The sequence below is a fragment of the Bradyrhizobium guangxiense genome (assembly GCF_004114915.1).
GTDB classification, from domain to species: domain Bacteria; phylum Pseudomonadota; class Alphaproteobacteria; order Rhizobiales; family Xanthobacteraceae; genus Bradyrhizobium; species Bradyrhizobium guangxiense.
In genome coordinates this window covers 5,627,607-5,740,716 of sequence record NZ_CP022219.1, presented here as the reverse complement: position 1 = coordinate 5,740,716, position 113,110 = coordinate 5,627,607, and the positions used below count along the sequence as shown (strand labels likewise).

110 protein-coding genes (2 of these 110 only partly in view) are annotated in these 113,110 nt (G+C 64.5%); 55 read left to right on the top strand and 55 right to left on the bottom strand.

Going from position 1 to position 113,110, the window contains the following annotated elements; translation table 11 throughout:
• A protein-coding gene (ftsH, locus tag X268_RS27555; RefSeq protein WP_128927842.1) for an ATP-dependent zinc metalloprotease FtsH crosses the window boundary here: on the top strand, nt 1-650 show its 3' end. Its footprint begins 1,276 nt before the window's first position; only the last 650 of its 1,926 coding nucleotides appear in the window; the start codon falls outside the window, past its left edge; it ends in the stop codon at nt 648-650.
• A gap of 12 nt (nt 651-662) precedes the next feature.
• Nucleotides 663-1,082, top strand: a complete 420-nt coding sequence (locus X268_RS27550; protein ID WP_128927841.1) for a DUF3052 family protein — start codon at nt 663-665, stop codon at nt 1,080-1,082.
• An 86-nt stretch (nt 1,083-1,168) separates the two neighbouring features.
• Here the strand turns inward: X268_RS27550 and X268_RS27545 are convergent, their stop codons facing one another.
• Nucleotides 1,169-2,035 (bottom strand): alpha/beta fold hydrolase, encoded by an 867-nt coding sequence (locus tag X268_RS27545; RefSeq protein ID WP_128927840.1) that lies wholly within the window; start codon nt 2,033-2,035, stop codon nt 1,169-1,171.
• A gap of 129 nt (nt 2,036-2,164) precedes the next feature.
• On the opposite strand from X268_RS27545, the gene X268_RS27540 reads away from it, so the two are divergent.
• A complete protein-coding gene (locus X268_RS27540; RefSeq protein ID WP_245477682.1) occupies nt 2,165-3,778 on the top strand; it encodes a hypothetical protein in 1,614 nt (537 codons plus the stop codon).
• A gap of 1 nt (nt 3,779) precedes the next feature.
• On the opposite strand, the gene X268_RS27535 is transcribed toward X268_RS27540, so the two are convergent.
• From X268_RS27535 to X268_RS27520, 4 genes are all read right to left on the bottom strand, one after another.
• Nucleotides 3,780-4,463: a class I SAM-dependent methyltransferase gene (locus X268_RS27535; RefSeq protein WP_128927839.1), complete on the bottom strand. Its 684-nt coding sequence runs from the start codon at nt 4,461-4,463 to the stop codon at nt 3,780-3,782.
• Nucleotides 4,460-5,455 carry a glycosyltransferase family 2 protein gene (locus tag X268_RS27530; RefSeq protein ID WP_128927838.1) on the bottom strand — a complete coding sequence of 332 codons (996 nt, stop codon included), beginning with the start codon at nt 5,453-5,455 and terminating at the stop codon, nt 4,460-4,462. The genes X268_RS27535 and X268_RS27530 overlap by 4 nt, the downstream gene beginning before the upstream one ends.
• 155 nt (nt 5,456-5,610) lie before the next feature.
• Entirely contained in the window at nt 5,611-7,173 is a 1,563-nt protein-coding gene (locus X268_RS27525; RefSeq protein WP_128927837.1) for a hypothetical protein, read from the bottom strand.
• Between the two features lie 102 nt (nt 7,174-7,275).
• A complete protein-coding gene (locus tag X268_RS27520) occupies nt 7,276-8,766 on the bottom strand; it encodes a hypothetical protein (protein WP_128927836.1) in 1,491 nt (496 codons plus the stop codon).
• Between the two features lie 414 nt (nt 8,767-9,180).
• Between X268_RS27520 and X268_RS27515 the strand changes: the two genes are divergently transcribed.
• The 3 genes from X268_RS27515 (at nt 9,181) to X268_RS27505 (ending at nt 11,688) form a co-directional block, all read left to right on the top strand.
• Nucleotides 9,181-9,345, top strand: a complete 165-nt coding sequence (locus X268_RS27515; RefSeq protein WP_128927835.1) for a Flp family type IVb pilin — start codon at nt 9,181-9,183, stop codon at nt 9,343-9,345.
• A 168-nt stretch (nt 9,346-9,513) separates the two neighbouring features.
• On the top strand, nt 9,514-10,743 hold the full coding sequence (locus X268_RS27510) for a glycosyltransferase family 87 protein (RefSeq protein WP_128927834.1): 1,230 nt from the start codon (nt 9,514-9,516) through the stop codon (nt 10,741-10,743).
• A gap of 264 nt (nt 10,744-11,007) precedes the next feature.
• Nucleotides 11,008-11,688 (top strand): TetR/AcrR family transcriptional regulator, encoded by a 681-nt coding sequence (locus tag X268_RS27505; RefSeq protein WP_128927833.1) that lies wholly within the window; start codon nt 11,008-11,010, stop codon nt 11,686-11,688.
• Between the two features lie 152 nt (nt 11,689-11,840).
• Here X268_RS27505 and pyk read toward each other — a convergent pair whose 3' ends face one another.
• Nucleotides 11,841-13,277, bottom strand: coding sequence for a pyruvate kinase (gene pyk / locus X268_RS27500; protein WP_128927832.1), 1,437 nt, complete (start codon nt 13,275-13,277; stop codon nt 11,841-11,843).
• A complete protein-coding gene (locus tag X268_RS27495; protein ID WP_128927831.1) occupies nt 13,274-13,870 on the bottom strand; it encodes a DUF1036 domain-containing protein in 597 nt (198 codons plus the stop codon). The genes pyk and X268_RS27495 overlap by 4 nt, the downstream gene beginning before the upstream one ends.
• 178 nt (nt 13,871-14,048) lie before the next feature.
• Here X268_RS27495 and X268_RS27490 point away from each other — a divergent pair, with 178 nt between their 5' ends.
• Nucleotides 14,049-14,354, top strand: coding sequence for a DUF1244 domain-containing protein (locus X268_RS27490; protein ID WP_128927830.1), 306 nt, complete (start codon nt 14,049-14,051; stop codon nt 14,352-14,354).
• 188 nt (nt 14,355-14,542) lie between these two features.
• Complete coding sequence (locus X268_RS27485) at nt 14,543-14,815, top strand: DUF2312 domain-containing protein (protein WP_008546273.1); 273 nt, start codon at nt 14,543-14,545, stop codon at nt 14,813-14,815.
• Between the two features lie 144 nt (nt 14,816-14,959).
• On the opposite strand, the gene X268_RS27480 is transcribed toward X268_RS27485, so the two are convergent.
• The 3 genes from X268_RS27480 to X268_RS27470 form a co-directional block, all read right to left on the bottom strand.
• Nucleotides 14,960-16,558 carry a peptidoglycan L,D-endopeptidase MepK gene (locus X268_RS27480; protein WP_245477680.1) on the bottom strand — a complete coding sequence of 533 codons (1,599 nt, stop codon included), beginning with the start codon at nt 16,556-16,558 and terminating at the stop codon, nt 14,960-14,962.
• A gap of 285 nt (nt 16,559-16,843) precedes the next feature.
• A complete protein-coding gene (locus tag X268_RS27475; RefSeq protein ID WP_128927828.1) occupies nt 16,844-19,066 on the bottom strand; it encodes a L,D-transpeptidase family protein in 2,223 nt (740 codons plus the stop codon).
• Between the two features lie 347 nt (nt 19,067-19,413).
• The gene (locus X268_RS27470; RefSeq protein ID WP_128927827.1) at nt 19,414-20,910 is read right to left on the bottom strand and encodes a sigma-54-dependent transcriptional regulator; all 1,497 of its coding nucleotides are present in this window, start codon (nt 20,908-20,910) and stop codon (nt 19,414-19,416) included.
• A 127-nt stretch (nt 20,911-21,037) separates the two neighbouring features.
• Between X268_RS27470 and X268_RS27465 the strand changes: the two genes are divergently transcribed.
• The 11 genes from X268_RS27465 to X268_RS27415 all read left to right on the top strand — a co-directional run bounded on the left by X268_RS27465 (nt 21,038) and on the right by X268_RS27415 (nt 34,453).
• The gene (locus X268_RS27465; protein WP_128927826.1) at nt 21,038-22,933 is read left to right on the top strand and encodes a M3 family oligoendopeptidase; all 1,896 of its coding nucleotides are present in this window, start codon (nt 21,038-21,040) and stop codon (nt 22,931-22,933) included.
• A gap of 220 nt (nt 22,934-23,153) precedes the next feature.
• Nucleotides 23,154-26,126: a patatin-like phospholipase domain-containing protein gene (locus X268_RS27460; RefSeq protein WP_128927825.1), complete on the top strand. Its 2,973-nt coding sequence runs from the start codon at nt 23,154-23,156 to the stop codon at nt 26,124-26,126.
• A gap of 143 nt (nt 26,127-26,269) precedes the next feature.
• Entirely contained in the window at nt 26,270-26,422 is a 153-nt protein-coding gene (locus X268_RS27455; RefSeq protein WP_018317799.1) for an aa3-type cytochrome c oxidase subunit IV, read from the top strand.
• Between the two features lie 137 nt (nt 26,423-26,559).
• A complete protein-coding gene (locus tag X268_RS27450; RefSeq protein ID WP_128927824.1) occupies nt 26,560-27,687 on the top strand; it encodes a Re/Si-specific NAD(P)(+) transhydrogenase subunit alpha in 1,128 nt (375 codons plus the stop codon).
• Nucleotides 27,688-27,698: 11 nt separating this feature from the next.
• Complete coding sequence (locus X268_RS27445) at nt 27,699-28,016, top strand: proton-translocating transhydrogenase family protein (protein WP_014492434.1); 318 nt, start codon at nt 27,699-27,701, stop codon at nt 28,014-28,016.
• 39 nt (nt 28,017-28,055) lie between these two features.
• Nucleotides 28,056-29,456 carry an NAD(P)(+) transhydrogenase (Re/Si-specific) subunit beta gene (locus X268_RS27440; protein WP_128927823.1) on the top strand — a complete coding sequence of 467 codons (1,401 nt, stop codon included), beginning with the start codon at nt 28,056-28,058 and terminating at the stop codon, nt 29,454-29,456.
• Nucleotides 29,457-29,671: 215 nt separating this feature from the next.
• Entirely contained in the window at nt 29,672-30,469 is a 798-nt protein-coding gene (locus tag X268_RS27435; protein ID WP_128929405.1) for an alpha/beta hydrolase, read from the top strand.
• A 97-nt stretch (nt 30,470-30,566) separates the two neighbouring features.
• Nucleotides 30,567-31,901: a sodium:proton antiporter gene (locus X268_RS27430; RefSeq protein WP_245477985.1), complete on the top strand. Its 1,335-nt coding sequence runs from the start codon at nt 30,567-30,569 to the stop codon at nt 31,899-31,901.
• A 48-nt stretch (nt 31,902-31,949) separates the two neighbouring features.
• Nucleotides 31,950-33,047, top strand: a complete 1,098-nt coding sequence (locus X268_RS27425; RefSeq protein ID WP_128927822.1) for a calcium:cation antiporter — start codon at nt 31,950-31,952, stop codon at nt 33,045-33,047.
• Between the two features lie 111 nt (nt 33,048-33,158).
• Entirely contained in the window at nt 33,159-33,443 is a 285-nt protein-coding gene (locus X268_RS27420; protein ID WP_091956448.1) for a cupin domain-containing protein, read from the top strand.
• A 92-nt stretch (nt 33,444-33,535) separates the two neighbouring features.
• Nucleotides 33,536-34,453: a hypothetical protein gene (locus X268_RS27415; protein ID WP_128927821.1), complete on the top strand. Its 918-nt coding sequence runs from the start codon at nt 33,536-33,538 to the stop codon at nt 34,451-34,453.
• Between the two features lie 30 nt (nt 34,454-34,483).
• Here the strand turns inward: X268_RS27415 and X268_RS27410 are convergent, their stop codons facing one another.
• Nucleotides 34,484-35,134 (bottom strand): tetratricopeptide repeat protein, encoded by a 651-nt coding sequence (locus tag X268_RS27410; protein ID WP_128927820.1) that lies wholly within the window; start codon nt 35,132-35,134, stop codon nt 34,484-34,486.
• A 249-nt stretch (nt 35,135-35,383) separates the two neighbouring features.
• A complete protein-coding gene (gene rpsU / locus X268_RS27405) occupies nt 35,384-35,680 on the bottom strand; it encodes a 30S ribosomal protein S21 (protein ID WP_008546194.1) in 297 nt (98 codons plus the stop codon).
• Between the two features lie 259 nt (nt 35,681-35,939).
• Between rpsU and aqpZ the strand changes: the two genes are divergently transcribed.
• Entirely contained in the window at nt 35,940-36,662 is a 723-nt protein-coding gene (aqpZ, locus tag X268_RS27400) for an aquaporin Z (protein ID WP_128927819.1), read from the top strand.
• A gap of 37 nt (nt 36,663-36,699) precedes the next feature.
• Here aqpZ and X268_RS27395 read toward each other — a convergent pair whose 3' ends face one another.
• Both X268_RS27395 and purE read right to left on the bottom strand, forming a co-directional pair.
• Nucleotides 36,700-37,806 carry a 5-(carboxyamino)imidazole ribonucleotide synthase gene (locus tag X268_RS27395; RefSeq protein WP_128927818.1) on the bottom strand — a complete coding sequence of 369 codons (1,107 nt, stop codon included), beginning with the start codon at nt 37,804-37,806 and terminating at the stop codon, nt 36,700-36,702.
• Nucleotides 37,803-38,291 (bottom strand): 5-(carboxyamino)imidazole ribonucleotide mutase, encoded by a 489-nt coding sequence (purE, locus tag X268_RS27390; RefSeq protein ID WP_128927817.1) that lies wholly within the window; start codon nt 38,289-38,291, stop codon nt 37,803-37,805. Before purE ends, X268_RS27395 begins: the two co-directional genes overlap by 4 nt.
• A 141-nt stretch (nt 38,292-38,432) precedes the next feature.
• Here purE and X268_RS27385 point away from each other — a divergent pair, with 141 nt between their 5' ends.
• On the top strand, nt 38,433-39,161 hold the full coding sequence (locus X268_RS27385; protein WP_164937958.1) for a GGDEF domain-containing protein: 729 nt from the start codon (nt 38,433-38,435) through the stop codon (nt 39,159-39,161).
• Nucleotides 39,162-39,163: 2 nt separating this feature from the next.
• Here the strand turns inward: X268_RS27385 and X268_RS27380 are convergent, their stop codons facing one another.
• The 3 genes from X268_RS27380 to X268_RS27370 all read right to left on the bottom strand — a co-directional run bounded on the left by X268_RS27380 (nt 39,164) and on the right by X268_RS27370 (nt 40,047).
• Nucleotides 39,164-39,415 (bottom strand): hypothetical protein, encoded by a 252-nt coding sequence (locus X268_RS27380; protein ID WP_128927815.1) that lies wholly within the window; start codon nt 39,413-39,415, stop codon nt 39,164-39,166.
• An 82-nt stretch (nt 39,416-39,497) separates the two neighbouring features.
• Nucleotides 39,498-39,716, bottom strand: a complete 219-nt coding sequence (locus X268_RS27375; RefSeq protein ID WP_128927814.1) for a hypothetical protein — start codon at nt 39,714-39,716, stop codon at nt 39,498-39,500.
• Nucleotides 39,717-39,840: 124 nt separating this feature from the next.
• On the bottom strand, nt 39,841-40,047 hold the full coding sequence (locus tag X268_RS27370) for a YdcH family protein (RefSeq protein ID WP_008546179.1): 207 nt from the start codon (nt 40,045-40,047) through the stop codon (nt 39,841-39,843).
• Nucleotides 40,048-40,377: 330 nt separating this feature from the next.
• Here X268_RS27370 and X268_RS27360 point away from each other — a divergent pair, with 330 nt between their 5' ends.
• A complete protein-coding gene (locus tag X268_RS27360) occupies nt 40,378-40,557 on the top strand; it encodes a YdcH family protein (protein ID WP_061880823.1) in 180 nt (59 codons plus the stop codon).
• 278 nt (nt 40,558-40,835) lie between these two features.
• Here the strand turns inward: X268_RS27360 and X268_RS27355 are convergent, their stop codons facing one another.
• Nucleotides 40,836-41,939, bottom strand: a complete 1,104-nt coding sequence (locus X268_RS27355; protein WP_128927813.1) for an NAD(P)/FAD-dependent oxidoreductase — start codon at nt 41,937-41,939, stop codon at nt 40,836-40,838.
• A gap of 202 nt (nt 41,940-42,141) precedes the next feature.
• On the opposite strand from X268_RS27355, the gene X268_RS27350 reads away from it, so the two are divergent.
• The 6 genes from X268_RS27350 (at nt 42,142) to X268_RS27325 (ending at nt 49,923) form a co-directional block, all read left to right on the top strand.
• Nucleotides 42,142-44,829 (top strand): sensor domain-containing protein, encoded by a 2,688-nt coding sequence (locus tag X268_RS27350; protein ID WP_128927812.1) that lies wholly within the window; start codon nt 42,142-42,144, stop codon nt 44,827-44,829.
• Between the two features lie 143 nt (nt 44,830-44,972).
• Complete coding sequence (locus X268_RS27345; RefSeq protein ID WP_128927811.1) at nt 44,973-46,436, top strand: glycerol-3-phosphate dehydrogenase; 1,464 nt, start codon at nt 44,973-44,975, stop codon at nt 46,434-46,436.
• Between the two features lie 73 nt (nt 46,437-46,509).
• A complete protein-coding gene (locus X268_RS27340) occupies nt 46,510-47,679 on the top strand; it encodes an ABC transporter ATP-binding protein (RefSeq protein ID WP_128927810.1) in 1,170 nt (389 codons plus the stop codon).
• On the top strand, nt 47,676-48,590 hold the full coding sequence (locus tag X268_RS27335) for an ABC transporter permease (RefSeq protein WP_128927809.1): 915 nt from the start codon (nt 47,676-47,678) through the stop codon (nt 48,588-48,590). The genes X268_RS27340 and X268_RS27335 overlap by 4 nt, the downstream gene beginning before the upstream one ends.
• Before the next feature lie 4 nt (nt 48,591-48,594).
• A complete protein-coding gene (locus X268_RS27330; protein ID WP_128927808.1) occupies nt 48,595-49,407 on the top strand; it encodes an ABC transporter permease in 813 nt (270 codons plus the stop codon).
• Nucleotides 49,408-49,425: 18 nt separating this feature from the next.
• A complete protein-coding gene (locus X268_RS27325; protein ID WP_128927807.1) occupies nt 49,426-49,923 on the top strand; it encodes a DUF6622 family protein in 498 nt (165 codons plus the stop codon).
• Between the two features lie 99 nt (nt 49,924-50,022).
• Here X268_RS27325 and X268_RS27315 read toward each other — a convergent pair whose 3' ends face one another.
• The 4 genes from X268_RS27315 to X268_RS27300 form a co-directional block, all read right to left on the bottom strand.
• Entirely contained in the window at nt 50,023-50,874 is an 852-nt protein-coding gene (locus X268_RS27315) for a carbohydrate ABC transporter permease (protein ID WP_128927805.1), read from the bottom strand.
• Entirely contained in the window at nt 50,871-51,743 is an 873-nt protein-coding gene (locus X268_RS27310) for a carbohydrate ABC transporter permease (protein WP_128927804.1), read from the bottom strand. Before X268_RS27310 ends, X268_RS27315 begins: the two co-directional genes overlap by 4 nt.
• A 94-nt stretch (nt 51,744-51,837) precedes the next feature.
• Nucleotides 51,838-53,223, bottom strand: a complete 1,386-nt coding sequence (locus tag X268_RS27305) for an ABC transporter substrate-binding protein (RefSeq protein WP_128927803.1) — start codon at nt 53,221-53,223, stop codon at nt 51,838-51,840.
• A gap of 230 nt (nt 53,224-53,453) precedes the next feature.
• The gene (locus X268_RS27300; RefSeq protein ID WP_164937957.1) at nt 53,454-54,434 is read right to left on the bottom strand and encodes a LysR family transcriptional regulator; all 981 of its coding nucleotides are present in this window, start codon (nt 54,432-54,434) and stop codon (nt 53,454-53,456) included.
• A gap of 118 nt (nt 54,435-54,552) precedes the next feature.
• Between X268_RS27300 and X268_RS27295 the strand changes: the two genes are divergently transcribed.
• Nucleotides 54,553-55,626, top strand: a complete 1,074-nt coding sequence (locus X268_RS27295; protein ID WP_128927801.1) for a 4-oxalomesaconate tautomerase — start codon at nt 54,553-54,555, stop codon at nt 55,624-55,626.
• A gap of 52 nt (nt 55,627-55,678) precedes the next feature.
• Nucleotides 55,679-57,064, top strand: coding sequence for a C4-dicarboxylate transporter DctA (dctA, locus tag X268_RS27290; protein ID WP_128927800.1), 1,386 nt, complete (start codon nt 55,679-55,681; stop codon nt 57,062-57,064).
• Nucleotides 57,065-57,255: 191 nt separating this feature from the next.
• On the opposite strand, the gene X268_RS27285 is transcribed toward dctA, so the two are convergent.
• A complete protein-coding gene (locus X268_RS27285) occupies nt 57,256-59,142 on the bottom strand; it encodes an AsmA family protein (protein ID WP_164938191.1) in 1,887 nt (628 codons plus the stop codon).
• A 272-nt stretch (nt 59,143-59,414) separates the two neighbouring features.
• Between X268_RS27285 and X268_RS27280 the strand changes: the two genes are divergently transcribed.
• The 5 genes from X268_RS27280 (at nt 59,415) to X268_RS27260 (ending at nt 63,269) form a co-directional block, all read left to right on the top strand.
• Complete coding sequence (locus tag X268_RS27280; RefSeq protein ID WP_128927798.1) at nt 59,415-60,152, top strand: CoA transferase subunit A; 738 nt, start codon at nt 59,415-59,417, stop codon at nt 60,150-60,152.
• Nucleotides 60,152-60,802, top strand: a complete 651-nt coding sequence (locus X268_RS27275) for a CoA transferase subunit B (RefSeq protein ID WP_128927797.1) — start codon at nt 60,152-60,154, stop codon at nt 60,800-60,802. The genes X268_RS27280 and X268_RS27275 overlap by 1 nt, the downstream gene beginning before the upstream one ends.
• Before the next feature lie 25 nt (nt 60,803-60,827).
• Entirely contained in the window at nt 60,828-61,463 is a 636-nt protein-coding gene (locus tag X268_RS27270; RefSeq protein WP_128927796.1) for a GNAT family N-acetyltransferase, read from the top strand.
• 118 nt (nt 61,464-61,581) lie between these two features.
• Nucleotides 61,582-62,601: a GlxA family transcriptional regulator gene (locus X268_RS27265; protein WP_245477678.1), complete on the top strand. Its 1,020-nt coding sequence runs from the start codon at nt 61,582-61,584 to the stop codon at nt 62,599-62,601.
• Between the two features lie 128 nt (nt 62,602-62,729).
• On the top strand, nt 62,730-63,269 hold the full coding sequence (locus tag X268_RS27260) for a tautomerase family protein (protein ID WP_128927795.1): 540 nt from the start codon (nt 62,730-62,732) through the stop codon (nt 63,267-63,269).
• Between the two features lie 2 nt (nt 63,270-63,271).
• Here the strand turns inward: X268_RS27260 and X268_RS27255 are convergent, their stop codons facing one another.
• The 3 genes from X268_RS27255 to X268_RS27245 form a co-directional block, all read right to left on the bottom strand.
• A complete protein-coding gene (locus X268_RS27255) occupies nt 63,272-64,150 on the bottom strand; it encodes an SUMF1/EgtB/PvdO family nonheme iron enzyme (protein ID WP_128927794.1) in 879 nt (292 codons plus the stop codon).
• Nucleotides 64,151-64,201: 51 nt separating this feature from the next.
• Nucleotides 64,202-65,299, bottom strand: a complete 1,098-nt coding sequence (gene nirK, locus X268_RS27250) for a copper-containing nitrite reductase (RefSeq protein ID WP_164937956.1) — start codon at nt 65,297-65,299, stop codon at nt 64,202-64,204.
• 241 nt (nt 65,300-65,540) lie between these two features.
• Nucleotides 65,541-65,747, bottom strand: a complete 207-nt coding sequence (locus X268_RS27245) for a hypothetical protein (protein WP_128927792.1) — start codon at nt 65,745-65,747, stop codon at nt 65,541-65,543.
• 162 nt (nt 65,748-65,909) lie between these two features.
• Between X268_RS27245 and hemN the strand changes: the two genes are divergently transcribed.
• Nucleotides 65,910-67,262, top strand: a complete 1,353-nt coding sequence (hemN, locus tag X268_RS27240; protein WP_128929403.1) for an oxygen-independent coproporphyrinogen III oxidase — start codon at nt 65,910-65,912, stop codon at nt 67,260-67,262.
• A gap of 197 nt (nt 67,263-67,459) precedes the next feature.
• A complete protein-coding gene (locus X268_RS27235; RefSeq protein WP_128927791.1) occupies nt 67,460-67,657 on the top strand; it encodes a DUF1858 domain-containing protein in 198 nt (65 codons plus the stop codon).
• A 112-nt stretch (nt 67,658-67,769) separates the two neighbouring features.
• On the opposite strand, the gene X268_RS27230 is transcribed toward X268_RS27235, so the two are convergent.
• Nucleotides 67,770-68,477 (bottom strand): Crp/Fnr family transcriptional regulator, encoded by a 708-nt coding sequence (locus X268_RS27230; RefSeq protein WP_128927790.1) that lies wholly within the window; start codon nt 68,475-68,477, stop codon nt 67,770-67,772.
• 128 nt (nt 68,478-68,605) lie between these two features.
• On the opposite strand from X268_RS27230, the gene X268_RS27225 reads away from it, so the two are divergent.
• A complete protein-coding gene (locus X268_RS27225) occupies nt 68,606-69,817 on the top strand; it encodes an NnrS family protein (RefSeq protein ID WP_128927789.1) in 1,212 nt (403 codons plus the stop codon).
• Between the two features lie 2 nt (nt 69,818-69,819).
• Here the strand turns inward: X268_RS27225 and X268_RS27220 are convergent, their stop codons facing one another.
• The gene (locus X268_RS27220; protein ID WP_128929402.1) at nt 69,820-70,851 is read right to left on the bottom strand and encodes an AraC family transcriptional regulator ligand-binding domain-containing protein; all 1,032 of its coding nucleotides are present in this window, start codon (nt 70,849-70,851) and stop codon (nt 69,820-69,822) included.
• Between the two features lie 204 nt (nt 70,852-71,055).
• Here X268_RS27220 and X268_RS27215 point away from each other — a divergent pair, with 204 nt between their 5' ends.
• Together X268_RS27215 and X268_RS27210 are read left to right on the top strand one after the other, a co-directional pair.
• Complete coding sequence (locus X268_RS27215) at nt 71,056-71,676, top strand: response regulator transcription factor (protein WP_128927788.1); 621 nt, start codon at nt 71,056-71,058, stop codon at nt 71,674-71,676.
• A 156-nt stretch (nt 71,677-71,832) separates the two neighbouring features.
• Nucleotides 71,833-73,512: a mucoidy inhibitor MuiA family protein gene (locus X268_RS27210; RefSeq protein WP_128927787.1), complete on the top strand. Its 1,680-nt coding sequence runs from the start codon at nt 71,833-71,835 to the stop codon at nt 73,510-73,512.
• Between the two features lie 185 nt (nt 73,513-73,697).
• On the opposite strand, the gene X268_RS27205 is transcribed toward X268_RS27210, so the two are convergent.
• The 6 genes from X268_RS27205 to X268_RS27180 all read right to left on the bottom strand — a co-directional run bounded on the left by X268_RS27205 (nt 73,698) and on the right by X268_RS27180 (nt 80,785).
• Entirely contained in the window at nt 73,698-75,053 is a 1,356-nt protein-coding gene (locus X268_RS27205; RefSeq protein ID WP_128927786.1) for an esterase-like activity of phytase family protein, read from the bottom strand.
• 140 nt (nt 75,054-75,193) lie between these two features.
• Nucleotides 75,194-76,162 carry an MBL fold metallo-hydrolase gene (locus tag X268_RS27200; RefSeq protein WP_128927785.1) on the bottom strand — a complete coding sequence of 323 codons (969 nt, stop codon included), beginning with the start codon at nt 76,160-76,162 and terminating at the stop codon, nt 75,194-75,196.
• A gap of 131 nt (nt 76,163-76,293) precedes the next feature.
• Nucleotides 76,294-77,193, bottom strand: coding sequence for a carbohydrate ABC transporter permease (locus X268_RS27195; RefSeq protein ID WP_128927784.1), 900 nt, complete (start codon nt 77,191-77,193; stop codon nt 76,294-76,296).
• Entirely contained in the window at nt 77,186-78,142 is a 957-nt protein-coding gene (locus X268_RS27190; RefSeq protein ID WP_128927783.1) for a carbohydrate ABC transporter permease, read from the bottom strand. The genes X268_RS27195 and X268_RS27190 overlap by 8 nt, the downstream gene beginning before the upstream one ends.
• 176 nt (nt 78,143-78,318) lie before the next feature.
• On the bottom strand, nt 78,319-79,659 hold the full coding sequence (locus X268_RS27185) for an ABC transporter substrate-binding protein (protein ID WP_128927782.1): 1,341 nt from the start codon (nt 79,657-79,659) through the stop codon (nt 78,319-78,321).
• Between the two features lie 82 nt (nt 79,660-79,741).
• Nucleotides 79,742-80,785, bottom strand: a complete 1,044-nt coding sequence (locus X268_RS27180) for a C-terminal binding protein (RefSeq protein ID WP_128927781.1) — start codon at nt 80,783-80,785, stop codon at nt 79,742-79,744.
• A gap of 251 nt (nt 80,786-81,036) precedes the next feature.
• On the opposite strand from X268_RS27180, the gene X268_RS27175 reads away from it, so the two are divergent.
• Nucleotides 81,037-82,722, top strand: a complete 1,686-nt coding sequence (locus X268_RS27175; protein WP_128927780.1) for a methyl-accepting chemotaxis protein — start codon at nt 81,037-81,039, stop codon at nt 82,720-82,722.
• A 188-nt stretch (nt 82,723-82,910) separates the two neighbouring features.
• Here the strand turns inward: X268_RS27175 and X268_RS27170 are convergent, their stop codons facing one another.
• Together X268_RS27170 and X268_RS27165 are read right to left on the bottom strand one after the other, a co-directional pair.
• On the bottom strand, nt 82,911-83,888 hold the full coding sequence (locus X268_RS27170) for a Bug family tripartite tricarboxylate transporter substrate binding protein (protein ID WP_128927779.1): 978 nt from the start codon (nt 83,886-83,888) through the stop codon (nt 82,911-82,913).
• Nucleotides 83,889-83,978: 90 nt separating this feature from the next.
• Nucleotides 83,979-84,914, bottom strand: coding sequence for a DMT family transporter (locus tag X268_RS27165; RefSeq protein WP_128927778.1), 936 nt, complete (start codon nt 84,912-84,914; stop codon nt 83,979-83,981).
• Nucleotides 84,915-85,006: 92 nt separating this feature from the next.
• On the opposite strand from X268_RS27165, the gene X268_RS27160 reads away from it, so the two are divergent.
• On the top strand, nt 85,007-85,408 hold the full coding sequence (locus X268_RS27160; RefSeq protein ID WP_164937955.1) for a DUF1330 domain-containing protein: 402 nt from the start codon (nt 85,007-85,009) through the stop codon (nt 85,406-85,408).
• Between the two features lie 56 nt (nt 85,409-85,464).
• On the opposite strand, the gene X268_RS27155 is transcribed toward X268_RS27160, so the two are convergent.
• Complete coding sequence (locus tag X268_RS27155; protein WP_128927776.1) at nt 85,465-86,397, bottom strand: DMT family transporter; 933 nt, start codon at nt 86,395-86,397, stop codon at nt 85,465-85,467.
• Between the two features lie 334 nt (nt 86,398-86,731).
• On the opposite strand from X268_RS27155, the gene X268_RS27150 reads away from it, so the two are divergent.
• From X268_RS27150 to X268_RS27130, 5 genes are all read left to right on the top strand, one after another.
• A complete protein-coding gene (locus tag X268_RS27150; RefSeq protein ID WP_128927775.1) occupies nt 86,732-88,000 on the top strand; it encodes an efflux RND transporter periplasmic adaptor subunit in 1,269 nt (422 codons plus the stop codon).
• Nucleotides 87,997-89,223: an ABC transporter permease gene (locus X268_RS27145; protein WP_128927774.1), complete on the top strand. Its 1,227-nt coding sequence runs from the start codon at nt 87,997-87,999 to the stop codon at nt 89,221-89,223. Before X268_RS27150 ends, X268_RS27145 begins: the two co-directional genes overlap by 4 nt.
• Entirely contained in the window at nt 89,216-89,899 is a 684-nt protein-coding gene (locus X268_RS27140) for an ABC transporter ATP-binding protein (protein WP_128927773.1), read from the top strand. The genes X268_RS27145 and X268_RS27140 overlap by 8 nt, the downstream gene beginning before the upstream one ends.
• A 236-nt stretch (nt 89,900-90,135) precedes the next feature.
• Nucleotides 90,136-91,428 (top strand): adenylosuccinate synthase, encoded by a 1,293-nt coding sequence (locus tag X268_RS27135; RefSeq protein ID WP_128927772.1) that lies wholly within the window; start codon nt 90,136-90,138, stop codon nt 91,426-91,428.
• A 37-nt stretch (nt 91,429-91,465) separates the two neighbouring features.
• Nucleotides 91,466-93,067, top strand: coding sequence for a hypothetical protein (locus X268_RS27130; RefSeq protein WP_128927771.1), 1,602 nt, complete (start codon nt 91,466-91,468; stop codon nt 93,065-93,067).
• Nucleotides 93,068-93,185: 118 nt separating this feature from the next.
• Here the strand turns inward: X268_RS27130 and X268_RS40095 are convergent, their stop codons facing one another.
• Genes X268_RS40095 through X268_RS27115 form a run of 3 tightly spaced genes read right to left on the bottom strand, consistent with a single transcriptional unit; the run spans nt 93,186 to nt 94,219 of the window.
• Entirely contained in the window at nt 93,186-93,656 is a 471-nt protein-coding gene (locus X268_RS40095; RefSeq protein ID WP_245477675.1) for a hypothetical protein, read from the bottom strand.
• 53 nt (nt 93,657-93,709) lie between these two features.
• Nucleotides 93,710-93,940 (bottom strand): hypothetical protein, encoded by a 231-nt coding sequence (locus X268_RS27120; protein WP_128927770.1) that lies wholly within the window; start codon nt 93,938-93,940, stop codon nt 93,710-93,712.
• A gap of 36 nt (nt 93,941-93,976) precedes the next feature.
• Entirely contained in the window at nt 93,977-94,219 is a 243-nt protein-coding gene (locus tag X268_RS27115; protein WP_128927769.1) for a cysteine rich repeat-containing protein, read from the bottom strand.
• Nucleotides 94,220-94,359: 140 nt separating this feature from the next.
• On the opposite strand from X268_RS27115, the gene X268_RS27110 reads away from it, so the two are divergent.
• Together X268_RS27110 and X268_RS27105 are read left to right on the top strand one after the other, a co-directional pair.
• The gene (locus tag X268_RS27110) at nt 94,360-94,785 is read left to right on the top strand and encodes a DUF5413 family protein (protein WP_128927768.1); all 426 of its coding nucleotides are present in this window, start codon (nt 94,360-94,362) and stop codon (nt 94,783-94,785) included.
• A gap of 59 nt (nt 94,786-94,844) precedes the next feature.
• The gene (locus X268_RS27105; protein WP_128927767.1) at nt 94,845-95,402 is read left to right on the top strand and encodes a DUF4112 domain-containing protein; all 558 of its coding nucleotides are present in this window, start codon (nt 94,845-94,847) and stop codon (nt 95,400-95,402) included.
• Between the two features lie 106 nt (nt 95,403-95,508).
• On the opposite strand, the gene X268_RS27100 is transcribed toward X268_RS27105, so the two are convergent.
• The 11 genes from X268_RS27100 to napE form a co-directional block, all read right to left on the bottom strand.
• The gene (locus X268_RS27100; RefSeq protein WP_128927766.1) at nt 95,509-95,802 is read right to left on the bottom strand and encodes a hypothetical protein; all 294 of its coding nucleotides are present in this window, start codon (nt 95,800-95,802) and stop codon (nt 95,509-95,511) included.
• A gap of 214 nt (nt 95,803-96,016) precedes the next feature.
• On the bottom strand, nt 96,017-96,181 hold the full coding sequence (locus tag X268_RS27095; RefSeq protein ID WP_128927765.1) for a DUF3309 family protein: 165 nt from the start codon (nt 96,179-96,181) through the stop codon (nt 96,017-96,019).
• Between the two features lie 107 nt (nt 96,182-96,288).
• Entirely contained in the window at nt 96,289-96,708 is a 420-nt protein-coding gene (msrB, locus tag X268_RS27090; protein WP_128927764.1) for a peptide-methionine (R)-S-oxide reductase MsrB, read from the bottom strand.
• 30 nt (nt 96,709-96,738) lie between these two features.
• On the bottom strand, nt 96,739-97,455 hold the full coding sequence (gene msrA, locus X268_RS27085; RefSeq protein ID WP_128927763.1) for a peptide-methionine (S)-S-oxide reductase MsrA: 717 nt from the start codon (nt 97,453-97,455) through the stop codon (nt 96,739-96,741).
• Between the two features lie 281 nt (nt 97,456-97,736).
• Nucleotides 97,737-99,113, bottom strand: coding sequence for a twin-arginine translocation signal domain-containing protein (locus X268_RS27080; RefSeq protein WP_245477673.1), 1,377 nt, complete (start codon nt 99,111-99,113; stop codon nt 97,737-97,739).
• Between the two features lie 83 nt (nt 99,114-99,196).
• Nucleotides 99,197-100,312 carry an ATP-dependent DNA helicase gene (locus tag X268_RS27075; protein ID WP_128927761.1) on the bottom strand — a complete coding sequence of 372 codons (1,116 nt, stop codon included), beginning with the start codon at nt 100,310-100,312 and terminating at the stop codon, nt 99,197-99,199.
• Between the two features lie 88 nt (nt 100,313-100,400).
• Nucleotides 100,401-101,054 carry a NapC/NirT family cytochrome c gene (locus X268_RS27070; RefSeq protein ID WP_128927760.1) on the bottom strand — a complete coding sequence of 218 codons (654 nt, stop codon included), beginning with the start codon at nt 101,052-101,054 and terminating at the stop codon, nt 100,401-100,403.
• The gene (locus tag X268_RS27065; protein ID WP_128927759.1) at nt 101,051-101,554 is read right to left on the bottom strand and encodes a nitrate reductase cytochrome c-type subunit; all 504 of its coding nucleotides are present in this window, start codon (nt 101,552-101,554) and stop codon (nt 101,051-101,053) included. The genes X268_RS27070 and X268_RS27065 overlap by 4 nt, the downstream gene beginning before the upstream one ends.
• Entirely contained in the window at nt 101,518-104,031 is a 2,514-nt protein-coding gene (napA, locus tag X268_RS27060; protein ID WP_128927758.1) for a nitrate reductase catalytic subunit NapA, read from the bottom strand. The genes X268_RS27065 and napA overlap by 37 nt, the downstream gene beginning before the upstream one ends.
• Nucleotides 104,032-104,047: 16 nt before the next feature.
• Nucleotides 104,048-104,362, bottom strand: a complete 315-nt coding sequence (locus X268_RS27055) for a chaperone NapD (RefSeq protein WP_128927757.1) — start codon at nt 104,360-104,362, stop codon at nt 104,048-104,050.
• A 25-nt stretch (nt 104,363-104,387) separates the two neighbouring features.
• Nucleotides 104,388-104,573 (bottom strand): periplasmic nitrate reductase, NapE protein, encoded by a 186-nt coding sequence (gene napE / locus X268_RS27050; RefSeq protein ID WP_128927756.1) that lies wholly within the window; start codon nt 104,571-104,573, stop codon nt 104,388-104,390.
• A 268-nt stretch (nt 104,574-104,841) separates the two neighbouring features.
• Here napE and X268_RS27045 point away from each other — a divergent pair, with 268 nt between their 5' ends.
• From X268_RS27045 to X268_RS27030, 4 genes are all read left to right on the top strand, one after another.
• Entirely contained in the window at nt 104,842-106,044 is a 1,203-nt protein-coding gene (locus X268_RS27045; protein WP_164937953.1) for an LLM class flavin-dependent oxidoreductase, read from the top strand.
• 129 nt (nt 106,045-106,173) lie between these two features.
• Complete coding sequence (locus X268_RS27040) at nt 106,174-106,950, top strand: helix-turn-helix transcriptional regulator (protein ID WP_128927754.1); 777 nt, start codon at nt 106,174-106,176, stop codon at nt 106,948-106,950.
• 250 nt (nt 106,951-107,200) lie between these two features.
• A complete protein-coding gene (locus X268_RS27035; protein WP_128927753.1) occupies nt 107,201-108,325 on the top strand; it encodes an AI-2E family transporter in 1,125 nt (374 codons plus the stop codon).
• Nucleotides 108,326-108,433: 108 nt separating this feature from the next.
• Entirely contained in the window at nt 108,434-108,883 is a 450-nt protein-coding gene (locus tag X268_RS27030) for a potassium channel family protein (protein ID WP_128929401.1), read from the top strand.
• Nucleotides 108,884-108,894: 11 nt separating this feature from the next.
• Here the strand turns inward: X268_RS27030 and X268_RS27025 are convergent, their stop codons facing one another.
• The gene (locus X268_RS27025; RefSeq protein ID WP_128929400.1) at nt 108,895-109,581 is read right to left on the bottom strand and encodes a helix-turn-helix domain-containing protein; all 687 of its coding nucleotides are present in this window, start codon (nt 109,579-109,581) and stop codon (nt 108,895-108,897) included.
• A gap of 306 nt (nt 109,582-109,887) precedes the next feature.
• Here X268_RS27025 and X268_RS27020 point away from each other — a divergent pair, with 306 nt between their 5' ends.
• A complete protein-coding gene (locus tag X268_RS27020) occupies nt 109,888-110,511 on the top strand; it encodes a response regulator transcription factor (protein ID WP_128927752.1) in 624 nt (207 codons plus the stop codon).
• Between the two features lie 175 nt (nt 110,512-110,686).
• Nucleotides 110,687-111,055 (top strand): response regulator transcription factor, encoded by a 369-nt coding sequence (locus X268_RS27015; RefSeq protein WP_128927751.1) that lies wholly within the window; start codon nt 110,687-110,689, stop codon nt 111,053-111,055.
• 14 nt (nt 111,056-111,069) lie between these two features.
• Here X268_RS27015 and X268_RS27010 read toward each other — a convergent pair whose 3' ends face one another.
• The 3 genes in view from X268_RS27010 to X268_RS27000 are tightly spaced (at most 23 nt apart) and all read right to left on the bottom strand, a layout consistent with a single transcriptional unit that may run on beyond the window.
• Nucleotides 111,070-111,657 carry an invasion associated locus B family protein gene (locus tag X268_RS27010; protein ID WP_128927750.1) on the bottom strand — a complete coding sequence of 196 codons (588 nt, stop codon included), beginning with the start codon at nt 111,655-111,657 and terminating at the stop codon, nt 111,070-111,072.
• 23 nt (nt 111,658-111,680) lie between these two features.
• Nucleotides 111,681-112,568, bottom strand: a complete 888-nt coding sequence (locus X268_RS27005; RefSeq protein WP_128927749.1) for an alpha/beta hydrolase family protein — start codon at nt 112,566-112,568, stop codon at nt 111,681-111,683.
• A 12-nt stretch (nt 112,569-112,580) separates the two neighbouring features.
• On the bottom strand, nt 112,581-113,110 hold the 3' end of the coding sequence (locus tag X268_RS27000) for an aspartate:alanine exchanger family transporter (protein WP_128927748.1). Its footprint extends 1,159 nt past the window's final position; 530 of the gene's 1,689 nt are visible here — the last part of the coding sequence; its start codon lies beyond the right edge, outside the window — the gene reads right to left on this strand; it ends in the stop codon at nt 112,581-112,583.

Genomic DNA, 113,110 nt, shown 5'->3' with positions numbered 1-113,110 from the left:
GCCTCAACGTGCCCGCAACCGATCCGATCCACAAGGCGACCATCATTCCGCGTGGCCGTGCACTCGGCATGGTCATGCAGCTGCCCGAGCGCGACAAGCTGTCGATGTCGCTGGAGCAGATGACCTCGCGCCTCGCCATCATGATGGGCGGCCGCGTCGCCGAAGAGCTGATCTTCGGCCGCGAGAAGGTGACCTCGGGCGCCGCCTCAGACATCGAGCAGGCCACGCGTCTTGCCCGCATGATGGTGACGCGATGGGGCCTGTCGGAAGAGCTCGGCACGGTCTCCTACGGCGAGAACCAGGACGAGGTGTTCTTGGGCATGTCGGTGTCGCGGACGCAGAACGCCTCCGAGGCGACGGTCCAGAAGATCGATTCCGAGATCAAGCGCCTGGTCGAGGAAGGCTACAAGGAAGCGACCCGCATCCTCACCGAGAAGCACGCCGATCTCGAAGCCTTGGCAAAGGGCTTGCTCGAGTTCGAAACGCTGACCGGCGACGAGATCGTCGACCTGCTCAAGGGCAAGAAGCCGAACCGCGAATCCGTGCTCGAGCCGGCCACGCCGCGCGCCTCCGCCGTGCCCCCGGCCGGCAAGTCGCCGCGCCCGCGGCCGGATGCGGATCCCGGCCTGGAGCCGCAGCCGCAGGCGTGAGTCCTGCGGGTCATGGCCGGCTATTCCGGCAAACCGTTAGTGCAAAAGCTCGGCATCAAGCCGGGCTTTTGTATTTTTGTGGATGGTCTGTCCGTTGCTTATGGCGACATCGTCGGTGCATTGCCTGATGATGTGACGATCGCAAAGACCGCCAAGGCTCCGCTCGACCTGGTGCATGTCTTCACGACCGAAGCGAAGGGCTTCGCCGCCAAGCTGCGCAGCTATCGGAAGCTGATCGCCCCCGGCGGCATGATCTGGGCGTCATGGCCGAAGAAGGCCTCCGGTGTCGCAACCGACGTGACGGAAACGTTGGTGCGCGAGACCGCACTCGCCAACGGCCTCGTCGACATCAAGGTCTGCGCCGTTGACGACGTCTGGTCCGGCCTCAAGCTGGTGATCCCCGTGAAGGACCGTGCGAAGGTCGCGAAGTAGTCCCGGCGGCGTGGGGAGCGCGAGCCGTTGCCACGGCCTCCGTCATTGCGAGCGCATGTCTCGGCATTCCCCTTCGCGGAGTTTTGCTATTTCGCCGCAGGCTCTGACGCATCCCGCCGCTCGAGAAAATGCAGCACATCCTGATTGAACTGCTCCGGGTCCTGCAGGAACGAGAAGTGGCTGACCTCTGGCTGGATCAGCAGGCCGGCGCCCGGAATGGCCGCGGCCATGAACTCGGTGTTCTCGCGCTTGATCGCCTCGTCGTGATCGCCATCCACGATCCAGGTCGGCACCTTGATCGCCGCGAGGTCCGAAGCCGTCCATTTCGGCTGGCTCTCCCACATCTTGGTAATCTCCGCGACAAAGCTCTTGTACTCGGTCGGGGTCGGTGAAAGGCGCTTGTACTCCTCTCCAGCCCTGGCAATGTAGGCATTGAAGACGTCGCTTGACGCAATATCCGCAACACCTGACGGGTCCGAGTTGGCCGCGAAGGCGAACAGCTTGCTCACCCGCTCCGGATGCTTCATTGCAACGTCGAGGCCGATGATCGCGCCGTCGCTCCAGCCGACGATCGCGGCCTTCCTGATCTTGAGATGATCGAGCAGCCCGATCACGTCCGAGCCCATCAAACCGTAGCCATACGGCTCCTGGTTGCGGCTGCTGCGGCCATGGCCGCGGCTCTCCATGACGATGACCTGATAGTGCCGTTGCAGCGCGCGGACCTGGTGGCCCCAGTAGTTGGCGTTGGCCAGACCGCCATGCAGCAACAGGACGGGCTGGCCGCGGCCGAACACAGCGTACCAGACCTTGACGCCGTTGACGGGTGCAAAGCCGCTCTGCGCTGCCTTGGGCAAGGTCGGCGTAGGTGGCAGGCTGAGCCATTGCGGCGCTGCGTGCGCAGCCGTGATCGAGACCGTGATGAGAAGTGCGATGAAGAGATTGCGAAGCAGCATGACACCTTCCCCGTCGACCATCGGATGATACCGCATCACTGAACGGGCGCGTCAGCTCCCAAGACGGTCCGCACCGAGAAGTGAACGCAGCCTGCGATCACGCGCGACAACCCGAACCGAGAGGGGCATTTGAAGGCGCGGTGCGTTCTCTCAGTTGCGCACACGCCGGACCTGTTCAGCCGGGTTTCGATACGGCTTCGACCTGCTCGAGATAATCTGGGGCCGCCGGCCCGCCTCGGGGCGAAGGCGGGAAACATTAAAGAAGAACTTAACGCTTGCGGCCTACTTTGGCCCGCCATGACTGACCAGGTCGTCCACAGCGCGGTTCAACCGTTTTCGGCACGTGCAGCGCTCCCTTGGGCGGTGGGCCTTTGCGTCTATGGCGTGCTGCTGCTCGTCGGGCCGCGGCTGCTCGGCGATCCCGACAGCTATTCTCATATCGAGGTCGGGCGTTGGATCATCGCGCATCACACCCTGCCGGCGAGCGACCCGTTCTCCTTTTCGATGCACGGCGCGCCCTGGATCACATTCGAATGGCTGTCCGAAGTGATCTATGCAGGCGTCTACGCGCTGTCCGGCTGGCCAGGCGTCGTCGTCATCGCGGCGGCGGCGATAGCGCTCGCCTTCGGCCTGCTCACATTCTTCCTGTTGCGCGAGCTTTCGCCCACCCTGACGCTGCTCATGGTGGTGGCGGCCGTCATCTTGCTGACACCCCATATGCTGGCACGGCCGCATGTCCTCGTGCTGCCGCTGATGGTGACCTGGGCGGCCGCGCTGGTCCGCTGCATGGATCGTGGCGGCCCTCCGCCATATTGGGCCCTGCCGCTGCTGGTCGTGTGGGCTAATCTGCACGGCAGCGGGGTGCTGGCGCTTGGGCTCATCGGCCCTGTGGTGCTTGAGGCGCTGCTACGTGAGGCGCGAAGCGCATGGCCGCGCGTGATCCTGCGGTGGCTGCCGTTCACAGCCCTTGCGGTCGCCGCGTCGTGCCTGACGCCCCACGGGCCGGAACCGCTGCTGATGCCGCTGACGACACTCGGTGCCGGCTCCGCGCTCGCCTGGATCTCGGAGTGGCGGCCGCATGATTTCAGCCATATCGGCGGCTTCGAGCTGCTGCTGTTGGCCGGGATCTTTGCGCTCTCGCGCGGCGTGACGTTGCCGGTCGTGCGGGCATTGGTGGTGATCGGGTTGCTCCATTTCGCGCTGGCCCAGGAGCGCAATGCCGATCTGCTGGCCATGCTGGCGCCGCTCTATCTGGCAGCCCCGCTGGGCCGGCGGTTCGGCGGACCGGCCGCGGACGACGCTTCCATCTCGCCGCGCGGCCTCCATCTGGCGGGGCTCGCAGTGTTGATCGCGATGAGCGGGGCTGCCATCGCGCGTGACGTCAGGCCGGCTCCGTTCATCACCCCTCAGGCCGCAATCGCCGAAGCCAATCTCGCGAAGGGCGGGCCTGTGCTCAACGACTATTCCTTCGGCGGCTATTTGATCTTTGCCGGCATGCCCACCTTTATCGATGGCCGCTCCGAATTGTATGGCGGACCGTTCATCGACCGCTACAATCGTGCCATAGCGCTGATCGACCTCGGTGATTTCCTCAAGCTGCTCGACGACTACAAGATCGGCGCGACGCTGCTCGCGCCGCACACACCGGCGGTGGCGATGCTCGACCGGCTGCCCCAATGGCAGCGCGTCTACAGCGATGAGGTGGCGGTCGTGCACAAGCGGCGGGATACGCAGCAAAGATAGCTCAAGCGGTCCCGAAGGCGGCGTATTGGCCTCCAAGCCACACGCCGCCCAGGGCCTGTTCGAGGCGCCGCGCCGGCTTGGTGTCCCAGGGCAGCAGCAGGAAATGCCGCGCGCCGATCTCGCGCAGGCCGCCGGCAGCCATCAGCTTCCGCGTCGTGCCGGCGCCGAGCAGGACGGCGTCCCGGTCGAACTCGCAGCGCGCAACGGCAAGGCGGGTCAGCGGGTTGTAGGGATTGTGCTCGATCACGCAGACGAGTCCCCCGGGCCGCGTCACGCGGCGCATCTCGGCGATGAAGCGCGCCCATTCGGCCGGCACAACATGATGCATCACGCAGACAGCCGTGACCAGGTCGAAGCTGGCGTCCTCGAACGGAAAGGTGCGACCGTCGAATTCACGGTAGTCGCCCCCGCCATTGGCGAGGCGCGCCTTCGCGAGGCAGGCCGAGGACACGTCGATGCCGCTCAAGCGGCCGACCATGCCGTGCAGCGGGGGATGCAGGCTGCCGACGCCGCAGCCGACGTCCAGCATGTCGGGCCTCTTCGCGCCCAGCCGCTGCGCGATCAGGTCGCGCAGCAGATCGACCTTCGCACGCTGGAAGAATTGATGCGGCAGGCCGGAGAAGGCGATCGAGGATTGGACCACGTCAAGGTAATTGTCGTGATAGCCGTCGAACAGCTCGGTCATTCGTTGACCGCGTGGATCGCTGGTGTCGTCGTCGCCGCGCCGCGATCGAAGCCGACGCGTGTCTGCACCACGTAGAGCGGCCGGCGTTTCACCTCGGCATGGATGCGGCCGACATAGAGTCCCACGATGCCCGTCATCAGCATGTTGATTCCACACAACAGCGACACGACGACGATCGTCGAGGCCCAGCCTGTCACGAGATGGCTGTCCTTGCTGAGCCACAACAGGACCACCCAGCCGCCGTAGAGCAGCGCGAGCCCGGAGACCGTCAATCCGCACCAGATGGCAAGCCGCAAGGGCAGATCGGAAAAGCCGAGCGCAGCGTTCACCGCCAGCCGGACCATCTTGAACAGTGGATATTTGGTTTCACCTGCGGCGCGCTCGAGACGGTGGAAGGCGACCTCGGCTTGGCGGAAGCCGAGCCAGGCGATCATGCCGCGCACGAAGCGATCCTGCTCCGGCATCTGCCGGAGAGCGTCGAGCACCTTGCGATCGATCAGGCGGAAGTCGCCGACATCGGCGGGGATGCCGACGGAGGACATCCTGCCGAGCAGCCGGTAGAACAGATGTGCGGTCGCGCGCTTGAAGCGGCTCTCGCCCTCGCGCGACAGGCGGCGGGCGTGGACGATGTCGTTGCCTTCCTTCCACTTCGCGATCAATTGCTCGATCACTTCCGGCGGATCCTGCAGATCGGCATCCATGACGATGACCGCGTCACCTTGCGCGGCGTCCATGCCGGCGGTGATGGCGATCTGATGGCCGAAATTTCGCGAAAAGCCGATATAGCGAAAGCGCTCGTCGCGCGCCGCAAGCGCCCGAAGCACGATCGAGCTGGAATCGCGGCTGCCGTCGTCCACGAAGATCGCTTCTGCCGGCCCGTCGAGCCTGGACATGACCTGATCGAGCCGGCGCAGCAGGACCGGCAGCACGGCTTCCTCGTTGAATACGGGGATGACGAGGCTGTAGCGGATCGAGCTGGAATTGGCCGCCATGCGAATGATTCCGACTGGGTTGCAGGGACGGAAGTCTAAGAGCCGGTGGTTAAGGTCGCCTTGCCGCAACAATTAAGGGTCTAGGACCCGCGGTATTGAAGGGGGGCCGAGAGGTGAAGTCCGGTTAACCAAGCTCGCGCCGCGGCGGCCCCGGTTTAGGATCTGCGGCGGATCCGGTAGAGAACGAATCGTTCGGAGGTATCCAGCACCTCCAGCAAATCCGGCAGCGGATTCGCGGCCCGCGATCCCAGCACATAGAGGTAGTCGAAATCCCGGTCCCAGGTGCGTATGAATGTCGGAACGTCCGGCGGGGGATGGCCTGCCGCGACCGCGGCAAGCAGGCCTACCGGCACCGGCCCTCCATAGGGAATGGCAATATTGCGCACGGCCTCACGCGGCCGCACCGGCTGCTTGCCTGCTTCCGTGAACAGGTTGAACACGAATGCGTTGGCATAGTGCACGGCCAGCGTCGGCGCATAGAACATCGGATACGAGGTGAGATCGGCGAAGGGCGGATCTCCCTTGTCGTCCATGCCGCCGACCAGGATGCGTGAGCCACGATCGATCTTCTGGAACGAGGCGATCATCGCCGCATAGTCGGCGCGGTAAGGCAACCACACCGAGAGGACGACGGCGACATTGAGCAGTATGATGCCGCTGATCGCAGCGAGCGCAGCCATTCTCCATGCACGGCTCGGCAACGACAGCGAGCAGAAGGCCGGCAGGATCACGGCCGCGGCGGGGATCACGCGCAGATCGACGAACGCGGTTCCGAACAGCTTTGAGGGAATGACGAGGTAGAGAAGGGCAAAGCCGAACGCCAGCCAGATCCCGGCCGGCTCGAGCCTGAGGACGCCGCGCCGTACGGCGAAGAACAGCGAGATCGCGAGCGCCAGGCCGGTCGCTGCCGCGACCGTCAGGTTGTAGCCGTTCATGATGCGGAGCGGCCAGATCGGCTTTAATGCGAGGAACCAGCTCGTCCCTTCGCTGCCGATCGCGCCCGCAGTCATGCGCATGATCCCAAACAGCACAAGCGCCGGGAGAGCCAACGCGCCAAGCCGCGCGGCCGCGACGGGGTACACCGCGCGCTTGTGGTGAAAGCGCCAAAGCTCGTAGAGGCCGAGAGTCGCGCCGTAAATGCCGAGCGAAAAGAAATGCGCCACATACAGCGCAGCGACGAAGATCAGATTGGCGACGAAACGCAGCGGCCATGGGCCTTCTGCCAGCATCAGATAGACGGCCATGCCCCAGATCGCGAGACCGAGCCCGAACTCGAAATTCACGAAGCCCCAGCTGAACGGCAGACAATAGAGAAAGGCGAGCGCAGCGAAGCCGGCAAGATGAATCCGTCCCTTCCGCACCCATTCCAGCAGCAGCGCGCCGCTGACGATCAGCACCTGGCTCAGCAGCAGAAACAGCCGTGTGGCGTTCTCGACGCCCATCAGCCGCGCCATCTGCGGGACCAGCAGATCCATTCCTAGGTTGGGATAGAATGCCCAGGCCACATCGTAATGCGGATTGGCATCGGGGGTGCCGCTTTGGCTCAGAATGTACATGCGGGCGAGGTGATTGGGATAATCGACCATCGCAGGAACGGGGGTCAGCAGCACTGGAAGAAACGAGACGGCCGCCAGCACTGCAAGAACGGCAATCGCCACGAATCGCTCCGAGCCGAGACGCGTGGGGATGGTCGAGGTCGGCCTGTCGGAAGGAGCCATGTCGCAGGATCGCTTAAGCTTGAGCGGGGTGGATCAGGTCGTGTCTGCGGCGCATTTGGAAAGGCGTCTCACAGTGACGAATACGCATCCTGAGCCAGGGTTTCACTTCGAAGGCGTCGCGGGCGCGCCGTCCGCATGGTCCCGCACATGGATCACGGCGATGTCGTCCGCATAGATCCGCTTCCACCCCTTGAGCTGGTCGAGGATCTGCGGGCCCGGCGCATCGGCACCCAGAAGCGTTGCGTCGATCTTGTACGCGTCGAGCAGGTGCGGCAGCAGCTCGGGCTTCTTGCCCTCCGTCGCCTTGAAGAAGTCCATGACGAATTTCTCGCCGTAGAGCTCGGCGCGGCCGTCGATGAAGACCGGAATATCGCGCGAGATCAGATAACCGCCGAACTGGTAGGCGTTGAAGATGCGCTGCGCCTTGCGTTGATCGAGCAGGTCGACCGCCGCAACCGGCGTGTGCGTCAACGTGAAGGCGAAGCGGTGGTGCCCCATGTAAAGCGACGTCGAGGTCCAGCTTGCCGCCACGATCATCAGCGCGCCTGCTGCCGTGACATAGCGGGCCGGCCAGCGGTCGGCCCCTGCAGCGTCAGCCGGCGGGCGCGGGAACATCTCGCCGAGCGGCTTTGCCAGCACCAGCGGCACCAGGAATGCAAATGCCTCGATGCTCCTGACATGGGTCAGCGCGCTCCAGGTCAGGAACAGGATCAGCAAGATCCGGGGCGCCGACAGCACGAGCCCGCGATAATAGCCGAATGCGATCAGGCCGAGCAGGGCGCCTTCGAACGCGGTGAACGTGGCGAAGTTCGCCGGCATCCATTCCATGATCAGCGACAACAGCTCGCCAAGGCCGAGGATGCTGGTCGCGGCCTGCAGCGTCCGCCAGCCGTAGGGCGTGCAGCAGCTCGCGATCAGCGCGCCGATTCCGAACAGCACCCAGCGCATGAACAGTTGAAGCCGTCGTTCCTTCTCGGCATGCTCGACCGCCTCGAGCGCGATCGGGCCGATCAGCGCCAGGCCCAGCACGAAACCGCCATGCAGATTGGCCCAAAGCGCCATCAGCGGCAGCCAGGTCCAGGACGGCGCGCTCTTGCGGTCGGCGGCGGCCATCAAGAGGCCGGCCCACGCCACCATGACGGGCAGTGCCAGGATATGCGGACGCGCCAGCACGTGGTGGCTCGACAGCAGCAGCGCCAGCATCGCGAACAGCACGGCGCGTGATGGCCCGATCTGCGCGTCGAGCAGATAGACGAAGATTGCGACGGTGAGCGCGATCCCGACCGCGGTCAGGATGACGGGGCCTGCCCAGTCCCATTGCGCGTGGGAGAAGGCGAACAGCACTTGCGACAGCCACGACGTCGAGATCCATGGCGAGCCCGCTCGCGTGAAGGAGTAGAAGTCGATGGTGGGCATGGCGCGGTGATCGAGGATCCATTGCCCGATCTTGATCTGCCAGAACGAGTCGGAATCCTGTAGCCGCGTGTCCCCAAGGTAGAGGAAGAACAAATAAGCGCCGGCCCCGGCGCACAGCGGCACCAGGGCCCTCGCGCGGCTCTGCGCCGCGACGCCGTTGGCAAAGGAAAGGGACATGCCGCCTCGTCGTCCTATCGTTCTTGATGTTCGAGCATGATCCAGACGAGAAGGCCGCGTTTGCGCAGACCGTGTGGCGCTCCGCCGATAAGATCATGCCCGAGCAACACCTGAAGTGCGATTAACGATTCGTCTCATCGCGCTTCAGTCCGAGCCGCCGGCATTGGACCACGCCGGTCATAACTTCGAGTAAACCGGCGGCGCCCTGCCCGTTTCATGTCCCGACAATTTAACGGATTGTTTTGGATTTCAGTTTACCATCGGCGAATACACGCAAACCGCTCGATGTTTACGCAGGCGAATTAACTGCGGCGCAATTCTTTGTCCCTACGTTCGGTTCCATGGTCGGGCGGCGCTGGGAAGCCGAAGAGACCAGATCAGTTGTAAGCCTCGTGTACCCATTTGGAGCACTCTATGAAGAACCTCGTTGCGCGTTTCGTGAAGGATGAATCCGGCGCCACCGCCATTGAGTACGGCCTGATCGCTGCCGGCATCGCGCTGGCGATCATCACCGTCGTCAACAACCTCGGCAGCACGCTGAACACCAAGTTCAGCGCGATCTCGAGCAGCCTGAAGTAAGGCTGGACCACCTACGGATTAGCGAAGAGCCCCGTCATCGACGGGGCTCTTTTGCTTTGTCCGGTGCATCGCCGCCGGGCATTCGACCGTCGGGCTTAAGCCTCCTTCAAGCCACTCGGGTGTATGGCTTGAGCGCATCTGTCGTCGTCTCGCGTCAAAGGAAGCCGCATGGCTGAAGCTTCGTCCGTCTCGCCTGCCGTTGGTCGTCACGGCGCGCTTCCTGCGACGCTCCTCAACATCTCCTTCGTGCTGGCGATCGTCACGCTGGCGTATTTTCCGACGGCTTATCTCAGCCATCAGTGGATCTTTGACGCCGACGGACGCGGCATCCCGACGGACTTCGTCAACGTCTGGGCCGCCGGAAAGCTGGCGCTCGAGGGTCATCCCGCGCAGGCCTGGGACTGGGACATTCAGAAGCAGGTCGAGCTTGCGCTACTCAAGCAGGATTTTGTCGGCCATTTCGCCTGGCATTATCCCCCTCCCTTCCTGTTCGTCGCCTCGTTCCTCGCGCAGTTTCCCTATACGGTGGCCTTCATCGGCTGGGCCGCGTTCAGCATGGTGCCCTATCTCGCCGTGATGCGCGCAATCATCGGGCGCAACGCCGGCCTGGTGATTGCAATTGGATTTCCGGCCGCGTTCCTCAACATCCTGGTCGGGCAGAACGGTTTCCTGACGGCATCGCTGATCGGCGGCATGCTCTATCTGATGCCGAAACGGCCGGTGCTGGCCGGAATCTGCCTCGGCCTACTGAGCTACAAGCCGCAATACGGACTCTTGTTTCCGCTGGTTCTGCTCGCCGCCGCCGAATGGACCGTGCTTTTCACCGCAGCGATCGTCACCGCCGCGATCGCTGCGCTGTCCTGGTTCGCCTTCGGCATCGAAAGCTGGCAGGCGTTCTTTCACTGGATCCCGATGTTCTCGCAGGCTTTCCTGACCGAAGGAAGGGCGCCCTGGTTCAAGATGCAGAGCATCTTCGCATTGGTGCGCTACGTCGGCGGCACCGAGCAGCTCGGATGGATCTTCCAGTGGGTATTGACGGCCGCGGTTGCCGTCGTGCTGGTCGTGATGTGGCGGAGCAGACTGCCTTATGCTCTGAAGGCAGCGATGCTCGCGGCAGCGTCGCTGCTCACGACGCCTTATCTCTTCATGTATGATCTGGTTGTGCTGGGCATCGCGGTGGCCTTCCTCATCCGCGCCGGCCTCGATGAAGGTTTCGCACGCCCGGAGGTGATGGCACTGGCCCTCGTCTTCGCGCTGCTTGCCTCTTTCCTGTTTCTCGGACAGCCTGTTGGCTTCCCGGCGATACTCATCGTCTTCGCTCTGATCCTCGGCCGCTGCGCCGCCTGGCGGGCTGCCGAGGTCGCATCGGCGCAGCTCGCTGCAACGCGCGCGAACTAAGAAGCGGCAGTTTCCGGCCCGGGGCCGATTCGGTGCTTCTCACGGGGCAGCATTTTGGCTCCTCTTTGCCAGCAGGTTCGATGGCGCGGCTGCGCAATCAGGGACAGGCGCTCCAGTCCGGATCGCCGTGACGCTTCACGCATTTCCCATCTTGTCATCCTCCCTGAATAGTTGTTCAGTCCTTGCGGGGCGATTTGCATCTTTGACGTGACGAAGCGTTCGGTCGCAGGGCGTGCGGCAGGCGTGTGGGACAGGAAGCGCGCCATGGTTTATCGGCGGACCCATCAAGTGGTTAAGCGCCTTGCGGCGCGGCGCAGCGCGATTCTGGCGGCGGCGCGGGAGACGGCGGCGGAAGGCGGGATGGCGGCGGTGCAGATCGCGCCGGTCGCGGTCCGGGCCAATGTCGCGGCCGGCACGGTCTACCGCTACTTCCCCTCCAAGGCCGAGCTGATCTCCGAACTCATTGCCGAGGTCTCCCGCGATGAGCTCGCGGCGATCCGCCGGGCGGCCGATGCCGCGCCGGGGCCGTCCTCGGCGTTGGCCGCGGCCGTGACGACGGTGGCGGTCCATACCCTGTCGCAGCGCCGGCTCGCCTGGGGCATCCTGGCCGAGCCCGTCGATGTCGATGTCAGCGCCTCCAGGCTCGCCAGCCGGCGCGAGATCGCGGGCGAGATCGCGGTCCGGATCGACGCGGCGGTGCGGGCCGGTCACCTGCCGGCGCAGGACACGGCGCTCGCCGCCACCGCCTTGCTCGGTGCGCTGCATGAGGCCCTGGTCGGGCCGCTGGCGCCCGATAATCTCGATGACCCCATCAAGATGCGCGATGCGGTGCAGACCGTGACGCTGCTGGCGCTGCGCGCCGTCGGCGTCATGGATGCCCGCGCCCGTGGTCTGGTGGTGCAGCAGACCCTGCTGCCGGCGACCAAGGCGTTGGTTGGCGCGTAAAATCGCAGCGCGCGCGAGGTGGCGACCTGACTCCGCTCAGGTTCTTGCCTGAGCTGGCCTTTTGGCAAGACCGCAGCAAGCTCACCGGAGGCACCGGCTACTTTGCATGGGGTTGTTTTTCGATATTTGTGTCGGCCGCGTGCTTGGCAGACCTACATGTCCGCGTCGCCCTCGGGGCCGACCGAAGCGATGCGCACCATGTTGGTGGTGCCGGGGATGCCGAGCGGCACGCCGGCGACGATGATCACGCGCTGGCCGGCGCGGACAAAACCGTCCCGGAACGCGATCTGGCCGGCGCGGCCGACCATGTCGTCCTGATCGCGGGCGTCCTCAGCCACCACGCAATGCACCCCCCAGACCACGGCGAGGCGGCGGCCGGCCGTGATGTTCGGGGTGATCGCCACGATCGGCGGCTTCGGCCGCTCGCGCGCCACGCGGACCGCGGTCGAGCCCGATGAGGTCCAGCAGATCAAGGCAGGCAAATCGAGCGTCTCGGCGATCTGCCGTGCGGCGTCGGCGATGGCATCGCCCGCGGTGGATTCCGGCGCGGGACGCTGGGCCGTGACCACCGAGCGATAGGTCGGGTCGCGTTCGACCTCCTCGCCGATGCGGTTCATGGTCGAGACCGCCTCGACCGGGAATTTGCCGGCCGCCGATTCCGCCGACAGCATGATGGCGTCGGCCCCTTCATACACCGCGGTGGCGACGTCGGAGACTTCGGCGCGAGTCGGCACTGGCGACTGGATCATCGATTCCAGCATCTGCGTTGCGATCACCACCGGCTTGCCGGCACGGCGTGCCATCCGTGTCATCTGCTTCTGCAGGCTCGGCACGCGCTCCAGCGGCAGCTCGACGCCGAGGTCGCCGCGCGCCACCATCAGCGCGTCGGAGGCCTCGATGATGTCGGCGAGGCGGTCGATCGCCTGCGGCTTCTCGATTTTGGCCATCACGGCGGCGCGGCCGCGGATCATCTTCTTGGCTTCGAGCACGTCGTCGGCGCGCTGCACGAAGGACAGCGCGATCCAGTCGATGCCGGTGACGAGGGCCGCCTCGAGGTCGGCGCGATCCTTCGGCGTCATCGCCGAGACCGGCAGGTCGGTGTCGGGCAGGCTGACGCCCTTGCGGTCGCTCATCTTGCCGCCCACCACGACACGCGTCACCGCGTGATCTTTCGAGGTCTCCTCCGCGATCAGGCGGACCTTGCCGTCATCGAGCAGCAGCGCGTGGCCGGGCCTGAGCGCAGCCAGGATCTCCGGATGCGGCAGGGGGACGCGGCTGGCATCGCCGGGCGTCTTGTCGGAATCGAGCGTGAAGGTCTGGCCGTTCTGGAGCTGGACCGAGCCTTCGGCGAAAGCGCCGAGCCTGAGCTTCGGGCCCTGCAGGTCGACCAGGATGCCGATCGGCCGGCCGTAGCTACTCTCCACGTTGCGGATCGTCGCCACCAGCTCCCGCATCTTGTCATGCGGGGTATGGCTCATGTTGATGCGGAACAGGTCGGCGCCGGCTTCGAACAGGCGGCGGATCATCGCGAGATCTGAAGAGGCCGGTCCCAGGGTGGCGAGAATCTTGATACGGCGAAGACGCCTCATGGCTTACTTCCAGACGGGGGCGGGGCGGCGGCTGGCGGGAGGCCAGGCGCGGCGGGGGGCGTACCACCGGGCGGGCCATTGGGCAAACCCGGAACCCCGCCCGGACCGACCGGGCCGGGCAGGCCAGGCACGCGTTGCTGCGCTGGCTGTTCGTTGGCGTCGGTCAGCTGCACCGTCCACGCGCGCTGCTCGCCGGTGTCGACCTCGAAATAGCCGGTCCGGTCGTAGCCGCGCGCGAGGCAATCCTCGGTGCCGCGGATGGTGAACTCCTTGTCGCGCGAGCACATGAAGGCCTGCCCCGACCACTCGCCGCCGCGATCATAGTCGATCGCGTAGATGTAATAGTAGCGGGCGACGAGCGTTCCCCGCAGCAGGGTCTCGCAAGAGCGTGACGAGATGTTCCACCAGCCCTCGGTGGTCCAGCCCTCGGCGTCCTTGTAGCCGAGCGCAATGCCGACCCGGCTCGAGGTGTTGTTGCAGAGGCGGAAATCGGCAGAGGCGGGGCTGGCGCAAAGGCACAACAAGGCGACCACCAGCACCGGGACCAACCGGGCGAGCAGGCGAAGCGGGGAGTGGGGAGATTCGGCAATCATTGTCGCGGTAGCTATACCAGATCATTGACGATTTGGCGTAGGGCCGAGGAACTGCCCGAAAGTGCCGGCAACGCCAGCTTCGAGCTGGTTTGCGCCGGGATATGGCAAAATCTGTGACAGCGCCCACCTGATCCCGTAAGGGTGACCTCAATCGGTTCAGGCCCAAAGGGATATAGCCATGGCAATCGACGACAAAACCAGAACGGAGCTCGAGGCGGCCGCTTTCCGGCGTCTGGTCGAACATCTGAAGACGCGGACGGATGTTCAGAACATCGATCTGATGAATCTGGCAGGCTTCTGTCGCAACTGCCTGTCCAATTGGCTGAAGGAAGCCGCCGACGCGCAAGGCGCGCCGTTGAGCAAGGACGAAAGCCGGGAGGCCGTCTACGGCATGCCCTATGAGACCTGGAAGTCGAAATACCAGGGCACGGCGACGCCTGAGCAGCTCGAGACGATGAAGAAGGTCCATCCCCACGGCCACTGAGTTCGGCGGCCTTGAGTCGCATCACACAACAGCTTTCTTGGCCCCGCTGCAGGAAGGTGTGGGCGCGCTGTGGACGAGCGCGATGCTGCCTTGAACGCGGTCGACGCCAACCCTAAGGGTTCTAGCCAGCACGCGCGGTGAGGATGCCGGCGTCACCTCGTTTTGCCAGTTCCATTGGGAGTACCTAGATGGCCACCTCCGCCGCCGTCCGCGACGACGAGCCCGCGACGAAATTTGCCAAGGACCAGCTCAAATCCATCATCGAGCGCATCGAGCGGCTGGAGGAAGAGAAGAAGGCGATCTCCGACGACATCCGCGACGTCTATGCCGAGAGCAAGGGTAACGGCTACGACGTCAAGGCGCTGCGCACCATCGTGCGCCTGCGCAAGCAGGACCCCAACGAGCGCGCCGAGGCCGAGACGATTCTCGAGACTTACATGCAGGCGCTGGGCATGATCTGAGGCGCATCGCCTCGAGCACGGCTGCCGTAGCCCGGATGGAGCGCAAGCGAAGTCCGGGTTCTTGCTGCGCGCGTGATCGTTCCCGGATCACGCTTTCGCTTCAGCCGGGCTACGAGTCCGAGTTTTTGGAAATAGCCGCCTCTATCAGCGCAGCGCGGCGGTGCGCACGACGAACGACGTCGTCTGGAGCTTTGCGGTGGCGCTACCGGAGAACGTCTCGCAGGACAGGCCCTGCATCGGATCGTCGCCGAAGCCCATCGCGATCACGGCGTGCGGCTTGACGAAATAGCCGCGCAGCGCCGCGGTATCGAGCTCGCCCATCAGCGTGACCGACATCGCCCGGCTGGCGCTCGGTGACAGCATCACGATCTTGAGCCAGATGCTCTCGCTCTTGGCGGCGGAGAGGCGGGTCGCGGTCGCGACCATGCCGTCGACGCTCTTGCCGACCACCGTGTTGATCTCGGTCGCCTGAGCAAGGCCGCGCGAGGCGGGGCGGGCGGAGCGAGGGATCGGTGCCGAGGCGGCGACGACATTGGCGCGGTCAACCGGGGAGGCGGCCGGCGCGAATGCCAGCGCCTGAAGGGCCGCATTGGACACGCTCGCGGTTGGCTGCGGATCTGTGGCGGCGGCAAGAGCCTGGCGGGCCTTCAACGCGGCGATCTGGGCCGGCGTCGCCTGCTGCGGCGCAGCCGGGACATCATCCCAGAAGCCGCGGGCATTGATGATGTCGGCCGGGGTCTCCGGCTTGCCGGCCGCGGGCTTGTCAGCGACCGGTGCGGGCTTCGGCTTGGGCGGCGCAACGAGCTGCGCATCGGCCGCGGCGAGCTGGATCGTGGTGGCGATCTGCGGCTTGGCGCGGGGGGTCGGCACCGGTTCAGCCGGCTTGGCTGCGGCTGCGACGACGGTCGGTGCCGCCGGCTTCGCGGCCGGGGCGGGCGCGCCCTCGTCATCCTCGTCGCTGGCGGCCGGGGCTGCCGACTTGCCCTTGAACAGCGCGGCGAAGAAATTCGGCTTGCCGGCGGAATCGTCACCGCTTCCGCGTCGCTCGATCTCGGCCTTGGCGACCTCATAGCCCTTCAGCGGCACGCCGTCGGTCGGCAGATGCACTGTCTTGCCGTCCGGGAACACGCGGGCGAGCTGGTCATGCGTCATGCGCGGCCAGTGCCGGATGCTGCCGGTGTCCAGATGCACGAAGGGCGAGCCCGAGGTCGGGTAGAAGCCGACGCCGCCGCGCTGCAGGCGCAGGCCGGCGAAGCGGATCTGCTCCAGCGGCACGCCCGGAATGTAGAAATCCATCGCATGTCCCAGCATGTGCTGGCTGAAGCGCGCCACCCCGGAGGAGCGGCGGCGGAGCATGGCGTTGGTGGCGGGGGGGCGGTAGGAGGAGATGATCTGGATCGGCTGCTTGCCGTCGACGTCGCGGTAGACTTCCCAGAGGATGTCGAACAGGCGACGGTCCATCACCGTCTCGTCCTGGGTGCGCCAGTCGCGCAGGAAGTGATTGAGCTGCTTCAACGCCGCTTCGTCATAGCGGCCGTCGCGCTTGAAAGTGACGGTGAGATCTTCGCCGGAATGGGTGTGGTGGAAGGAGAGCGTCTTGGTTTCGTTCAGCGCGGCAGCGTTATGAACCGAGCCCGCGCCAGCAAGCAGCAAGACGGCAGTGAGGCCGATCCGCGAACCGGCCTTCACTCCCGCATGGGACAACGACAGCACAACGAATTGGCGTGCGAGACCAGTCAGCACGTATGAGCCCACCCAGTCGACGAGCGTTCAAAATGGACTCTCCCGCCAACCCCGTTAGCGCGCGAAAGAGGATGAACGCTTTCTTAAAGCGAGAAGGTTAATTCGAGGTTGACCTTCCCGCCCCCAAACCAAGTCAGAATACAATCCTAAGCGGTTGACTGTGGCAAAAAAACGCCCGGTGGGTGGGAAGGACGGTAGGAGATGGTTAACGTTAAACGACCTCGTCCAAGGACGAGGTCGTTGATTTCACTGCCGAAACTTCGTTGAAACGGCGCCAGCTAGGACTCAGCGGGTAAACACCCGCTGCGGCCGGCGGCCCACGGGCGCCGGCGGTGCGGTCGGCGTTGGCGCCCCGAACAATCGCTCGAAGAAGTTTGGCCCCGACGAGCCGAAGCCGCCGCCATTGTTGGCCACCGCCACGCCCGAGGGCAGGGTCGTTGCCGGGCGCGAATAGCTCGGCTGGGAATGTGCCACGACGGCCTCGAGGTCCTTGCCGCGGTTGTTCTTCAGGATGTTGATCATGGTCGCGTCGCGGCCATAGACGTCCTTGCGGAATTGCAGCTTGCCGGCGTCATCCACGAACGCGGTCTGGTAGGTGATGTTGACCGGGATCGGCGTCGGGAATTTCAGATCGATCTCGCTCTTGCCGTACATGCTGCGCACGCGCTCGGGCGTGTACTTCTCGTTCGGCATGGTGATGTTGAGCAGCACGGACGCATATTGATCGGGATTTTGCACGCGCATGCAGCCATGGCTGAAGGCCCGATCTTCCTTGGCGAACAGGTTCTTGTCCGGCGTGTCGTGCTGATAGACCAGGAACTTGTTGGGGAAGTTGAAGCGGATGCGGCCGAGCGCGTTGGCTTCGCCGGGCGGCTGCGAAATGTGCACCGAGCCGTCGCGGTTCTGCTCGAGCTTGAGGCCCATGCGCTGGAGCACGGTCGGGTCCTGCTGCAGTGCCGGCAGGTACTCGTTGTAGACGATCGACGGCGGTACGTTCCAGGTCGGATTGACCGTGATGTACTTCATCGTCTCGGTGAGCAGCGGGGTCGCGTGCGTGCCCGGCTTGCCGGTGACGACGCGTGTGGTCCAGACCGGCTGGCCGCGCTGCATCACCCGCAGCGTATAGTCGGGAATGTTGAGGATCACGTAGGCGTCGCCGAGTGCGGGCGCACCGAGGTCGCGCGGCAGCCAGCGCCAACGCTCCATGTTGACCAGCACCACGTCGATCTGCTTGTCGCGCTTCGGGGTATTGAGCGCCTTCACCGTCTTGTCGTCGAGGATGCCGGTCGGCTTCATCTCGGCGCTGTTCTGGAATTTGCGCACGGCTTCGGCGACGGCGGCGTCATAGCGGGTGTCGCCGGCGTTGTCGGCGAGGCCGAGCTTGGCGCGGAGCTGCGGCACGCGCGGATCTTCCACGACCACTTCGGCCTGCTTCTTGCCGGCCGGGGTGTATTTCAGCGTGGGACCATCGGCGATCTCGATCGCCGGGCCGTTGCCCTGACCGCGAAGCTCGGCGAGCTTCGCCTTCAGCTCCCTGTAGAGCTTGTGCGGCGGGTTGTAGCTGTCGAGCGCTGCGGAAGCGTCGGCCGCGGTCGTGACCTTGGCGAGCACCTCGTTCGGGTCGACCGGATGATCGGGATAGAGGATGTCGCCGCTGACCTGCGACCAATGCATGCGGCCGCTCTGGGCCTGGCGCGCATAGTCGAACATGCTGGCGGTGAGCTTCAGCTCGGCATCGGCCAGCGCGTCGGGCGTGGTGGCACCGGCGAAATCCGGCACCGGATAGTCAGCGGGGTTGAGGCCGTCGGAGGCCGCATCCTTCAGCCGTGCGATGACGCCCTTGGCCGCAGCGGTCAGGCTGCCGCCTTGGGTCCAGACCGGCGCGTAGTCGCGTGCGCCATAGAACTTCTCGATCGCCGCGCGCTCGTTCTTGCGATCGAAATGGCGCGAAGTCTTGGCGCCGATGATGTCCTTGAGCCTGTCGGCGACCGGCTGGTCGGCGGCGGGAACGTTGCTGGCGGCCTTCACCGGCTCGGCGGCCGGAGCCGCCGCGGGTGCCGCAGGCGCAGCCGGGGTTGCCGTCGCAGTGTCGGCCTTGGCAGGCTCAGTCGTCGCAGGCTCGGTCTTGGCAGGTTCGGTCTTGGCAGTTTCGCTCTTGGCAGTTTCGCTCTTCGGCGCCTCGGCGGCGGGCGTGGTGGCGACGTCGGAAGGCTTGGTCTCGACCTTGCTCGGGGCAGGTGCGGCGTCAGCCTTGACGGGCTCCTGTGCCGGCTCCTTGGCGGAGTCCTGAACCGTAGCGGTGGTGTCGAGCTTGATGTCGGCCGCCGTCGGGGGCGGGACATTGGCCGGCTCGGGACGCGGGATCGCGGCTTCGATCGCGAGTTCGGCAGCGCTGCCGCGCGCCTGATCCTGCGCCAGGGCTGAGCTGGCCGACACCGTGAGGAAGGTTGCCGCGACCGTCATCAAGACACGGTCAAAGCCCGCACGGTGGTTCAAACAGTCACGCATTGTGTCGCACCCCTCGGGTGAACTGTCCCTCGTGGAACAGCTTCGTTTTCGCCTATTGAGCTTCGGCTAAATCGCGCCGGCCTCTCGAAAGTTGCACGCCTGCACGCAACGATTCCCACGCAGACGATATACAGGCCCCGATTTTGCAGCCAGCGCTAACCGGGACAACTCACGCCAAACTGACTTCAAGGGAGCTTCTTGGCAACGGATTGTGCGCTTGCTCCACGCGCTTTTCCCTATGTCTGTCACTTCCAAGTCACGGTTCAAGGCGCGGTCGAATTCCGTCGTCAAGCGAATGACTTACAGCCGTTCTCGGATCGCCCGGCGAACCTTCGTTCGCACAAGGCTCAGTGCGTCTCCTCGCCGCTTTCCCCGCCATGTCCGGGAACCCCGGCTTCGTCGAGTTTGCGGTAGAGGGTGGACCGGCCGATTTTGAGGCGGCGGGCAACCTCGGACATCTGGCCGCGATAATGCGAGATCGCGAAGCGAATGATCTCGCTTTCCATCTCCTCCAGCGCGCGGACATCGCCGGTCGGAGTCAGCATGGCGAGGGTTCCCACGGCCGGCAGGGGCGCGATCGGTATTTCACTACCCGATACCACCGAAGGGGGCGCCGCCGGCTCGAGCATCAGCGGCGCGGTCGGAATCTCCGTGACGGGATGCGGCTGCGAGGCGAGCAGGGGGAAATCACTGAGGCCGAGCTGATCGCCGTCGCTCATCACCACTGCACGATAGACCGCGTTCTCGAGCTGGCGGATGTTGCCGGGCCATTCGAGCTGGGCGAGATGCGCCATGGCCTCGCCGCTGATGCCGGTGATCTGGCGGTTCTCCTCGGCGGCAAAGCGGGCCAGGAAATGCCGGAGCAGATGCGGGATGTCCTCGCGCCGGGCCCGAAGCGAGGGGATTGTCAGCGGCAGCACGTGCAGGCGATAGAACAGGTCTTCGCGGAAGTGCCCCTGTTTCACCCGCTCCAGCAGCCGGCGATTGGTTGCCGAGACGATGCGGACGTCGACCTTGACGGGCTTGCGGCCGCCGACGGCCTCGACGGCGCCTTCCTGGAGCGCACGCAGCAGCTTGACCTGCGCGGTCAGCGGCAGCTCGCTGACCTCGTCCAGGAAGAGCGTGCCGCCATGGGCCTCGACGAACTTGCCCATGTGCCGTTCGGTGGCGCCGGTGAAGGCACCCTTTTCGTGGCCGAACAGAATGGACTCGACGAGGTTGTCGGGGATCGCGCCGCAATTGACGGCGACGAACGGCTTTGCCTTGCGCTCGCCGCTGCCATGGATGGCGCGCGCGAACATCTCCTTGCCGACGCCGGACTCGCCTTCGATCAGAACGGGTATCGAGGAGTTCGCCGCCTTCTGCGCGGCGCGCATCACCGGTGCCATCGCCTCGGCGCGGGTGATGATATCGGAGAAGGTCAGCCGGCCCTCGCGGCTGTGGCGGATGCGTTGCAATTCGCCCTTGAGCGCCGAGGTGTTGAGAGCATTGCGCAGCGAAACCTGAAGTCGCTCCAGGCCGACCGGCTTGACCACGAAATCGGCCGCGCCTGCGCGCATCGCCGAGATCACGTTGTCGATGCCGCCGTGGGCGGTCTGCACGATGACGGGCACGCTGAGGCCCGCTTCGCGGATTTTGGCCAGCACGCCCATGCCGTCGAGGCCGGGCATCACGAGATCGAGGATGACACCGTCGATGGCCGGAGCGTCGGGAGCGGTGAGGGCGGCGATGGCTGCGTCGCCGGAGTCGACGACGACCGTCTCATAGCCGCATTTCTGCACCATGTTCTCGACCAGCCGGCGGGCTACAGCGTCGTCGTCGGCGATCAAAATACAGGCAGCCATGGTGTTCCCCGCACGCTACTACTATCTGTCTCGAATCGGGGCACTCTGGCCGAAGCCGATTAACACACTCTTAAACCTTGATGCCCCCGCCCGCCGTCGCGATTGTTGAACACAGGTTTCCCACACAATGAATTCGCGCTCCAAGCCCGCTTCCAAGAAGTCCGCCTCCAACAAGCCCGCTCTCCGCAAGCCAAGCACCAAGAAATCCGCCGCCAAGGCAAAACCCTCCAAAGCTGCGAGCAAGACCGGCAAGCTTCCCGAGTGGAACCTCACCGACCTCTATTCCGGGATCGACGCGCCGCAAGTGGCGCGCGATCTCGACAGGATGGATGCCGACTGCATCGCGTTCGAGACGGACTACAAGGGCAAGCTGGCGACAGGGACAGCAAACGAAGATGGCGGAAAGTGGCTCGCGGAAGCCGTGCGACGCTATGAGGCGATCGACGATCTCGCCGGCCGCCTCGGCTCCTACGCCGGGCTCGTTCACGCCGGCGACAGCGTGGACCCAGCGATTTCAAAGTTTTACGGCGACGTCTCCGAGCGGCTGACGGCGGCGTCCACGCATCTTCTGTTCTTCGCGCTCGAGCTCAATCGCGTCGATGACGATATTTTGAACCGCGCGATGCAGGCGCCTGAGCTCGCGCATTACCGCCCATGGATCGAGGATCTGCGCAAGGAGAAGCCATATCAGCTCGACGACAAGCTCGAGCAGCTTTTTCTTGAGAAGGCGCAGACCGGCTATTCCGCCTTCAACCGGCTGTTCGACCAGACCATCTCCGGCCTGCGTTTCAAGGTCGGCTCCAAGGAGCTCGCGATCGAGCCGACGCTCAACCTGCTGCAGGATCGCGACGGCGCCAAGCGCAAGAGCGCAGCCGAAGCGCTGGCAAAAACCTTCAAGGCCAATGAGCGCACCTTTGCGCTGATCACCAATACGCTCGCCAAGGACAAGGACATCTCGGACCGCTGGCGCGGTTTTCAGGACGTCGCCGATTCCCGGCACCTCAACAACCGCGTCGAGCGCGAGGTGGTGGATGCGCTGGTGGCCTCCGTGCGCGCGGCCTATCCAAAATTGTCGCATCGCTATTACGCGCTGAAGGCGAAGTGGTTCGGCAAGAAGCGGCTGGCCTATTGGGACCGCAATGCGCCGCTGCCGTTTGCGGCGACCGACGTCATCGCTTGGCCGGAGGCGCAACGCATGGTGCTGACGGCCTATCGCGGCTTCTCGCCAAAAATGGCCGACATCGCCGAGCGCTTCTTCACCGACCGCTGGATCGACGCGCCGGTGCGTCCGGGCAAGGCGCCGGGCGCGTTCTCGCATCCGACCACGCCGTCCGCGCACCCCTATGTGCTGATGAACTACCAGGGCAAGCCGCGCGACGTGATGACGCTCGCCCACGAGCTCGGCCATGGCGTGCATCAGGTGCTGGCGGCGAAGAACGGCGCGCTGATGGCGCCGACGCCGCTGACGCTGGCTGAGACCGCCAGCGTGTTCGGCGAGATGCTGACGTTCCGGCGGCTGCTGGCGCAGACCAAGAGCGCCGCCAAGCAGCGCCAGGCGCTGCTGGCCGGCAAGGTCGAGGACATGATCAACACCGTGGTGCGGCAGATCGCGTTCTATTCGTTCGAACGCGCGGTTCACACCGAGCGCAAGAACGGCGAGCTCACCGCGACGCGGCTCGGCGAGATCTGGCTGTCGGTGCAGGGCGAGAGCCTGGGGCCCGCGATCGAGATCAAGGCGGGCTATGAGAACTACTGGATGTACATCCCGCACTTCATCCACTCGCCGTTCTACGTCTACGCCTACGCCTTCGGCGATTGTCTCGTGAACTCGCTTTATGCCGTCTACGAGAACGCGGCCGAAGGATTCGCCGAGCGCTATCTCGACATGCTCGCCGCCGGCGGCACCAAGCATTATTCCGAGCTGCTGCGGCCGTTCGGGCTCGATGCCAAGGACCCGAAGTTCTGGGACGGCGGTCTATCCGTCATCGCCGGGATGATCGACGAGCTGGAGGCGATGGGCTGAGCCGCGTGGACTGCGCGATTTGGCCGGCTTCGAGCATCTGTCGCCAGCCGCCCCGTATTTTCAGCCGGCGCATTTTGACGCGACCTCGAGACGACCGGTCCCGGGATCCTGCTCGCTGGCATTGAACGTTAGGGCCAGAGGCGAGACTAACCCTATAGATATTTGAGGTATTTCTTCAACTTTTGATTGCCGATCGCCCATTGCCGTCCGGGAGGTCATGATGCCCGACCAGGGACAAGTTCCGCGACCTGAGGCCGCGCGGAACGCCGCGGCCTTCGAAGAGGAAACGCCCTGGTGCGAGAAGCACCAGCAAATTGTGCGCGACGAGATCGAGGCGATCAACACGCGCCGCGAGGCGACGCGGCAGATCAATCCCGACCGCGTCGAAGCCTGCCAGATGCTCGACGTCGTCGGGCTCGCTCTGTCCGGCGGCGGCATCCGCTCCTCGGCGATGTGTCTCGGCGTGCTCCAGGCGTTGAACCACCACGATCTGATCGGGCGGATCGACTATCTCTCCACCGTGTCGGGCGGCGGCTACATCGGCACTTCGCTCAGCACGACCATGACGGTGACAGGGCGTTTCGTGTTTGGCCAGCGGCCGGCGGGCGGCACGGCGACCGCAAGCGAGATCAGCGACACGCCGTCGGTCGGCCATATCAGGAACTACTCCAACTACCTGATCCCGGCCGGCTTCCGCGATCTTTTGACCGGGATCGCGATCGTTGCGCGTGGCCTGATCGCCAATATCGGACTGACGCTGCCGATCGTGCTGCTGCTCGCTGCGGTCACGATCTGGTCGACGCCGCTACGGAGCTGCCTGACCGTCGCCAACTTCTTCGGTGTCGATCTCGCCGACGGCGCACTGCCGCAGTGCGAGTTGCACCATTTCGGCTGGATCGCAGACCGCTTCGGCTTCACGGCGATCGGCACCATCGTCGCGCTGGTGCTGCTTGCCTGCGGCGGAATTGCCTATCTGCTCGCGCGCGCCGAGCGCGGCATCGGCCCGACCGTCTTCTTCACCTATGCCGCGGCGATCGCGTTCCTGCTCGGTATCGCCTGTGACTTCGCACGCGTCCTGCAGATCAAGCATTTCGCGCTGACGCTGGCGACCGCCATCATCGGCGTCGGCCTGTTCTTCGGCTGGGCGCTCAAGCAGTCGTTTGCGAGTCCGGAAAAGCGCCAGGAGTTTCGCTCGCATTGGCCGACCGCCGGCGCCACTTTCCTGGTGCTGCTTGCGGTGATCGCATTCTTCGAGTTCCAGCCGTTCATGCTGTCGCAGATGTTCGACGTCGTCGACGGCGATGCGATCGGCAGCCCGGTCGGTGGTGTCGCGGTCACCTGGATCAAGTCCCTCGCTGCGATCGCCGCGCCGATTGGCGTGTTCGTCACGGCCTTCAGGCAGCAATTCGCTGAATTCCTCAAGGGCAACAGCGTGTCGTCGCAATGGGGCTCGCTGGTGCTCGCGATCGCTGCCAAGATCGCGCTGTGGATCGCGGGCCTCGCGCTGCCGCTGATCATCTGGGTCGCTTACCTCTATCTGGCCTATTGGGGCATCGCCAACGACCCGCTCGAAAAATGCCAGGCGCCGCTGGCCACCGTCGGGCAGAGGAGCTGTCTTGCCGCCAGCAAATCGACCTTGCCCGTATCGGGCAATCTGGCCGGCAAGATTGCGTTCGACGCGGGCGCAGGCACCTTCTCGGCCGAGATCACGCCGCAGCCCGCCGCACCGACGGCGACGATGGAGTGGCTGACGCCGGTATCTCACGTGCCGGCCTGGCTCAGATTCGCCGCGGGCAACATCGCACGGCAATTCCATTGGGCGGATGCAGGTTCCGGATATTCGCACAGCCTGCCCCTGGTGATCCTTTATGCGCTCGTCGGCCTGCTGCTGTTTGCGATCTCCTGGTCGTTGACGCCGAACGCGAATTCGCTGCACCGCCTGTACCGCGATCGGCTCAGCAAGGCCTTTCTGTTCGACCCCGATCGTTCGGCAGACGGCAATATCGCGCGCGCCGAGGCGAGCCTCGACCAGGGGCGTGATTTCAAGCCGCTCGACCGCATGAAGTTGAGCGAGCTCTACGCAATCGCCAATGACGGCGCCGTGCCGGGTAATCAGCCAGCTGCGCCGAAGCTGGGGGCGCCCTATCACCTCATCAACACCGCGCTGAACATCCAGGGCTCCGACTTCGCCAACCGGCGCGGTCGCAATGCAGACTTTTTCGTCTTCTCACCGCTCTATGTCGGCAGCGAGGCGACGCGCTACGCCAGGACGCAGGCTGTCGAGCGTCTCGAGCAAAGCCTCGACCTCGCCACCGCCATGGCGATCTCGGGGGCGGCGGCGTCTTCGAACATGGGCTCGAACTCGATCAAGGCGCTGACGCCGACGCTCGCGCTGTTGAACGTGCGGCTCGGCTATTGGCTGGGCAACCCGCGCTATGTCGAGGCCACCACCCGGCCGCAGCGCCGCTCCACGCCGCTATTCCTGTGGTCGGAAATCTCGGGCCGCCTCTACGAGAACAGCGACGGCGTCTATCTCACCGATGGTGGCCACATCGAAAATCTCGGCGTCTATGAGCTGCTGCGCCGCCGCTGCCGGGTGATCGTCGCGGTCGACGCCGAGGCCGACGCGCCGATGAATTTCGCCTCGCTGATGAAGCTGCAGCGCTACGCCCGCATCGATCTCGGCGTCCGGATCGATCTGCCCTGGACCCCGATCCGCGACCGCACACGCGCCATCATGGCCGAGAATGCGGACCAGACCTCCGCGCCAACGTCCCCTGAGACCTCGGAGCAGGCATCGAAGGAACACGTCCATGTCGCGATCGGCGTCATCGATTATGGCGGCGATGACAAAGGCTATCTCGTCTACATCAAGTCATCGCTCTCCAGCGATGAGAATGACTACATCCGCGACTATGCGCGGCGGAACGGCACGTTTCCCCACGAGACCACCGGCGATCAGTTCTTCTCGGAGGAGCAGTTCGAGGTTTATCGCGCGCTCGGGTTTCACATGACCCATGGCTTCCTGGCCGGCGACCATGCCGTGGCGGTCGGTCCCGGTACGGCCCCGCGGATGGCGCGGTTCACCGCGGCGGGGGAGACCGCCGTCGACGAGGTGCGCGAGGCGCTCGGCCTTCCGCCGCTCCGGTCACGGACCGAGAGCCGCGCTGCTACAATGATCGATCAGGGTTGAGCACGACGAGAGCCCGAATTTCGGCAATTGGAATTCCAAATGACCTGATTTGCGGCAAAACCCCGCCCGCGTGCCGTTGCCCTGCCCGAAACTTTGCGGTATCCCAGCCCAAGAATTGGACTTTCGACTGGGGACATACCATCATGGCTGACCATAGCGAAGTGGCGTACAGCACCGCCGACGGCAACGATTACGTTGCTCACGAGCAGACCTACGAGGGCTTCATCAAGCTGGTGAAGTACGGCACGGCTTCGGTCGCGCTCATCGTGATCCTGATGGCGATCTTCCTCACCTGATCCTTCGCCTGCTGCACCGCCAGCGTCGTCGGTGCTCATAAAATTTGCATTCAAGCCGGTGCCAAAACCGGTATCCAACGTTGCGGGAGTGACGCTAAGTTTGCGTGCGCGCTTTGTCCCGCGTCGCCGGAGGGCCTATGAAGATCGCCGTTGCCAAGGAAATCGATCCGTCGGAGCCGCGTGTCGCCGCTTCGCCTGATACGGTGAAGAAGTTTAAGGCGTTAGGCGCCGAGATCGCCGTCGAGCCGGGCGCCGGCATCAAGTCGGGCCTGCCGGATTCCGAATTCACCGCGGCTGGCGCCACCGTCAGCGCAGATGCGCTGAAGGATGCCGACATCATCATCAAGGTGAAGCGTCCCGAAGCCTCCGAGTTGTCGCAGTACAAGCGCGGCGCGCTCGTCATCGCCATCATGGATCCCTACGGCAATGAGGCCGCGCTGAAGGCGATGGCCGATGCCGGCGTCTCTGCCTTCGCGATGGAACTGATGCCGCGCATCACTCGCGCACAGGTGATGGACGTGCTGTCCTCGCAGGCGAACCTTGCCGGCTACCGCGCCGTGATCGAGGGCGCCGAAGCTTTCGGCCGCGCCTTCCCGATGATGATGCCCGCCGCCGGTACCGTGCCTGCCGCAAAAGTGTTCGTGATGGGCGTCGGCGTCGCCGGCCTGCAGGCGATCGCGACCGCGCGCCGCCTGGGCGCCGTCGTGACCGCCACCGACGTGCGTCCCGCCACCAAGGAGCAGGTCGAATCGCTCGGTGCGAAATTCCTCGCGGTCGAGGACGAAGAGTTCAAGAACGCGCAGACCGCCGGCGGCTACGCCAAGGAAATGTCCAAAGAGTACCAGGCCAAGCAGGCCGCGCTCACCGCCGAGCACATCAAGAAGCAAGACATCGTGATCACCACCGCGCTGATCCCGGGCCGTCCGGCGCCGAAGCTCGTCTCCGGTGAGATGGTCAAGTCGATGAAGCCGGGCTCGGTGCTGGTCGATCTCGCCGTCGAGCGCGGCGGCAATGTCGAGGGTGCAAAGCCCGGCGAGGTCGTCGACGTCGATGGCATCAAGATCGTCGGCTACACCAACGTCGCCGGCCGCGTTGCCGCCTCGGCCTCCAGCCTCTACGCACGCAACCTGTTCTCCTTCATCGAGACCATGGTCGACAAGAAAGAGAAGAAGCTCGCCGTGAACTGGGATGACGAGCTCGTCAAGGCCACGGCGCTGACCAAGGACGGCGCTGTGATCCACCCGAACTTCCAGCCGAAGGCATAAGGAGACCCGCCATGGAGCATGCTGCACAGGTCGTCGACCCCTTCATCTTCCGGCTGTCGATCTTCGTCCTCGCCGTCTTCGTCGGCTATTTCGTGGTGTGGTCGGTGACGCCCGCGCTGCATACGCCGCTGATGAGCGTGACCAACGCGATCTCCTCGGTGATCGTGGTCGGTGCGCTGCTTGCCGGCGGCGTCGCCAATGTTTCGAGCGGCTCGGGCTGGGCGCGTGCCTTCGGCTTCGTTGCGCTGATCTTTGCCTGCATCAACATCTTCGGCGGCTTCCTTGTCACCCAGCGCATGCTGGCGATGTACAAGAAGAAGTCGAAGTAAGCGGCCACCTCGGGCTGATGGGATCAATGGGGACCTGAGATGAGCGCCAACCTCTCTGCATTTTTGTATCTCGTGGCGGGAGTGCTGTTCATCCTGTCGCTGCGCGGGCTGTCGAGCCCGGCGTCGTCGCGCCAGGGCAATCTGTTCGGCATGATCGGCATGGCGATCGCGGTCGCCACCACGCTTGCCAATCATCCGCCGGCAGACGGTCTGGCCTGGGTGCTGGTGATCGTCGGCATCGCGATCGGCGCTGCGATCGGTGCGGTGATCGCACGGCGCGTGCCGATGACCTCGATGCCGGAGCTCGTCGCCGCCTTCCACTCGCTGGTCGGCATGGCCGCGGTGCTGGTCGCCGCCGGTGCGTTTTACGCGCCTGAGGCTTTCGACATCGGAACGCCCGGCAACATCCATCCGCAGAGCCTTGTCGAGATGTCGCTCGGCGTCGCCATCGGCGCGCTGACCTTCACCGGCTCGGTGATCGCGTTCCTGAAGCTGTCCGCGCGGATGAGCGGCGCACCGATCATTCTGCCGTTCCGCCACGGCATCAACATCGCGCTCGCATTGGCTCTGGTGTTCTTCATCGTCCGGCTCGTGCTCACGGGCGGCGCGTTCGACTTCTGGATGATCGTCATCCTGGCGCTGGCGCTGGGCGTGCTCATGATCATCCCGATCGGCGGAGCCGATATGCCGGTCGTAATCTCGATGCTGAACTCCTATTCGGGCTGGGCCGCAGCCGGCATCGGCTTCACGCTCGGCAATTCCGCGCTGATCATCACCGGCGCGCTGGTGGGCTCGTCCGGCGCCATCCTGTCCTACATCATGTGCCACGCGATGAACCGGTCCTTCATTTCGGTCATCCTCGGCGGCTTCGGCGGCGAGACCGCTGCGGCCGGCGGTGGCGGATCCGGCGAACAGAAGCCCGCCAAGCTCGGCTCGGCGGATGACGCCGCCTTCATCATGAAGAACGCCTCCAAGGTCATCATCGTGCCCGGCTACGGCATGGCGGTGGCGCAGGCCCAGCACGCGCTGCGCGAGATGGCCGACATCCTCAAGAAGGAAGGCGTCGAGGTGAAGTACGCCATTCACCCGGTCGCCGGCCGTATGCCGGGCCACATGAACGTGCTGCTCGCCGAAGCCAATGTGCCCTATGACGAGGTGTTCGAGCTCGAGGACATCAACTCCGAATTCGCGCAGGCTGACATCGCCTTCGTCATCGGCGCCAACGACGTCACCAATCCGGCGGCCGAGGAGGATAAGTCCTCGCCGATCTACGGCATGCCCGTGCTCCAGGTCTGGAAGGCCGGCACCGTGATGTTCATCAAGCGCTCGCTCGCCTCCGGCTATGCCGGTATCGACAATCCGCTGTTCTACCGCGACAATACCATGATGCTGCTCGGCGACGCCAAGAAGGTCACCGAGAACATCGTCAAGGCGATGTAACGCGAAGGAAGCGGACCGTGGCCATAACAAGGAATGGCACCGGTCTCATCGCATGCCAGTGAAGGCGACGCGCGAACAGCGCATCCAATGGCATGCCGCCCACAAGGCGGCATGCGGCTGTCGCGAGGTACCGGAAAGCCATCGGCCCGACGTCATCAAATTGCTGCGGAGCCGCCGCAAGCCCTGAGAGAGGATCGAGGGCGGGCCGCGCAATGATCACCATCGCCAAATGGACAGTCATCCTGCTCGTGGCCGTCTATCTTGCCGCGCTCGTCGTTCTGTACGTCCGGCAGCGCGAGATGCTGTTTCCCATCCCGACTGCCGCGCGGACCTCCCCTGACGCGGCGAATTATCCCGAGGCGGAAGAGCACGTCCTGACCGCCTCCGACGGCGAGACAATCATCGTCTGGCACGTCCCCGCCAAGCCCGGCCGTCCCGTGATCCTGTACTTCCCAGGCAATGGCGATTTTCTCGCCGGCCGCATCGATCGCTTCAAGGCGATGACGGCCGACGGCACCGGCCTCGTCGCCCTGTCTTACCGCGGCTATGCCGGCTCGAGCGGGGCGCCGAGCGAACAGGGCCTGCTGCGCGATGCCGCAGCCGCCTATGCCTTCACCACCGCGCGCTATGAAGCGGAACGAATCGTCGCCTGGGGCTTTTCGCTGGGGACCGGCGTGGCGGTCGCGCTTGCCTCGGAGCATCGTGTTGCAAAGCTCATCCTGGAGGCCCCCTATACATCGACGGTCGATGTTGCAGCTTCCTCGTTCTGGTTCGTTCCGGTGCGCCTGCTGATGCGCGATCCGTTTCATTCCGACCGGCGCATCGCGCGCGTCACGGTGCCGCTGTTGGTCATGCATGGCACCATTGACCTTGCGATTTCGATCGTGTTCGGAGAGCGTCTGTTCGCGCTCGCGCATGAACCGAAGCAGTTCGTTCGCTTTGCGGGCGGCGGACATGACAATCTCGATGGTTTCGGTGCGATCGCAACGGCAAGGCGCTTCATTGAACAATAACCGACTGGCTACCCGGCTCCGGGGCGTATCCCTCGCCGGCATCCTCACCTTGCTGCCGCAGCAGGCATGGGCCGCAACCGGGCTCGATGGTGCGGCGATGCGTTGGCCCTATGCGCTGCCCTTTGCCGGTCTGCTGCTGTCGATCGCGCTCGGACCGCTGCTATTTCCGAAAATCTGGCACCATCACTATGGCAAGATCGCGGCTGCCTGGTCGCTGCTGGCGCTCGTTTCGCTCGTGATCTTTGCCGGCAGCATGGCGACGCTGGCGGCGCTCGTGCACGCCCTGCTCGCCGAATATCTCGGTTTCATCGTGCTGCTGTTCTCGCTCTATGTGGTGGCCGGCGGCATTCTCATTACCGGCGACATCAAGGCCTCGCCGGCGATCAATGTCGGCATCCTCGCGCTCGGGACGCTGGGCGCAAGCATTGTCGGCACCACGGGTGCGGCGATGATCCTGATCCGCCCGCTGATTCGCGCCAACCGGCCGCGGCGCCACAACGCCCATGTCGTCATCTTCTTCATCATCCTGGTTGCCAATGTCGGCGGCGCGTTGACCCCGCTCGGCGATCCCCCGCTGTTCGTCGGTTTCCTGCACGGGGTCGACTTCTTCTGGACCACGCGGACCATCTGGTTACAGACCGCGATCGTGGCCGGGCTGCTGCTCGCGATCTTTGCCGTCATCGACTTCTGGCGTTTCCGCGGCGAGCCGCTGCCGGGCGACACCGGCCCCAGGGAGCCGGTCCGGATCCGCGGCCTCGTCAATCTGGTGCTGATCGCGGCCATCGTCGCGAGCCTTCTGGTGTCGGCAATGTGGAAGCCCGGCGTCGCCTTCGATGTTCTCGGGACGAAGCTCGAGCTGGAGGATCTCGCGCGCAATCTGGTGCTGCTGGCCATCGCAGCACTGTCGGTGTGGCTGACGCCGGACGAGCACAGGCAGGCCAACGGCTTCACCTGGGAGCCGATCCGCGAGGTCGCAAAACTGTTCGCGGGCATCTTCGTTGCCATCATTCCGGTCATTGCCATGCTTAACGCCGGCCACGACGGCGCCTTCGCCTGGCTGCTGTCGGCCGTGACGGGGCCGGACGGCGCGCCGCGCGAAGTCGCCTATTTCTGGTTCACTGGACTGATGTCGGCATTCCTCGACAATGCGCCGACCTATCTGTTGTTCTTCGAGCTCGCCGGCGGCGACCCGCAGGTGCTGATGCATCAACTCTCGGGCACGCTTGCATCAATCTCCATGGGCGCGGTCTATATGGGGGCGCTCACCTATATCGGCAACGCGCCGAACTTCATGGTGAGCAGCATCGCCAGCGAGAACGGCATCGAGATGCCGAGTTTCTTCGGCTATCTCCTGCGGGCCGGTGCCGTGCTGATCCCGCTGTTCCTGCTGCTGACCCTGCTGCCGGTCGCGCCGATCCTGCGCTGGCATTGAATCTCGCGCCCGATTTGATACTGCTCATCCAGCAAATGGAGCCGGTGGATGAGCGCGCATGATCCGATGCCCCGGTCTGCCTGGATCTTTCCGGCGCTGGCCGTGCTGTTGTTCGCAGCCGTTGGCGCGACGGACTACGTGTTCACGCTCTCGCTGGGCGGGCTCGTCTTTGCGACCGTCCTGCTCGTCATCCTGTTCGGCACGGTGTTCGCTGCGGTTCATCATGCCGAAGTGATCGCCGAACGGGTCGGCGAACCCTATGGCACGCTGGTGCTGACGCTCTCGGTGACAATCATCGAGGTGGCGCTGATCACCACGATCATGCTGGGTGACAAGCCCGCGCCGGAACTGGCGCGCGACACGGTGTTCGCCGTGGTCATGATCGTCTGCAATGGCCTCGTCGGGCTCTGCATCTTCATCGGCGGCCTGCGCTATCGCGAGCAGGGGTTTCAGCTCTCCGGCGCCAACGTCTATCTCAGCGTCCTGTTCGCGCTTGCGACCATCACGCTGATCATGCCGAACTACACGACCAGCACCCCGGGGCCGGTCTATTCGGCAGCTCAGCTCGGTTTCGTCGACGTGGTCACGCTCGCACTGTACGGGGTGTTCCTCTACACCCAGACCGTCCTTCACAAGGACTACTTCGTCCATGAACGGGCGGACGGGGGGAGCGGCGCGGCGCATCTGTCCGGCAGGATGTTCACGCTCAGCATCGTGCTGCTGCTGATTGCGCTCTTGGCGGTGGTGCTGCTTGCCAAGAAATTCTCGCTGGTGGTCGATGCCGTTGCAGCCAAGATCGGCGCGCCGCCGGCCTTTGCCGGCCTTTTGGTCGCGCTCCTGATCCTGATGCCCGAAGGTGTCGCGGCCGTCGCTGCGGCCCGCAAGAACGACCTCCAGAAGAGCATCAACCTCGCGCTCGGCTCGTCCCTGGCCACCATCGGGCTGACGATCCCGGCCGTCGGCATTGCCACCTACGCGCTCGACAAGGAGCTCGAGCTTGGCCTCAGCGCCCAGGGCAGCGTGCTCTTGCTCCTGACCTTCTTCCTGAGCATGCTGACCTTCGGCACGGGCAGAACAAACGTCCTGTTCGGGCTGGTCCATATGGTGGTATTTGCCGTCTACGTGTTCATGGTTTTCGTGCCCTAAAGTGCAAACGCGCTAGGTCACGGCTTGGGCGTGATCGCTCCAGAAGGCCGCCCGAGCGCTCTGCGCCAAGGCGGCCCTTCGGGGGCGGATCATGCCGTAGGGGAGTTTCCGATGCTTGCTGCCAAGTCCGAGGTTCAGGTCGACAATGAGGAGGTCCGGGTGACGGAATGGCGCCTTCCGCCCGGCGGTGCCACCGGACATCACACCCACGGCATGGACTATGTCATTGTTCCCGTGGTGGCGGGGGAAATGACCATCGTGGCCCCCGGCGGCGAACGATCCAAGGCCCAGCTGGCGGCCGGCAAATCCTATTTCCGGAAGGCCGGGGTCCAGCATGACGTACTTAACGAAACCTCAACCGAGATCGTGTTCCTTGAGATCGAGCTGAAGCCGTAAATCCGACCTTACCACTTGCCATCGATCCGTCGCAGTTGATCCCTTACAATGCCCCAAAGTTCCCGCATCAGATCGCGCGGGGAGTGGCCGGAATGCTGAAATACCTCGCTAAAATTTCGATGGATATTTTCCCCTCGGTGCTCGCGACGATCATCGGGGCTTACATCGTTAACCACTATATCAACGCCAAGCCGGCGGCCGATGCCCCTGCGGCCGTCGTGGCGCCTGCCGAGGCCGGCAAGAACGGCAAGCCCGCCGATGTCGCCAATCTCCCGGGGCCCGGCGTCAAGGCCAAGGGCATCCCCGAGAAGAGCATTTCCGAGAAGGCTGGGACCGACAAGGCTGGGACCGACAAGGCAGCGGCCGAGAAGCCCAGCGAAAAGCCTGAGACCAAGGCTGCGGACATCGCGCCCGCCGAGACCCCTTCGCACGGCCGGCCCCCGGCGCGTGAGAAGGCCGCGGCGAAGTCCACCGCCGTTCCGGTGGTGGAGGCCAATTCCGCGCCGGCCGGGACGTCGCCGGCTGCGACCCCTGACGCCAACGATCTGGCTCGTGCCGCCATCGAGCGGCTGCGCAAGTCGCCTGAGGGCAAAGCTGCCGAGGCCAAAGCTGCCGAAAAGGCTGCCGAGATCAAGCCGGTCGATCGGACCTCCGAGCCCGCAGTGCGCGAAGCCACCCGCGTTCCCGAGGCCCCGCGTACCGTCACGACCGAGCCCGCAGTGGTACGTCCGCTGCCGCCGCCGATCACGGTGTCCACGCCCTCGCCCGAGACGTATGGCAATGGCGGTTCGTCGCCGCCCTACACAGCCTCGATCGGCAACGACGACCCGAATCGGATGACGCCGCCGGCTGACATTCCCGTGCCGGTGATTGCGCCGCCGCTTGATCTGCGCGCCGACGCCGGTGCCTCCATGCCCCGGCCGAAGAAGACCAATGTCGCCGATGAGATGCTGTCGGGCATGAAGTCGATGTTCCACTCCGTTCTGCCGAAGACCGCCACCCCCGACTAAGACGGCGCCTGATCGCGCGCTTGAGACTTGTCAGCCGCCGACGCGGGCAAGGCCGCTGCGCGCGGCGTCGTCGCGTGGACGCAGTGAGACAGCCCTGGTGTAGGACGCCGCCGCCTTGGCCTTGTCGCCCAACCGTTCGTAAGCCTGTCCGCGCGTGGTCCAGACCTGGGCGTTGTGCGGATCGGCCTCGGAGGCTTCATCCAGGTCGGCTGCGGCTTCCTTGACCTTGCCGAGCGCGAGATAGCTGGTGGCGCGGCCGAGCAGCGGCTCGACCTTCTGCGGGTTGAGCCCGCTCGCAGCGCTGAAATCGGCGATGGCGAAATCGTGCTGGTTATTGGCCTGATAGATCAGGGCGCGGCCGTAGAGCGCCTGCGCGTTGTAGGGATCGAGCCCGACCGCCCGATTGAACTCGTCGAGCGCCGCCGCGGTCTCGCCCGACTTCGCCAGCGATTGGGCCTTTGCGGTATGGGCCTGGGCCTCGGCGACGTTGCCCGTGCTGACCGCGCTCTCAGCGGGCGCGGAGGCCTTGGGGGCTTCCTGCGGCTTGTCCTTCTCCGGCATCAATGATCCCAGATCGAAGGAGCAGCCGCCCAGCGCGATCCCCATCAAAGCCAGGGCGAACGGCCGCTGCCAGATCTGGCGTAGCCGTGCCAAGCCGCGCTCGGGGAAGGGGGAGGCCATCTACGGTTCGCTCGCGCTAGAGCATGATCCGGAACAGTGTGAAGCGCTTTCCCTCGCGACAAACGCCGAACGCCTTTGCGCGGAGATCGTGCCCAACAACCTAAAGCGCGATGATCATTCGTCCTAGTCTCATCGCGCTGTAGCGCCGCATCAGGAGTGCGCCGTCTCAGAAGGCACCGCTTACAAACAATAACGCGGGCCAGTGGCCCGCGTCATCGAAAACTGAAGAACTTGCAAGATCCGGTAAGATCAGCGCGGTCCGCGCGGACCTGCACCTGGGCCGCCACGACCGCCGCGATCACCGCCGGGGCCGGCGCCGAACACCGGCTTCGGCTTCATCGGCAGCAGGCCTTCACGCTGCAGCTTCTTGCGGGCCAGCTTGCGCGCGCGGCGCACGGCTTCGGCCTTTTCGCGGGCCTTCTTCTCGGAGGGCTTTTCGTAGTGACCGCGGAGCTTCATCTCGCGGAAAATCCCCTCGCGCTGCATCTTCTTCTTCAGCGCCTTGAGGGCTTGATCGACATTGTTATCGCGAACGAGAACCTGCACGCGGCATCCTCTTCAGTGGATCGGATTTGAATTCTGGTAAGACGAAGGGGATGGCGAAACGCGCAAGCCCTTAACCTTGAGCGCGCGGATGTATCAGACAAAACCCGGGATGTCCACCGGCCAAGCGGGGATTCGGGCCAAGTTCAGCCATTAAATAAGGCAAAATATCTCCGTGCGGCCCTGATTTGGGAGATTTGACGCCAAGGGTGGGGCCGTTTCCGGAGCTTTGTTCCGGAATCTTTGAAAGCAGGGGACGACAATGGACATGAAAAAATACGCTGCCGAAGCCATCGGCACTTTTTGGCTCACATTCGCAGGTTGCGGGAGTGCGGTGATCGCCGCCGGCTTTCCCCAGGTCGGCATCGGCCTGGTGGGCGTCTCGCTGGCCTTTGGACTGAGTGTGGTCACCATGGCCTATGCGATCGGCCACATCTCCGGCTGCCACCTCAATCCGGCCGTCACGGTCGGTCTCGCTGCCGGCGGGCGTTTCCCGGCGGGCCAGATCCTGCCCTATGTGATCGCCCAGGTGCTTGGCGCGATCGTGGCCGCATGGCTGCTCTATGTCATCGCGCACGGGGCCCCCGGATTCGACGTCGGCAAGGGTTTCGCATCCAACGGCTATGATGCGCATTCGCCCGGCCAGTACAGCATGATCGTGTGCTTCCTCACCGAGGTGGTGATGACAATGATGTTCCTGTTCATCATCATGGGCGCCACTCACGGCCGCGCGCCCGCAGGCTTCGCACCGCTCGCGATCGGGCTTGCGCTGGTGATGATCCATCTGGTCAGCATCCCCGTCACCAACACCTCGGTGAACCCGGCGCGCAGCACGGGCCCCGCGCTGTTCGTCGGCGGCTGGGCGACGGCGCAGCTCTGGCTGTTCTGGGTCGCACCGCTGATCGGCGGCGCGCTGGGCGGGGTGATCTATCGCTGGTTGAGCGAGGAGCCCGCAGGCGTGGTCGCGGGCGTGAAGACGGCGTAGTCGTCAAACGGGGATCGCGACGATTGCTGCGGTCCCCTCACTTGCCTGTCGAGGGCCTGACTTCGGTGACGTGACCCATCTTGCGGCCGGGGCGCGGTGCCCCCTTGCCGTAGATGTGCACGGTCGCGCCCGGCACGCCCAGCCACTTCTCGTAGTCGTTGATCTCGTCGCCGATCAGGTTGGTCATGGTGACGACCTCGCCATGGCGCACCGGCTTGCCGAGCGGCCAGCCGGCAATGGCGCGGATGTGCTGCTCGAACTGCGAGACCGAGGCGCCGTCGAGCGTCCAATGTCCGGAATTGTGCACGCGCGGTGCGATCTCGTTGACCAGCACCTTCGGTCCTGTGCCATTGGCGAGCACGAACATCTCGACGGCGAGCACGCCGACATAGTCGAGCGCGCTCGCGATCTTGCCGGCGATGCTGCGCGCTTCTTCGGCGAGGGCGTCCGGGATTCCTGCGGGCGCACGCGAGATCTTCAGGATGTGGTCGCGGTGCTCGTTTTCGGTGACGTCGAAGCACTGGACCTCGCCTGTGGCGGAGCGCGCGGCGATCACGGAGATCTCGCGCTCGTACGGCACAAAGGCCTCCAGGATCGCCGACTTGGTGGCGAGGCTGGTCCACGCCTTTGCGATGTCGTCGCCCTCGCGGATGATGGCCTGGCCCTTGCCGTCATAGCCGAAGCGGCGGGGCTTGAGCACGGCCGGAAGGCCGATCCTGGCGATCGCCTCGCGCAGCGAGGAGACGGAGGTGACGTCGGCATAGGCCGCGGTGCCGATGCCGAGCCGGGTCACGAAATCCTTCTCGGCGAGCCGGTCCTGGGTGGTCTCGAGAATCTTTCGGTTGGGCAGCACGGGTCGGCGCGCATCGAGTACCATCGCGGCCGCGGCGGGCACGTTCTCGAATTCGTAGGTGATGACGTCGACGTCGTTGGCGAACAGTTCGAGCGCTTCGACGTCGGCATATTCGGCGCAGGTCGCGTTCAAGACGACGTCGAAAGCCGGCGAGTCCGGATCGGGCGAGAACACCTGGCAGCGCAGGCCGAGCCGCGCCGCAGCCATGGCCAGCATCCGGCCCAATTGTCCGCCGCCGAGGATTCCGATGGTGTCGCCGGGCTTCAGCTTCACGTGCCTGGTGTCGGTCACGCCTTGTCCTCCGGGCGCTCGGCGACCGCCTCGGTCTGTTCCTTGCGCCAGACGGCGAGACGATCGGACAAGGCCGGGTCGGACAATGCCAGCACGGCCGCCGCCAGAAGCGCGGCGTTGGTCGCACCGGCCTTGCCGATGGCGAGGGTGCCGACCGGGATGCCAGCGGGCATCTGGACGATCGAATAGAGCGAATCGAGGCCCTTGAGGGTCTTGGATTCGACGGGAACTCCGAACACCGGAAGCTCGGTCAGCGCGGCCGCCATGCCGGGCAGATGTGCAGCGCCTCCGGCACCGGCGATGATGACCTTGTACCCCGCGGCCTTGGCGCCCTTGGCGAATGCAAACAGCCGGTCGGGCGTGCGGTGGGCCGAAACGATGCGAGTGTCGGCGGCCACGCCGAGCGCGGCAAGCGTGTCGGCGGCATGCCGCATCGTGTCCCAGTCCGACTGGCTTCCCATGATGATGGCGATCGGCGCGGTCATGACGTTAATTGTGCTCGAAAAACAGAAGGATAGGCCAGATTAACGGTTCCGGCCGGCGGCTCGCAAGGCGGTGGCAAGGAGAAGGGAATCCACTATCCTGTCTTGGTGAATCCCCGCAAGCCTTCATTGAGCAGGATGCCCATGAAGAAACCAAAAAGGGCGAGCGCTGCGAAGGCCAAAAAGGGCCGAAAGACCAGCGCCCGCCGATCCGAAGCCGTCCCCGGGCGGCCGGCCAAGCCTCCGGCAAAGCGGCCTCCGCGGCGCGGTTCTCCGGGCGACGATGGAGGCAGGGAAACCGCCCAGGCGACGATCCGGGGCTTGCGGATCAAGCTCAAGACGGCGCAGCGCCGCGTCGCGGAGCTGGAAGCGGCAGCCGATACCGATTTCCTGCTCGAGATTCCCAACCGGCGCGGCTTCGAGCGCGAACTCGCGCGCGCCATCGCCTACATGAAGCGCTACCGTGCCAGTGGCGCGCTGATCGTGCTCGACGTCGACCGCTTGAAGCCGATCAACGATTCCTTCGGCCACGCCGCCGGCGACGAGGTGCTCAAGGCGATTGCCGCCACGCTGACGCGGCAGGTTCGCGCCTCCGACGTGGTCGGCCGGCTCGGCGGCGACGAGTTCGCGCTGCTGCTCTGGAATCTCAGCGAGACCGACGCCAAGGCGAAGGCGGCGGCCTTCGAGCAGGCGATCGACGAATTGTCCTTCGTCTTTCACGGCCAGCACGTGACCGCGGGCGCCTCCACCGGTGTCGCGCTATTGGGAGCGCATTCCGATGCGGGCCGCGCCCTGGAGGAAGCCGATGCCGCGATGTATGTGCGCAAGGCGCGCCGGCGGCACGAGCCGAGGATCAGGCTGGTTGGCAGCTGACGCTACAGCGTGGCGAGATCTTCCGGCACATTGCCGAATTTGCGCAGCAGCGTGGCGTCGCCGAATTCACCGGTCATGGGATCGCCGCGGCGGCTGAAGGCCACTGCGCCGATGTTGCCGGCGCCGCGCGACAAGATCTCGGCGCGCCGCAATGCCGCTGTGGAGCTCTGGCATTCCTCGGCGGCGCCGGCGACTGGCGAGCCGTCGGCATCGATCAGAAAGGGCATTGCAACGTAGTAGGTCACATCCGACATGGCGTTGCTCCGGTGGAGCATGATCCGGAAAGGCGTGAAGCGGTTTTCCGAACAAGATCATGCTTGAAAAGGCGCTTAAAATTCAGGCGGCGCTGCTCTTGTCCCGCATTCCGCTGCGCGAGGAGTCCGGGATGCATCCGGCGGAAATCGCCGCCTGCAATTCCTCCAGCTCGGCTTCCAGATATTCGTTGGCCATGATCAGCGCCTTGATGGTGCTCCGCAGATTGCCGTCGCACATCGCGATCGCCTGGTCGCAGGCCTGTTCATAATGGCTGTTGTCGAGAAGGGCCGTTGCCGACATCTGCGTTATCCTTCAGTTGTCCTTGACCGTTTCCTAGGGCGGTGGGCTGCTCAAATGTTCCTATTTTGTTCTTTCGAGTCAAGCAGATTCATGCCGCGAGCCAGCGCGCAAGCCGGCTCACGGATCAGGCGATGATGTCCGGAGTGATCTGGTCTTCGATGAACGCGATGCGATCACGCAACAACAGCTTGCGTTTCTTCAACCGCTGCAACCGCAACAGGTCGGGGGCGGGCGATTGATGCAGTGCATCGATCGCCGCATCGAGATCTCGGTGTTCCTGCTGCAACCGGGTGAGCTCGGCTTCGAGCTCACGCTCATCTTCATTGGTCATGTCTGCGGTGGCCGAAAACCGATAGGCGTGAGACTTAAGGCTGTGGATGCCCTGTGGAAAGTATCGTCCTTGCGCGGCGTGATCGCAAGCGATCTGCGATCCCTCTTCGCTGATCTCCAGCAACATATTTCTGCGGGGCGCCGAGGTGCCGCGCAAGCGTATTGATATCATGGATTTTTCCCGCGCGGTTCCTTTACTCACGCTTCGTTACATATGAATTTTCAAAAATGACGCTGCGACGACGGATACCCATCGACAGAACGAATCGGTGATGTAGACTTGCTTGTCCGGATCGAATCCTAAGGTTCAACCCTACCGAGGAGGTTTCGAATGACAATTCAGGCACATCTCGTTGAATTGGAACGGAAGCACAAACTTCTCGAAAACGAATTGCACGAAGCTCTCGTGCACCTTTCAACAGACGACCTGCAAATTGTTGAGTTGAAGCGCCGGAAGTTGATGGTCAAGGACCAGATCGAGCGTCTGAAGCACGGCGACACGCTCCACTAGTAACCCCCATAACAGCGTAGAGTTGATCGTACCCTTGTCTCGCAGGGATGAGAGCCTTTGCGCTCATCCCTGCTGCAGGGGGGCGCACCGTGCAGAGATGTCTGCGCGGCGCGCGCTTGCTGTTTCGGCGCGCGCTCACCTTGACGCTGGAATCCACCTCGCGCGGGAGCGCTCTCACTAAAGCATGATCCGGAAAAGTGCGAAGCGGTTTTCCGGAATGATCATGCGCGAACAACAACCTAAAGCGCGATGACGATTCATCCAAATCTCATCGCGCTTCAGACGTCTGCGAGCTCGGCGACGTGGTCTGCAATCGCGAGTGACGACGTCAGTCCCGGCGATTCGATGCCAAACAGGTTGACCAGGCCCGCAACGCCGTGATCGCGCGGGCCCTGCATCAAGAAGTCCTGCGTCGCTACCGCGGGCGGTACGATCTTCGGCCGGATCCCCGAATAGCTCGGCATCAACGCGCCGTCAGGCAGCGTCGGCCAGTATTTGCGGATCGCCGGGTAGAAGCGCTCGGCGCGCGACGGATCGACCTCGTAATTGATCGTCTCGATCCATTCGACGTCAGGCCCGAAGCGCGCCTGACCGGCCATGTCCAGCGTCAGATGCACCCCTAAACCGCCGGGCTCCGGTACCGGATAGATCAGGCGCGAGAACGGTGCCTTGGCATTGCAACTGAAGTAATTTCCCTTGGCGAGATACGCCGGCGGAATTCGGTCCAGCGGCATGCCGTCGATGTTGCGCGCCACCGTCGTCGCCGAGAGTCCGGCGGCGTTGACGAGCAGGCTGCATTGCAGCGTCATCGGCGCCTCGCCGCCGGCCTCGATCTCGATGACGCCACCAGTCGCCTTGGCGCGGATCAGCGGGGTGTGAAACGCGAAGGCCGTGCCGGCGTCCTCGGCTTCACCGCGCAGCGACAGCATGTAGGCGTGACTGTCGATGATGCCGGTCGACGGCGACAGCAGCGCGGCATCGCAGGCCAGCGCCGGCTCCAGCGCGCGTGCCGCCTCGCCCGTGAGCAGCTGCATGTCGAGCACGCCATTGGCCTCGGCGTGGGCCTTGATCGACTGCAGCTTCGCGGTCTCCTGCGGGCTGGTCGCGACGATCAGCTTGCCGCAATTCTTGTGCGGGATGCCGCGCTCGGCACAGTAGCGGTAGAGCGCGTGCTTGCCGTCGACGCACATGCGCGCCATCCAGCTCCCGGCGCGGTAGTAGATGCCGGCATGGATCACCTCACTGTTGCGCGAAGAGGTGACGGTGCCGATCGCCTCGGCCTCTTCGAGCACGATGACCTCGCGCCCGGCCTGTGCAAGCTTTCGGGCCACCGCGAGCCCGACCACGCCGGCTCCGATGACGACACAATCGACCCTATCCATGGTTGTGCAGGATGTCCGCTGGAAGCGCCGGTGGCGCCAGGCATGGAACGAATGGCGCGGGGCCATTTTCCGTTAAGGAAGAATTTATCATGTCAGGCCAATTGCCGTATTTCACGTCACATTTTTCTGTTGCGCGTACAGGCGTTTACCCGATCCAAACCCGTGAAGCCAGACAATCCGACGTTGAAATCGCGGGTGGCTGATGGCTGAGAAGAACTGGCACGAGGGCAGCACGCTTCCGATTGCTGTGCAGGCCGTTGTGTGCCTGGCCGGCACGGTTGCGCCCGCGCGTGCCTTTGCGCTGTCGGACGGCTTCGCCCCGCCGAGCTATCTCGGCCAGCTCGACCCCGTCGTGGTCTGGGAAGCCCTGATCGCGGGTATCGTCGTCTGCGCCTTCCTCGCCGCGATCGCGCTGTGGATCCATTCCTCGCTGCGCCGGACCAGGCGCCTGCAGTTGCGGCGCAACGCCTTCATCTCCTCCGCCATGAACAATCTGAACCAGGGCGTGGTGATGACGGATGCGCAGCGCCGCATCATCTTCTGCAACGACCGCTATCTTGAGATCTACGGCCTGACGCGCTCGGACCTCTGGACCAACATGAGCGGATATGAGCTCCTCGAGCTGCGCCGCAAGCGCGGGGTGCTTGGCGTCGCTTCAGACGATGAGTTCTATGAGAAGGCGGCAAGCAGCAACGGCCTGATCACGGAGCTGCCGGACGGGCGTGCCATCCTGGTGAAATATTTCGTGCTGCCGAACGGCGGCTCGGTGGCGACGCATCTCGACGTCAGCGAGCAGCGCCGGCTGTCGCGACAGCTCGCCTCGACCAAGCAGTTCCTTGAAACGGTGCTGGACAACGTCCCGGCCTGCGTGGCTGCTAAGAACATCGAGGATGGTCGCTATATCTTCGCCAACAGCGCCTATGAGCGATTCTGGGGCTTCTCGCGTGACCACGTCGTCGGCAAGAATGCGCGCGAGCTGTTCGCGCCCGTCTCGGTGGCCAGCATCGAGGCGACGGACCAGGCGGCGCTCAATTCGCCGGACGGCCAGTTCCGCAACGAATTCGAGGTCGACCGCGGCGGCGAGCGGCGCATGGTCGCCTCGATCCGCATCGTGGTCCGCGACGAGAGCAACAAGCCCGAATTCCTGATGCTCGTGTTCGAGGACATCACCGACCGCCGTTCGCTGTCGAAGGAGCTGGAGAGCGCCAAGAAGTTCCTCGAGCTGGTGGTCGACAACATCCCGGTGGCGCTGATCGTCGAGCAGGTCAAGGATGGTCGCTATCTGCTCGCCAATCGCAGCGCAGAGACGATCCTCAATCGTCGGCGCGAGGAAGCCACGGGCTTGACCGCCGCCGACATCTTCAACCCCAAGGAAGCCAAGCTGATCATCGCGCGCGACGAGGCCGCGATCAAGAAACGCGGGATGATCACCGAGGAGCATCCGATCTCCACCAAGGATGGCCTGCGACTGTTCCTGCCCCGCCGTGCCACCGTGCTCGGCGACGCCGGCGAGCCGCAATATCTGATCAAGACCCACGAGGACGTCACCGACCGCCGGCAGACCGAATCGCGCATGGCGCACATGGCCTATCATGATGGCCTCACCGATTTGCCGAACCGCGCCGCCTTCCTTCAGGCGTTGACCCAGATGATCGAGGCCTGCGAAGGCACCGGCGAGGAGTTCGCCGTCCTCTGCGTCGACCTCGACGGCCTCAAGGAGGTCAACGACGTTTTCGGCCACGCGCTCGGCGACAAGCTTCTGATCGAGGTGGCTCAGCGTCTGCAGGATTCCGCCCGCGGCGGCGTGGTGGCGCGCCTGTCCGGCGACGAATTCGGTCTCATCATCGACGGCAAGCAGCCGGACGCGGGCCTTGCGCTGGCGCAGCAGCTCGGCGAGGCCGTCGCGAAGGAGTTCCAGATCGACGGCCGCTCGGTGCGCGCCGGCGCCACCACGGGCATGGCGATCTTCCCGCACAACGGCGCCGACGGTGCCTCGCTGCTGGCCAATGCCGGTGCGGCGCTGTTCCGCGCCAAGCAGAAGTCCCGCGGCACGATCAGCCTGTACCAGCCGGAGATGGATCAGCAGATCCGCGATCGTCGCGTGCTGCACCAGGACCTGTCGATGGCGATCAAGAATGGCGAGCTCTCGCTGGCCTTCCAGCCGCAGGGAGCCGCGGGTCACAGCGTTGTCGAGACCGAGATCATCGGTTTCGAGGCGCTGGCGCGCTGGCAGCATCCGGTGCGCGGCCAGGTCTCGCCGGCCGAATTCATCCCGATCGCCGAGGAGAGCGGCCTGATCGTGGAGATGGGCGAGTGGATCCTGCGCGAGGCCTGCCGCGAGGCGGCGTCCTGGCCGAAGCCGCTCCAGGTCGCGGTCAATCTGTCGCCGGCGCAGTTCATGCACGGTGACGTGGTTGGTCTCGTCCATTCGATCCTGATCGAGACCGGCCTTGCACCCGGCCGGCTCGAGCTGGAAATCACCGAGGGCGTGCTGATCGAAGACTTCGACCGGGGTCTTGCGCTGCTGCGCCGTCTCAAGGCGCTCGGCGTGCGCATCTCCATGGACGATTTCGGCAGCGGTTACTCCTCGCTGAGCTACCTCCAGGCGTTCCCGTTCGACAAGATCAAGATCGACCGCGCCTTCATCGTCAATCTCGGCCGCAACCCGCAATCGGCTGCCATCGTCCGCGCGGTGATCGATCTCGGCCATGGCCTGGAAATGTCGATCATCGCCGAGGGCGTCGAGACGGTTGAGCAGCTCGCCTTCCTCGCCAAGGAGGGCTGCGACGGCGTGCAGGGCTATCTGCTCGGCAAGCCGCTGCCGATCAGGAAATATGCCGGTCTCGTCGGTCGCACTGAGCTCGTGGAGCTTGCGCTCAAGACCGGCTAGCTAGGGCGCGTTCGCGCGAAGCGGATTCCCGTTTCGCGTCGAGAAAACCTGTCAGAACCCGAACCGGAAGCTCCGTTCCGATTTCATCGGAGCGGAAATCGCTCTAGTGATGATGGGGCGCTTCGCTCCTTCTCGACGGCCTCATGGCGGATTACGACCTTGCGATCATCGGCGGCGGCCTCAACGGCGTCAGCCTCGCGCGCGATGCGGCCGGCCGCGGACTGCGGGTCATCCTGTTCGAGCAGGGCGATCTCGGTGGTGCGGCGTCCTCGGCAACACCGCGGCTGATCCACGGCGATCTGTCGGTGCTGGAGCGGCGAGGGTTCCGGCGAGTGCGCCGGGCGCTGGCCGAGCGCCGGATCTGGCTCCGGATCGCGCCGCATCTGGTCCGGCCGATGCGCTTCGTGATCCCCGCGCATGTCGAGGAGCGTCCGCCCTGGATGCTGCGGGTCGGCCTGTATGTCTATGACCGCCTGACGAACCGGGGCGGCTTGCCGCCGTCGGTGACCCTCGACATCACACATCATCCGGTCGGCGACGCGCTGAAGCGCCCGTTCGGCACGGCCTTCGAATATTCGGACTGCGTGGTCGACGATTCCCGCCTGGTGGTTCTCACGGCGCTGGATGCGTCCGAGCGCGGCGCGGCGATCCGCACCGGGGCGCGTTGCGTCCGCGCCGATCGAACCGACATCTGGCGGCTCGCGGTGGTCGATCGCGGCCATCGCCGCAGCATCACGGCCCGTGCGCTCGCCAACGCGACCGGAGGCTGGACATCGATGGTCGCCGACACTGTGCTGCGGCAACCGCAGCCAGCGATGGCGGCCACGCAGATGAGCCAGATCATCGTGCCAAGGCTGTTCGATTCCGAGAACGTCTACGTCTTCCAGAACCATGATGGCCGGCTGATCTTCGCCCGGCCGTTCGAGCGCGAGTTCACGTTGATCGGTACGGTCACGCATGCTTTCACCGGAGATCCCGCGATCGTGGCGATGCGAGGGGCCGACGTCAGCTATCTCTGCGCCGCCGCCAGCCGCTATTTCCGCGAGCGCATTGCGCCGACCGACGTGGTCCGGACGGTCTCCGGCGTTAACCTGACGCTGGCGTCCGCGCGAGGACGCGACGGCACGACGCTGTTCCATGCCCGCCGGCGCAAGGCGCCGTTGATCACGATGTTCGGCGGCGACGTCACCACCTCCCGCCTGCGCGCCGAGCGGGCGGTGACTAAGCTGGCACCGTTCTATCCGATGTCGCCGCCCTGGACCGCCGCCGCCGCGCTGCCCGGCGGAGATTTCGCGTGGGACCGCTTCGATCACGAGGTTGACCTCGCGCGCGACCGCTGGCGCTTTCTGTCGGAGCCGGAGGCCCAGCGCCTGGTTGCGGCCTACGGCTTGCGGCTGTCGGCGGTGCTCGGCGGGGCAAAGACCCGCGGCGAGCTCGGTCCCGCCTTCGGCCCCGAGTTGACCGCCGCCGAGGTGCGCTATCTCGTGACCCACGAATGGGCACGCTTTCCGGATGATATCCTGTGGCGCCGTTCCAAGCTCGGTCTGACCATGCCCGCGGCGGAGCGTGATGCGCTGGCGGCGTTCATGACTACGGGGCTGCAATGACGCTACCTCCGAACGGGTTGAGCAAAAGCCGATCGGCCGCTAGCGTGCGGCGGAATCGGGGTTGGCAGGGACCATGGCGGAAGAGTTGCCCGGAACGGATATCGCGGCTGATGCAGCCGCCAGAGATGTGCTTCCCGCAGCCGGGCCGTTGCTGCGCATCGAGGGCGTCGCCAAGACGTTCGGGACGTTCCGCGCCGTCGACGGCGTCTCACTCGACATCAAGGCCGGCGAGTTCTTCGCGCTGCTGGGCCCAAGCGGCTGCGGCAAGACCACGCTCCTGCGCATGCTCGCGGGATTTGAGGCGCCGGACGAGGGGCGCATATTGCTCGGCGGCAAGGATATCGCGCAGGCGCTGCCGCATGAGCGTCCCATCAACATGATGTTCCAGAACTACGCGCTGTTCCCGCATCTGTCGGTGCGCGACAACATCGCCTTCGGCCTGAAGCGCGCCGGCATGGCGCGCGCCGACATCGCCACGCGCGTGGCGGAGATGGTCGCGCTGGTGAAGCTCGAGGGGTTGGAGAAGCGCAGGCCGGACCAGCTTTCCGGCGGCCAGCGCCAGCGCGTGGCACTCGCCCGCGCATTGGCGCGCCGGCCGCAGCTCCTGCTGCTCGAGGAGCCGCTCGCGGCACTCGACAAGAAGCTGCGCGAGAGCACGCAAGTCGAATTGATGGAGCTGCAGCGCCGGCTCGGCATGACCTTCATCATCGTCACGCACGATCAGGAGGAGGCGATGACGATGGCGAGCCGGATCGGGGTGATGAAATCAGGCAAGCTTGCCCAGGTCTCGCCCCCGCGCGAGCTCTACGAGGCGCCGCGCTCGCGCTGGATCGCGGAATTCGTCGGCGACGTCAATCTGTTCGACGGTGAGACCAAATTGCGGGACGGTCATCGTCTGATCATTGGTACGCGTGATGCGGGTACGCTGGTGGTGGCCGAGCCGCGCGAACCGCTCGGTGCGGGACGATTCTCGATCGCGATCCGTCCCGAGAAGATCAAGCTGTCGCGCCGCGGGCCGGTGAACGAGGCTGGCCGTGGAACCGCCATCAACGCCCTGGATGGCGTGATCGCCGACATCGGCTATCTCGGCGGCACCACCACTTATAAGGTGAAGCTCGACACTGGCGGGCTGGTGCAGGTCTCCGTCGCCAACAGCGCGCGGCTCGACGTCGATGCCTACAGCCTTAACCAGCGTGTCGTCGCCTGGTTCACGCCTGACGATTGCGTGGTGCTGGAATCATGAGCGCCCGCCGCATCTTCGCAAGGCCTGCGCGCTTTGCCGCGATCGCGCCTTATGTCTGGATGGTGCTGTTCTTCCTGGTGCCGTTCGCCTTCGTGCTGAAGATCAGCCTGTCGCAGACCGCGATCGCACAGCCGCCTTATGAACCCGTGTTCGATCTGATGGCGGGGTGGGAGGCACTCAAGACGGCCTTTGCCGCGCTGTCGCTCGACAATTTCAGGCTGCTCGCCTCCGACGACATCTACGTGTTCGCCTATGTGCGCAGCCTCACCGTCGCCGTGACGGCGACTGCCCTGCTGCTGCTGATCGGCTACCCCATCGCCTACGGCATGGCGCGGCTGCCGAGGCGTTGGCAGGCGCTGGCGATGGTGCTGGTGATCGTGCCGTTCTGGACCTCGTTCCTGATCCGCATCTATGCCTGGATCAACATCCTCCAGCACGACGGCCTGCTCAACCAGATCCTGCTGGCGCTGCACCTGGTCAGCCAGCCTGTGGTCTGGCTCTCCACCGACAGCGCGATGTATGTCGGCATCGTCTATTCCTATCTGCCGTTCATGATCCTGCCGCTTTACGCCACGCTCGCCAAGATGGAGCCTGCGCTGGAGGAGGCGGCCTCTGATCTCGGCGCGCCGCCATGGCAGGTGTTCTGGCTTGTCACCTTCCCGCTGTCGCTGCCCGGGGTCGGCGCCGGCGTGCTCTTGTGTTTCATCCCGATCGTCGGCGAGTTCGTCATTCCGGACCTTCTGGCCGGCTCCAATTCGCTGATGATCGGCCAGACCCTGTGGCTCGAGTTCTTCACCAACAAGGACTGGCCGGTCGCCTCCGCCGCGGCCATCGTGCTGCTGGTGGTGCTGCTGGTGCCGCTCTTGCTGTACGAGCGGCTGCAGAAACGGCAATTGGAACAGGGGCGTTGAGACGATGCGCAAGGTCCTTCGTCTCTCCCGCTTCAACATCGCCTCGCTCACGCTGGGGCTGGCGTTCCTGTATTTGCCGATTCTCATCCTCATCATCTACTCGTTCAACGCCTCGCGCCTGGTGACGGTGTGGGGCGGCTGGTCGCTGCGCTGGTATCGCGAGTTCTTCAATGACCGGGCCATGATCGAGGCGGCCTGGATGAGCCTGCGGGTCGCGGTCTCCTCCGCCACCATCGCGACTCTGCTCGGCACGCTTGCGGCGATCGCGCTCTCGCGCGGCGAGCGTTTTCGCGGCCGCACGCTGTTCTCCGGTATGCTCTATGCGCCGCTGGTGATGCCTGAGGTGATCACCGGATTGTCGCTGCTGCTGTTGTTTGTGGCGCTGAATGCCGAGCGTGGGTTCTGGACAGTGACGATCGCCCATACCACGCTGACGATGTGCTTCGTCGCCGTGGTGGTGCAGTCCCGGCTCGGTTCGCTCGATCGTTCGCTCGAGGAGGCCGCGATGGACCTCGGCTGCGACCCGGTCCGCGCCTTTCTTTCGGTGACATTGCCGCTGATCGCCCCCGCGATCGTCGCAGGCTGGATGCTGGCCTTCACGCTGTCGCTGGACGATCTCGTGATCGCGAGCTTCACCACCGGCCCTGGCTCGGCCCCCCTGCCGATCCGCATCTATTCCGAGGTGCGTTGGGGGGTGAAGCCGGAGATCAACGCGATCTGCACGTTGGTGATCGCGCTAATCGCGCTCGTCATTGTCATGGCTTCGCTCGCCTCGAAACTGTCGAGCTCGCAGGGAGAGAGCGCTGCGCCGCTGTAAACAGGGAAATTGACCGGGATGTTCGCCTATCAGGTGCTGATCCACACGCCGCCCTGGGTTTGGGTGCTGCTGGCCTATCTGGTCTGGCAGGGCATCCAGTCAATGCAGCCACGCAAGACGCCGATCTGGCGTGCGCTGATCCTGCCGGTCGTGTTCATCGTCTGGGGGATGTCCCGCATCGGCTTCGGCCCTCAGGGCAGTGCTTGGCCGCTGATCGCGTGGATTGCAGCCGCGCTGGCACTTCTGCCGCTGGGTGTGCTGACGCCACGCCCTTTCGATGTGGATCACGAGACGGGCGAGATCATCCGCCCCGGCAGCGCGTTTGCCCTGATCCGCAACCTCGTCGTGTTCTCGCTGCAATATGGGGTCGGCGTGATCTCGGCGATCGATGCGGCCGACCGCGCATTGGCAATCATTGTCGGCCGCGCCATCTCGGGCGCGACCGCCGGCTATTTCATCGGCTCGACGGTCGCGCTTCTCGTCGCCTATCGCCGGAAGCGCGCGGAGACTGCTTAGAGCGTTTTCGAGCGAAGTGGACACCGGTTCGCGTGAAGAAAACGCGTCAAAACAAGAATCTAGAGCTTCGGCTCTGATTCAATCAGAACCGAAAATACTCTAGGACTTCACCGCGCCCGCTGTGAGCCCGCCCACCATGTAGCGGCGGAAGGCGTAATAGACTGCGGCCGGCGGCAGCGCATAGATGAAGCCGGTGGTCATCAGCAGCTCCCAGGGCGAATCGTCGGCAGCGAGAAAGTTGCCAAGCGCGACGGGGAGGGTGATCTCGCGGTCATTGGAGAGCAGCAGGAACGCGTAGAGATATTCGTTCCAGGCCAGCAGCACCGCGTAGGTGCCGATCGCGACCAGCGAGGGCATCATCAGCGGCAGGTAGACCAGGCGGAAGATCTGCAGCGTCGTCGCGCCGTCCATCACGGCGGCTTCGTCCAGCTCGACCGGCAGCTTGTCGGAGGCCTGCTTGAGCACCCAGATTGCGTACGGGCTCGCGATCGTCACCATCGCCAGGATCAGCGACCAGTGATTGTTGAGCAGGCCGTAATTGCCCATGGTCCGGTACATCGGCACGGCGAGGAACGCCGCGGGGATGAAATATGTGAACAGCGCGAGGTTCAACACCATGCGACCGCCTGGCACCTTCAGCCGCGAGATCGAGAACGCCGCGGCGGTCGCGATGAACAGCGTCAGCACGCCGACGGACGCCGCGATCACCGTCGAATTCCAGAACTGGACGTAGAAGTCGCGCAGGAAATAATGCTGCTGCTTGAACACGATCTCGAAGTTGTGCAGCGTCGGATGATCCGGCCACAGCTTGCCCGAGAACGCATCCTCCTTCGGGGAGATCGCAAACAGGAACATGTGATAGATCGGAATCATCGTCCACAGGAAGACGGGAATGCCGATCAGCAGGAGCCGCGCTTCGGTCGCGACTTCACGCAAGGAGGGGAGCTTCATCGCGACAACCGTTTCATCATGAAGTACACGAGCGGCAGGACGAACGGCATCGCGCAGACGATGGATGCCATTGCCAGCGAGAGCTGGTCGAGCCGGAGATAGCGGATGCCGAGCGTCGACAGCACGTGGGTGAGGTCGGCCGGGCCACCGCCGGTGAGCAGGTAGACGCTGTTGAAGTCGCCGAGCGTCCAGATCATCGAGAGCAGCGTGCAGGTGACGTAGAGCGTCTGCATCGACGGCCAGGTGATGTAGCGGAATTTCTGCCACCAGCTCGCGCCGTCGACCTCGGCGGCCTCGAACAAATCGTGCGAGATCGCAAGGCGGCCGGTGATCAGGATCAGCGTCCAGAACGGCAGCGACTTCCAGATGTGCACGCCGATCGCCATGCTGAGCGCCACGGTCGGATCGTTCAGCCAGTTCGGGCCGTCGTCGCCGGTGAAGGAGAAGATGAGGTGGTTGATCACGCCCCATTCGGGGTTGAGCATGAATCGCACCGACAGGATGGTCGGAATCGACGGCACGGCCCAGGGCAGGATGAAGATCACCGAGAGCCATTTGATCCAGGGGCGCTGCACGGCGAAGAAGCCTGACAGGAACAGCGCGATCAGCATCTTGATGTTGATGCCGATGACCAGGAAGATCAGCGTGTTGACCGCGGCACGTGCGAAGATCGGGTCGTTGTAGAGTGCGACGTAGTTCCCCGGAGCGCGCGCCAGCCATAGCCCGTAGCAGACGGGATAGACGACGAAGGCAAGGAAAACGAGCAGATAGGGTGCGAGCAGCACGATGCCCCACACCTGCGCCGGGGTCAGCCGTGACGACAGGGGCGGGCCGGGAAGTGCCTGATCGCCTGAGAGCGTGATCGCCATTCTTTTTGGACTCTTCAAAGAGAAGCCGGCCGCGAAACGCGGCCGGTGTTGTTCTAACACCTCTCCCCGCGAGGCGGGGAGAGGAGCGGATGAATTAACCCGCGACCTGCTTGATGCGGGCGATCAGCTCGTCGACGGCCTTGTCGACCGGAACCTTCTCGCTGACGACGCGGTTCATCGCCTTCGCCCACACGTTCTCGTTGTTGAGGATCGTGAACTTCCAGTTCTTGGTGAAATCGAACGCCGCGGTGCCGCCCTTGAACTGCGTGTAGACGGCCTTGCGGTGCTTGTCAGCCTGCCAGAACGGGCTTTCCTGGCTCTCCTTCGTCACCGGGAACCAGCGGCCGAGCGCGCCCTCGATGTAGGGACGGACGTTCTCTTCCTGGAGCAGGAAGCTGATGAACTGCTTGGCCTCGGCCTTGTTCTTGGCGGCGGTGAAGATCAGTCCGGTCTTGACGTCGGAGCGGTAGCGGATGGTCGAACCGTCAGGCGCCTTCGGGAAGGACGCCGTGATGATGTCCTGCTCATAGGCCTTCTTGCCGGCGTCGCGCTGCTCCTGGGTGAGCGCCTGGTTCTGGGAGTCCTCGAACCATTTCGCCGCGATCGAGATCGTGAAGTTGTGGGTCATCACGATGGTCTTGTTGTGGAAGGCGACGTTGTTGTCGGGATCCTTCCAGGTCGTCGAGGACGGCGGCGTGCAGCCCTTGATATAGGTGTCGGTGTAGTCCTTCATCGCCTTGATCAGGTTCTCGCGAACCTTGGGGTCGTCGACCAGGAGCTTGCCGTCGTCATCGACCAGCTTGACGTGGTAGGCGTCCATGAAGGTGTAGAACGACTGGAAGGCATCGGTGGATTCCACGCCCATCGGCTGGCCGACGGCGTAAATGCGCTGGCCGGTGGCCTTGCGGATCGCCGGCTGCACCTTGTCGCACCAGAACGTCCAGTAGCCCGACCAGTCGTTCGGGATATCTGCCTGTTTGAAGCCGGCCTTCTCCAGCATGTCGTTCCAGATCTGGACGTGCATGCTCTGCTGCTTCAGCGGGAAGCCGTAATAGGCTTTCTTCTTGGTGACGTCATTGTAGAGGATCGACGCATCCAGCGTGTTCTGCACGAACCGGTCCTTGATCGGTTCCATGACGTCGGAGAGATCCTCGAGCTTGCCTTCATAGGCCCACTTGCCCTGGGCCTGGACGTCATAGGAATCGGAATAGGCGACGTCGGGCACGGTGCCGGCATCGAGCGCGGCGACCGTCTTCGGAATCATGTCCTGGATCGCGTATTGCGACAATTCGACCTTGATGCCGGTCTTGGCTTCGAATTTCTTGATCGTCTCGATCAGTGCGTCGTCTTCGGAGCGATAAAAGCCCTTGCCCCACCAGACCGTGATCGTCTTCTGCTGCGCAAATGCGGGTGCAGCGGCTGCAAACAGCCCGGCCGCAGCGACCGCCAGTGATACTGCGCCAATAACCTTGGATTTCACGTTTTTCTCCCTCAAACGGCCGGTGTTTTTAACCGGTCGAAAAAACACTAGCGCAGGATGGTAGCGCAATCAACGCAGCATGTTGTCAGACCTAGGTCGCGGGTGTCGCTCTGTGGCGATGCTTAACGCGCGCATTGATCCAATCGCTGCATCAATTCGCGGCAATCAATTCGCGATGTCCGAGGAACTCCGGCTTGGCGGGAGCGGTCTCGCCGCTCCCCGGCGTGCCGTCAGCGTCTCCGCTTCGGAGGCGACGATGTCGTGTTCGAGCTTGCCTCACCCGATCGGGACCGCGGCTTGCCATGCCCGCCTGTTTGTGCCGGGGAGCGCCAGGCCTCGAGGAGCATCTTCAGAAACTGGCTGGCATGAGGGGATAGCGTCGCCCCGCGCCTGCGCACGATGCCGATCGTCCGCGCCACCTCGGGTTCGACCAGGCGAATGGTGTGAATGATTGGATGGCCGGCGGCGGGCGTCGCCAGCCTCGGTAGCACGGCAATGCCGAGGCCGGCTTCAACCAGGCCCAGCGAACCCGAGAGGTGAGCAACTTCATAGGACCAGTTCAGCTGCAGTCCGTGTCGCGCCAGCGCGTTGTCGATCAACGCGCGATTGCCGCTGTTGCGACCGACGGTGATCACTCGGTGCGGCACGATCTCCGGCCAGCTGACCTGCTTGCGCGATGCCAGCGGATGGTCGTGACGGCAGGCCAGGACGAAAGGATCCTCGACGAGCTTCTCGAATTCGATCTCGGCATGCGAAGCGCCGATGAAATTGATGCCGAAGTCGACCTCTCCGCGCGCGACCGCTTCCAATCCCTCATTGGCCCCGATGTCCAGAATTCGGATGCGAATGCGCGGGTAAGCCTCGGCAAACTGGCCGATCGCGCGCGGCAGGAAGTAGAACACCGCCGTCGGCACCGCGGCCACCGAGACCAGGCCTGAGCTTCGCGCGCCGATATCCTGGATGGCAAGCACCGAGGTCTCGAACTCATCGATGAGGCGGCGCACCTTCGGCAGGAAGTCGCGGCCGGTCATGGTGAGATTGACGTGGCGCGTCGACCGTTCGAGCAGCGGCGCACCGAGGCCTTCTTCCAGCTTCTGAATGCGTCGGCTGAGTGCGGGTTGCGACAAGTTGAGCGCCCGCGCGGTGCGGACGAAGCTTCCCGTCTCCGCAACGGTGATGAACGCCTTGAGGTCGAGCAGTTCCGCGTTCATGACAGCCTCCAATTATACCGATATGCGAAATAATACCTCAGATATTTGCATTTCACAAAAGAGTTCTGCTGAGGGATGCTCTGGCCCGCGCGAAATTGTCGCCGAACGGAACAGCTCCATGAACGATCAGATTGCCATTCCCTGCGTGGTCATGCGCGGGGGTACCTCGCGCGGGCCGTTCTTCCTGGCCCGCGATCTTCCGGCCGACGCAAGATCACGCGACGCGGTCCTGCTGTCCGTCATGGGAGGCGGGCACGATCTCGGAATTGACGGGATCGGCGGCGGCAATGCCGTCATCAACAAGGTCGCGATCGTTGGTCCGGCATCGGTGCCCGGTGCCGACGTCGACTACCTGTTTGCCCAGGTGCGTGTTCGTGAGGGCATCGTCGATACCTCGCCGAATTGCGGAAACATGCTAGCGGGGGTGGGGCCATTCGCAATCGAAGCCGGCCTGATCGCCGCCGCGGCAGATCGTACCCATGTGCGCATCCACAACGTCAACACCGGCAAGCTGATCGACGCGACGGTCGCCACGCCGGGAGGGCGCGTGACCTACGAGGGCGAGGCGCGGATCGACGGTGTGCCGGGAACGGCCGCGCCGGTCGAACTGTCGTTCCCCGACGCGGCCGGCGCACGCACCGGCCGCCTCCTGCCGACGGGACGGGCGGTCGACCGCATCAGGGGAATCGATGTGACCTGCCTCGACGCGGCGATGCCGGTCATGCTGGTCCGCGCGGCGGATCTGGGATGGAGCGGCCGCGAGGCGCCCTCCGACTTTGCCGAAAGCGGCTTCCGCGCGCGTCTCGAAGAGTTGCGGATCGAAGCGGGGCGCCGGATGGGCTTTCCCAATCCCGCGACGACGGTGATCCCGAAACCGGTTCTGATCGCGCCCGCGAGCGGGGCGACCTTGAACGTCAGGTACTTCATGCCGCACGACTGCCATACCGCACTGGCGGTGACCGGCGCTGTCGCGATCGCCACGGCATGCGTGACACCCGGAACGATCGCTGCAGAGATGGTCGGACCGCTGGCGCCGCCGGTGCCGATCACGCTGGCCCATCCCTCCGGCCAGCTCGTGGTCAGGCTCGAGCCCGGCCCGGTTGCCCGGGTGCTGCGGACGGCCCGGCGAATCTTCGAGGGCCATGTCTTCGCCCGCCGGTCACACGTGCCTCATTCGGTGCTGGCGGCCTGACACTCGCGCCGCGAAGCCAACAGAAAAAATCAGAGCCATGGGAGAAACGAGAATGCACAAGGAAGCGCTGGCTGGACACGCGAACACCGAGGCGGGAAAACCCTTCTACCGGATTCTCTACGTCCAGGTGCTGATTGGCCTCGTGTTGGGTGTCGTCACGGGCCATTTCTGGCCCGAATTTGGCGCCGCGCTGAAGCCCCTTGGCGACGGCTTCGTCAAGCTGGTCAAGATGATGATCGCGCCGATCGTGTTCTGCACCATCGTGAGCGGCATCAACAGCATCAGCGATTCCCGCGAGGTCGGCCGCACCCTGGTGAAGTCCATGGCGTTGTTCTACCTGCTGACCGCGCTCGCGCTTCTGGCGGGGCTGATCGCCGTATCGTTGATCCAGCCGGGCGCCGGCATGCACGTTTCCGTCAGTACGCTGGATCCCTCGGTGGCTGCGAAATTCACCAAGCAGGCCGGTGCGACCGGATTTGCGGACTTCATGCTGCACATCATCCCGCATTCAATTTTCGGAGCGTTTGCGGATGGTGAGGTGCTGCCTGTCCTGCTGGTCTCCATCCTGATCGCCTTTGGCCTCAGCCGTGCCGGCGATGGCGGTGTCGTGGTGACAAAGGCCGTCGCCTCGTTCTCTCACGTGCTGTTCGTGTCCTTCGGCTTCATCATGAAGCTCGCGCCGCTCGGCGCCTTTGGCGCCATGGCGTTCACGGTGGGCCGCTACGGCATCCGCTCGATCGGCTCGCTCGGACTACTGATTCTGACATTCTATATCGCCTGTTCCGTGTTCGTGGTGGTCGTGCTTGGTACGCTGGCGCGGCTGAACGGCTTCAGCCTGTGGAAGACCATCCGCTACTTCAAGGAAGAATTGCTGATCGTGCTCGGCACGTCGTCCTCGGAGCCGGCGCTGCCTGGCGCGCTGCGCAAGTTGGAGCAGCTCGGATGCCGGAAGGGCGTATCGGGCCTCGTGCTGCCGATGGGCTATTCCTTCAACCTGGACGGCAGCGCCATCTATCTCACCCTGGCGTCCATGTTCATTGCGCAGGCCTGCGACATCCATCTGACGTGGGGGCAAATCGCGGCGATGCTCGGACTGATGCTGCTGACGTCCAAAGGGGCAGCTGGCGTCACCGGCAGCGGCTTCGTCGCGCTTGTCGCGACGCTTTCGGTGATGCCGGACTTGCCCGTGACCGGCGTGGCACTGCTTGTCGGCATCGACCGGTTCATGTCGGAGGCGCGGGCACTGACCAGCATGGTCAGCAATTGCGTCGCGTCCATCACGATCTCGCTGTGGGAGAACGCCTGTGACCGCGAGGTGTTGGCCCGTGAACTGGGCCAGGGCAGCATGCCTGCGGTGGCGACCGCGCCGAAGATCGCTACGGTCCCCCTGGTGCGGGAGGACGAGAGCTGGATTTCGACGACCCAATCGGCTGCGTGAGGCGGGATCGGATGAAGTTGGACCACGGTTGGATTTGGCAGGCGGGCCGTTCGCGCGCAGGCTGCCAAAGCCAAGACAGCGATTTCATCTTTCAAAGGCGCGATGACGATGAATCGTCATCGCGCCTCAGGTTGTTGTCGTTTGGGCATGATCTCTTCGCAGGACCGCCGCGCGCTGCCCTGGATCGTCGATCAGTTCGACTTGGCGTTCTCCTTGGCATTCTCGGCCGTCGGCGATCCCTCGGGACGCTTTCCGCCGCCCGTAATGCGCTGCTTCAGGAGATCGAGGAAGGGAGACGCCGCGGGAGATTGCCGGATCAGGCTTTCTGGGTCGGGGAAGATCAGCGGATCGTCCCAGGGGCCTTGCACCATGAAGGGCAATTGAAAGCCGGACGTCGTATTGAGGCTCGCCACGCCTTTCATGTCGTATTCGCGCGTCGGCACCGAGGCGGTGCCGGTCAGCGTGATCTTCGCCGCCGGCCCTTCGATGCGGATATCTTCGGCGGTGGCGATTCCGTCGGAGAATCTCACCGCGATGGTGAGATTGTTGTACGGCGTCGACCCGCTGCGGAAATTGCCGCCGCCCGATAGCGGCCGCCGCTCCAGCCGCTTCAGGAGCTGCTCGGCGTTGAAGCCCGAGATCGCGCCGTCGTGCCCGGTGACGGTGGCGCTGCCATCGAGCGACTGCACGAGGCCGAACGGGCTCGAGCCCGAGGCGAACAGCGAGACGTTGATGTTGCCGCGGCCGGACAGCTTGTTGAGGCCGAACAGTTCGGTGGCGCAGGCCTGGAGATCGACGTCGGTGAACTGGAATTGCGCCTTGATGTCAGCGACGGTGTCGGAGCGGGCGATGCCGAACGAGCCTTTGGCGATCCCGCCATAGACCTGCGCCTCGCCGACCGAGAGCGCCAGTGTGCCGTTGCGCAGATTGGCGCCGATCGCGGTGCGGCCGAGCTTCGTCGGCCCGACCGTCAGCTTTGCTGCCGACAGGCGCATATCGAGGTCGGTGGTCGACAATCCGTTCAGATCGAACAGCTGCCTGTTCCAGTCGCGCGCCCCGCTCGCGAGCAGGCGGAAGGTGGAGATATAAGGTGTGAAGTCGAGCGCGTCGGCGGCCAGCGTCGCCTGCAGCGTCTGCCGGCCGTTATTGGCGTAGGTCATCACGCCCTCCGCGGTGTTGCCGTCGAGCTCGACATTGACATTGGTGAGCGCGATCGAGGCGCCGATGACGTTGGCACGCGCCTTCAGCGCGAAGCGGCCGAAGCCGCCGCTGGCGGGCTGCGGCTGCCCGGTCCAGCGCAGCGCGTTGCGCAGGGACGGGCTGTCGATCGTCAGCGTGCCCTCCATCATCGGGCTGGTGCGATTGGCAACGCTGCCGTCGAAGGCGAGCTTGAGCGGCGCACTGGCGATGCGCGCCTTCAGTCCGGAGCGATCGCCGGAGAGGGCAGCGACGAAATCGGAGAAGCTGATCGAGCCGTCGACACGCTCGCCGCGCCAGTCGAACTGCCCGGTGGCGGCGAAGGAGCGCGAGATCGAGGGCCAGGCCAGCGACAGGTCGATGTCGTCGAACTGCTCGGTGGCGTGCGTAGCGGCGTCCTCGTAATCGAGCACGCCGTCCTGAATCCGGATCTCGGAGAACGAGACCTGGTTCTCGGCTCCGGGCTTCATGGTGCGCGCGATGGTCTGGATGAAGGGCGTCCAGTTGCTCTCGCCGTCCGGCTTCAGGCTGACATGGATGCGCGGCCGCAGCAGCGTCAGGTCGGCGATCTCGAACCGCTGCAGCAATAGCGGCAGCAGCCGCAGATTGGCGGTAAGCACGTCGATATGGAGCGCGGAATCGCCGGTGCCGCCGCCCTTGAGGCCGACGTCATGGAAGGAGATATAGCTTGCCGGTAGCAGCGAGATGTCGATGTTGCCGGCGACATTGAGCTCGAGCCCGGTGACGTCGCGGATCTGCGCTTCGACCGCCTTGCGCAGCGCGTCGCGGTTGATGAGCCAGGAGGTCGCGATCAGGGCGATCAGCACGACGCCGAGCAGCGCCGCGATCGGCGTCCCGAGGCGCTTCATTCCTTGGGCCATGGTCAATGGCATGTCCTGATCGGGTTGGTCGTTGGAGCCAGAAGGGCGGGTCGGGAAACCTGCGTGCCCACGCCCAACCCCCGCAACTTGATGGGTTTTCTTGTCGCTTTCAAGGCCGCGGACGGTTCTGCCCACGGTGTGGGCAGCTTCTATCACCCGGGCGCGGTGCAGAGAACCCCGTATCATTGACGGCTTTGGAGGATTTCGCCTAATAATCGCCGCCAATAGGGCGCGAGGCCTCCAAGCCGCAGGTTCAGTCGAAGGTTTTTTGCATGAACAAGGTCTATCCCGACGCCAAGTCGGCTCTGTCAGGCATTCTGAAAGACAACATGATGATCATGTCGGGAGGCTTCGGCCTCTGCGGCATCGCCGAGGCGCTGTCGGATGCGATCCGCGAGTCCGGCGTCAAGGGCCTGACGGTGGTCTCCAACAATGCCGGCGTCGACGGCATCGGGCTCAGCCGCCTGTTGGAAACACGGCAGATCAAGAAGATGATCTCCTCCTATGTCGGCGAGAACAAGCTGTTCGCCCAGCAATTCCTCGCCGGCGAGCTGGAACTCGAATTCAATCCGCAAGGCACGCTGGCCGAGCGCATCCGCGCCGGCGGCGCCGGTATCCCGGCCTTCTACACCAAGACCGGCGTCGGCACGCTGATCGCCGAAGGCAAGGAAGTGAAGGAATTCGACGGCGAGAAATATCTGATGGAGCGCGGCCTGTTCGCCGATCTCGCCATCGTGCATGCCTGGAAGGGCGACACCGCCGGCAACCTCATCTACCGCAAGACCGCGCGCAACTTTAACCCGATGATGGCGACCGCCGCCAAGATCACCGTGGCCGAGGTCGAGCACCTGGTTCCGGCCGGTGAACTCAATCCCGACCACATCCACACGCCCGGCATCTTCGTGAAGCGCATCGTCGAGGTCGGTACGGCCAAGAAGCGCATCGAATTCCGCAACACCCGCCCGCGCCCGACGAACGCGCCGGCGGCCGGCACTGGAGTTGAAATCTGATGGCCTGGACCCGTGAACAGATGGCCGCGCGTGCCGCGAAGGAATTGCGCGACGGCTATTACGTCAATCTCGGCATCGGCATCCCGACGCTGGTCTCGAACTACATCCCCGACGGCGTCGACGTCAGCCTGCAGAGCGAGAACGGCATGCTCGGCATGGGCCCATTCCCCTATGAGGGCGAGGAAGACGCCGATCTCATCAACGCCGGCAAGCAGACCGTCAGCGAGCTGCCCTCGACCTCTTATTTCTCGAGCGCGGATTCCTTCGGCATGATCCGCGGCGGCCACATGGACCTGTCGATCCTCGGCGCCATGCAGGTGGCCCAGAATGGCGATCTCGCCAACTGGATGATCCCGGGCAAGATGGTCAAGGGCATGGGCGGCGCGATGGACCTCGTCGCCGGCGTCAAGCGCGTCGTCGTGGTAATGGAGCACTCGGCCAAGGACGGCTCGAAGCTCCTGAAGAAGTGCAACTTGCCGCTGACCGGCGAGCGCGTGGTCGACATGGTCGTCACGGATCTCGCCGTCTTCACCATCGACAAGCACGGCGACGGCGGCATGGCCTTGATCGAGCTCGCCGACGGCGTTTCGCTCGACGAGGTCAAGGCCAAGACCGAAGCCGAATTCCGCGTCGCGCTGAAGAACACGTAAGGGCGACGTGATCTGGGGGGCGCGCATGACGATACGGTCGGCGCGTCCCGACGACGCCGAGTTCATCGCTCAAACCATCCTGTCGTCACAGCGCGGCTACCGGCCGCGCGGATGGTTCGACGTCGCCCTCGCACTCCCCGACGCGCAGTGCCGCGATTTCGTCGCGCGCATCGCGGTCGCGCGTGCCGTATCGATGTGGCACGTCTCGCAATTCCTGGTCGCCGAGGTCGATGGCAAGCCGGCGGCGGCACTTTGTGCGTTGCCCGCAGCCGGTACCGGACCTGCGGCCTGGCGCGCGATCGAAGAAGTCGCGTTTGCGACCGGGCTCGCCACGATCGAGCTGGAAGCCATCCGCCGCCGCGGGACTTATACGCGGACCTGCTGGGTCCAGGGCGGCGAGGGCGATTGGATGATCGAGCATGTTGCGACCGATCCGGCCTCTCGCGGCCGCGGTCTTGTGCAAGCGCTGATCGCCCACGCTCTGGACAAGGGGCGGGCGGCTGGGTTCACCCGGGCGACGATATCGTTCCTGATCGGCAACGAGCCCGCTGAGCGCGCCTATGCCAAGGCGGGCTTTGTCTTTGCGGAAGAGAAGCGCGATCCCGCCTTCGAGACGATCATCGGCGCGCCCGGCTTTCGCATGTTCGCGCGCACGATCTAGTTTGAGAGAGCCCCGCCTCTGCGTTCGGCGTGGTTCGCCCGAGCGGCCGAGCCCGCGGACGGCTTGTCGTCGCCGGCCCGGCCGTGGCAGTATTTCCTCGTCGAAGGCAAAATCGGACATGGCGATGCCGCTGGTCAGGATCTGGGTCTATGAGGGGATTCTCGCCTCGAGCGTCGCCGGCATGGTCGACGTTTTCACGGCGGCCAACTGGATTGCGGCCGAACGCAGGCAATCGGGGAAGCCGACGCCATTGCATTGGCGCATCGAATCCATCGATGGCCGGGGGATTCGTACAGCTTCGGGTCAACGCATCGATGTGGATGGGCCAATCACCACGCGTTCCTCGGCAGATGCTGTCGTCGTGCCCGGCCCGTTTGTGCCCGACGTGGAAAGATTCCTGGAACGGAAGGATCTGGTCACACCGCTGATCGCCGCCTTGCGCCGGCAGCACCAGCGCGGCGTGCTGCTCGCGTCCTATTGCACGGGAAGTTTCCTGCTGGCCGAAGCTGGTCTGCTCGACGGCTCCGTGGCGACGACGCATTGGGCGCGAGGCAAGACGTTCGCGCACCGCTATCCCGATGTGGATCTGCGGATCAACGACATCATCACCGAGCAGGACGACATTATCTGCAGCGCCGCGGTGACGAGCGCCCTCAATCTTGCGCTGCGAATCGTCCAGAAGCTCGTCAGCACGGAGGTCGCTGCGGAAACTGGCAAGCTGATGCTGATTGACAGCAACCGGGTGGCGCAGTCGTCCTATGCGAGCATGCAGGAAAAGCCGCATTCCGATCCGCTGGTGTTGCGCGCCCAGCGCTGGATGGAGAAGTCGCTCCAGCGCGGCTTCAGCCTTGGCGAGCTCGCACGTCAGTTGGCGGTCAGCGAGCGAACTCTCAATCGGCGTTTCAAGCGGGCGATGGGCAAGACGCCGCTGCACTATCTGCAGAGCCTGCGGATAGAAGTCGCCAAGCGGTTGCTGGAAACGAAGAGTTTGACGATGGATGCCGTGAGCCGGCGCGTCGGCTACGGCGACCTTTCAACGTTCCGGCGCCTGTTCAAGCGGGAAACGGGACTGTTGCCACGAGAATACCAGCGGCGGTTTTCACGCCATCATTGGCCGCGCGCCGCCGTCGCTGCCTGAGGGGGCCTGTCCGAAATACCTCCAAAAATGGCGATATCGCCACTGCCGCCCGGGGGCACCGAGTCCTAGAACGGCTCATGCGCGTCGCCGACAACGGGCGCCGCGGAACAATGCCAGGAGGTTCAACCATGCCGATGATCGATCTGACAATTCCCGAAGGAGCCCTGACGGCCGAAGCGGAAGCTCACTTGGTGAAGGAGCTTGGCGACATTCTGATCGGACACGAAGGGTTCGACCCGGCAAGCCGGGTGGCGCAAGGCGTCACGGTCGTCTTCCTGCACCGGCCGACCGCCGTCTTTGTCGCGGGGGTACCGTCGGAAAAGCCGCGCTACCGAATCGTGCCTTCTGTTCCCGAAGGCCAGTATACGGATGCGTCGCGAAAGGCGCTCGTGAAGGACGTCACCGACGCCGTTGCTCGTGCAGAAGGCGGCAGCTTCGACGACGTGGCCTCGCGCGTCTGGGTGTTTCCGACCGAAGTCGAAGACGGCACGTGGGGTAGTCGCGGCGGCATTCGCCGGACGGCAGACATCCACGCTTTCATTGCCGGGGAGCACGAACGCAGGGTGGGTGAGGAACGCCTTGCCCGGCGGCGCCACGGCAAAGCCGTCGCGCTGCTGGAGGGCATGCTCGACGCCACGCGGATCGCGCAGGCAACCGGCCCCGCTTAAGGTCACGATCTTGCTGACCAGGCCTTGCTGAGGCGTCCTGAGAGGCTCGCCACCCAGGACGTCTGTTCGCGGACCAGACGGAAGCCGAGATTGGCAGGCGGGACGCCCTGGGCGCAGCCGCCGGCGCGGGCATCGCGGATGAAATCGGTGACATAGGCGCGGTGCGCGCCCTCGGCGACACGTACGCCGCAATTCACAGTCGGGCGGCCGGCATTGCCTGAAACGTCGACACGCGAGCGCACGAAGCAGGTCGAGGTCCACTCCCAGACATTGCCGGCGAGATCTTCAACCCCGTGCTCGTTCGGCCCGAACTTGCCGAACGGATAAGCTGTAGTGTCGGAGAGGTCGCGTTCGGATTCGCGCTCATAGCGGCTGATCCAGCGCTTTGAAGGATCGTTCGCATCGACCGCCACGCCATCATCCTTGAATCTGGATCCCGCCGCGAAGGCCCATTCGACGTCGCTCGGAAGGCGGTAGTAGCGGCCTGTCTTGCGCGACAGCCAACCGGCATAGGCTTCGGCGTCGTGCCAGTTCACCTGCACTGCCGGACGATCGGGGGCGATCGCCACGTCTGGATCAAGCGCGCGACAGGCGCCATCCTGCACGCAAAGTTGGTAGTCGGAAGACGAGACCTGGTTTCGCATGATGTGCAGCGGACGCTCCATGCGCATCGCGCGCAGCGGCGCTTCGGCCTGCTGTCCGCCGCGCGTGAAATCGCCGGCTTCGCGGTAGGACTGGCCGCCCGGCGCGATCTCGACGATCGCAGGCTCTCCCGCCGTGCCGTGGACCGCCATGCTCGAGATCAGCGGCGCGATCGCGATCGGTCCGGCGAGTCCGGCGACGCAGGCGAGTGTCAGTTTGAGCTTGAATGCGATCAACATGGCCATCCCCGAAGGAAGAAGGGGCCGGCAATGACCGGCCCCTTGTCGTGTTCAGTTGGTGTTGGCCGCCGGTATTTCGGCAGGTGCCTTCACTTGCATCATCAGATCGTCGTTCCACTTGCCTTCGACCTTGAAGTGCGCGGTGGCACCGAGGTCTGCGGCCTCGATCAGATTGTGCGTGACGTAGGCGTAGATGCCGGGCTGCTGGAACTTGTACAGCGCAGCTCCTGCTGAACCGCCGCGGATGAACCAGGTCTCGAGCCCGACCTCAGGTGCATTGCCGAACTTGCCGGTCTCCCAGACATAATCGCCATGGCCGCCGATCAGATGCGGACGGCTGTCGCGATTGGCCTGCGAGTGCACGATCAGCACGTTCTCGCCGACATTCGCGGTCAGTGCGTTCTTGCCGGTGAGCGCGCCGACCTTGCCGTTGAACACGACGTGGGTGGGGGTCAGCTTCTTCATCACCTCTTCGGTGTCGGTGAAGGCTTCACCCGGCGAGTCGTAGGACTTGAAGTTGCCCTTCTCGTCGCGGGGCACATACATGTCCTGCTCGCCGATATAGTAGATCTTGTCGTATTTCAGCGCGTGGCCCTTGCCATCGTTCAGCCCATCGCGCGGCAGCACCATCACGGCACCGTTCATGCCGGAGACGACGTGCCAGGGGATCATCGGGCCGCCCGGGGCGCAATGGTAGACGAACACGCCGGTCTTGGTCGCCTTCCAGCGCAGCACGACCTGCTCGCCGGGATTGATCAGCGTCAGTGCGCCGCCGCCGAGCGCGCCGGTCGCGGAATGGAAGTCGATGTTGTGCGGCATGGTGTTGGTCGAGGGATTGACCAGCGTCGTTTCGACGTAGTCGCCCTCATGCACGACCATCAGCGGGCCAGGCATCGAGCCGTTGAAGGTCATGGCCTGGAAGGTGGTGCCCTTCTCGTCGATGACGACCTTCTTCTCCTCGATCGTAAGCTTGAACTCGATGATCTTGGGGCCCTGCTTGGTCGCCTGCTCGTGCGCATGCACGAAGGGCGGAGCCACCAGCTCGACCTTTTGACGCGGCAGTTTGAGATCATCGCCAGCCAAAGCGGGGGTCGCCAGCATCAGAGCTGTCGCGGCGGCGCCGATCAATGCGACTCTGCGGGTGAACATCGGAAGTATCCTTCATCTGAAATGGTCTTGATGACGGGATGCAGTTGTGCGCCTGTTACGGCAAGTGTGTTTGCGCTGCGACAAGCTTTCGCCGGATTCGTCTCTGGTAAGTTCCTCAAGAGATACGCCGAAGGCCGCATCGATCATGCGAGGGACAGATGTTGTGCGCTATCGGCCGCTCAAGCGGCAAATCGTTCGCATGTTCAGCTGAATTCGGTCGCGATCGTATGGATGCCCCCGATCAGAGCAGGTGGATCGCCATCCAGACCGTGCCCCAGACCGCGAGCGACAGTGCGGCGAAGACGGCAGCCATGAGGGCCAGGACCCGTGCGAGGTGACCGGCGCCGGTTGCGGGCGCGGCGGGGACGGGACGAAAATCGTCGAAGCGCGGGATATGGCCGCGAATGCCGGTGAGCCAGAGAACGAGATCGAGCGCGAACGACGCCATGGCCTATCTCCCGGAGGGCAATGATTGAACGTCACCATGGCCCCGATCCAGCGGCGAAACTTTGAGCGAGCGCAATGTGAGCCCGCCGCAAGCGGGTAAATTGAGGATTGTCCGGGGCTTGTCGCGATGGTTCGCGGCCGGAATTTACGAATGGGTAACAGCATGAGGGCCGATCTCGCAGCGAGTTACGGCGAAGAGAGACTGCCGCGCTACACGAGCTATCCGACCGCGCCGCACTTCTCATCGGCGATCGGTGCCGATACCTACGCTCGGTGGCTGTCCGAGCTCCCTGCCGGCGCCAGCGCGTCGCTCTATCTCCATGTGCCGTTCTGCCGCGAGATGTGCTGGTATTGCGGCTGTCATACCCAGATCGTCCGCCGCGACGAGCTCATCGCCGGCTATCAGCGGACGCTGCGGAGCGAGATCGTGCAGGTCGCCGAAACCATCGGCCGCCGCATCAAGGTGGAGCATATCCATTTCGGCGGCGGCACGCCGACGATCATGGCACCGGAAGCTTTCGCCGAGTTGATGGCGACGATGCGCCATGAGTTCTTCGTGCTGCCCTCGGCCGAGATCGCGGTCGAGATCGATCCCCGCACATTGACCGCCGACATGGTCGAGGCGATGCGGCTCTCCGGCGTCAACCGCGCGAGCCTTGGCGTGCAGAGCTTCGATCCGGTGGTGCAGCGCGCGATCAACCGCATGCAGAGCTTCGAGCAGACCGCTTCCGTGGTCGACATGCTCAGGCGCGCCGGCATCGCGGGAATCAATTTCGACCTGATCTACGGGCTGCCGCACCAGACCGTCGCATCGTGCCTGGATACCGTTCGCCGCAGCCTCTCGCTCGCGCCTGACCGCTTCTCCGTGTTCGGCTACGCCCACGTGCCTGAGTTTAAGAAGCATCAGCGCATGATCAACGAGGCTGTGCTGCCTGACGGCCTTGCGCGCCACGACCAGGCCTGCGCGATCGCGAATGCGCTGAAGGAGGCCGGTTACGTGCAGATCGGGCTCGATCATTTCGCGCGCCCAGAAGATTCCATGGCGGTAGCCTTCGAGGAGCACACGCTGCGGCGCAATTTTCAGGGCTACACCACCGACAAGAGTGACATCTTGCTCGGTTTCGGTGCGAGCGCGATCGGGCATTTGCCGCAGGGCTACGTCCAGAACGAGGTGCAGATCGGCGCCTATGCGCAGAGCATCGCCGCGGGCCGCCTCGCCACCGCGAGGGGCTATGGGCTCACCGACGACGACCGGCTGCGCGCCGATATCATCGAGCGCATCATGTGCGAGTTCAGCGCGGATCTCGGCGACATCTGCGCGCGCCATGGCGCAGAAGCCGGGGCGATGCTGAACTCTGCGGCGCGCCTGAAACCGCTCATCTCCGACGGCGTCGTGAAACTGGAGGGCAACCGCCTCGCCGTTGCAAAGGATTCGCGTTTTCTGGTCCGCAGCGTCGCCGCAGCGTTCGACGCGCATCTGAATCCGGCAAAGCAGCTGCACAGCCGCGCTGTGTAAGGTCTCTCCTCCCTTCATGCCGGAGCTCGCCCTGCGGCGCGAGCCTGGAGTCCATTCCTCCACGTCATCTGCTGCGCAGATGCGTAATTGCGCATCAGAGTTCGCGCTTCGCGTGCCCCGGATTGACAAGCCAGCTTGCGCTTCGACAAGGAGGCCCCGGCCCGTTCTGCTATCGTCGTATTGGAACGGAGTTATCCATGTCTTTTGGATCCGACGATCTGGTCGACGACATCATGCGCACGGCGCCGCACACGATCCGCGTGTTTCTGGCCTTCAGGATGGCTTGCGTGGGTTGCCCGATCGCAACCTTCCACACGGTGGACGATGCCTGCCGCGAGCATGGCATCGACCGCGCCAAATTCCTGGCAGCGCTGTGTGATTGCGTGCCGGCGTGAAGCGGTCTGGAATTCGCGCGGGCGCGCGGATTCCCCGGTGAGGGACGGCTTTCGCCGTAAGCGGAAGCCTTCCTCACCCCTAATCTTGGGCCGAGACGTCCTGGTGCGGCTGTCACGCCGCTCCGTCGGCGCTCCGCTCCGCCAAGACGACGATCCCGTGCGGATCGCGCAGGATGATGCGCTGGCGGCCGCTCTCGACGAGGCCTTGGCTTTCCCAACCGCTCAGGATGCGGCTGACGGTGTGCAGCGTGGTGCCGGTCATCTGCGCGATGTCCTGGCGGCTGATCGGGAAGTCGATCTCGATGCCGTGGTCGAGCTTCTTGCCGGACTGTTTGGCGAGGCGCAGCAACGCATGCGCAACGCGCTGCTCGACTTGCTGGGTCGACATTTCCAGAATGCGGGTGTGGCTCTCCTGCAGGCGCGTGCCGACCGTCTGGAGCGTGTTGGCGGCCAGCGAGGGAAATCGCTCGACCAGCCGCGGCCAGGCTGAGGTCGGCCAGATCAGCACCACGCTGTCATCGACCGCGATCGCGGTCGCCGGGTACCGCGCGGCGCCGATCGCCATGGCGAGCCCGAACGTTTCGCCGGGCGCGACGTAGCGCACCACGATCTGTTCGCCGGTCGGCGTGGTCTTGGCCGCACGGACATGGCCATGCAGCAGCAGGAAAAAGGACTGGGCGTCCGCGCCCTGCTCGAAGATGGCACTGTTCTTCGGATAACGCGCCGAACGGGCCTCGCGCAGGATCTCGTCCAGAGCTTCCGGGCTGACGCCCGCAAACAGCGGCAAATGCGCAACCAGCGATGTGTCGACCTTGGCCATTCTGCCTCCTTGGCGCTCGGGAGTGTGATGGCACCTGCAATCGCAAGATAGTTTGCGATAGCGCAAAACGGGGCTCTCGGGTGGCAGTATTTTTCCAAACAATGGTCTGAATTCATTGGAGTTGACCCATGGCTGGCGCTCGATCCCGGAACTATGCGGGGTGGCCGCTATTTGCGAACAGTTTTCGGCCCTTCTTCCTGCTCGCCGCGATCCAGGCGGGGTTGTCGATCCTGGCCTGGCTGCCGATGTTCTATGGCGAATTGTCGGTGAGTTCCGCATTCGCGCCGCGCGACTGGCACGTCCACGAGATGCTTTATGGCTTCCTGCCGGCGGTGATCACCGGGTTCCTGTTCACGGCCATTCCGAACTGGACCGGGCGGCTGCCGATCCAGGGCACCTCGCTGGGGGCGTTGCTGATGGTCTGGCTGGCCGGGCGCGTCGCAGTCACGCTGTCGGCCGATACCGGCTGGGCGTTTGCGCTAGTCGTCGATGCGGCCTTCCTGGCGCTGGTCGTCGCCGCCGCGGCGCGCGAGATCATCGCAGGCGGCAATTGGCGCAACCTGCCTGTGGTGGGGCTGGTGTTCGTTCTGCTCGCCGGCAACGTCGCTTTTCATCTCGAGGCGCATGACCACGGCGCGGCCGATGTCAGCGTTCGGGTCGGCATCGGCGTGGTTGTGCTGCTGATCGCGCTGATCGGCGGCCGCATCATTCCGAGCTTCACCCGCAACTGGCTGGGCAAGTTCAATCCCGGCCGTCTGCCGGTGCCGTTCGGGCGCTTCGACGGTGCAGTGATCGGATGCAGCGCGCTCGCGCTCATCTTCTGGGTCGTGGCGCCGCTGAATGCCGTCACCGGTGTCCTGATGGCGCTTGTCGGCGGGCTGCATCTGGTGCGGCTGGGGCGCTGGGCCGGCGATCGCACTTTTCGCGAGCGGCTGCTGGTGATCCTGCATGTCGGTTACGTCTTCGTGCCGATCGGCTTCATCCTGCACGCCCTGGCGGTCCTCGGAGCGCTGCCGCCGAGCGCGGGCATCCACGCCTGGATGACAGGAGCGGCGGGAACCATGACGCTCGCGGTGATGACCCGCGCGAGTCTTGGCCATACCGGACAGGCGTTGACGGCTTCGCCAGCGATCCAGGGAATCTATGCCGCGGTCATCATTGCAGCTCTGGCTCGGGTCGCCGCTGTGGCGTTACCAGCGCATGGCGATCTGTTGCTGCACATCGCCGCCTGTGGCTGGATCGTCGCGTTCCTCGGATTTGCCGTCGCGTTCGGTCCGCTGCTTGCCGGCAGCCGCCGGCGTGCCCTCGCCACAATGGGCGTGCCTGTTCCGGCGCGCTGAACTCAAGCTGCGGTCGCCGAGGGCCCATGGGGCGGTACCTGGGGCCGCACGCCCTTGCGCCAATCGGTGATGCTGCAGCCGAACCGGCCGCGGAACCAGCGTGCCATGGCGCTCTGCGCGGAAAAGCCAAGCTGCACCGCGATGTCAGCCAGCGGCCGGCCGGGGTCGTCGATCAACTGAGTCACGAGATCGGCGCGTCGCGCATCCAGAATGGTCGAGAAGCTGGTGCCAGAGGCGGCAAGGCGGCGGTGGATGGTGCGACGGGTGCAAGCAAGATGCTCAGCCACGCGCTCGACGGTGCAGTCGCCGCTGGCGAGCAGGGTCCGCACGACCTCGTCGACTTTCCCTTCCCAATTTGCCGGCCGGGTCTCGATCGCCTCGATCCGCTTGCGCAGGTAGTTCGCGATCAGGGGATGCGCGCTCGGGATCCGGCGGTCCATGTCGTGCGCCGACAGCACGATCGCATCATCCTCGGCATTGAAGGTCACGCGGCAGCCGAAGAAGTCGCGATAGCGCTTGCGATCGTGCGGCGGCGGATAATGCAGATGCACCTCCAGCGGCCGCCAATCATGGCCGTACAGCGACTGGATGATGCGGTGGATGCTGCCGAGCGCCATGTCGATCGACTGGCGCGGTGCGATCGGCCGACCGCGCAGATGCAGCGTGACCGTGACGGTCTGCCTGCCGCGCGTCACGTCCAACCGCATGCCGTCATGATGGGTATGGATGAAACGCGAGAACGCCTCGATCGCCTCGCCGACGGTCGCCTGTTCGCGTACGATCAGGCCGACCGCGCCGAAATTGGTCAGACCGCCGCGCTCGGCGAGGCGCAAGCCGAAATCTTCGGCGCCGGACGCTTCTGCCGACAATTCGAGCAGGCGACGCAGGCCAGCGACCGCAATGGGAGTGTCGGGCTTGTCGAGACAGGCCAGCGGCAGCCTGGCCTTGCGCATCATCTGTTTTGGATCGAGTCCGACCGACCGGGCGATTTCCGGGTAATAGCTCAAGCCTGCGCTGCGAACGAGGTCGGTCATGCGAACCGTTCCTGCGAGCCATTCCCGCAGATGTCCCGAAATGTAAAGTTTCTGTCTCGATCCGTCAAATCCAGGAACCGGCTGGAACATACATAGGGGAAACCGAAGCACCGGCGTGAATGCCGTGCTCATGACGGCGCGGCGAGGCGATGAGGCCTGCTTCCGTCTCGGGCCATTTGACCAAGACATTGCTGGATCGAGATTATGCCGGGGAACACGCTTTCCAAGGGTGAGGTATTCGTCATCGACACCGACGCGGCCTCCCGCGAACAACTTTCGACCGCGCTCCAACAGCGTGCCTATGACGTGATCTGCTTCGCTGATGGTGCGTCTCTCTTGTCCGAGGCAAAGGCGCGGATGCCGGCCTGCGTGCTGCTGGAGCTGCCGTCCGATCGCTCCGGTCTCGACGTGCTCAAGCGGCTGCGCGAGGAAAACTGCATGGCGCCGGTGCTGGTGACCTCGGCGAATGGCAGCATTGCCTTGGCGGTCGACGCCATCAAGAGCGGCGCGGCCGACTTCATCGAAAAGCCGTTCCGTACCCACGACGTCGTCGGCCGGATCGATGCCGCCATCGATGAATTCGCGCAGCCCGGCACGAGCCGACAGGGCTGGCTGCCCGGCTGCGAGCCGCTGACAGCGCGCGAAGTCGACGTGCTCGAGCACCTGGCCGCCGGCCTGACCAACAAGGAGATCGCCCGGCGAATGCATCTGAGCGCACGGACGGTCGAAGGTTACCGTGCCAGCATCCTGAAGAAGGCGGGTGCCAAGAACGTGACCGATTTGCTCCGGCGCATCTTCGGCCAGGGCGCCCCGACCCGGGTCTGAGGACTCCGGGCGTTCAGCGGCCTCGGTGCTGCCGCAGCGGCGCCCCACCGAAACCCCAATCGAACCAGTTCCTTCGCTGCCGCGTCCAACCACGTTGGCGAGGCATCTTTCGCGCGTCCGGCTGGCGGCGCGTCGATACCGGCAGGAGGGACTTTGATGCGCATCACCGCAAAATGTTTGGCAACGACGACCCTGGTCCTGGTGACCACGGCCTTCCCGCTGCCGTCATGGGCCGCCGACGTCGACGCGACGTCGACCATCGACACCATCACCGTTTATCCGGATGGTGCCACCGTCACCCGCATCATCGCGCTGGACCTCGCTGCCGGCGACTCAACGCTGGTCGCCAAGGATTTTCCGCTTTCGCTCGATCCGTCCTCGCTTCGCGTCGAGGGTGAGGCTGGCGCCAAGCTCACCATCGGCACGATCGACGCCCGGCCGCCGCGGATCGCGCCGCCCGTCAACCTGCCCGAGCTGGACAAGCGCATCGAAGCGCTGAGAGATCAGCGGGCCGACCTGCAAGGCATGGTCGATGCGGCCAACGCCCGGCGCAAATTCGCGCAGCACTTCGCCGAAGCCTCGCCGGCCGGCCTCGGCGACAAGGGCGAGGCGAGGCCGATCACCGAATGGCGCGCGGCCTTTGCCGCGGTGGCCGAAGAGATCGCAACCGCCGACACGGCGATCCGCGACGCCACGCGAAAGCAGCGCGAGATCGACCGCCAGATCGCACAGCTCGAAGCCGAACGCTCTGCCAAGCCGTCGAGCAAGCTGGAAGTGCGGATCGACGTCGCCTCGGCCGCCGCGACCAAAGCGACATTGCGCGTGACCTATGCGGTGCGCAACGCGCGCTGGGTCCCGCTCTATGATGCCCGGCTCGACACCGGCGCCAAGGACCGCAAGCCGCAGCTCGAGTTGGTCCGTCGCGCTGAGATCACGCAATCGACCGGCGAGGACTGGTCGAACGTGACACTGGGCGTCTCCACGGTCCGCATCAGCCGCGGCGGCAGTGCGCCGGAGCTGGGTTCGCTGGTCGCGCAATATCCGCAGGTGCCGAAGCCAATGGCGCTCGGCACAGCCTCCGATTTGGCGCGTCCCGCGCCAACTGTTCGCCAGCGCTCGTACGAGCCCGTGTCCAAGGCCGCCGAAGCGGCCGAGGTGCGCGAGCGCGCCGACGAGCAGCAGGCCGTCGCCGAGATCGGCGATTTCCAGGCCACGTTCAAGATTCCCGGCCGCGTCAGCCTCGGCGCACAGGAGGGCGCCAAGAGCATGCGCATCGCGGCGATGACCGTGCCCGCCGAACTCGCGGTGCGCGCGGCGCCGGTGCTGGACCCGACCGCTTTCCTCGAAGCCAGCTTCAAGCAGACCGACGACACGACGTTGCTGCCGGGCAAGGTCGCGATCTACCGCGACGGTGTCTTTGTCGGCCGCGGCAAGATTTCGGCGTCGGCCAAGGACGACATCGTGCGGCTCGGCTTCGGCGCCGACGACAAGGTCAGGATCGAGCGCGCGGTGCTCAAGCGTAACGAAGGCTCGGCAGGCCTGCTGGTCACGACGTCCAAGACCGACGAGCGGTCGTTCAAGACCACGATCCGCAACGGGCATGATTTCCCGATCAAGGTCGCGATCGAGGATCAGCTGCCGGTCAGCGAGAGCGAGGACATCGTGGTCGAGATGCTGCCCTCCAGCACCCAGCCGACCGCGAGCAACATCCGCGACAAGCGCGGCGTGCTGGAATGGTCGTTCGATGCCAAGCCCGGCGAGGTGAAAGACATCAACTTCGCCTGGCGCATCCGCTGGCCGAAGGACAAGAGCATGGTGATCGTCCCCGCGGGTTAGTTGCTCGGCGGCAGGCGGTGCTTCCTTACCTCGCCCCGCTTGCGGGGAGAGGTCGAATTCGATCGCAGATCGAATTCGGGTGAGGGGGGGACTCTCCGCGAGCCTAACTCGTCCCCGCGGACACTCCCCTCCCCCCAACCCTCTCCCCCGTAAGAACGGGGAGAGGGGGAGGAGAGAGCCTTAGCTCACTTCGCCTTCAGGAAGTCCGCGACTTCGAGCAGCATGAACTCGTCGTCGTCGGCCTTGTTGGGATCGCGGCTGGAGGAGAACGGCAGGGTGTTGTCGTTGCCGACGATGATGTGGGTCTCGTCGACGCGATCGACGTTCTCGATGGTGAAGAACGGGAAGGTATAAACGCCGTCGTTGAGCGGCTTCCGCGCCTTCTTGTCGGGATCCTTGATCTTCATCAGGTCGATATAACCGATCTTGCGCACGGGCTTGCCGACATTGGCGTCGGTGAGCTCGATCTTGTAGATGCGCTTGAACTTGGCGAGATCCGGGAAGCAGTTCTCGCCGCGGGTGCCCTGCGGGCAGGCCTTGTCGGCCGTGCCTTCGCCGTTGTCGCGCTCGATGATGAGGCCGGAGGCCTGATCGATCATGTTGAAGTCGCCGATGGCGTTGCCGTTCTGCTCGAACACATATTGCCAGTAGCGACCGGTGAACTTCTCAGCAGCGACGTCGAATTCGAGAATGCGCGAGGCTTCCTTGCCGTCGACCTTTTCCCAGTCCTTCTTCTCGGCATCCCACAGCGGGCCCTCGAGCAGGCCGTAGATGAACTTGCCGTCCTTCGATGCGGCAAAGCCCTCATAGCCCTTGGAGCGGCGGAGGTTGACGTTGGTGTAGGTCGCGCCGGGCGCGCCCGGCGTCGCCACGGCCCAGTTGTCCGGCGAGCGCACCGGCTTGCCGTCGGCAACCGTGTCGAACACGCCGAGGATCTTGCCGGTCTTGTTGGCCTTCAGGATGTACGGACCGAACTCGTCGCCGATCCAGAAGACATCGCCGATGATCTGGAAACCCTCGGTGTCGAAATCGGAGCCGGTGAGGTAGCGCTTCTCGGTGTCCTCGTGGACGATGCGGAACGGCACCTTCTTGTCGGGATCGTGCAGGAAGATGGTCTCCAGCCGCTCGATCTTGCCGTTCGCCCAGTCCATCTTGTAGCGGTTGAGGTACAGCATCGAATCCGGCGAGTTAGCGCGCGCGCCCATGCCGTTGTCGGTGATGACCCAGAACGAGCCGTCGGGCATGGTCTTGATGCCGGAATGGCCCTGCAGCGGCTGACCCTTGAACGGCAGGGAGACGCCGGTCGGACGCTCATACGACTTGCCCATCACGGTGCCGAGCGCATCGACGCGGTTGCCGGTGGTATATTTGCCCGAGGTCTTGAGATCGGCGGGGGGATCGGCCGGAGCATCGATGAAGGTCGCGGCCGGCATCACCACGTGGCCGGCGAGCTTGGCGGGGAATTCGCCCTCGCTCTGCGCGAGCGCAGAGCTCGCGGATAGAATGATCGTTGCGACGGTGCTGAGAAAAGTCGCGCGCATGTGCGTCTCCTGTTGGCGGACGCACGCGTTATGCGGATCGCGTGTTGCAGTTTTGTGAAGCCGGGCGAAAGGCCGCGGGGCCCGGTTACTCCCTTACCGCGCGGGTTGGTCACAGCGCATCACACGCGCTGCGGCCGGCATCACACGCCTTCATAAACAAGCCTGGTGAAGAAACCGGGATCGACGAGAAACTGTCCATATCTCGCGTCGAATCCGGCCGTGGGCTTGGCGGCAACAATCTCGTCGCGCGACCTCCCCTGCTTCTTGAGATTGCCGACATTGTCCCTGATCGCAACCAGCATGTCGCGAAATGCCTGCAGCTCGGCCTTGTTGCTGACGGGCTTGCCGTGACCGGGAATGATGATGGTGTCGTTGTTGGCCGCCGCCAGATTGGCGTCGGACGCCGCGATCATGCCGTCGATGCTGCCGCCGGTCGAATAGTCGATGAACGGATAGATGTCGTTCCAGTAGGTGTCGCCGACATGCAGGACGTTGGCCTCGTCGAACATGACCGAGACGTCGCTGTCGGTATGGGCCGGCCCGTAATATCTTAGCGCGATCGATGCGCCGTTGAGCTTGAGATGATGCTCCTTGGCAAAAATCTCGGCCGGGAGCGCGCCAGCGGACGAAGCCAGGAAATTGTAGTCCCAATCCTCGACCCGCTGAACGACGGACAGGTGCTTGAGGGTGTTTTCGTGCGCGATGATCTTCGCGCCGGCCGCGTGCAGCCATTCATTTCCGTCGGCATGGTCAAAGTGCCAATGCGTGTTGATCAGATGCGCGACGGGCTCGCCGCCGAGCTCGGCGAGGGCCTTGCTGAGCTGAGGGCGCGAGACGCCGATGCCGGCGTCGACCAGCAACTTTCCGTCCGGGCCCGTCAGCACGGCGATGTTGCCGCCGGAGCCTTCGAGCACGCTGATGTTGTGGCGCAGCTTGTAGGTCTTGATCGGGGTTGTCGCGGCGCTGTCCTTGATCAGGCTGACGATACCGCGGGCTTCGGCATAGGCCCGGCGCGGGGTCAACCAGCCCGCGGTGGCCGCGAAAGCACCGCCGACGCAGCACAGGCAGAAACCGCGTCGGGACAATGAAGGAGAGTTTGGGGCACGCATCCAATTCTCGCTTTCTCGAGCGACAATCGACGGCGCTAATGAGCGACCCCGCTGTCAGGATGCAGCGTGGAGCGGATGCAACGAGCAGTCTATCATGATTGCACGATCGACCGGACTCGCGCAGTGATCGCTTATTCCTTCACCGCGCCTGTCAGCGACGACACATAATAGTCCACGAACAGCGAGTAGAAGATCGCAACCGGCAGCGAGCCGAGCAGCGATCCCGCCATCAGCGCACCCCACTGATAGACGTCGCCGGTAACGAGCTCGGTCAGGATCGCGACCGGCACGGTCTTGTTGGCGCCGCTCTGGATGAAGGCGAGCGCATAGATGAACTCGTTCCAGGACAGCGTGAAGGAGAAGATGCCGGCCGAGATCAGGCCGGGCACCGCCAGCGGCAGCGTGATCCGCCGCAGGATCTGCAGCCGCGTGGCGCCGTCCACCAGTGCGCATTCCTCGAGCTCGTAGGGGATCGACTTGAAATAGCCGATCAGGAGCCAGGTGCAGAACGGCACCAGGAAGGTCGGATACACCAGGATCAGGGCAAGCGGCGAGTCGAACAGGCCGAACTGCACCACGACGGTGGCGAGCGGAATGAACAGGATCGACGGCGGCACGAGATAGGCGAGATAGATGCCGAGGCCGACATAGGGGCTGCCGCGGAAGCGCAGGCGTTCGATGGCATAGGCGGCGAGTGTCGATGCGATCAAGGACAGCGTGGTCGAGCCGATTGCGACCAGCATCGTCGTCTTCAGCCAGCGCGGATAGGCCGTGTTGAACAAGAGATGGTTGATGTGCGCCAGCGTCGGCGAGGAAATCCAGAACGGGTTGTGCTCCTTGTAGTTCATCAGCTCCGCGTTCGGCTTGAACGAGGTGATCGCCATCCAGTAGAACGGAAACAGCAGGATCAGCACGAAGCAGCCGAGCGGCAAATAGATCATCATCAGCCGCCGTAGCCCGGAATCCCAGGCCATGGTGTCGGGTGCGGCCTTGGCGTCGGTGACGCCCGGTTGCGCGACCGTATCAGTCATTGGCCTCTCCCTGCTGCCATTTGCGGCGCGCCAGGCCGAAATAGGAAAACAGCGTCGCGAACACCAGGAACGGGATCATCGACACCGCGATCGCGGCACCTTCGCCGAGCTCGCCGCCGGCGATGCCGCGCTGGAACGCCAGCGTGGCCAGCAGATGCGTCGAGTTCACGGGACCGCCGCGGGTGATGGCGTAGACGAGCTGGAAGTCGGTGAAGGTGAAGATGATCGAGAACGTCATGACGATGGCGAGGATCGGCATCATCATCGGGAAGGTGATGTAGCGGAAGCGCTGCCAGGCGCTGGCGCCATCCAGCATCGCGGCCTCGTAGAGCGAGGGCGAGATGGTCTGCAGGCCGGCCAGCAGCGAAATCGCGACGAAGGGAATGCCGCGCCAGATATTGGCGGCGATCAGCGAGAAGCGCGCAGGCCAGGGCGAGCCAAGGAAGTCGATATTGTTCGACCGCCAGTGCAACACGTCGACCATGAGGTAGGAGATGATCGAGAACTGCGGATCGTAGATCCACCAGAACGCGAGAGCCGAGAGCACCGTCGGCACGATCCAGGGCAGCAGCACGATGGCGCGCAGCAGGCTCTTGAACGGGAAATGGTTGTTGAGCAGCAGCGCGAGCCAGAAGCCGAGCGCGAACTTCCCGAAGGTCGCTACCGCCGTGTAGAACACGCTGTAGAACACCGCGTTCCACCACAGGGGGTCGGTGAGCAAATACTGGAAATTCTCGAGGCCGACGAAGATGCCGCGCCGTCCAATCGTGGTGTCGGTGAAGGCGAGCCAGACGCCGAGGCCGAGCGGATAGGTGAGGAAGACGGCGAGCAGCCCGAGCGCCGGCGCAAGGCACATCACGATCAGGAACGGCTTGTAGTCGAACAGCCGCACCAGCCAGTTCGGTTGCCGCTGGGCCAGCGCGGGAGAGGAAAGCGTGGTCACGGACATAGATTGGTTTGTCCCGTCTGAAGTGTCATAACACCGTCATTGCGGGTGAAGCGACTTGTCCGCCGAAGCCCCGGCGAAGGCGGAAGCAATCCGGTCTGCCTGCGCGGTGATCGTCTGGATTGCTTCGTCGCAAGTGCTCCTCGCAATGACGGCGGCTCTGTCGTCGTTGTCGCGCTCTATCTCTGCCGCCTGAAGTACCGCTTGCAGCGCTGCTCGGCTTCCGCGGCCGCGGCTTCCGGCGTGGCGGCGCCGGTCGCGACGGACGCGCACATCTGAATCAGCACATAATCGGCGCTGACCGCGCCGGTCGCGGTCGAGATCGGGCCCTTGTAGCCGTCATAGTAAGTGCTGTTCATCGTGTCCTTGAACAGCCTCACCTTGGGATCCTGCGACCACACGGCGGCGTCGGCATAGGCACCCAGCGGCTGCGACCAGTAACCGGAATTGGCATTAAGCCACGGCTCGTACTGGTCCTTTTCCATCATGTATTGCAGGAAGGCTTTTGCGGCGTTCGGGTACGGGCTGTGCTTGAACACCATGGCGTTCAGGGTCAGGCCTGCCATCGGAGAGACCTTGGCCAGGCCCTTGGGCAGAAGCTGGTGCTCGCTGTCCTCGGCAATCGCCTTGGTCGCAGGGTCGTTCTTCAGCGAGAAGTACAGCGAGACGCCGTTGGCCGTCAGCGAGATTTCCTGCGAGGAATAGGCGCGGTTGTTGCTGACGTCGTTCCAGGACGGCGTGCCGGCGATGAAGGTCGGGTACAGCTCCTTGACCCAGTTCAGTGCGGCGATCGTCTCCTTGCTGTTGATGGTGACGTTGCCCTCCTCGTCGAGCAGGGAGGCATTGTGCGACCACAGCGCCCAGTTGGCGAAGCCGTTGCCGTCGCCCTTGGCGTTGCCAAGAGCGAAGCCGGCCGGCTTGCCAGCCTTGTGCAACTTGCGGCACAGATCGACCACGCCGGCATGATCTTCCGGAACCTTGTCGAAGCCGACCGATTGCAGGACCGACTTGCGGTAGATCAGGGGACCTGCCGTGGCGCCGAACGGCAGCCCGATCCAGGCATCGCTCTTGTTCTTCTTGCCGTAGCGTTGCGCCAGCGGCAGCCAGCCGCCGTAGCGCTTGCCGAGATAATCGGCGACGTCGGTGAGCTCGATCAGCTTGTCGACATAAATGTGCGGCGCGTCTGAGAAGCCGATGATGATGTCGGGGCCGGCGCCGGAGTTCGAGGTCACGGCGGTCTGCTGGTTGATGTCTTCCCAGCCGACGAAGTCGACCTTGACCTCGACCCCGGTCTCCTTGCTGAACTTTGCCGCGTTGGCGCGGAAGACGTCCTCGTCGGCCTGGACGAAGCGCACCGGGCGCAGCATGCGCAAGGACGCGCCCTTCTCGATCTCCCGTTTGGGCGCCGCAACATCGGCAGCTTTGATATTGGATGTTTGCGCTGCAGCACCGGTGGCCGCGATCGTTGCAGCGGACAGGCCCAGCGCCAAGGCATCACGACGTGTGATGTCGTTCCTCATCAGTACCTCCCTATATGTTCCCTTCCCGGCGTTGATCGCCGGTGAAGGGTCGTTTCGGTCGTTGGCGCCTTGCGCCGGCCGCCTAGCTGTTCGGCCCGCGATCCATGCTGACGGGTTGCCAGCGGCGAAGCGCGGTCGTCTGCAGCACCGACGGATTGACGCAGCTTACCGGCCACATGCCCTGCAGCACCAGTGACAATTCGTAGCCCCCCCGCCGCTTGCGCGCTTCGTCAAACCGTGCCGAGGCCGAGGCGACGTGGGCGGTCAGGGTCACGTTCTCCATGCCGAGCAGCGGATTGTTGTGCGAGGGCGGTTCTTTCTCCAGCACGTCGAGCGCGGCGTGCGCGATCCAGCCCTCCTGCAGCGCCTTGATCAGGCTCTCCTCGTCCACGGTGGCGCCGCGCCCGGTGTTGATGAAGATCGAGCCTTTCTTCATCTGCCGAAAGTGCTTCTCGGTCAGCATGTGGTGCACCTCGGGCCGCGCCGGTGCATGCATCGACACGAAGTCGGATTGCGACAGCACCTCGTTCAGCGTCGCGGGGATGACGCCGTGGTCGTACATCAGTGTTTCCTGGATGAAGGGATCGTAGGCCATCATGCGCAGGCCGAACGGCGCCGCGCGTTTCGCAACCGCGCGCGCCACGCGGCCGAACGAGATGAAGCCGAGCGTCTGGCCCATCAGCCTCGGGATCTTGAGCAGCGCCGGCCGGCCCTCGGCCCAGCGGCCGTCGCGTACCATGCGGTCCTGCTCGACCAGGCGGCGGAAGCCGGCGAGCAGCAGCATCATGGCATGGTCGGCGACCTCCTCGATGAAGGTGTCGGGGATGTTGGTCACCGGAATCCCACGGGCCGTGGCGGCCTTGACGTCGACGCTGTCGACGCCGACCGAGCCGAGCGTGATGACCTTGCAGCTCTGCAGGCTGTCGATGATGGTCTTGGTGATGGGAATGCCCTTGGCATAGATGGCGTCGGCGTCTTTCGCGGCGGCGATGAACCCGGCCTCGTCGGCGGGCGCCTCGACGATCTCGGCGTCGATCGGATCGAGCGCCTCTCGCTCATAGGAATAATCGCTGCCCGCGACGGTGAAGCTCGCACCCTTCGGCGTCACCACCCTGTATTTCGGCATGTCCTGCTCCCGATTTGGTTTCTTGTTGTGCCCCGCCTTCGTGGCGGGCCTTTGCGTCTTTTACGCGAAATCGAGGTTATGGCGTACAATTCCCGGTTGTCGGATCAGAGATAAATTGCCGATTTCGGCAGCCGCGTCCGGGGTTCTACGGGGGCACGTAAGTAACTTGCTAAGGGCTTCGCCCCTAAAAATTGATTCGATTTTGATCGATCTGTCGCGTGCCCGTATCCCTTTATTGCCGGAGCCATCCCGTGAAGTTGAGCAATCTGAAGATCGCCCCGAAGCTCGGCATTCTTGTCGGCGTCACCCTGTTCGGCTTGTGCATCTCCGGTGTCCTCGCCGGTTATCTGATGAAGCAGGAGATGGTGAATGCACGCATCGACCAGGCCAAGGCGATCGTCGAGCTGGGACGCAACTACGCGGCCGCGCTGAAGAAGCGCGTCGACGCCGGCGAGCTGACGAAGGACGCGGCGATGGCGGAGCTTCGCCGTTACGGCAATGCGATGACCTACGACAACGGCGCGGGCTATCTGTTCGGCACGTCCTATGACGGCATCACCCAGCTCGCGCCCGATCCGAAACAGATCGGCGCCAACCGCATGGACGTCGTGACCAACGGCCGCAAGCTGTCCGTCGAGCTGATGGACGGCGTCAAGGCGAACGGGTCGATCCTGCTGCACTATGAATATGTGAAGCCTGGGCAGGAGAAGCCGATCCGCAAGATCGGCTACGCCGTCGCAGTTCCCGGCTTCGACATGTATCTCGGCACCGGCGCCTATCTCGACGACATCGACGCCAAGATGGGTCCGGTCTACTGGATGCTTGGTCTTGCCATGCTCGGCATCTTCATTGTCGCCGGCAGTGTTGCCTGGCTGATCGGCCGCGGCATCAGCCGTCCGCTGGCGCTGCTCGGCACGCGGATGCGGGAGCTCGCCGACGGCAGGCTCGAGGGCGACATTCCCGGCGTCGGCCGCGGCGACGAGGTCGGCGCGATGGCGGCCACCGTCCAGATCTTCAAGGACAATGCGGTTCGCATCCGCGATCTCGAGAAGACCGAAGCCGATGCCCACCAACGCGCCGCGGCGGAACGTCGCAGCGCGATGGAAGAGATCGCCAACGACTTCGAACGCAGCGTCAACGGCATCGTCCGCTCGGTCTCTTCGGCCGCCGCCGGCATGCAGTCGACGGCACAGTCGATGACCGCAACCGCCAGCGACGCCTCGTCGCGCGCGGCGACAGTCGGCGCTGCGTCGCAAAAGGCGTCGGGCAATGTCGGCACGGTCGCGGCGGCCGCTGAGGAGCTGTCGAGCTCGGTTGCGGAAATCTCCCGTCAGGTAACGCGCTCGACCGAAGTGGCGAGCCGCGCCGTCAACGATGCCGAGCGTACCAACGCCACCGTTCAGGTGCTCTCGTCCGGCGCCGAGAAGATCGGTGAGGTCGTCAAGCTGATCCACTCGATCGCGGCGCAGACCAATTTGCTCGCGCTCAACGCCACCATCGAGGCGGCCCGCGCCGGCGAGTCCGGCCGCGGCTTCGCCGTCGTCGCCTCCGAGGTCAAGGCGCTGGCCAACCAGACCGCCAAGGCGACCGAGGAGATCTCGGCGCAAGTGGCGGCGATGCAGACTTCGACCAGCGACGCGGTCGCGGCCATCTCCGGCATCACGCAGACGATCGCCGAGATGAGCGAGATCACCGCGGGCATTTCCGCGTCGATCGAGCAGCAGGGTGAGGCGACCCGCGAGATCGCCCGTAACATCCAGTCGGTCGCAGCCGGCTCCAGCGAGATCAACGCCCATATCGGCAGCGTCACTTCCGCTGCGGAAGCAACCGGCAGCGCGGCCACCGACGTGCTCACCAACGCCCGCGAGCTGGACAACCAGTCCGGCGCGCTGCGCAACGCCGTCGACGGCTTCCTTGCGAAGGTGCGCGCGGCGTAAATTCTTGCACTGAATTCGGAGGGTGGGCAAAGACGCGCAAGCGTCGTGCCCACTTTTTCTTTTTGAGTGACTGTCATGCCCCGCGTAGGCGGAGCATCCAGTACGCCGCGGCTTCTCGGTTCTAGCCGCGCTGTCTCGGAGTACTGGATCGCCTGGTCAAGCCGGGCGATGACAGTTTCCCAGGACTCCTACTGCTTCTCGATCTTCGCGTTGGTGATCAGCTTCTCCCACAGCACCAGCTGATCGTCGACGAACTTGCCGAGCTCCTCAGGAGTGCCGGAGAAGGCGTCCATGCCGAGCGTGGCGAGCTTGGCTTTGATCTCCGGGTTCTCGATGATCTTCCTGATCTCGGTATTGAGCCGCGTCACGATCTCCTTGGGCATGCCGGCCGGGCCGAAATAGCCCTGCCAGGACGAGATGTCGAAATCAGGTACGCCGGCCTCCTGCATCGAGGGCAGATGCGGCTCCAGCGGCGAACGCTCCTTGGTGGTGACGGCGAGCGCGCGCAGCGCATTGCCGTTGACATGCGGAAGGCCGGTCAGGATGTCGACGAACATCATCGAGACGCGGCCGCCCATGACGTCGTTGAGTGCCGGCGGCGAGCTCTTGTAGGGCACGTGCAGCAGGTCGAGCCCGGCATTGTGCGCAAAGGTCGCGCCGGAGACGATCGCGGAGGACGATCCCGAGGCGTAGCTCAGCTTGCCTGGATTGGCCTTGCCATAGGCGACGAGCTCGCCGACGGTCTTTGCCGGCACTTCCGGATTGACCACCAGCATGAAGGGGAGGTCGCCGGTGCGCGCGATCGGGGTGAAGTCCTTGACCGGGTCGTAAGTCAGGCTCTTGAGCAGAAACGGGTTGGCCGAATGCGTGGTGTTGGTCGTCACCAGCAGCGTGTAGCCATCGGGGGCGGCCTTCGCGACATAGGTTGCGGCGAGCATGCCGTTGGCGCCCGCCTTGTTCTCGACGACGATGCCGACGCCGAGCGCCTGCGACAGATGCTGCGAGATCAGCCGTGTCGTCGTGTCGGTGCCGCTGCCGGCCGCGAACGGCAGGACCAGCGTGATGTTGCGGCTCGGATAGGTGTCGGCCTGGGCCATGGATGCGGCGGCAAGACACAGTGCGGCGGTACCAACGGCACGCAGGATTCGAATCAGCCCTGAAATCATCTTTGGACGTTCCCTCTTTTTGGTTGGCGGGGAACCTAGCGTTTCCTCAATGAAATCGGAAGGCGAGAGTTGGACGTCCGTCGCACGGAATTACTTCACCGCCGAACCCTGGCGCGAGGCGATCACGACGCCGGCGAGCACCAGCACATAGCCGATCAGATGAAACGGCTGGAGCTTTTCCCCGAGCAGCAGGATCGCCATCGCGGAGCCGAACACCGGCACCAGATGGAAGAACGGCGCGGCCCGGTTCGGCCCGATCAGCGCCACACCGCGGTTGAAGAACAGATAGGCCAGCGTCGAGGGAAAGATCAGGATGTAGCCCAGCGTCGCCAGCGTCATCCCGTCCAATTGCAGCACGCGGCCGCTTGCCGCCTCCCAGATCGCCGCGGGCACCAGCATCGTCGCGCCGCAGCAGGTGGTGAAGGACAGGAAGGACAGCTGATGGATCTTTGGCCGGCGCGGAATGAACGCGGAGTAGATCCCGAACGCGACCAGCGAGGAGGCGAACATGATGTCACCCCTGTTGAAGCTGATGCTCGCCAGCGCGGCGAAATCGCCCCGCAGGATGATGACCAATACCCCGACGAGCGAAATCGCGATGCCGGCAAATTGCGCGCCCGTCAGCCGCACGCCGAACAGCACCAGGGACCACAGCGCCACGAACAGGGGGCCTGCCGACTGGATCAGGAGCGCGTTCAGCGCCTCGGTATATTGCATCGCCCAGTACGAGATCGCGTTGTTGAAGGCAAAGCCGACCAGCGACAGGAACAGCATCAGCGGCAGGCTGCTCCGCAACGCAGGCCAGTCCCGCTTCAGATGCGGCCAGGCGAACGGCAGCAGGATCAGGAAGACGCCGAACCAGCGGATCGTGGTCACCGTCAGCGGCGGCACATGCGCGCCGACATGGCGCGCGATCACGATGTTGCCCGCCCAGAACAGCGAGCTCAGGCTGAGCAGCAGATAAGGCTGGTTGTTGAGCCAACCGACCGGATTGGCGGCCTTCGGCGCGGGGGGAGCAATCGTCATTGGCGTTGATACGAGCTTGCGCCGGATTGCGATCATGACACAAGTCACGGGGCCGCAATGCTACAATGCAGCTATGACCCCAGGAGGTGCCATTGGCGGTTAATATGTTGAACATCGAGGGCCTCGAGCGGCTCGATCCGAATGCACCGGTGGTGATGCTGAACCTGATGCGCTTCCACGCGCGCTCACGCGACGGCAACGGGTCGGGCTGGGACGCCTATTTGCGCTACAGTGCCGTTACGGTGCCGATGATCAAGGCGCGCGGCGGCACCCTGCTCTGGACCGGCGAGGCCAAGGCCGTTGCGCTCGGCCCGCAGGCCGGCAACGATTGGGATTTCGTCGCGCTGGTCTATTACCCGACTGTCACGGCCTTCTTGGACATGATGACGTCGGAAGCCTACGAGACGCAGGCCGACCCGCACCGCGTCAACGGTTGTGCCGAGCACGTCATCATTGCGACCAGCGAGGCCTACAGCAAGATCAAGACGAAGTAGGAAACGTCTGTCATGTGGCGCGGCTCTTCCCCTCTCCCACCGGGAGAAGGAAGAATCTACGTCGCCTGCTTCCGCGACGCCACGAACACGCCCGACAGCACCAGCGCAAAACCGATGAAATGGAAGATCTGCGGGTGCTCGCCGAGGAAGACCATCGCCATGATCGAGCCGAACACCGGCACCACGTGGAAGAATGGCGCGGCGCGGTTGGCGCCGATCAGGCGTACGCCCCGATTGAAGCAGAGATAGGCGAGCGTCGAGGGGAATACTGCGACGTAGAACAGCGTCAGCAGGTTCGGCCCGTCGAGCTTCATGATCGGGCGTGCGGACAGTTCCCAGATCTCCAGCGGAATGAGACAGGCGGCGCCGCAGCCGAAGGTGAAGGCGAGAAACGACAGGCCATGCATCGGCGGCCGCTTCAAGGTCAGCACCGAATACAGCGCGAAGATGACGAGTGCGACGATGAAGATGAGGTCGCCCTTGTTGAATTCGATGTTCGACAGTGTGGTGAAATCGCCATGCAGCAGGATCGTGAGCACGCCGCACATCGACAGCAGCACGCCGAAGGCCTGCGCCGCGGTGAGGCGGATGCCGAGGATGACCAGCGACCACAGCGCCACGACCAGCGGCGCGGCCGATTGCAGCAGCAGCGTGTTGAGCGCCTGGGTGTGTTCCAGCGCCCAATATTGCAGCGTGTTGAAGGCGCCGATGCCGGTGACGGAGAGCGTGACCATCAGGCCGAGCCTGCCACGGATCGCGGGCCAGTCCTGGGCAAGATGTTTCCAGGCGAACGGCAGCACCAGCAGGAAGGCGAACAGCCAGCGCAGGAACGACAGCGTGACCGGCGGGATGTGGCCGGCGGCGAGCCGTCCGACGATGGCGTTGCCGGCCCAGCACAGCGCGGTGATGCCGAGCAGCAGATAGGGCTGGTTCGCGATCCAGCTATGACCGGATGTTTCCGCGCTCGTAGTCTGGCCGGTGGCGGACATTGTGATTGTTGTGGCCCCGCGTCATGCACGCCGGGCCCGGCCCGGTGGCGGGCCGTTTCGTCGCCCGGCCCGACTCAAAGACACGGAAACGCAGCGAATATCAATGGGGCTGGTGCATCGCCTCCATGCGCTGACCTGATGCGCGGGAACCTGGTCTCGGCTGCACCAGCAAACAGCAACCAAGCCTGCCCCTAAATTCGGCGTAACCTGTTGACCTAAAACAAGCTCGAGTTCTGCCCCTGCGCTAGCGTCACACAATCGGCCGGCTCGCTGGTCGGCAATCGAAACGAGACGTGGGTTGCGTCGGCTTTCGCGCGATCCGCATGGCAGTGTCATGGTCGAGCAAACAATCATCCTGCGGCAGCGCAAGGGCCGGCTGTCCGTCGCGGCGCTGTGGTCGAGATTCCTCGCACACAAATGGTTCATCCTCGTCGTGATCGTTCTGCTTGGCCTCACTGCCTGGCAGAGCGTCCGCGTGCTGCTGGGGCCGGCGATCGTTGTCGATCAGGTCAGGCGCGGCCGGCTGGTCGAGACCGTGGTGGCGAGCGGCCATGTCGAAACGCCTTACCGGGTCGAGATCGGCAGCCAGATCACCGCCACCGTGCAGGAGGTGCTGGTTCGGGAAGGCGAAAAGGTCAGCAAGGGGCAGCCGTTGGTCTCGCTCGAGTCGCGCGAATTGAAGGCGGCCGTGGTGCAGGCGGAAGGCGCGTTGGCGCAGGCCGAGGCGCGGATCAGGCAGCTCGAGGAACTTACGTTACCCTCGGCCAAGGAAGCGTTGGCCCAGGCGCAGGCGACGTTGCTCAATGCCCAGCAGACTTATGACCGCACCGCCCAGCTCGAGCGCAACGGCTACGCGACCCGGGCGGCACTCGATGAGGCCCAGAAGACGCTCGACGTCGCAGGAGCCGTAACGCGTTCCGCGCAATTCCAGGTCTACACCGCGAGCCCCGGCGGCAGCGACTACGTGATGGCGCAGACGCAAGCCAAGCAGGCGCGTGCCAATCTCGATACGGCCGACTCCCGGCTCGGTTATGCGACGATCACCGCACCCCGCGACGGCGTCCTGATCACGCGCAGCGTCGAGCGCGGCACGGTGGTGCAGCCCGGCAAGACCCTGCTGGTCCTGGCGCCGGCCGGAGACGTGCAGCTTGTGCTGCAGATCGACGAGCGCAATCTCGGCAAGATCGCTCCCGGGCAGAATGCGCTCGCCTCAGCTGACGCCTATCCGGACCGGCGGTTTGGCGCCACGATCACCTATATCAACCCCGGGATCGACATTTCGCGTGCTTCGGTCGAGGTGAAGCTGACGGTCGCCGACCCTCCCGACTATCTGCGCCAGGATATGACGGTCTCGGTCGACATCGAGGTTGCCGCAAAGGACGAGGCGCTGATCTTGCCCTTGCGCTCGGTGCATGATGCGCTCTCCGGCAAGCCCTGGGTGCTCGGAATCAAGGACGGCCGCGCCAGTCAGCGGGCGGTCAAGCTCGGGCTGCGCGGCAACAGCCAAGTCGAGATTACGGATGGTGTCGCCGCCGGCGACGTCGCGATTCCCCAGAGTTCCGGCGTTCTGGCCGGCCAGCGTCTGCGGCCCGTTTTGCAATGAACCACTGGCTGCCCATCGAATGGACCATGGCGGTTCGGTTTCTGCGCGAGGGCCGGCTCCAGACCATCTTCATCATCGGCGGCATATCGATCGGCGTCGGCGTCATCGTCTTCATGTCGGCGATGCTTGCTGGACTTCAGGCGAACTTCATCAAGCGCGTGCTGACCTCACAGCCCCAGATTCAGCTGCTCGCGCCCGATCAGGTCGCGCGCCCGCTGCGCAACGCGGCCGGCGAGATCGAGGACGCGGTGGTGCAGCGTCCGAGCCAGCGGGTGATCTCGATCGATCAATGGCCGAAGATCAAAGCACAGATGCAGGCGATGCCCGAGGTCGTCACGGTCGCGCCGACAATACTCGGCTCGGTGCTTGCGGTTCGTGGCGATGCCAGCCGGTCGGTGAGTCTGTCGGGTGTCGAGCCGGACTCCTATTTCAGGATCGTCAAGGTACCGGACTACATCGTTGCCGGCGAGCCTCGGCTCACCAGCGAGGACATCATTGTCGGGATCGAGCTCGCGAAGGAGCTGGGCGCCACCGTCGGCGACAAGCTCAACATCCGCGCCGCCTCCGGCGCAACCCGCGTACTGACGATCTCCGGGCTCGTCGATCTCGGCAACAAGAGCGTCAACCAGCGGGTATGCTACGCCGCGCTGCGGACTGCACAGTCTTTGCTGGGGATGATCGGCGGGGGCACCACCATCGATCTGACGGTGGGCGACATCTATGCGGCCGAGCAGATCGCCCAGCGCATTCAGGCGGCCAACGTGGTCGAGGCCGACAGCTGGATCAAGACCAATGCGCAGTTCTTCACTGCCGTGCAGGCCCAGCAGAACACCAACACACTCATTCGCCTGTTCGTCGGCCTCTCGGTCGCATTCGGAATCGCGGCCGTGCTGATCGTGTCGGTGATCCAGCGCTCGAAGGATATCGGCATCTTGCGCGCGATGGGCACGACACGCGGCCAGATCCTGCGCGTATTCCTGGTTCAGGGCGGGCTGCTCGGCTTCGTCGGTTCGCTGTTCGGGGCGGCGATGGGCGCGTTCGCGTTGGTCTATTGGCACTCGGTCGCGCGTCAGGCCGACGGTACCGAGCTGTTTCCTCTGGTCCTGGAGCGCAGCCTGTTCGTCTACACGGCGCTGCTGGCCACCGCCACCGGTCTCCTCGCCGCGATGGCGCCGGCCGTGCGGGCTGCCAAACTCGATCCGGTGGTGGCGATCCGTGGCTGACCAGATCCTCCGCCTCGAAAGCGTGTGCAAGACCTACAATGTCGGCCTACCAACCGAAACCGAGGTGCTGCACAACATTGACCTCGAGCTCGACCATGGCGAGTTTCTGGCCCTCATTGGTCCATCTGGCTCGGGCAAAAGTACGCTGCTCAATATCATCGGGCTGCTCGACCGGCCGACCTCGGGCCGCCTGCTGATCAAGGGCCAAGACACTGCTGCCCTCGACGATGCTGAGGTCACGCGCCTGCGCGGCCACACCATCGGCTTCGTCTTCCAATATCATCTGCTGATCTCGGCGTTCACGGCGCGGGAAAACGTCATGATGCCGATGCTGGTCGACAGCGGCTTCCCATCTGCGGACATCGAAGCGCGGGCCAATCGGCTGCTGGCTCAGGTCGGACTGGAGAAACTCGCCGGCAATCTCGCCAACAACATGTCCGGCGGCCAGCAGCAGCGCGTCGCGGTGGCGCGTGCGCTCGCCATGAATCCCGATCTCGTGCTGGCGGATGAGCCGACCGGCAATCTCGACAGCAGTTCGGCCGAGGCCGTATTCAAGCTGATGCGGCAGGGGAACCGCGACAGCGGTACGAGCTTCCTTCTCGTGACCCATAATATGGACTTGGCGCGCCGCTGCGACCGGATCATCGAAGTGATCGACGGGCGCATTGGGGCCTGATGTCCCGACAAGGGGGATTTTTCGGGGATATCAAAGGCTTGGGCCGGACGTTGGGCCTCGAAAAAGCCCCGTTCTTGCTTGCTTAGAGCGGCTGCTTCCTTTATCCGGTGGGCTGCCTTGCGTATGGGCGGCGACGGCCGCCGCTTGGGCTTGGCGCAGGCATGACCCGGAAGAGTGGGCACCGGTTTTCCGCGAGGATCATGCCCGAGAGACAGATTGAATAGGATTACCCGCGAATGGCCAATGTTGTCGTCGTCGGCGCCCAGTGGGGCGACGAAGGGAAGGGCAAGATCGTCGACTGGTTGTCGGAGCAGGCGGATATCGTCGTCCGCTTCCAGGGCGGCCATAACGCCGGCCACACGCTGGTGATCAACGGCAAGACCTATAAGCTGGCGCTGCTGCCCTCGGGCGTGCTGCGCGACCAGAAGCTGTCGGTGATCGGCAACGGCGTGGTGTTCGATCCCGCCGCCTTCCTCGATGAGGTCACCAAGCTCAGGGCGCTGGGCGTCGCGGTCTCTCCGGAGAACCTGCGCATCGCCGAGAACGTCACCCTGATCCTGCCGCTGCACCGCGAACTCGACGCGCACCGCGAATCCGCCAGCGCGGCGACCGCGATCGGCACCCCCCGCCGCGGCATCGGCCCGGCCTATGAGGACAAGGTCGGCCGCCGCGCCATTCGCCTGATGGACCTCGCCGACCTCGACACGCTCCCGCACAAGATCGACCGGCTGCTTGCCCACCACAATGCCCTGCGCCGCGGCCTCAATCTGCCGGAGTTCGACGGCAAGGAGATCCTGAAGGAATTGAGCGCGCTGGCACCTGAGCTGCTGCCTTACGCGGAGACGGTGTGGCGGCTGCTCGATATCAAGCGGCGTGAAGGCAAGCGCATGCTGTTCGAGGGCGCACAGGGGGCGCTGCTCGACGTCGACCACGGCACCTATCCCTACGTGACCTCGTCCAACACGGTGGCGGCGCAAGCCGCGACCGGCGCCGGCCTCGGGCCCGGCGCGGTCGGTTACGTGCTCGGCCTGTGCAAGGCCTACACCACCCGCGTCGGCCAGGGCCCGTTCCCGACCGAGCAGGACAACGACATCGGCCGCAAGATCGGCGAGCGCGGCCGCGAGTTCGGCACCAATACCGGCCGTCCCCGCCGCTGCGGCTGGTTCGACGCCGTGCTGGTCCGCCAGGCGGTCCGGACCTGCGGCATCAACGGTCTCGCGCTGACCAAGCTCGACATCCTCGACGGCTTCGACACCATCGAGGTCTGCACCGGCTACAGGCTCGACGGCAAGGAGATCGATCATTTCCCGGCCGGCGAGGGTGCCCAGGCCCGGGTCGAGCCGATCTACGAGACCATCGAGGGCTGGAAGGAGCCGACCGCCAGTGCGCGCTCCTGGGCCGACCTGCCCGCCCAGGCCATCAAATATGTCAGGCGGATCGAGGAATTGGTGGGGTGCCCGGTCGCGCTGCTTTCCACCAGCCCCGAACGCGAAGATACTATCCTCGTGCAAAACCCGTTTGAGGCTTAACGATCTCTTACCAGGACGGGCGTATAGTTGAGTAGAAATGGCTGATTACTATCCGCTGATCGCCCGCGCTATTGCCGCCCTGGACCCTAACGCTCCCGGCGAAAGCCGTCGCGCGCTCTATGAACGGGCGCGCACCGCCCTGATCGCGCAGCTGCGCAGCGTGCAGCCGCCGCTCTCCGAATCCGAGATCACCCGCGAAAGGTTGTCGCTGGAAGAGGCCGTCCGTAAGGTCGAATCGGAGGCTGCCCAGCGCGCCCGCGATGCCTCGCGCCCCGGTGGCGGCGGACGCAGCGGCGGTAGCGGCGATGCATTTCGACGCGCCAGCACCCGGGCCGCCGAGGGCAACCCGCCTGCGGGGCCGCCGCGGACGCGCCCGGCTCCGCCACCGCCGCGGGCCGACCGGCCATCCGTCAACGTCGACGACCAGGGCGATGCCCAGCGTGCCTCGCGCGCCCCCCGTTTCGACGCCCCGCGGCAGCCGGGACCGTCCGCGCCGCCGCCGATGCCGGAGCCGCCGACGGCCGGACGCGATCGCGGCGGAGCGCGTCGTCCGCCCGATCTCGGGCCTCCGCCGCCGCTGCCGCCGGCACCGGGCGTGCGCGGCTTCCGCGACATCACGGCCGATGCCAATGATCTCGGCGGCGCTGCCGCGCAGGCCAACCGCGCCGCGCGCCGCACCTACGCCAACGTGCCTTCGCCCTCGCCGGAGTTCGACAGGCTCGAGCCGAGCCTGGAAAACCGCGCCGGCGAGTCGGAGGCGCCCTATTCCTACGACGAGTCGATCGAGGAGGCCGAGCGCTACACGCCGCAGCCGCCTTCGCCGCGCCCGCGCGCCGCCCCCGAGCGCGACGCCAAGAAGCGGGCCCGCACCGGCTCCGCCTTCCCGTTCAAGAGCGCGATCGCCGTCGGCATCGTGCTGATCCTGGTCGGCGCCGGCATCCTCTGGGGCAAGCCGCTGGTCCAGATCGCGACCAATCTGTTCAAGTCCTCGCCGACCCAGGTGGTGGAGGCCCCGAAGGATGCCTCGCAGCCGCAGACCAAGCCGAAGATCCCCGATCGCGTCGGTCAACCTTCGGCCAGCGACCAGCCGGTCGCGCCGGTGGCGCAGAAGGTCGTGCTCTACGACGAGGATCCGTCCGATCCGAAGGGCAAGCAATATGTCGGCTCGGTGGTGTGGCGGCTGGAGCCGATCAAGGCGTCGGGCAACCAGAAGGCCGACGTTGCCGTGCGCGCCGACATCGAGATCCCCGATCGCAAGTTCAAGATGACGATGTCGTTCCGCCGCAATACCGACTCCTCGCTGCCGGCGAGCCACACGGCGGAGCTCACCTTCATCCTGCCGCCGGATTTTCCGGGCGGCAGCGTCTCCAACGTCCCGGGCATCCTGATGAAGTCCAACGAGCAGGCCCGCGGCACGCCGCTCGCCGGCCTCGCGGTCAAGGTCACCGACGGCTTCTTCCTGGTCGGCCTGTCCAACGTCGATGCCGATCGCGCCCGCAACGTCCAGCTCTTGAAGGAGCGCTCATGGTTCGACGTGCCGCTGGTCTATGCCAACCAGCGCCGCGCCATCATCGCCATTGAGAAGGGCGCCCCCGGCGAGCGCGCCTTCAACGACGCCTTCGCGCAGTGGGGCGATTAGTCTCTCTGTCATTCCGCGGCGACGCGTAGCGTCGAGCCCGGAATCCAGTTTTCCACGTAACGCGGTGCGCGATGGATTCCGGGCTCGCGCTCCGCGCGCCCCGGAATGACGACTGCAGCTACTGCGCCGTTGCTTCGCGCTTGCGCGATGCGACCGCCTCGCGGTCCATCACGGCGCGGCAGCCGGGACTGACCTGCGCCTTGTTCCGCACCATGCAGGCCCGAACCCGCGGGATGTCAGGAATTTCACTGGAGCACAGCCGCATCGCGTCGCCCGTGCACATTTGCTGCGCTTCGGATGAGAAGGCGAGGCCGGGCGAGGTCTGGAGTGCGATGGCGGTGGTTGCGATGGCGAAGAGCGAAGTAATCGTCTGATTGCGTGTCATGCAGAATGGGTCCCCGATTCCCTGGGCTTGAGCCACTTGGTTTTGGGGCGCCGCACGCGACTTGATCTGCCGCATGTCACAGCCTTCACGCCGGGAACTCACTCCCGCATGTGGTCGCTCGATTTCTTGATTGTTCGAATCGAAAAGTGCTGCGCCGCCCGAGCGAAGTATGCGCCATTGTCGCGCGGCTGCAATGGTCGGCATGAATGAAATTGCAATTGTTGCGTGGACGTCACGCGGAATGCGTGCGCACGCGATCAGATCAGCCGATCGGAGGACGCGCTCGCTTGTTCCACCTCGCTCGCGCCGAGCGCGGCGGCGTGTTCCTCGACGGCGGTGACGCCCTTGGCTGTGAGCTCGAACAGGTCACCGTCCTTCATGACGTAGCCGTCGGCGATCAGTTGTCCCATCTTGCCTTGGCGGTCGTCGGCGAAGGCAACGGATTGGCTGATGTCCCGCAGGATCGAGAGTTCTTCGTCGTGCAACATGGCGTCACTCTCCAATTGCGGAAATCGATCCGATCCTCACATGCCGTGGCTCTGGAACACCTTGCTGCACGCGCGCGACAGCTTGGCCCGGTTGGCCTGCAGGCAGCTCTGCACTGCGCCGTCATTGCCAAGGTCCTTGCGACAGAAGCGCGATGCGTCGCGCGAGCAGGCCTGCTGTTCCTGCGGCGAGCCCATGTGGCCCTGCGCGAGCGCGGGGACGTTCGACAGGCCGGTCAGGGCCGCGAGCGCGATTGTCGCCAGAAGAAATTTGCGGGCCATCGGCGGCTCCAATCTGCCAAAGGGAAATTCAGGTCCTGCATGAACTCATCGCCTTGCCACTTGTTCCCCTGGCGCGCCGCCCGCTATTCAAGGTTCCCGCGGCGCTGCTATAATCCACCAGAGACGTGTGAGGGTGTTTGATGAAACGCTATCTGGTGTTTGCGCTGATTGGCCCGTTCGTCGGCGGGTTCCTGCTACTGCTGACCACGACCTATCAGTCCGGCTATTGGACCCAGACCAGTCTCGGCGAGGTTGGCAAGCTGTTCGCGGTCTTCTTCAAGACGCTGCAATACAGCTATCTGTTCGGCTTGCTGCCCTCGCTGATGATCGGCGCGATCGATGACATCCTGATCCACGTCAGGCGCGTCGGGCCGAGCTTGCGGATGCTGCTGGTCGGCCTGTTCGCCTTCGTGCTGGCCTCGCTCACCTACAGCTCGCGCGGACCGGATTCGGGGGGGGTGCAGTTCATTCTGTACGGCCTCGTCGGGTTCGTGCCGGCAGCGATTTCGTCCTGGCTCGTGCATAGATACGTCAAGGAGCCGCAGCCGGTCGCGACGACGACCTGAGCGCGACGTTCGGGCGCGGCGCAGCAACTTCAGCCTAGCCGGCGCGTTCCCCTGAGGTCATGCCCATGTCCGACGACGACATCCTCGCTCCGCGCCGGCCCCGTTCCGGGCGCGGCCCGCACGCCACCTCTTCGGGCGCCGAGGCGCGCGGGCCGATCATCGACCAGGAGGGGCGGGAAATCCGCCCCGAAACGCTGGAGCAGGGCTTTCGCGAGTTCCGGTTCGAGTTCGGCAAGGACAATCCATTCGCCGGCAGCGCGTTCGGCAATCTGACGCGCGAGCAGCGGATCGCGCGTCTCGAGGCGATCGCAAAGCTGCTCGACATCGCCTTCATCCTGCCCGGCACCAACATCCGCTACGGCATCGACGGGCTGATCGGCCTGATTCCCGTCATCGGCGACATCATCACCACGGCGATCTCGCTGTGGCTGGGGCGCGAGGCCCGCGCGCTGGGCGCGCCCTGGTACATCACCGCGCGCATGCTCGGGAATGTCGCGCTCGACGGCGTGGTCGGCATGGTGCCGTTCGCCGGCGACGCTTTCGACGTGATGTTCCGCGCCAACATGCGCAACGTGCGCCTGTTGCGCCGCTGGCTCGACAAGCAGCCGCGGCTTTAGTTTCTTCTTCGCCTCTCCCCGCCTGCGGGAGCCCCAAAACGCAAAAAGCGCGACAGCCTTTCGGCCATCGCGCCTTCTGCGCACATCGTAAGGATCAGCGAAAAACTTACGCCGCGTCGGCGTCGGTTTCGGCGGCCGGCGCCGGCTTGGGGCGGCGGGGCAGCGGGAAGGCTTCGCTCTCATAGAGCGAGCGGATGCCGTTCTGGTCGAACCGCGCTTCCTCGACCTGGAGATAGGCGCCGTTCAGCGAATCCGTCGGCAACTGCTCCATCGCGAACTGCACGGCTTCGGCCGCGGTGCCGAACCGGCGATAGGTGAAGCCCGCACGCTTCTTCTTGCGGATCGCGGCGGGGGAGAGTTCGGCGGAAGTGTTGAAGTTGAACGGACGCAGTGGACGCATGGTCAAAGACCTCGTGATCTTCTCTGGGGCTTTAAGCGCGTGGGGTTTGGGAGGGCAGGGGCCGCAATCAAGCGGGCCCGCCGCACATGTCATTTTCGCCCTCTAATATAGGCCGATTTGACGGAAATGCGACCCCTGCGATGGGAGATGATGAATCCGCGCATGGCAGCCCCGCGACTGAAATAAATCGAATGATTTCAATAATTTATATGGTTTAAATCTTGCCAAGAAGCAGCAGGACCACCAGCACCACCAGCACGACCCCGCCGATGCCCATGCCAGAATGGCCGAGGCCATAGCCGTAGCCGCCGAACCGGCCGGACAGGCCCCCGAGCAGATAAATGATCACCAGGATGATGAGGATGGTCCCGAGTGACATGGTTTCCTCCCTGACGGCCGCCCAATGCGATGATCGGCCGCACCGCCAGAGAAGAAAAGCATATCGGGCGGCCGGGTTCCATGAAGGAACCCGACCGCTGAGGCCTATTATTTGGGCTCCAGCTTCAATGCGGCCGAGTTGATGCAGTAGCGCAGGCCGGTCGGTCCCGGGCCGTCAGGGAAGACATGGCCGAGATGGCCGCTGCATTTGGAGCAGAGCACCTCGGTGCGGATCATGCCGTGGCTCAAATCCCGCTCCTCGTCGATATGGCTCTCGACTGCGGGCTGCGTGAAGCTCGGCCAGCCGCAGCCGGAATCGAACTTGGCGTCGGACTCGAACAGCACATTGCCGCAGCCGGCGCAGACATAGGTGCCGGCGCGGTGGTCGTGCTCATACTCGCCCGAGAAGGGACGTTCGGTCGCCTTCTCGCGCAGCACCGCGTACTGCATCGGCGACAATTCGCGTCGCCATTGCTCTTCGCTCTTGATGACCTTGTCGTCTGTGGTCTTCGTTCTGGTGTCGGGCATGGGTCTCCCGTTCGTAAGATGATCTCGCGATCAGTTGGTGGCCTTGCTGGCACTCACCAGCGTCGGCTTTTCAATGTAGTTATCCGCGAACAGCTTTTTCAGGTTCTCGACCTTCGGCAGGTCGTTATAGGCGATGTAAGGCTGGTTCGGGTGCAGCGTCAGATAGTCCTGGTGGTAGGCCTCCGCCGGGTAGAACGCCTCCAGCGCGCCGACCTTGGTCACGATCGGCTTGCCGAACACCTTGGCGCTGTTGAGCTGGGCGATGTAGGCTTCCGCCACCTTCTTCTGCTCGTCGGAGGTCGTGAAGATCGCCGAGCGATATTGCGGTCCGGTGTCGGGGCCCTGGCGGTTGAGCTGGGTCGGGTCGTGCACCACCGAGAAGTAGATCTGGAGGATCTTGCCGTAGGAGATCTTCTTCGGGTCGTACTTGATCTCGACCGACTCGGCATGGCCGGTCCGGCCGCTCGAGACCGTCTGGTAGTCGGCGGTCGCCTTGGTGCCGCCGGCATAGCCGGAGACCGCGTTGATGACGCCTGCGGCGTGCTGGAAGACGCCTTGCACGCCCCAGAAGCAGCCGCCGGCAACAACGGCGGTCTGGGTCCCGCTGGCGGGGGCCACATCCATCGCGGGGGCAGGGATCACCACCGCGTCCTCCGCAGCCCGGGACGGCGCGGCAAAGGCCAATGCAAAGGTTAGCGAGAGGGCGGTGGTTGCGGCCAGCAGGGAGGCGAGGGCAGGTCGGCGCATGGCGGATCCTCTTTCGGAAGGTCTGACAGTCTAGGGCGGTCGGAGCCGGACGAACAGTTGTCCGGCCGCCTTTTCGCATCATCCGAGGTACGGATGCAGCCGCCGATTGTTACGACGGGGCGGACACGAGTCCGTGAAATGAGCTGCGGGGAAGCTGTTCGACATCATCCGCAGCGAAGTCTGGGCCGCGGCACGGGCGGCAGCCGTTCACCTGCGGCTCGCCGCCGGGACGGAAGACTTCTATTTTGTCGCGAGCCAATGAAGACCGGCGCCGCGCGCGGTCACATCAGCGAATTGAACCAATCGAACGCGGTTGAATGTCCGTTCAAGGCGGAGCTGTCGCCATAGAGGCTCGCCAGGAACGTGACGCGATGGCTTGCGCGACCAACCGCGACGCCGTCCGCGAAGCGTCCACCGGCGGCGATCGCCGGCTTGACCAGTCGCGGGGGCAGCGCTTCGTCAGCCAATCCGTAATAGAACCGGATCGGGGAATCGTAGTTCCAGAAAGTCGCGCCGTTGCGACCGAGCTGGCGCAGCAGCGTGCTGTTGCTGTCATGGGTGAAGCGGTCGAAAAACCCGTCCACCAGGAAGTCCGCGGCCGGCGGAACACTTTTCGCGGTCTCTCCGTCCAGGCTGTAGTCGGCCCAGTATTTTTCCGCGAGCGCCTGATATTGGGGCTTGATGGCCGTCTTGAACAGATCGCTGAGACCGTAATACTGGCGATAGCTTCCGAGCAGCACGATCAGGCACGGCGTGATCCAGGCCGGAGGCATCGGGTAGGACGTCTCCGTCGACGGGATATAGGACGTCGGGTTGACCCAGTAATGGAAGCTCTCGGCGAGATTGTTGAACGGGCTCTGGGCCGCGGTTGCCGTCACCTTCATGCCGCGGTGCTGCATCTCCTGCTTGAGCCATTGCGTGTTCAGCGCGCCCTGCGACCAGCCGTTCAGAAACAAAGCGGATCGGCGGAGGCCGAGCGTTTTCAGCTCGAGGAGGCCGGCCCCGAGGACGTCGAGGCAGCACTGCACCGTGGTGCCCTTCACTGCATAGGCCTCGCCGCGGCCGTTGCGATATGGGCCCTTGCCGATGTAGTCGGCGGCGATGACGGCATAGCCGTTGCCGGCGAAGCGCTGGATGTTGAACAGCGTCTCCAGCGAGTCGACGTTGTCGCGAAGCTGGTAGGCTTCGTCGCCAAGTCGCAGCAGGTTCGACGGGACCTGGTCGAACGACAGGATCGTGCCGTGCTGCCAGGACAGCACCGGCAGCGCGCCGCGCGCGCCGACGGGGACAGCGACGAGCCCGCTGACCTTCACGCGCTCTCTCGTCTCAGGGACGTGCGTCGTGGTGGTGATGCGCCGCAGCTCGACATCGTAGCGGGCGGCATGCTTGTCGGAGAAATCCTTGGGCAGGACGTCGTGTTCGTTGAACACGGCATAGAACTGCGCCGCCAGTGCGTCGAGCCGCTGCTTCGAGACTCGCACCGGCTTGTCCAGCCGCGCATGCGCCGCGCGCATTGGGGCCGATCGCGCAAGTCCCGGCGCCGCGATCGACGCGGCGAGCGCGCCGGCGGCGATGCCAGCCGATTTCAGAAACCCGCGACGGCTCGCGTCGGAGGGATCATTCCGTGCATCGCGGTAATCGGGTCTTGGTTCAGCCATGCGTGCCCTCCTGCCGACGGCGCGGTGATACATCGCAAAGCCTAGCGGTTGGTGAATGTATCTGCGCAGTCCGAGCTACGGCATCACACCACGACGCTCAGCCGTTTCGCCGCGCGCGTGATGCCCGTGTACAGCCATCTGGCGCGGCTATCCTGGAACGCAAAGCTCTCGTCGAACAGCACGACGTCGTCCCACTGCGAGCCCTGTGACTTGTGCACGGTGAGCACGTAGCCGTAGTCGAACTCGTCATAGGGCTTGCGCTGCTCCCAGGCGATCTGCTCGATGCCGCCCTCGAAGCAATCGGCGCGCACCGAGACCTTCGTCACCTTGTGGCCGAAATCCTCGTCGGGCGACAGCCGCATGCTGAGGATGCGCGACTTCGAGCGCGAGGTGTTGCGCGACTTCACGCGCCACAGGCCGCCGTTGAACAGGCCCTTCTTGCGGTTGTTGCGCAGGCACACCAGCTTGTCGCCGGCGACCGGGAAAACGTCCTCGATGTTCTGGCGCTGGCGCACCCGCATGTTGTAGGCGCGGCGGGGGTTGTTGCGGCCGACCAGGACCTGGTCGGCGCCCATGACCCGGTCGGGGTCGAGCTCCTTGCGCGAGACCACCTCGCTCTCGCCGTAGCGGCCGATGTCGAGCTCGCGGCCTTCGCGGACGTCCATCGACATCCGCACGATCGGATCGTCCTGCGCCTGGCGGTGCACCTCGGTCAGCATCGCGTCCGGCTCTGAATTGGTGAAGAAGCCCCCGCCCTGAATCGGCGGCAGCTGCGCGGGATCTCCCAACACGAGCAGCGGGCAGTCGAACGACATCAGGTCGCGCCCCAATTCGGCGTCGACCATCGAGCATTCGTCGATCACGATCAGCTTGGCCTTGGACGCGGGCGCGTCATCCCACAGCTCGAAGCTCGGCTGCTCCTCGCCGGACTCGCGGGCGCGGTAGATCAGCGAGTGGATGGTGGAGGCCTCGTCGCAACCCTTGTTGCGCATGACGAGGGCGGCCTTGCCGGTGAAGGCAGCGAACTTCACCTCGCCGTCGACGCCTTCGGCGATGTGCCGGGCCAGAGTCGTCTTGCCTGTTCCGGCGAAGCCGAACAGGCGGAACACCGGCGGCGTGCCGTTGCGGCCGGGCTTGGCCTTGAGCCAGTCGCCGACGGCCTTGAGCGCGGCATCTTGATGCGGGGTGAAAGTGGCCATGTCTGTCTTGAGGAGGGGGCGAAACGACGCGATTCGCCTCCCTCAAAACTAACCATTCACACCGGCCTTTCAAGCCGGGCCGACGGTCCTACTGCCAGCCGGGAACGCCGCGCATGTCGGGCAACTGGTGGGCGATGCCCTTGTGGCAGTCGATGCAGGTCTTTTCCTTGGTGAACAGGAAGCGCTGGTGCGCCACCGAGGCTCGCGGCGACTGCTTGGTGATGTCCATGGAATCGGCGCTGTGGCAGTTGCGGCATTCCAGGGAGTCGTTGGCCTTGAAGCGCGCCCATTCGTGGATGGCGAGCTCGAGCCGATGGTCCTGGAATTTCTCGCGCGTGTCGATGGTGCCGAAGATCTTGCCCCAGACCTCCTTCGAAGCCTGCATCTTGCGCGCGATCTTGTCGGTCCAGTTGTGTGGGACGTGGCAGTCCGGGCAGGTCGCGCGAACGCCGGAGCGGTTGCTGAAGTGGATGGTCGATTTCAGCTCGGCGTAGACGTTGTCCTTCATCTCGTGGCAGCCGGTGCAGAACTTCTCCGTGTTGGTAAGTTCCAGCGCGGTGTTGAAGCCGCCCCAGAAGATCACGCCGGCAACGAAGCCGGCCAGCACGAGGGTGCCGAGCGCGAACACCGAGCTCGGCCGGGTCAGCACCCGCCAGAGCTCCAGCGCAAAGTCCCAGCTTCGTCCGATCAAGCCGCGCTTGACCTTCATCTCGGCATTGGGCTCCTCGGCGGTCGTCGTCATCGCCGGCCACCGGGGGTCGAGCGAGACAGCAGCGTGTCGATGTCGGTGAAATCGTTGCTGACCGGCGGATTGGCCGTATTCTGCGGCACGTGGCATTCCGTGCAGAAGAAGCGACGCGGCGAGACCGAGCCCAGGAACTGGCCGTCACGATCCATGAAATGCGTGATCGAGACCATCGGCGCCTGCGATTCCGCCGTGCGCGCACGCGCATGGCACGACAGGCATTTGTTGCCGTTGAGATCGATCTGGTAGCCGTCGATGGTGTGCGGAATCACCGGCGGCTGCTCGGGATAGTTTCGCACTTCCTTCTCCGAGGTGTTGCGGTTCGGCAGCATCGGCGGCGCCGGACCCTCGTCATTGAGTGGGGACGGGCCGCGCAGGCCCGACGTCACGGTCTGCGCGGTCAATGAGCTCGCGCCCGCCGCGATCGCGAAGGCGATGAGGACGATTGCGGATCGTTTTATCATGACAGGTTCACCCGCTCGATGCGCACGGCGCATTTCTTGAAGTCGGTCTGCAGCGAGATCGGATCGGTGGCGTCGAGCGTCACCTTGTTGATCAGCTTGGATTCGTCGAACCACGGCACGAAGACGAGGCCACGCGGCGGCCGGTCGCGGCCGCGCGTCTCGACGCGGGCGCGGATGAAGCCGCGGCGGGAGACCACCTTCACCTCGTCGCCCCGGCGCAGCTTCATGTCCTGGGCGTCATCGGGATGCATGAAGCAGACCGCTTCGGGGAAGGCCTTGTAAAGCTCGGGCACGCGGCGCGTCATGGTGCCGGAATGCCAGTGCTCCAGCACGCGGCCGGTCGAGAGCCAATAGGGGTATTCGTTGTCCGGCGATTCCGCCGGCGGCTCGTAAGGCAACGCGAAGATCCGGGCCTTGCCGTCGGAATGGCCGTAGAACTGCACGTCAGTGCCAGGCTTGACGTAGGGGTCGCTGCCTTCGCGGAATCGCCACTTCGTCTCCTGGCCGTTGACGACCGGCCAGCGCAGGCCGCGCTCGCGGTGATAGGCGTCGAACGGCGCGAGGTCGTGGCCGTGGCCGCGACCGAACTGGGCATATTCCTCAAACAGGCCCTTGTGGACGTAGAAGCCGAACGCCTTGGATTCGTCGTTGGCGTAGCCAGGCTCGATGTCGGTCACGGGGAATTTGTCGACCTGGCCATTCTTGTAGAGCACGTCGAACAGCGTCTTGCCGCGAACTTCGGGCTTCTTGGCGATCAGTTCCTCGGGCCAGACCTCCTCGACTTTGAAGCGCTTGGAGAACTCCATGAGCTGCCAGAGGTCCGACTTCGACTCGCCGGGCGCCGAGACGAGCTGATGCCAGAACTGGGTGCGCCGCTCGGCATTGCCATAGGCACCCTCCTTCTCGACCCACATTGCCGTCGGCAGGATCAGATCGGCGGCAAGCGCCGTGACCGACGGATAGGCATCCGAGACCACGATGAAATTGTCGGGGTTGCGGAAGCCCGGATAGGTCTCCTCGTTGACGTTAGGGCCGGCCTGCAGATTGTTGTTGACCTGCACCCAATAGGCGTTGATCAAGCCATCCTTCAGCATCCGGCTCTGCAGCACGGCGTGTGCGCCGTTCTTGTCGGGAATAGTACCTTCGGGCAGCTGCCAGATGTGCTCGGCGTGGTCGCGATGCGCCTTGTTGGTCACGACCATGTCGGCAGGCAGACGATGCGAGAAGGTGCCGACCTCGCGCGCGGTGCCGCAGGCCGAGGGCTGGCCGGTCAGCGAGAATGGGCTGTTGCCGGGCGAGGAGATCTTCCCGGTCAACAGATGGATGTTGTAGACGAGGTTGTTGCACCAGACGCCGCGGGTGTGCTGGTTGAAGCCCATGGTCCAGAACGAGACAACCTTCGTCTTGGGATCGGCATAGAGCTCGGCCAGTGCTTCGAGCCGGTTCAGCGGCACGCCCGACATCTGCGCCGCCTTCTCCAGCGTGTACTCCGAGACGAACTTGACGAACTCGTCGTAGCTCATGTCGGTGGAGTCGTTGGCTTTTGCTGCCCCCGTCGCCTTCTTCTGCAGCGGGTGGTCGGGGCGCAGCCCATAGCCAATGTCGGTCTGGCCGCGTTTGAACACCGTATGCTTGGCGACGAAGTCCTTGTCGACCCGGCCGGTCTTGATGATGTGGTTGGCGATGGCGTTGAGGATGTAGAGGTCGGTCTGCGGCTTGAACACCATGCCGATGTCGGCGAGGTCGAACGAGCGGTGCTCGAAGGTCGAGAGCACGGCGACGCGCACATGCGGCGCCGAAAGCCGACGATCGGCGAGGCGTGTCCACAGAATGGGGTGCATCTCCGCCATGTTGGAGCCCCACAGCACGAACGCGTCGGTCGCCTCGATGTCGTCGTAGCAGCCCGGCGGCTCGTCGATGCCGAAGGTGCGCATCATGCCGGCCACGGCCGAAGCCATGCAGTGGCGCGCGTTGGGGTCGATGTTGTTGGTGCGGAAGCCGGCCTTGAACAGCTTCGAGGCCGCATAGCCTTCCCAGATCGTCCACTGGCCGGAGCCGAACATGGCGACGCCGTTCGGACCGCGCTTCTTGATCGCGTCCTTCCACTTCACCTCCATGATGTCGAAGGCTTCGGTCCAGGTAACAGGCGTGAACTCGCCGTTCTTGTCGTACTTGCCGCCCGTCTTGCGCAGCATGGGCTGCGTCAGCCGGTCGTGGCCGTACATGATCTTGGAGAGGAAGTAACCCTTGACGCAGTTGAGGCCGCGATTGACCTCGGCCTTGATGTCGCCATGGGTGGCGACGACGCGGTTGTCTTTGGTGGCGACCATGACCGAGCAGCCGGTGCCGCAGAAGCGGCAGGCGGCCTTGTCCCATTTCATTTCGCTGTTATTGCGCTCGGTGACGAGATTGGCGGCGAGCGCCGGAGCGGGCATGCCGGCCGCGGCGGCGGCAATGGCGGCTGCCTCGAGCTTCAACATCTGGCGGCGGTCGAGCTTGGGCGATGTCATGATGGCTCTTCCTGACTCAGGTGGTTTCGATGGCGTGGAAGACGAGCGCCGCGGAATAGATGTTGGGCAGCGACTGGATGGTGTTGAGCAGGGTGCCGAGGCTGCCGGCATCCGGCGCTTCGGTGACGACGACGAGCTTGCCGCGCGGATCGCGGCCGTGGATCTCGCAGCCCGGCAGGGCGGCGATCTCGGCTTCGAGCTCGGCGAGACACTCGGGACGCGCCTGTACCAGGATGCTGGCGATCTCGGCGCCTGGCGGCGCGATGATGCGGTCGGCGCTGAGCACCCGGCCGGTGATCAGGGCGCGGCGATTGAGTGTGGCGTTGGCCATGATGCCTGTCTTTCGCTGGGGAGGATCAATGCGAGGCGGGCGGCGGGCCGGGAGGGCCGGCAAACATCTGGTAGATCCAGACGCCGAGGCCGTAAGAGCCGACGGTCCCGACCGCGAGCACGGGCATCACGACCGCGGTCAGGAACAGGAAGGCGAAAATCTCCATGCGCTTACGGCGCACGCGCGACATCGCGTCGTCAGGGGCCGACATATTCGGTCTCTCAAGATGTGATGGAATCGGGACGGCATCCGGGCCGTTGCCTTAGTGAACTTGATGATGCATTCGGGCCGCAACGGCGTTGATCTGGATCAACATGTCGACTTGCGCGGATGTCGCGGCGCCGGGGGGCGAGACGAACCGCGCTTCGCACGGCGGGTGGCGGATCATTCTCCCGCGCGGCGGAATTGCCGCTTTTGTAGACAGCTTCGCCCCACCCTTTAAGATGAGCTCAACAACAATAATGCGGGAGAGCGGCGCCATGAAGTTCGGCATCTTCTACGAGCTACAACTGCCGCGGCCCTGGGCGGCCGGCGACGAGCTGAGGCTCTACCAGAACGCGCTGACGCAGATGGAGCTCGCCGACAGGCTCGGCTACGACCATGCCTGGGTGGTCGAGCACCACTTCCTCGAGGAATATTCGCACTCGCCGTCGCCCGAATCGTTCCTCGCGGCGGCCAGCCAGCGCACGCAGAAGATCCGGCTCGGCCACGGTATTCTTCAGCTCACCACCAACCATCCGGCGCGTGTCGCCGAACGCGTCGCGGTGCTCGACCTGCTCTCGAACGGCCGCTGCGAGTTCGGCATGGGCGAGAGCGCGTCCATCACCGAGCTCACCCCGTTCGGCCGCGACATGGCGACGAAGAAGGAAGTGTTCGAGGAAGCGGTCGCTGCGATCTTCCCGATGTTTCGCGATGGCGGCAGCGAGCATCACGGCAAGTACTTCGACATCCCCTTGCGCAACGTCGTGCCCAAGCCCGTGCAGAAGCCGCATCCGCCGCTGTGGATGGCGTGCTCGCAGCTGCCGACCATCGAGCGTGCCGGCCGGCACGGTTTTGGCGCGCTCGGCTTCCAGTTCGTCAGCGCGGACGCCGCGCACGCCTGGGTGCACGCCTATTACAATGCCATGACCAAACGGCTCACCAGGCTGGCCGACTACGAGATCAACCCGAACATGGCGCTGGTCTCGTTCTTCATGTGTGCCAAGACGGACGAGGAAGCGCGGGCGCGCGCCGACGGTGCCACCTTCTTCCAGTTCGCCCTGCGCTTCTACGGCGCCTCGCAGAACCGCCAGCGGCCCGCGCCCGGCACCGTCAACATGTGGGACGAATACAACAAGTGGAAGCGCGACAATCCCGAGGCGCAGGAGGCGGCGCTGCGCGGCGGCCTGATCGGCTCGCCCGAGACAATCCGCAAGAAGCTGAAGCGCTTCCAGAGCTCGCATATCGACCAGGTCATCCTGCTCAACCAGGCCGGCAAGAACAGCCACGAGCATATCTGCGAATCGCTCGAGCTGTTCGGCCGCGAGGTGATGCCGGAGTTCCAGAACGATCCGGCACAAGAGGCCTGGAAACGGGGCGTCATGAGCGGCGAGATCCAGCTCGAAGAGATCGACACCGAAGCCTTCACCGACCGCTACGGCAAGCTTGCCATCAACGTCGCACCGGCAAAGGCAGCGGGCTGACGCTCTTGCGCTGCAGCGCGCCAGCGGTGCTGCGCAGAGCCGGACTCAGGGCGGCATCCGAATGGCCTGCTTCCGGCACGCCATCCGTGCTGCTATCCTTCTGCAAAAGAACGTCCGTCGGAGGAAGCGATGCGGCCGGGTGGAATGCCCTCAAGTCTGGCGGTTGGTGACGTGACGCCCGCGGTGCTCGCCATTGGTCGCCCCGACTTCCCGAACATCCTCATCGACACGTTGCGAGGCCAGGCCGGTGTCGGCCATTGCATGGTGTTCGCACTCAACCGCGCCGGTGGTGCGACCTGCCTGCTCGATGCCGGCAACATCCCGATCGGCGGCGATCTTGGTGCGGCCTATGCCGGCCAGTTCCACGAATCTGACCCCAACCGCGATACGCTGTTCGAAGGCGAGGGCGGCGGGCCGATCATGTTGCCCGCGTTCGCGCCGCGCATGTACGGCGCGCGCTACCGCAAGATATTCTTCCAGGATTCCGGCATCATCGACAAATGCGCCACCGCGATCTGGGCTGGCGACAGCTGCTTCTACGTCAACTTCTATCGCATTGCGGCCCAGGGCCGCTTCACCACGGCGCAGCGCGAGCGGCTTCAGGCGATCGCACCGGCGATCAGCGCCAGCGTGGCGCGCCACTTTCAGAGCAAGGCGACGCCCGAGCCGTCTCTCGCCGAATTGTTCGCGACCCGGGCGCCGCTCGCTTCTCTCACGCCGCGCGAGCAGGAGGTCTGCCGCCGCATCCTCGCGGGCTTCAGCTCCGAGGCGATCTCGCAAGGACTCGGCATCAGCCTGCATTCGACACTGACCTATCGCAAGCGCGCCTATCAGCGGCTCGGTATCTCCTCGCAGGGCGAGCTGTTTGCGATCGTGCTGCAGCTGCTGACGCGCAGCCTGAACTGAGGCATCTCCTCGAGGTCGGTGATGCCGCTTCCGAGAGCAGGCGGCCACACGCGGCCTCACCTTCGGGGCGTTCGGGATGCGTCGAACCGCGTGCGCATCGCGCGTCACGAGCGGTCTGCAATTGGCTGCATGCGCGGCCGATCCCGTCAAGCAACCGAACATCCGGCTTGATCTGGATCAAGCCTTCGAGGCGGGCCGCACCGCTTGCTACGCGGCAGCGCGCCGTCCGTTGACCAGGAGGCAACGAGCCTTGAAGACGCTTCGCCAGCTTCTATCCGCGGAGGACATCGTCCAGTTCGTGATCCGGCTCGGCCTGCTCGGGCTGCTGATTCTGTGGACCTTCATCGTTATCCGACCCTTCGTGCCGATTTTGAGCTGGAGCGCAGTATTGGTCGTGGCGTTTCATCCGGCCTTCGCCTGGCTCTCCCAGCGCCTCGGCAACCGTCCGCGAACCGCCTCAGCCGTTCTGACCCTGATCACGCTCGGCATCGTCATCGGTCCCGCCGCCTGGCTGGGCGTGAGTGCGGTTGAAGGGCTCCGGGACCTTGCGGGCCAGATCGGCAGCGGAGATCTCGTGCTTCAGGCGGCGCCGGAGCGGATCAGGACCTGGCCCCTGATCGGTCCGCAACTCTACGCGTTCTGGAATCAAGCCTACACGAACATCCGGACTGCGTTGCGCGAGGTGGCGCCTTATCTGAAGCCGCTCGCCGGGATGATGTTGTCGTTCGCGGGTGACACCGGCATCGGAATGCTTCAATTCCTGCTGTCGGTGGTCGTCGCCGGCTTCCTGCTTCCGCACGGGGCACAGCTTGTTGTCGCGCTCCGCGGCTTCCTGCGGCGCATCGTGCCCGACCAGAGCGAGCACTTCCTGGAGCTCGCCGGCGCCACCATCCGCGCCGTCTCGCAGGGCATCATCGGTGTCGCCATCGTGCAGGCCCTGCTGGCGGGTATCGGTTTCAAGCTCGCCGGCCTGCCCAGCGCAGGGCTGCTCGCCGTCGTCGTGCTCCTGCTGTCGATCGTTCAGATCGGCGCGGCCATCATTCTTGTTCCCGTGTTGGTCTGGATCTGGACCGACAAGGACGTCACCGTAGCCCTGCTCTTGACCGTCTATCTTGTCGTCGTCGGTCTGCTCGACAACGTCCTGAAGCCGCTCCTGATGGGGCGAGGTCTGACGACGCCGACGCTCGTGATCCTGATCGGGGTCATCGGTGGCACGCTCGCGCATGGCATCATCGGACTATTCATCGGGCCGATCATCCTGTCGGTTGCCTGGGAATTGGCGGCAGCGTGGATCGGGATCGCCCACGCTGCTCCGGCGCGGACAGATCAGGCTGGCGTCGTCGCGACGGAAACCGTCGAGGCACCGTTGAGCTAGATCAATCGACCCCTCGGCCGATCGGTGGGAGCATGATCACCAGGGATGCGATCCCTGCCGCCGATCACGATGAGCAGGGCCGCCAGAATTGAGGTCCGGTTCGCCGCCATGATGCTGCAATTCCTTGTCGGCACGCTGGTCAGCGTGATCAATATCGGGCTCCACGCGCTCGTGACGGTGGTCGCCGTGACCATCGCCCGCGGTGCGGGCCTGCGCCATACCAGCCGGCCGAGGCTGCATCTCATGGGCGTCATGATCGCGACCGCCGTCGTGCTGAAGATCGCCCACATGCTCGAAATCCTGATGTGGGCCATAACCTACAATCTCGTCCGGCCCGCGGCTGCCGACCGGGATCTGCTCTACTTTGCGTTCGTCAACTACACCACGCTCGGCTACGGCGACATCACGCCGGTGCGCGAATGGCAGCTGATCGGCCCGCTGACCGCCATGAATGGCGTTCTTCTGTTCGGCTGGTCCGCCGCCATCCTGTTCGAGGTCTTGCGCAAGACACTCGAGCATCTCGGGCTGACGGAGCCGCCCGGCTCACCGCGGATCTGATGCGGTCCGTCTCAGGACTGCAGATCGAGGCTGGCGAGCTGGTCGCGGTCGAGCAGCACGATCTGGCGCTGCGTGTTGCCGACGAAGCCGAGAACGCCAAGCTCGTGCAGCCGCGACAGCGCCCGCGAGACGGTCTCCAGAGTCAGGCCGAGATAGTCGGCGATGTCGCGCCGCGACATCGGAAGCGCCATGACGCTGGCCGCCGTCAGGCGCTTGTCCATTTCGAGCAGGAAGGCCGCGACGCGCTCCAGGGAGGTCTTGCGGCCGAGAAGCAGCATGTGGTCTTCTGCATGCTGGAGGTTGCTTGTGGTCATACTGAGCAGGTTTCGGGCCACCATGGCATCGCTCTCGGCCACGTTTTCGAGGCTTTGCCGCTTGATCAGCCGCACCGTGGTGTCGATGATGGCTTCCGTCGTGAACCGGTGCTCGCTGCCGTTCTCGAGTCCGAAAATGTCGCCAATGAGGTGAAATGCCCCGATTTGCCTGCGGCCATCCGACAGCAGCTTGTAGCTTCGCACCGCGCCGGACTTGACCTGGTAGACATACTCGGCCGGCTCTTTCTCGCCGTAGATCTCCGAGCCTTTTCGGTAGGAAAATTCGCTTAAACTGACCAGCGCATTTGAGTGATTTGCCATGCCGAGGTCACGGAGGGTATTGGGGCGCAACGACGCGGAATCCGTTGTGATGCGAACGAACATAGGCCAACTCCTCAGCTTGCCGCCGAATTGGTCTGTCAGTCGGTATATTCCAAGCCGGATATGTGCCGCGCTATCGCACTCCCGCCGAAGTTGATTTTCGGCCAAGGAAGCATTCTTATCCATTGTCCCAAGGTTCAATGTACCAAAGGACGCCACCAGCGATTGCTGCGCGGGATGAGATGTTGGGGGCCCGGTGGAAGATGCGACATATTGCGAAGCAGAAATTCCCGTCTTCAGGCTTGAAGATGGCCTTGAATGACCAAGCACATCAAACCGTTCTCATTCAACCGGGCGAAGAGGTGAAATGTGCCGGGCCTCGTTCACGTAGTCGATGACGACGAGTCCTTTCGGACAGCGATCGAGCGCCGGCTGAAGCTCGCGGGATATGAGGTCGCGACCTATGCCTCGGCCCGGGAGCTGCTGGACTCCCCGCCGGACGACGGGCAGATGGGGTGTATCCTGCTCGATGTACGGATTCCGGACCTGAGCGGTCCCGATCTGCAGGCGCGGCTGATCGCGTCCGGTTCGATGCTGCCCATCATCTTTCTGACCGGTCACGCCGACACGCCAACCACGGTGCGCGCGATCAAGGCGGGTGCGGAAGACTTCCTGACCAAACCGATAAGCTCCGAGCAGTTGCTCGAGGCGATCGAGCGGGCGCTGGCCAGCCAGCAGACGGCGCACGCCCAGCGCAGCCGGCTCGATGCGTTTCGTCGCCATCTGGCCACGCTGACGCAGCGCGAGCGGCAGGGGTTTGATCTGATCGTGCGCGGCCGGATCAACAAGCAGATCGCGCACGAGATCGGAACCACCGAGCGCACGGTGAAGGCGCACCGCCATCAGGTGATGGAGAAGATGCAGGTTCATTCGCTGGCGGAGCTGGTTTCGATCGCAGAGCGGCTCGGAATGCTCGATCCGGACGGGCATTAGCTGCTTGGTCGAAGCGTCGCGGTTCCCTCGATGTGCCTGCCCCAAAGGACAATACCGGGGCGTGTTGACAGCGCATGGTGAGCCGTGTGCAATGATGGACGAGCGCCCGCGTTGAGAATGCGGCGCGATCGTATCCGGTATCCCCCTCGTCGTCTTTCCGGAAAGGCAAGTCGTCTTGCCCCAGCGCGCGTCCGTTTTTGTCGTCGATGACGATCCGTCGATGCGCGCCAGCATGGACCGGCTTCTGCGCGGACACGGCTTCGCCACCACGCTGTTCGACACGGCGGGTGCCTTGCTCGATCATGGCAGGTTCCACGTCGCGATTTGCATCATCCTCGACATCGATCTCGGCGCAAGGTCCGGCATCGAGGTGCGGCGAAGTCTGACCGAGCAGGGCGTCGAAGCGCCGGTGATCTATGTCACCGGCAATGACAGCCCGACAAAGCGTGCCGCCGCGCTGGCCTCGGGCTGCATTGCCTATCTGACCAAGCCCTTTGCGGCGCAAGCGTTGATCGATTCCGTCGAGCGCGCCCGCGCGGCGTGACTGCACGCCAACGGTCATTCCTCGACATATTGCTCGAGCGTCCTGGCCGGCGCACCCTTGCGGGCGGAAGCGAATTGCGCCAGCGGAATCGAGGCCGTCAGGGCAAGAAGATTGGAATCGACGACTTCGAGCAGAAGCGCCTTGCCGGTTTCCATCTCCTTGATGATCTTTGGCGGCGCGACGTCGGCCGCGATGCATAGATTAGTGAGACACCAAGTGTAGGGCAGGTGGAAGGCGTTGCCCTGGTCGACGTTCAACTTTGGTGGCTGCTGCAGGTACATGCCGGCAGGGACGAAAAGTTGCAGGCGGGCCGTGGCAGCGTCCTCCCGTTCGATCAGGTCGAGGCGCACGGCGGTCTGTCCGGTCGCGAATTGGCCGGTGATCGAGGTGCGGCACAGGGTGGGCGCACCGCCGGCCTTGAAGCACATTTTCTGCCAGCTGCCATAGCTGATGTCCTTGGCTTCGCGCTGGCCGCGCGTTGCGACCTCGGCGGGCTTGCCGCCTTGCGCCGCCTTGGGCGCGGCGGCGGCGGCGGAGGTCACGGCGCTCCCGAGCGCGGCAACCATCAAGAGACGCAAGAGCGGGTCAAGGGGGCGATGCATGGTCATGTCTCCGCTATCCCGGTTCATTTCTGCGCATCGAGGAACTTTGTGACCAGCGGCGACCACAGCGGGATCGCGTCCGGCGAGCCGATGAAGAAATGGCCTTCGTTGCCGAATGGCGGCATCAGATGATATTCGGCGCGGCCGCCGGCGGCGGTGAAGGCCTGATGCATGCGCTTCGACAGATCGGGTCCGAAGAACGTGTCGTTCTCGATGTAGATCCACAGCATCGGCACGCGCGAGGTGCGGCCGAAATCCGCGGTGGCCTCGACCAGCCTGTCGGGTGCGCAATTGTTGTTCGGCTTGCCGCCGACCCGGCCGCCGCGACCGGCAGCGAAGGTGATGATCGCCTTCACCTGCGGCGGATTCACGCTGGACAGGGCGATGGAAGCCCAGCCGCCGGCGGACTGTCCGACCACGATCACATCCTGTGGAAGGATGCGCTTCTCGGCGGACAAATAGTCGATGATCCAGAGATCGACTTGCGCCACCGCAAGGCCCGCGTCGCGGAAGTTCGGATTGGTGCACTTGCCGACCTTCGAGAAGAACGGTCCGTAGAGCGCGCGTTCGGGGATGTCGATGGCGGCTGCGCCATAACCGCTGCCGACCGGCGCGACCACGAGATAGCCGCGCCTCGCGAACCATTTGGCGGCGTCGCGGAATTCCACCAGCGGAAAGAAGCTGCGCTCGGTCGGGTTCAGCGAGACGCCATGGTTCATGATGACGAGCGGGAACGGGCCGTCACCGACCGGGCGCACCAGATAAGCAAACATCGGCAGAGGCAGCGGCAGGACCCAGACCTCCTCCTGGATGCGGACGTCGTCCTCGGTCCGGGCGGGCGCGGTGAAAGCTGCCCACGCGACCAATATGGCGGCTGCGTAGCCGAGCGCCGATTTGACTTGCTGCCTCATGAGGAGACTCCATCATCCGCTGTAGGTTGCGGCTACGATGATCGGTCCGAGGACGGTGAGCACCACGTTTCCGACCGCGTAGGGCACGGCGACGCCGAGAACCGGCGTCTGGCTCTCGGCGACCTCGCATGCGCCGGTCACCGCGGCATCGACTGTCATGGCGCCGGCCAGGGCGCCGCAGGTTATGACCGGATTCATGCGCAGCACGTGGTAGGCAAACAGCGTCGCGACAATCAGCGGCACGATTGTGATGACCAGTCCCATGCCGACCAGAAGCAGTCCGTGAGCCTGGATCGCGGCCCAGGCGGCCGCGCCGTTGCCAAGGCCGATCGCTGCGATAAAGCCGCCCAATCCAAGATCGCTCAGGGTCTGTTGCGCTGCCGGAGGCAATGCACCCATGGTCGGCTTGCGCGACCGCAGCCAGCCGCAGACGAGGCCGGCGATCAAGGCCCCGCCGCCACCGCCGAGCGTCAGGGCAACGCCGCCGATCTTAAAGCTGACGAGCCCGGCGAGCAGGCCTGCGGCGATGCCGGCGGCAAGAA

Bases quoted from the DNA above. Each gene is read 5' to 3' on its own strand.
- X268_RS27550 (WP_128927841.1), top strand. From the start codon at position 663: ATGGCCGGCTATTCCGGCAAACCGTTAGTGCAAAAGCTCGGCATCAAG.
- X268_RS27545 (WP_128927840.1), bottom strand. From the start codon at position 2,035: ATGCTGCTTCGCAATCTCTTCATCGCACTTCTCATCACGGTCTCGATC.
- X268_RS27535 (WP_128927839.1), bottom strand. From the start codon at position 4,463: ATGACCGAGCTGTTCGACGGCTATCACGACAATTACCTTGACGTGGTC.
- X268_RS27530 (WP_128927838.1), bottom strand. From the start codon at position 5,455: ATGGCGGCCAATTCCAGCTCGATCCGCTACAGCCTCGTCATCCCCGTA.
- X268_RS27525 (WP_128927837.1), bottom strand. From the start codon at position 7,173: ATGGCTCCTTCCGACAGGCCGACCTCGACCATCCCCACGCGTCTCGGC.
- X268_RS27520 (WP_128927836.1), bottom strand. From the start codon at position 8,766: ATGTCCCTTTCCTTTGCCAACGGCGTCGCGGCGCAGAGCCGCGCGAGG.
- X268_RS27515 (WP_128927835.1), top strand. From the start codon at position 9,181: ATGAAGAACCTCGTTGCGCGTTTCGTGAAGGATGAATCCGGCGCCACC.
- X268_RS27510 (WP_128927834.1), top strand. From the start codon at position 9,514: ATGGCTGAAGCTTCGTCCGTCTCGCCTGCCGTTGGTCGTCACGGCGCG.
- X268_RS27505 (WP_128927833.1), top strand. From the start codon at position 11,008: ATGGTTTATCGGCGGACCCATCAAGTGGTTAAGCGCCTTGCGGCGCGG.
- pyk (WP_128927832.1), bottom strand. From the start codon at position 13,277: ATGAGGCGTCTTCGCCGTATCAAGATTCTCGCCACCCTGGGACCGGCC.
- X268_RS27495 (WP_128927831.1), bottom strand. From the start codon at position 13,870: ATGATTGCCGAATCTCCCCACTCCCCGCTTCGCCTGCTCGCCCGGTTG.
- X268_RS27490 (WP_128927830.1), top strand. From the start codon at position 14,049: ATGGCAATCGACGACAAAACCAGAACGGAGCTCGAGGCGGCCGCTTTC.
- X268_RS27485 (WP_008546273.1), top strand. From the start codon at position 14,543: ATGGCCACCTCCGCCGCCGTCCGCGACGACGAGCCCGCGACGAAATTT.
- X268_RS27475 (WP_128927828.1), bottom strand. From the start codon at position 19,066: ATGCGTGACTGTTTGAACCACCGTGCGGGCTTTGACCGTGTCTTGATG.
- X268_RS27470 (WP_128927827.1), bottom strand. From the start codon at position 20,910: ATGGCTGCCTGTATTTTGATCGCCGACGACGACGCTGTAGCCCGCCGG.
- X268_RS27465 (WP_128927826.1), top strand. From the start codon at position 21,038: ATGAATTCGCGCTCCAAGCCCGCTTCCAAGAAGTCCGCCTCCAACAAG.
- X268_RS27460 (WP_128927825.1), top strand. From the start codon at position 23,154: ATGCCCGACCAGGGACAAGTTCCGCGACCTGAGGCCGCGCGGAACGCC.
- X268_RS27455 (WP_018317799.1), top strand. From the start codon at position 26,270: ATGGCTGACCATAGCGAAGTGGCGTACAGCACCGCCGACGGCAACGAT.
- X268_RS27450 (WP_128927824.1), top strand. From the start codon at position 26,560: ATGAAGATCGCCGTTGCCAAGGAAATCGATCCGTCGGAGCCGCGTGTC.
- X268_RS27445 (WP_014492434.1), top strand. From the start codon at position 27,699: ATGGAGCATGCTGCACAGGTCGTCGACCCCTTCATCTTCCGGCTGTCG.
- X268_RS27440 (WP_128927823.1), top strand. From the start codon at position 28,056: ATGAGCGCCAACCTCTCTGCATTTTTGTATCTCGTGGCGGGAGTGCTG.
- X268_RS27430 (WP_245477985.1), top strand. From the start codon at position 30,567: ATGCGTTGGCCCTATGCGCTGCCCTTTGCCGGTCTGCTGCTGTCGATC.
- X268_RS27425 (WP_128927822.1), top strand. From the start codon at position 31,950: ATGAGCGCGCATGATCCGATGCCCCGGTCTGCCTGGATCTTTCCGGCG.
- X268_RS27420 (WP_091956448.1), top strand. From the start codon at position 33,159: ATGCTTGCTGCCAAGTCCGAGGTTCAGGTCGACAATGAGGAGGTCCGG.
- X268_RS27415 (WP_128927821.1), top strand. From the start codon at position 33,536: ATGCTGAAATACCTCGCTAAAATTTCGATGGATATTTTCCCCTCGGTG.
- X268_RS27410 (WP_128927820.1), bottom strand. From the start codon at position 35,134: ATGGCCTCCCCCTTCCCCGAGCGCGGCTTGGCACGGCTACGCCAGATC.
- aqpZ (WP_128927819.1), top strand. From the start codon at position 35,940: ATGGACATGAAAAAATACGCTGCCGAAGCCATCGGCACTTTTTGGCTC.
- purE (WP_128927817.1), bottom strand. From the start codon at position 38,291: ATGACCGCGCCGATCGCCATCATCATGGGAAGCCAGTCGGACTGGGAC.
- X268_RS27385 (WP_164937958.1), top strand. From the start codon at position 38,433: ATGAAGAAACCAAAAAGGGCGAGCGCTGCGAAGGCCAAAAAGGGCCGA.
- X268_RS27380 (WP_128927815.1), bottom strand. From the start codon at position 39,415: ATGTCGGATGTGACCTACTACGTTGCAATGCCCTTTCTGATCGATGCC.
- X268_RS27375 (WP_128927814.1), bottom strand. From the start codon at position 39,716: ATGTCGGCAACGGCCCTTCTCGACAACAGCCATTATGAACAGGCCTGC.
- X268_RS27370 (WP_008546179.1), bottom strand. From the start codon at position 40,047: ATGACCAATGAAGATGAGCGTGAGCTCGAAGCCGAGCTCACCCGGTTG.
- X268_RS27360 (WP_061880823.1), top strand. From the start codon at position 40,378: ATGACAATTCAGGCACATCTCGTTGAATTGGAACGGAAGCACAAACTT.
- X268_RS27355 (WP_128927813.1), bottom strand. From the start codon at position 41,939: ATGGATAGGGTCGATTGTGTCGTCATCGGAGCCGGCGTGGTCGGGCTC.
- X268_RS27350 (WP_128927812.1), top strand. From the start codon at position 42,142: ATGGCTGAGAAGAACTGGCACGAGGGCAGCACGCTTCCGATTGCTGTG.
- X268_RS27345 (WP_128927811.1), top strand. From the start codon at position 44,973: ATGGCGGATTACGACCTTGCGATCATCGGCGGCGGCCTCAACGGCGTC.
- X268_RS27340 (WP_128927810.1), top strand. From the start codon at position 46,510: ATGGCGGAAGAGTTGCCCGGAACGGATATCGCGGCTGATGCAGCCGCC.
- X268_RS27335 (WP_128927809.1), top strand. From the start codon at position 47,676: ATGAGCGCCCGCCGCATCTTCGCAAGGCCTGCGCGCTTTGCCGCGATC.
- X268_RS27330 (WP_128927808.1), top strand. From the start codon at position 48,595: ATGCGCAAGGTCCTTCGTCTCTCCCGCTTCAACATCGCCTCGCTCACG.
- X268_RS27325 (WP_128927807.1), top strand. From the start codon at position 49,426: ATGTTCGCCTATCAGGTGCTGATCCACACGCCGCCCTGGGTTTGGGTG.
- X268_RS27315 (WP_128927805.1), bottom strand. From the start codon at position 50,874: ATGAAGCTCCCCTCCTTGCGTGAAGTCGCGACCGAAGCGCGGCTCCTG.
- X268_RS27310 (WP_128927804.1), bottom strand. From the start codon at position 51,743: ATGGCGATCACGCTCTCAGGCGATCAGGCACTTCCCGGCCCGCCCCTG.
- X268_RS27300 (WP_164937957.1), bottom strand. From the start codon at position 54,434: ATGAACGCGGAACTGCTCGACCTCAAGGCGTTCATCACCGTTGCGGAG.
- X268_RS27295 (WP_128927801.1), top strand. From the start codon at position 54,553: ATGAACGATCAGATTGCCATTCCCTGCGTGGTCATGCGCGGGGGTACC.
- dctA (WP_128927800.1), top strand. From the start codon at position 55,679: ATGCACAAGGAAGCGCTGGCTGGACACGCGAACACCGAGGCGGGAAAA.
- X268_RS27285 (WP_164938191.1), bottom strand. From the start codon at position 59,142: ATGGCCCAAGGAATGAAGCGCCTCGGGACGCCGATCGCGGCGCTGCTC.
- X268_RS27280 (WP_128927798.1), top strand. From the start codon at position 59,415: ATGAACAAGGTCTATCCCGACGCCAAGTCGGCTCTGTCAGGCATTCTG.
- X268_RS27275 (WP_128927797.1), top strand. From the start codon at position 60,152: ATGGCCTGGACCCGTGAACAGATGGCCGCGCGTGCCGCGAAGGAATTG.
- X268_RS27270 (WP_128927796.1), top strand. From the start codon at position 60,828: ATGACGATACGGTCGGCGCGTCCCGACGACGCCGAGTTCATCGCTCAA.
- X268_RS27265 (WP_245477678.1), top strand. From the start codon at position 61,582: ATGGCGATGCCGCTGGTCAGGATCTGGGTCTATGAGGGGATTCTCGCC.
- X268_RS27260 (WP_128927795.1), top strand. From the start codon at position 62,730: ATGCCGATGATCGATCTGACAATTCCCGAAGGAGCCCTGACGGCCGAA.
- X268_RS27255 (WP_128927794.1), bottom strand. From the start codon at position 64,150: ATGTTGATCGCATTCAAGCTCAAACTGACACTCGCCTGCGTCGCCGGA.
- nirK (WP_164937956.1), bottom strand. From the start codon at position 65,299: ATGTTCACCCGCAGAGTCGCATTGATCGGCGCCGCCGCGACAGCTCTG.
- X268_RS27245 (WP_128927792.1), bottom strand. From the start codon at position 65,747: ATGGCGTCGTTCGCGCTCGATCTCGTTCTCTGGCTCACCGGCATTCGC.
- hemN (WP_128929403.1), top strand. From the start codon at position 65,910: ATGAGGGCCGATCTCGCAGCGAGTTACGGCGAAGAGAGACTGCCGCGC.
- X268_RS27235 (WP_128927791.1), top strand. From the start codon at position 67,460: ATGTCTTTTGGATCCGACGATCTGGTCGACGACATCATGCGCACGGCG.
- X268_RS27230 (WP_128927790.1), bottom strand. From the start codon at position 68,477: ATGGCCAAGGTCGACACATCGCTGGTTGCGCATTTGCCGCTGTTTGCG.
- X268_RS27225 (WP_128927789.1), top strand. From the start codon at position 68,606: ATGGCTGGCGCTCGATCCCGGAACTATGCGGGGTGGCCGCTATTTGCG.
- X268_RS27220 (WP_128929402.1), bottom strand. From the start codon at position 70,851: ATGACCGACCTCGTTCGCAGCGCAGGCTTGAGCTATTACCCGGAAATC.
- X268_RS27215 (WP_128927788.1), top strand. From the start codon at position 71,056: ATGCCGGGGAACACGCTTTCCAAGGGTGAGGTATTCGTCATCGACACC.
- X268_RS27210 (WP_128927787.1), top strand. From the start codon at position 71,833: ATGCGCATCACCGCAAAATGTTTGGCAACGACGACCCTGGTCCTGGTG.
- X268_RS27205 (WP_128927786.1), bottom strand. From the start codon at position 75,053: ATGCGCGCGACTTTTCTCAGCACCGTCGCAACGATCATTCTATCCGCG.
- X268_RS27200 (WP_128927785.1), bottom strand. From the start codon at position 76,162: ATGCGTGCCCCAAACTCTCCTTCATTGTCCCGACGCGGTTTCTGCCTG.
- X268_RS27195 (WP_128927784.1), bottom strand. From the start codon at position 77,193: ATGACTGATACGGTCGCGCAACCGGGCGTCACCGACGCCAAGGCCGCA.
- X268_RS27190 (WP_128927783.1), bottom strand. From the start codon at position 78,142: ATGTCCGTGACCACGCTTTCCTCTCCCGCGCTGGCCCAGCGGCAACCG.
- X268_RS27185 (WP_128927782.1), bottom strand. From the start codon at position 79,659: ATGAGGAACGACATCACACGTCGTGATGCCTTGGCGCTGGGCCTGTCC.
- X268_RS27180 (WP_128927781.1), bottom strand. From the start codon at position 80,785: ATGCCGAAATACAGGGTGGTGACGCCGAAGGGTGCGAGCTTCACCGTC.
- X268_RS27170 (WP_128927779.1), bottom strand. From the start codon at position 83,888: ATGATTTCAGGGCTGATTCGAATCCTGCGTGCCGTTGGTACCGCCGCA.
- X268_RS27165 (WP_128927778.1), bottom strand. From the start codon at position 84,914: ATGACGATTGCTCCCCCCGCGCCGAAGGCCGCCAATCCGGTCGGTTGG.
- X268_RS27155 (WP_128927776.1), bottom strand. From the start codon at position 86,397: ATGTCCGCCACCGGCCAGACTACGAGCGCGGAAACATCCGGTCATAGC.
- X268_RS27150 (WP_128927775.1), top strand. From the start codon at position 86,732: ATGGTCGAGCAAACAATCATCCTGCGGCAGCGCAAGGGCCGGCTGTCC.
- X268_RS27145 (WP_128927774.1), top strand. From the start codon at position 87,997: ATGAACCACTGGCTGCCCATCGAATGGACCATGGCGGTTCGGTTTCTG.
- X268_RS27135 (WP_128927772.1), top strand. From the start codon at position 90,136: ATGGCCAATGTTGTCGTCGTCGGCGCCCAGTGGGGCGACGAAGGGAAG.
- X268_RS27130 (WP_128927771.1), top strand. From the start codon at position 91,466: ATGGCTGATTACTATCCGCTGATCGCCCGCGCTATTGCCGCCCTGGAC.
- X268_RS40095 (WP_245477675.1), bottom strand. From the start codon at position 93,656: ATGCCGACCATTGCAGCCGCGCGACAATGGCGCATACTTCGCTCGGGC.
- X268_RS27120 (WP_128927770.1), bottom strand. From the start codon at position 93,940: ATGTTGCACGACGAAGAACTCTCGATCCTGCGGGACATCAGCCAATCC.
- X268_RS27115 (WP_128927769.1), bottom strand. From the start codon at position 94,219: ATGGCCCGCAAATTTCTTCTGGCGACAATCGCGCTCGCGGCCCTGACC.
- X268_RS27110 (WP_128927768.1), top strand. From the start codon at position 94,360: ATGAAACGCTATCTGGTGTTTGCGCTGATTGGCCCGTTCGTCGGCGGG.
- X268_RS27105 (WP_128927767.1), top strand. From the start codon at position 94,845: ATGCCCATGTCCGACGACGACATCCTCGCTCCGCGCCGGCCCCGTTCC.
- X268_RS27100 (WP_128927766.1), bottom strand. From the start codon at position 95,802: ATGCGTCCACTGCGTCCGTTCAACTTCAACACTTCCGCCGAACTCTCC.
- X268_RS27095 (WP_128927765.1), bottom strand. From the start codon at position 96,181: ATGTCACTCGGGACCATCCTCATCATCCTGGTGATCATTTATCTGCTC.
- msrB (WP_128927764.1), bottom strand. From the start codon at position 96,708: ATGCCCGACACCAGAACGAAGACCACAGACGACAAGGTCATCAAGAGC.
- msrA (WP_128927763.1), bottom strand. From the start codon at position 97,455: ATGCGCCGACCTGCCCTCGCCTCCCTGCTGGCCGCAACCACCGCCCTC.
- X268_RS27080 (WP_245477673.1), bottom strand. From the start codon at position 99,113: ATGGCTGAACCAAGACCCGATTACCGCGATGCACGGAATGATCCCTCC.
- X268_RS27075 (WP_128927761.1), bottom strand. From the start codon at position 100,312: ATGGCCACTTTCACCCCGCATCAAGATGCCGCGCTCAAGGCCGTCGGC.
- X268_RS27070 (WP_128927760.1), bottom strand. From the start codon at position 101,054: ATGACGACGACCGCCGAGGAGCCCAATGCCGAGATGAAGGTCAAGCGC.
- X268_RS27065 (WP_128927759.1), bottom strand. From the start codon at position 101,554: ATGCGCCGTGCGCATCGAGCGGGTGAACCTGTCATGATAAAACGATCC.
- napA (WP_128927758.1), bottom strand. From the start codon at position 104,031: ATGACATCGCCCAAGCTCGACCGCCGCCAGATGTTGAAGCTCGAGGCA.
- X268_RS27055 (WP_128927757.1), bottom strand. From the start codon at position 104,362: ATGGCCAACGCCACACTCAATCGCCGCGCCCTGATCACCGGCCGGGTG.
- napE (WP_128927756.1), bottom strand. From the start codon at position 104,573: ATGTCGGCCCCTGACGACGCGATGTCGCGCGTGCGCCGTAAGCGCATG.
- X268_RS27045 (WP_164937953.1), top strand. From the start codon at position 104,842: ATGAAGTTCGGCATCTTCTACGAGCTACAACTGCCGCGGCCCTGGGCG.
- X268_RS27040 (WP_128927754.1), top strand. From the start codon at position 106,174: ATGCGGCCGGGTGGAATGCCCTCAAGTCTGGCGGTTGGTGACGTGACG.
- X268_RS27030 (WP_128929401.1), top strand. From the start codon at position 108,434: ATGATGCTGCAATTCCTTGTCGGCACGCTGGTCAGCGTGATCAATATC.
- X268_RS27025 (WP_128929400.1), bottom strand. From the start codon at position 109,581: ATGTTCGTTCGCATCACAACGGATTCCGCGTCGTTGCGCCCCAATACC.
- X268_RS27010 (WP_128927750.1), bottom strand. From the start codon at position 111,657: ATGCATCGCCCCCTTGACCCGCTCTTGCGTCTCTTGATGGTTGCCGCG.
- X268_RS27005 (WP_128927749.1), bottom strand. From the start codon at position 112,568: ATGAGGCAGCAAGTCAAATCGGCGCTCGGCTACGCAGCCGCCATATTG.